Here is a 114309-nt window from a genome sequence, read left to right as displayed (position 1 = left end):
GGTGCACGCATCCGCGCGGAGATGGTCACCAAGACCGGACTGCGGCCCGTGGCCTACTTCCAGGCCGGGGCACGGCACCTGACGTCGAACCGCCCGATCCGCCACCCGGACGACCTGCAGGGGCTCATCGTCCGCATCCCCAGTATCCCGGCCTTCGTCACCACCTGGGAGGCGCTGGGGGCCAAGGCGACGCCGATGGCCTTCTCCGAGCTGTTCACCTCCCTGCAGCAGGGCGTGATCAACGCCCAGGAAAACCCCCTGCCGCTGACCCGCATGGCCGCCATGTATGAGGTGCAGGACTACGTGAACCTGACCAGCCACGTCTTCGGCTGGACCTACCCCGTGATCGGCGAGGCCCAGTTTCAGCGCTTCCCGGCCGACCTTCAGGCGATCTTTCTGGACTGTGCCCGCGAAATGCAGGTCTACGAGCGTAAGCTGTTCCTGGAGAACGAGGCGATGATCCGCGCAGACCTGGAGGCCAAGGGCATGGAGTTCATCGAGGTGGACCGGCCGGCCTTCGTGCGCAAACACGGGGATGCGATCTATAACACACTGAGCCCCGCCATGCAGGAGGTGTACCGCTCGCTCAAGGATCCGGTACAGTGAGGCGCTTCGTCCGCGTGGTGGGTACGGCCATGAAGTGGGGCACCCTGGGCAGCACCCTGGGATTCATAGCCTGCGTGCTGCTGCAGATCTTCGCGCGGCTGTTTCTGGAAACCGCGCCGTCGTGGACCGAGGAGGCCGCCCGGCTGTGCTTCATCATCGCCATCGGCTGCTCGGCGGGACTGGCGCTGCGCAGTGGTGAATACGTCCACTTCGACTTTCTGTATCAGCGCATGAGCGCGGGCTGGCAGCGGCGGGTAGCCTTTCTGATCGACTTACTGACGGTAGTGCTATTCGCCCTGTTCCTCTACTACGCCGTACAGCTGACCGTGCTGGGCTGGGCGGAGCGCTCGCCCAGTCTGAAGTTCCCCATGGCTATTCCCTTTGCGGGTATGGTGATCCTGGGGGCGTCGCTGCTGGTGTACGCCGTGGACCGGCTACGGCGGCACGCTACCAAAACACCCCGTCGATGATTCTGCTTCTGCTCGGCACCTTCACGGTCTGTATCCTGCTGCGCTTTCCAATCGCCTTTTGTCTGGGGCTGTCGTGCCTGGCCTACCTGCTGGTGGAGGGTACGCCGCTGATCGTAATACCGATGAAGATGTATTCGGGTATTGACGTGTTTGTCCTCCTGAGCATCCCCGGCTTCATCCTGGCCGGCAACCTGATGAACCACGGGGGGCTCACGCAGCACATCATCACCTTCTGTAACCACTTGGTGGGGCACGTGCGCGGCGGACTCGCCCTGGCCAACGTAGCGGCTTCCATGCTCTTTGCCGGCATCTCGGGTACGGCGATCTCGGATACGGCCAGCATCGGCTCGGTGATGATCCCGGCCATGAAGCGGGAGGGTTACGACGCCGACTTCGCCTGTGCGGTCACGGCGGCCTCCTCGACGGTGGGCCCCATCATTCCGCCCAGCGTATCGATGATCATCGCGGCTACGCTGACCGGTCTGTCGGTCGGCAAGCTCTTCCTGGCCGGAGCTCTGCCGGGACTCTTGCTCGGCCTCAGCCTCATGGGCGTCACCTACTACATCTCCCGCAAGCGCAACTACCCCAAGCTCGAACGCAGCAACCTACGGCAGATCGGCCGCAGCTTCGTGGACACCTTCTGGTCGCTGCTCATGACGGTGATCATCCTCTACGGCATCATCGGCGGACTCTTCACCCCCACGGAAGCGTCCATCATCGCGGTGCTCTACGCCCTAATCATCGGCGTATTCGTGTACCGCAAGCTGAGTCTGCGGCGCGCCATGGTGGTCTTCCTCGACTCCATGAAGACCTCCGCCGCCCTGATGGTCCTCATCGGCTTTGCCAACCTGTTCGGCTACATTCTCATCACGGAGCAGCTGCCACAGCTCGTGTCCGGCCAGATCCTCGGCTTTTCCAGCAACCCCTACGTGGTGCTGCTCCTCATCAACCTGCTGCTCATCTTCGTCGGCACCTTCATGGAGACCATCGCGGCCCTGCTCATCCTCTTTCCCATCCTCCTGCAGGTGGCCCTAGCCGTCAGCATCGACCCCATCCACTTTGCCGTCATCGCCCTACTGAACCTGATGATCGGCCTCACTACGCCGCCGCTGGGGGTGTGTCTGTTCGTAGCCGCCGGCATCGGCAAGGTGTCGATCGGTGCGGTCAGCCGGGCGGGCTTTCCGTTCCTGCTAGTGAGTCTGCTGGTGCTGGCGCTGGTCACGCTCATCCCCGATCTCTCGCTCTGGCTGCCGCGCCTGTTTATGGATTGAGGGCAACCGGAGGTGCTGTCGGGCGGGGCACGCGGGTGCAGGGTTTTTCCCAAACACGAATCGGCAGGGCCACGCATCGACCCCGCTCCGGCTCGCACCTTGCAGCTGCGGCCCCCGCGGGTCACCAACATTCGTGCGGCTACCCTACCCAGCGCGCGTGCTCACCCGCAGCCACTAGCGGACCACTACCTTGTCCACCACTCCCCCACCCCAAAACCCACCGCCATGGTCACCTGCTACGTCCGCTACATCATCGATCCCTACCAACTGGCTGAGTTCGAGCATTACGCCCGCACCTGGATCCCGCTGGTCGAGCGCTTCGGTGGCACCCACCACGGCTACCTGCTGCCGTACGAAGGGGCTAATACCATCGCGTCCTGCTCCTTCAGCTTTGCCTCGCTGGCCGACTACGAGGTGTACCGCCGCGATAGTATGCTCGATCCCGACTGTCAGGCTGCTTATGCCTATGCGACCGAGACCCGCTGCATCGTGAGCTACGAGCGGTTGTTCATGCGGCCGGTATTTGGTGCCAATGAAGACGCAACTTGATCTATCGCTTCACGATAGCTTTGTAGTATGACCCACCACTACACCGCCCACCTCACCTGGACCGGCAACCACGGCGCCGGCACCCACACCTATACCGCCTACGGCCGCGACTACGAACTCTCCGCCCCCGGCAAGACGGTCACCATCCCCGGCTCATCGGACCCAGCCTTTCGGGGTGATCCGTCCCGCTACAGTCCCGAAGATCTGTTGGTACAGTCCCTGGCCGCCTGCCACATGCTGTGGTACCTCCACCTCTGTGCCACGAAGGGCGTGATCGTACGCGCCTACACCGATGCCGCCGAGGGGGAGATGACCGAGACCGATTCCGGCGACGGACAGTTCGCCTCCGTCACCCTCCACCCCACCGTAGTAGTCACTGAAGCCGGAATGGTGGAACAGGCCGAGGCTCTCCACGCGCAGGCCAACCGCCGCTGCTTCATCGCCCGCTCGGTCAACTTTCCGGTCCACCACGCGGGCACCGTCCGGGTAGGCTAGTAGGGAGCCGGTACGACCCGCCGGGGCAGCGGCAGCGGACCGCTATAGGTCTGGTACGCCGCCGGGTGCTCAATCAGGTAGTTCCACAGCAGCTCGGTCTCGCAGGGCGTCAGATGCACCTGGGCACCGTAGGCCATGATCAGTTTGCGCGCGCTACCGCCGAAGCAGTTGACCCCCGCCGTGGTGCTTCCGTTATTATTGGTGGTGCACTTGCCGAAGCATTCGTCGGTAGCCACCAGGTCTACGCCGTTGCAGGGGTTATCGCACTTGAAGGTGTGGTCCAGTCCCCGGCTATGGCCGAATTCGTGGGCGATCACGCGGGCCACCGTCCAGGTGTCGTGACTGCCGCGCAAGTAGTTTTGTAGCTGGTTATATACGTACACACTGTTGCTCCCCACTCCGGGCGTAGAGCCACTCGGCGCACGCTGTCCCCGGTACCTGGTGAAAACGATATTGAGCGCATCCTCCCGGTAGGCGATCCTGTCCTGACTCCCGTAGAAGTAGGCCGAGCACAGGGGCTGCTCCGCCCCGTTCAGGTAGGCGAATCGAATCCTAGTATCCTTGGTGGCCGGCATATCCAGCAGGGCGGTACGGAAGCGGCCGTTCAACTCACGGATCAGGTAACCCATCAGTACGTCGGCCCGCAGTTTCTCGTGTCCATCGTGGGCTAGCAGCAACGAGTCTTGGGGGTCGGTCACGAAGTTGGTCCCGTCGTCCAGCGCCACAAAGTGGAAGGCCAGGGCGAAGGTCACGGTGGGCAGCCGCGGCAGGTCGTCCACCGTCATCACGTACGCATCCTGGGCGGAGGCCGCCGGTGCGATGAATAGCAGGGAGAGCAGTGCAAGAACGCAGCGACTTACCGTAAGGAGGTACAAATCAGTACTAGCCTACAGGGTGATGGGCACTTCCACGTAGCTTGTATCCCAGCCCATCTTCAGGTGCACTACGCCCGGACTGGCCTCGTACAGGGCCATGGATACCGCTTCGATGACTTCGTCGCTGGTCTGTACGGGTACGGTGACGGAAGCCAGGTCCCATTCCGGGTCGTAGCTGAAGTTGCCCCAGCCGTCCAGCTCGGTATTGAGGTTTACGGTCCAGCTGTCCTCACCGGGGATCACGATCATCGTGTAGCGGCCGGCGGGTACGACCTGCTCGCCGAACTTCACGTCCTGCATAAAAAGCACTTCGGTGGACTCATTCGCCCCCACGCGCCAGGGCTCGCCGTACTGCAGCAGATCGCCGAAGATGGTGCGCTCTTTCTTGAGCGGGCGGGAGTAGAGTACGCGGATCTTGGGCTCGTTGGCCAGGCGTTCCTCCTCCGTTTTGGCGAAGCTGCGCAGGGGGGCCTGACTCGGGTAGTAGGCGGCATCCATAACGCTCTGGTCGATGGCGGCAAAGTCCTGGGCCCCTAGCTGGATGCAGGCTAGCAGGAGGAACAGACAGATGAGGTGTTGCATAGGTCGATAGATTAGGCCGGCAGGTGACCGGCGGATGAGTGGAGCGAGTAGTGATGCCCTGACGTACTAAGGATGATCGGGCTACCTAAGTTACAGAATTACCTGCTAAAGTCTTCGCACCTGCGCTCCGTCCGCCCAAACCTGCTTCAAACCGGCGGACGAAGGCCCCCACCTCGCGGCCGTCCATCAGGGCGTGGTGGCCGTGAATGCTGACCGGCATGCCCAGCCGTCCGTCGCGCTCGGTGAGCTTGCCGATGCTGATCTTGGGTGCACTGTCTGGGAGGGTAAGGTTGCGGGCGTGGCTCAGGCTCGTAAAGTCCAGCCACGGTACGGCGCTGAAGTGAATGACATCCGCGCCGGCTACCCCTACGTTAAGCCCCGTAGTGGACTGGATGCGGTCGATCTCCAGCTTAGCTCCCTTGACGAAATCGGTGAAGTCCGCCACGTACGGGATGTAGCTGAAGTCGAAGGTGCCATCCGCCCGTTCGATGGTCGCCGAAGCGTGGATCTGGTCGTGGATTCGGACGCGCTCCCCCTCGATGCGGTAGCGAAAGGCTTCCACTGCGTTGACGGCCTGCAGGCAGCGGTGCAGGTAGTACAGGAAGAACGAGTGGCCGCCTGCTTTACAGTGGTGGTAGGCCGCGGTAGCGTCTACCCGTACGGTGAGGCCGAAAAAGGGCTCGTCGAAGGATCGGAAAAAGTCGAAATGCGCGCGGCGGGGCCAGGTATCGAGATTTAGGTAAGGCATAGCGGGTACGAAATAAAAGTAGGTGGTGATCAAAACACAAGCAGATGAGCAAACATACCTCCGTAAAAGCAGGTGTACCGTGATGGCATTACGAACCGTAAAAAAAACAAACTGACTAGCGAATTTTCGCCAACCCAAATTTTAATAAACTACCTTGCGGCCGCAATAAATTTCTTCGATCTCGTGCTGATCGAAATTTTTGTCTCTACCACCTCACTATCCTACACCCAATGCGCTCATTACACTTTCTTTTATTCCTTGCCCTCTGTGCCCTACCCGGCCTGACTGTAGCCCAGACCGTCACCGGCACGGTCACCGACCTAGGTGAACCCATCATCGGCGCCACGATCTCGGCGGGCAGTGTCGGTACGGTCACCGATGTCGATGGTACGTTCGAACTGAATTTACGGGAAGCAGGCACCTATACCCTGAACGCTACCTACATCGGCTACACCACCGAGATGCGGGAGTTTACCCTGGCTGCCGGTCAGACCGAAACCTGGGACATCGCCCTGGTGAGCGGCGCCACTAACCTCGACGAGCTCGTCGTAGTAGGTTCGCGTACCGCCCCGCGCTCTTCCACCACCTCTCCCCTGCCGGTCGACGTGTTCACCTCGGATGACCTGACCACCACCGGGCAGCTCACCTTCGACAAGGCCCTGCAGTACCGCGTACCGTCCTTTAATACGGTGCAAACGCCCGTCAACGACGCCACCTCGCTACTCGACCCCTACGAGATCCGCAACATGGGTCCCAGCCGGACACTGATCCTGATCAACGGAAAGCGCAAAAACATGAGCGCCCTACTGTACACCCAGACCTCCCCCGGACGCGGGGAGACCGGCGCCGATATCTCGGCCATCCCCACCGACGCCATCAAGCGGGTGGAGATCCTGCGCGACGGTGCCTCGGCCCAGTACGGTTCCGACGCCATCGCCGGAGTAATGAACATTGTACTGAAGGACAACGCCGAAGACGGCAGCGTAACCCTACGCACGGGTATCACCAGCGAAGGCGACGGTGCCCAGTACGGCATCGCCCTCAATAACGGTACCAACATCGGTGAGACCGGCTTCATCAACTACACCATCGACCTGTCAAAGATCGAACTGGCCAACCGCCCCGGAACGGTGAGCGCGGCCGGTGAGGCAGGCGACTTCGGCGCCAGCATCGAGGATGTCCAGTCGTTCCTGAACCGCTACCCCGACGCCCGCAACATCAACGGTTCACCGGAGACCACGGCCTCCAAGTTTGTGGTCAATTTCGGCAGTGACGTATCGGAAAACACCGAGTTCTATGGCAATGCTTCCTACGTCTACAAGAAGGTGAACAGCTTCGCCAACTACCGTACCCCCTACTGGCGCACCGAGGCCGACTTCCCTTACCTGGCCGACTTCTTCCCCAACGGAGACAACGGACAGTACATCGGCTACGTACCCACCTTCGAGGGCAACCTCAACGACTACGCCGGTACCGTCGGCTTCCTCACCCAGAAAGATGGCTGGATCGCCGACGTAAGCTTCACCACTGGTGGCAACGAACAGACCTACACGGTATCCAACTCCCACAACCGCAACGGTACCCTCAACCCCGACGGCACCTTCAAGTACCGGGAGAACAGCCCCATCAACTTCGATCCGGGTGGAACGCGCTTCACCCACAACGTCGGTAACATCGACATCACCCGCCGCCTGTCGGACCGCGTAGGCATCGCCTTCGGTTCGGAGTTTCGCAGCGAGAACTTCACCGTTATCGAGGGTGATCTGGCCTCCTACGAAGATGGTGGAGCCGACTCCTTCTCCGGCAACGACCCCCGCAACTCGGGTACCTTCAACCGCTACAACTTCGGTGGCTACGCCGATGCAGCCTTCGACTTCACGGACGACTTCCTGGTCAACGCCACCGTGCGCCTGGAAAACTACAGTGACTTCGGCAACGCCTTTGTATACAAAGTGAGTAGCCGCTACAAGTTTGCCGACGATAAGGTCACGCTGCGCGCCTCCTTCTCTACCGGCTTCAAGGCCCCGAGCCTGCACCAGATCTACACCCAGAAGGCCCAGTACCAGTTCGTCCCCGGCCAGGGTATCCAGGTCGGTGGTCTGGTCAGTAACGCCAGCCGGGAAGCCCGCCTGCTGGGTCTGCCCGCGCTCGAGCCCGAGAAGAGCACCAACTTCACCGCCGGTATCGGTCTGCGGCCCAGCAGCGACCTGAGCATCACGATCGATTACTACAATATTAAGGTAGAAGACCGCCTGATCCTGTCCACCGAGATCGGTGCGACCGACGCGGGTAACACCGCACTCGATGAGCTGCTGACGGCCAACAACCTGAGCGACCTAAGCTTCTTCGTCAACGGCCTCGACACCCGTACCGCGGGCATCGACTTCGTGTCCAATTACCGCGGCCTGCGCTTCAATGACCGCAGCCTGGTCATCAACCTGAGTGGCAACTACACGCTGCAGAACGAGCGGATCGGCGACATCAAGAACCCCGATATTGTAGCCAGCGCCGGTCAGTCCGTAGCTAACCCCACTCAGGAGGCCCTGTTCTTTACTTCCCGTCCCCGCTTCAAGGGCATCCTTGGATTGGACTACGACTGGGACAAGTTCGGCGTCAGTGTCAACAACACCCTGTTCGGCCCCACGGAGTTTCGTCAGCAGGGACTGGCCGCCGGTCTGTACACCACCTTCGAGACCAAGCTGGTCACCGACCTGAGCCTGATCTACCGGGCCACCGAGCAGTTCAGCCTGCAGTTCAATGCCAACAACATCTTCAACGTGCTGCCCGAATGGAGCTTCAAGTCGGAATCGCCCGCCGGCGAAGCCCTGCTCAACGATGCCGCTGCCCTGCAGAATCAGTCGAACCTGATCACCTTCAACCAGCGCTACTCCCGCATGACCTATGATGGCTACCACTTCAGCCAGCTGGGTACCATCCTGACCTTCTCGGCTACGCTGCGCTTCTAGTCAGGCCAGAACAGTTTACGGCTTACCGTGTCTTGATGTAGTCAACCCCATTTACTATGTCCGATCTCGGAGTCGCCGTGCTGTTCTTATTCGTAGCCGCTAGTTTCTTCGGTGTGTTTTACCTGCTGGCCCGCTTTCTGATCAAGCAGGGGCGCAAGTAGGCTACCGGACAGACGCCCCGGCCGAAACGAATCAGCTTGCGCACCGTGCGACACCTGCTCATCACCCTGTTCTTCGGAGGGGTCCTGCTGCTCTGCTACTGCAGCAGCCCGGAACCAACTACCGCCGATCGCTATACAGCGGTCTGCGGTAGTTGTCATTTACCCCCTGACCCCCGGGAGTTACCCAAGTCCGTGTGGAGCGAATCGGTCCTACCGGAAATGGCCTCCCGCATGGGGCTACAGACCTATGCCTACGATCCACTAGCCGTCATCGGCGAGCAGGAGTACACCCTGGCCCACGCCGGTGGCCACTACCCGGATGCACCCACGATCAGCTACGAGGTGTGGGAAGACGTGAAGGCCTACATTCTGGCGCAGGCTCCGGATAGCCTACCGCTAGTACCCGTTCCCGCCCTGGCTCAGCTACCCAGCTTTACCGCCCGGACGGTGGCTACGGAGCATAAGCCGGGTGCCCTGGTCACTTACCTGGACGTTTCACCGCAAGGTGTACGGGTAGGCGATGGCTACGGGAGCCTGTATACCATCGACACCGGCGGCGCGGTACGGGATACGCTGGTACAGGGCCGGCGCCCTATCACCCACTACGCAGCTGCGGTCGGCGGCGACCTAGTGCTGGAGATCGGAAACATGTACCCCACCGAGGACCATAACGGTGCGCTCTACCGCATGGGGCCTGATGGTCGCACGGTCGTAGCGGACAGTCTGCACCGCCCCGTCCACCTGCTGGTGGAGGATCTCGACCGGGACGGCAGGCAGGAGATCGTAGTCTCCGAATACGGCAACTATACCGGTGCGCTGACCCTGCTGCAGCCTGACGGAGCGGGCGCATACGAACGGCAGCGGCTTAGCGGCAGCGCAGGCACCATCCGGGTGGTGGCACGCGATATGAACGCGGATGGCCGTACCGACTTGGTGAGTATGCACGCCCAGGGGGACGAGGGCATCGATGTATTCTATCAGTCTGCGGACGGACGTTTTACCCGGGAACTGCTCCTTCAGTTCTCTCCCGTATGGGGCAGCAGCTGGTTCGAGCTGGTGGACTTCGACGGAGATGGGGACGAGGATATCCTCACCGCCCACGGCGACAATGCGGACTACAGCAACATCCGTAAACCCTACCACGGCATACGGCTGTACGAAAACGACGGGGCGAATACATTCACCCTTCGTTACTTCTATCCTCTGCCGGGTGCCACCCGCGTAGTCGCGCGCGACTTCGACGCGGACGGCGATATGGATCTGGCCGTAGCCTGCAACTTCGCTGATTTTGCGCGGGCGCCGGATGCGGGCTTCGTGTACCTGGAGCAGACCGGGGGGAGTGACAGTCTTTCCTTTACCGCACGTACCACCCCGGCCGCACTGGACGGTCGCTGGCTTGTGCTGGAGGCGGGGGATTACGACGGAGATGGCGATGAAGATCTGGCGCTGGGCTCCTTCACCTTAAATCCGGCCCCGGTGCCTCCGGGGGTGGCGGAGCGGTGGCGGCGGGATAGCGTGGATGTGCTTCTGCTTACCAATACCCTACGGTAACAAAAGTCCAGGGCTCCCGGTCGATGTATCGGAAGGAAGGACGAACCCGCCCTATGCATAGGGACTTATGCAGGAAAGGATACCACATGAAACAGCTACGCTACGACAACTACGGGGGCATCGAACAGATGTACCTGGCCGAGGTGGAGACGCCCACTCCGGACGGGCAGCAGGTACTCGTACAGGTAAAGGCTGCCGGTATCAATCCGGTAGACTGGAAGATCCGCAATGCGCACCTCAAGCTGGCAGACGGTCACCGCTGGCCCCGCCTGATGGGCTGTGAGTTTGCCGGGGTGGTCACGGCTGCCGGCCCGGGGGTGACGGATGTGCGCATCGGTACCGAGATATTCGGCTGGGTAAACTTTAAAACGCTGGGAGCTATGGCCGATTATATCCTCGTAGATAGCTCCGACGTGCATGAGAAGCCCGCCAGTCTACGTATGCAGGAAGCCGCCGCACTGCCCATGGTAGGGGCTACGGCCTACACGGCCATGCGGGAAGAGATCGATGCCCGTGGTAAGCGGATCCTGATCAACGGCGGCAGCGGGGGCTTGGGGCATGTAGCCGTACAGATCGCCCGCATGGATAATGCTGAAGTGACGGCTACCGGCTCCGCAAACAATCAGCAATTTATGCAGGACATGGGAGCCACGCATACGGTAGACTACGCGAAGACGGACATCACGAAGTCTGGCCAGACCTTCGATGCGATCTTGGACGCGGCCGATACGCTGACCTGGGCACAGGCCAAACACTTACTCACCGAGCACGGCACCTTTCTGGACATCCAGCCGGGGGTGAAGTCCTTCGTAAGCAGTTTCGTCAATAACCTGGTCAGTGATAAGAAGCACGATCTGCTGATGGTCAACGTCAATCATACCATGCTCCACCGGCTGTATGAGCTGGTAGAAACGCACGGACTAAGGGTGCACGTGGGCCGGGAGTACGCGCTCATGGATTACACGCGAGCATACACAGAGCTAGAGGCCGGTAAAGGGCCGGCGGGCAAGGCGGTGCTGATCCCTTGATAGTTTGCAGCTAGCGGACGTAGGAAACCGTCTTGACGGCCCGTACGATCTTGTCCGCATTGGGGAGGAACTCCTCGACGAAGGCGGCTGCGTAGCCGAGGTTGACGTCGGCGGCATTGACGCGAATGACCGGGGCATCGAGGTAGTCGAAGGCGGTCTTCTGGATCTCGTAGGCGATCTCGGCACTGATACCGGCGAAGGGCCAGCTCTCGTCGATGACGACGCAGCGGTTGGTCTTCTTTACGGATTCGACGATGGTCTTGCGGTCGAGGGGGCGGATGGTGCGCAGGTCGATGACCTCGGCGGAGATGCCTTCCTTCTCGAGTAGCTCGGCGGCCTCCATGGTAGGCAGCATCATCTTATTGTAGCTGATCAGGGTAACATCGGTACCTTCGCGGCGCACGGCAGCCTTGCCGATCTCTACGAGGTACTCGCCCTCGGGTACTTCGCCTTCGTAGCCGTACAGTAGTTCGGACTCCATGAAGCAAACGGGGTCCGGGTCGCGGATGGCGCTCTTGAGCAGGCCCTTCGCGTCCGCGGGATCAGTACAGGAGATGACCTTGAGGCCCGGGGTGTTGGCCATCCAGCTCTCGAAGGTCTGGCTGTGCTGCTGGGCTAGCTGACCGGCCGAGCCGGAGGGGCCGCGAAAGACGATGGGACAGGAGTACTGTCCGGCCGACTGGCTGAGGGTCTTGGCCGCATTATTGATGATCTGGTCGAAGGCCAGTACGGCGAAGTTCCAGGTCATGAACTCGATCACGGGCTTGAGGCCGTTCATGGCCGCACCTACGCCGATACCCGCAAAGCCGAGCTCGGCGATGGGCGTGTCGATGACCCGCTCGGGACCGAACTCGTCGAGCATACCCTTGCTGACTTTATAGGCACCATTGTACTGGGCTACTTCTTCTCCCATAAGGAAGACAGTGTCATCGCGGCGCATTTCTTCGGTCATCGCTTCGCGCAGGGCGTCACGGAGGGCAATTTTTCGGGCCATAGGAGGTTGTAATTAGGCGGGCAAAAGTACGTTGTAGCCGGCAAACCTACCGGATGCCGCTATCTTGTAACTCTTAACCATCCGTACCGTTCACTAGCGCCTTCCCCATGAAAAAGTATACCCGTCGTCTGTTCCCACTGTTCTCCCTGGCGCTGCTCCCCCTCCTGAGCTCCTGCAACCGGGGCTTCGGTTGCCCCACCAACCTTTCCGTGGAGCAGCTTGTTGGCTTGCTGTTTAGCTGGGTCGGGTAAGCGGGTAGTATTCCCCGCACCTGCGGCCCCGCCCCCTGCCTAACCCCCCACCCCATGAACTGGACCCCCGTAAGCAGCGTACACGACATCGAAGCCCTGATCGAACGCAGCCACACCACCCCCTGCCTGATCCTCAAGCACAGTACCACCTGCCCCATCAGCAGTCTGGCGAAAAACCGATTGGAGAAACAGTGGGACATTGCCAGCAGCGCCCTGGAACCCTACTACCTCGACCTGCTGCGGCACCGTGAGGTGAGCCACCACATTGCCAGTGAATTCGGCGTACGGCACGAGTCCCCCCAGATACTGGTGATCAAGAATGGCAAGTGCATCCACGATGCCAGTCACCTCGATATCCGGGTAGACGAACTGCGTCAGCCGGCCTAAATGAACTCCCCCGAGCCATTCGTTACCGAAGACGGCAGCCATAGCCTGCGCAGTCTGCGCTTCGGCGTGAACTACCACAGTACGCACGGCGCGCTGCAGGAAAGCCGGCACATCTTTATCGATGCAGGACTGCGGCCGCTGCTCGCCGGTGCGCCGGCTCAGGTGAGGATCGTGGAAATGGGCTTTGGTAGTGGGCTGAACGCGCTGCTGCTGCGTCAGCTAGCGGAGGAAATGCCCGACACGCGGTTCACGTACACTACGTACGAGCAGTACCCCATTACACCGGAGCAGGCCAGTAGGCTCAACTATCCGGACCTGCTGGAATGTCCGCAGGCTTGGTTGGCTGACCTTCATGCAGCGGACTGGGACGTACCCGTGGACCTGACCGCTAATCTGAGCTTTCGCAAGGTAGCGGGTGACTTCCTCGCGCTTGCCGAACCGGACGGGATCGCCGGTGATCTGGCAGATGTGATCTTTTACGATGCCTTCGCACCCGAGAATCAGCCGGAACTGTGGACCGTAGCGGCCATGCAGCGGTGCCACGCCCTGCTCCGCACGGGTGGACGATTGGTGACCTACTGCGCGAAGGGACAGTTCAAGCGCAACCTACGGCAGGTCGGTTTTCGGGTAGAGGCCTTACCGGGTCCGGTGGGCAAGCGGGAGATCACCCGGGCAGTAAGAAGCTGAGGTAGATACTCACTGCTGTGGGGCGATCTGATTGAGCTTACCCTCCCTGCCGTACAGCTCCCGCGACTTCTTATTGTAAGCCAGTGCCGCTTCCTCGGCCGTGGCGAACATGCCGATGTGGAGGCTACGTCGGTTGACGGAGATGACGGCACGGTAGCGGTTATTCTCCTGGTACACACCGGTATAGCCCAACTTACTGGAGGAGCGACGGAGCCGGCTGGCGGCGGACCGGCTGCGGTATACGAGGTTCTCCAGGCGGCAGTCAAGTTTGTTGCCATTAAGACAACCCACGAGGTTGCGTTCCTGGCTCCTGGTGCCGGCCAGATGACGTTCGGCAATCAGCTTATGCAGGTAGATGGTGACCGTGCGGTAGCCACTCCCCTGTTCACACTTCTCGGTTTTTTGAAACACGGCGCAGCCCGAAGAATGAAGGCGAAGATTATCGAGTACGCCCAGGGCGATCAGTCGGGGGTCCCGCGCAAGGGTGGCATGGACACTACTGTCGAGAAGTACGACTTGTGGTGAATTTTTAAGAGAAAGCCGCGCTGTCATTGGGTTAGGGTATATTGGGAAAGGGATCGGAACATGAACAGGAAACTAGGTGGTCCACCGTACTCATATATCTATTAAATGAGAAAATAAGCCACATGTTGAATGCATATTATCCTTAATCCAAGACAAAATCGGCGTAAGCCCCTCAGCCACGCTACATAGCCAACTGTACTAGTGAAGAATATTGACATCCTGGGGCGCACGGCCCAACTCGCCTCTTTGGCCGATTCCCGCGTAAGGGACAATCCCCGGGTCGGTGCCGTACTGCTTCACGAGGGGCGCATCATTGGAGAGGGCTACCATCAGGTAGCGGGACAGGCGCACGCCGAGGTCAACTGTCTGGACTCAGTCGCCGCGGCGGACCGGTCACTCATCCCCGAATCCGTAATGTACGTAAGTCTGGAGCCCTGCTGCATCAAGGGTCGCACGCCTGCCTGTACCGGTCTGATCCTGAAGGAGCACATCCGCAAGGTGGTCTTTGCGCAGCGGGATACGACGGATGAGATCTCGGGGCGGGGAGCGGGTATCCTGCGGGAGGCCGGTATACGGGTCAAGGAGTATCCGGACTTCGGGCCGACCCGGGCGACGAATGCGGGCCGCAGCGTATTCACTACGGAGCACCGCCCCTTCATACTGCTCAAGTACGCACAGTCGGCCGACGGTTTTTTACGCCCCAAAGATCGCGACCGCAGTTACTGGATCACTAACCCCATCAGCCGGCGGCTTACTCACCGCTGGCGCACGCAGACCAACGCGGTCCTGGTAGGTGCACGGACGATCATCGACGACGACCCCCAACTCAACGCCAGGCTTTTTCCCGGGCCCGATCCACGGCCCGTGGTCATCGACCTGCGCGACCGGCTGACCGGAAAGGAGGGTATTTTCCAGGCCGGTGGGCAGCGGCCCCTGGTATTTACCGGCCGCAAGGCAGCGAAGCTGAAAGCGGACACCATCGAGATGAAGGACAAGGAGCTGAGCAAGAAGGCCTTTCGCCGCATCATGAAAAAGCTCTATGAGCTTAAACTCGGTCACGTGACGGTAGAGGGTGGCGCTACCCTGCTCCACGCCTTCCTGGAACACGGGCTGTGGGATGAAGCGCGCGTATTCACCGGCACGGGGCGCTTCGGTACCGGTCTGCCCGCCCCCGTACTGCCCGCAACGGCACACTTAGTACGCCGCGAACGGATCGGCACGGATACGCTGGCGGTATACACCCGGCAGCAGAAGCTTAAGCCGTAGGTACGCTCAGGTTGGCAACGGTTGCGGCGATGATGTCACAGGCTTCCCGGAGTTCCGCTTCGGAGATCACCAGAGGGGGTGCAAAACGAATGATGTTACCGTGGGTGGGTTTGGCCAGAAGTCCGCGCTCGGCCAGTGCCATACAGAGGTTCCAGGCCGTATCGCTGTCTTCCGAATCGTTGATGACCAGCGCGTTGAGTAGTCCCTTGCCCCGCACTAATCGGAGGGTGTCGGGATGGCGATCGACCAGCTCCTGCATGCGCTCCCGGAACAGGTGACCTAACTGGCGGGCGTTCTGCGTGAGCTTTTCGTCTACCACGACCTCCAGGGCCTCGCGGGCTACGGCACAGGCGACCGGGTTACCGCCGAAGGTGCTACCGTGCTGTCCGGGCTTGATGACGTGCATGATGGCGTCGTCGGCCAGCACGGCCGAAACCGGATAGGTGCCTCCGCTGAGAGCCTTACCGAGAATCAGGATATCCGGCCGGGTATAGGTGGACTGTCGCTCGCAGTGTCCGGCGCAGCTGCAGTCGCCACAGATACGCAGCAGGGCACCCGTGCGACCGATGCCCGTCTGGATCTCATCGGCGATGAACAGCACATTGTGCTCCCGGCAGGCGGCAGCGATGGAGGGAATGTAATCATCCTGAGGGACGAACACCCCGGCTTCCCCCTGAATGGGTTCTACCAGTACGCCGGCAATGGTGGCCGGATCGTTGGCTAGTGCGGCGCGTAGTGCGTCCACATCGCCGTAGGGGATGCTCTCGAAGCCTGGCGTGTAGGGACCGAAGTTGCCCTTGGCGTTCGGATCGGAACTGAAGCTGATAATGGTGGTGGTACGGCCGTGGAAGTTTTGTCCGCACACGATGATGCGTGCCTTATCCGTGGGGATGCCCTTTACCTCATAGCCCCACTTGCGGCAGAGTTTGATGGCGGTTTCTACGGCTTCGGCGCCGGTATTCATGGGGAGCACCTTCTCGAAGGAGAAGTAGTCGGTGAGGAATTCCTCGTAGGGACCGAGCTGATCGTTGTGAAAGGCCCGGCTGGTGAGGGTTAGCTTAGACGATTGCTTCTGCATCACCCCGACGATCCGGGGGTGGCAGTGCCCCTGGTTGACGGCCGAATAGGCGCTTAGGAAGTCGAAATACTGCTTGCCGTCCACGTCGTATACGTAGACGCCCCGGCCTTCCGCCAGTACGACGGGTAGGGGGTGGTAATTGTGGGCTCCGTGGCGGTCTTCCTGGGCGATGTAGTCTTGGGCGGTCATACTACAAAGGTACTCGCTTTACCAGCCACCGGCACCCCCTCCGCCGCTACTTCCTCCGCCGGCCGACCCGCCGCCGCCAGACGACTGGCTGGGAGCTACCGTAGCCTGCTGCACCGTACTGCTTAGCTGGGTGCTGAAGTGATTGGCACTGAAGGCTCGTCCCCCCATCGCGTAGTGCGGACGGTAGTTTTGCACGGTCAATAACTCCCCGAAGTAGTCCGACCACTTCGTATGCACGCCCAGTGCGATCGCATAGGGTAATAACTCCTCGTAGTGGGCAACCGTCATCTCCGGTGCATCAGGCAGTGCACGCCGCTTCTTCTCTGACATACTCAAATAGGTGCGAAATGCTTTGATTTCGGCAAGTAGCCGCACCTTTTCCGGGGAGGGCTGGGCGATTGCGTACCAGTAGACTCCGATGGCGATGAGCGATAGGACGCCAAACACCGCCACGTAGCCGATGCCGGCGTGCGCGGGGTCCGTCCGGATAAGCAGAACGGCGGTAAGCACGGTGAGCAGCAAAATCAGGAAGAGGGGCAGTACCCGCCGGCTGTTGTGGCCCTGATACAGAAAGCCCGGGTGCCGCTCCGCAACGGCTTGGTCGTGCTTATTCGATATCGTCCGCAGCTTCTTATCGTACGACTGCCTGAGTTTCACCCGCTTCGCACCGTCGAACAGACTACGGTACAGTAGCTGCTGCTCGGGGGCCGGATCGGGAGGAAGGTCCTTATTCGTCTTGTGGAGTTCGAAGTGCGTACGTCCTTCTTCGATCCGTAGATAGCCCCGGGTAGCCAGGTCTAGTAATGAGGCAGTAAAGCCGGCTGCGCTGCCTCCCCGTCCACTCAGGTAAGCCAGTTCCGCGGGGGAATATCCATGTGGCGGAGCGTACCGCGCACCGGTAGCTGGAGCCGGCGGGTCTACCCCGTGCTCCCGCCAGCTACTGAGCGCGTAGCGGTAGGCGATAAAGCCGCCAACTAGCAGAACGCCCAGCAATCCGTAGCGATGGGCTGGGGAGGAAGGGGGAATTGGGGTAGCCGCAGCACGGTCGGCTACAGCGAAAACTCCGGGAGCGAAGCCCACCGCTACCGTAGCCACCCTACCCTGTCCGAAAGTGCCGCGTCCGGTGAAGATCAAATTTTGTGGGTCCCCGGGCGCCAGGCTACACGCGCGCTCCGTATCACCGACGCTACCCGTGTAGCAGGCGTACTGTACGGGCAAGGCATCCGCGGGATACTGGAGCATGGCGGTCAACTGCTCGATGAGGAAATCTAACTTCGGACCGATCAGGTCGAAGGAAAGCTCGTCCAGCGAATCGTAGGCCAGGACGGCTCCCTCGATCCGGTAGCGCAGCCGGTAGGTATAGGTGCCCGGAGAAATTAGTTTATCCTTCTGTCCGACGTACAGCGTCACTCCCCCACCCTTGCGGTCCGTGTGGTACGGCTCACTGCGCCCGTCGCGCCGTACGTCGAGCAGCTTGACCGGCGCCGGGAACGTCCGGGTGATGCCCCGCTTCACCGAACGGCCCTCGGCCACTACGGTGATGGTCTCGGTGACCTCCGCCGAGCGGTCGGTGTGCAGTACGATCTCGGTGTGCCACGTCCGGAAGCGCTCCTGAGCGAATAGTATTGCGGGGGAGGCGAGAAACGGAAGTACTACGAAGAGTAGGTAGCGCAAGACGATGGATTTGTGCTCCAATGTACCGCTGCCCCAGCCGCGACAAATTCTGTTCGACCAAGTCAGATTCCGGGCCGACCGACGCCCATTCGTACCGTATCTTGTCCCCATGTACTGGCTTCTCCTGCTTCTTCCCGTACTGCTGTTCTTGGCGCTGCGCAGCTGGCTGCCCGAGGCCATCGTGCGCCCCCGCCGCCGCCTGGGCAACCTGGACCCCAGCGATCTGGGCTTCCGCTTCGAGGGGGGACTGATGCGCACCACCGAGGGCATCGATCTCAGCTATTTCTACGTGCCTGCCACCGTGCCCGCGCGGGGTAATCTGGTCATTCTGCACGGCAAAGACAGCGCCAAGGAAGTATACCTGGAGTACCTGCCCCAACTTGCCCCCTTCGGCTACAACGTACTGCTCTTTGACGCCCGCGCCCACGGGCGTAGTGGCGGACAGTTCACCAGCTTCGGCTTTCATGAGTGGCAGGACGTGGTACAGGCGGTGCGCAAGCTGCGCTACCTGGGCGGTGACCTGCCCACCGGGGTGTTCGGCCACAGCATGGGCGGCGCGGTAGCCCTGCGTGCGCTGGCCAGTAGTGACGAGATCGACTTCGGTGTGGTGGAAAGTGCCTTTACGCATTTAGGGCAAATCATCAACCTCTACGCCCGCCGCCTGACCGGGCTACCACTACCCCGACAGCTCACTGACACGGTGCTCGATCACAGCGAGCGCCTGGCCCGCTACGTTCACCGGGAGGTACACCCCCTGGAAGACGCACGTGCCGTACAGCAACCTACGCTGATCATCCACGGCGAGCAGGACCAGCGCATCGACGTAGATAACGGCCGCCAGCTTTACGCCGCCCTGGGCAGTCAGGTCAAGGAACTCTACATTATTCCCGGGGCCGGGCACGACAACATCACCGAGATCGGCGACGATGGCTACTGGTGGCGGCTGCGGGCGTTCCTGGCTACCGTTACCCACAGTTTGCATCCATGAGCGTTCCCACACGGGAGGAAAGGGAGGGGATAGCCCGCTATAGTGATGGGTGACGGACTACCATCCGACCTGGCCTGCCGCCCTGCTACTCAGTCTCTTCCGCGGCTAACCCACGACCCAGGTACCGATCGATCACCCCGTGCAGTACATAGATCACCGGCGTCAAGCCCACTGCCATCACGAACTTAAATACATACTGCACCGTAGCCACCGCCAGGATACGCGGCCAGGGCCAGGGCTCGGTCACTCCTCCGAATAGTTCCGGTCCGAGTTTAAACGCTACGTAGAGTACTACGAAGCTATCCACCAGCTGGCTCACTACCGTAGACCCGGTAGCGCGCAGCCACAACTTACCCTGCCCGGTGCGCGCCCGGATGCGGTGAAATACGTACGCGTCCGTCAACTGCCCGATCAGAAAAGCCAGTAGCGAGCCCACGATGATGAACAGGCCCTGACCGAACACCAGCCGGAACGCGGCCTGGCTATCGGGCACCCCCTGCACCTGCGCCCCCGCCCGCCACCAATCGGCCGGACTGAGCTGAATGGCCGCGAAAATCATCACAAAGGCATAGCCGATCAGGACGACCGTAAAGTAGCTCAGTAGCCGCACGCCCCGCTCCCCGTAGTACTCGTTGAGCAGGTCGGTGATCACGAAGACGACCGGCCACAGCAAAACGCCGGCGGAAAATTGTAGCGCCCCCAGCTCACCGAAGAGGTTGAAGTTCCAGGGAGCGATACCCAGCGTATCCTCCAGGGCAAATATCTTCACGCCGATCAGCTCCGCTACCTGCGCGTTGGCGACGAAGAAGCCGGCCAGGAAAATAAACAACCTGCTGGGTCGGTGACCCACCACGTCAGTCAGCGGAGGAAGGGACGGTTGGCGCACAAGCTAGGGGTGAAGAACGAAGATAGTACCCGGATTAAGCTTACTATTGCCGGTCCATGTCCGCCCCGATCGCCACTGACCCCGCCGAAGCCGCCCGCCGCCTCATCACTGGCCAGCTCGTCGCACTACCCACCGAAACCGTTTACGGCCTGGGCGCCAATGCATTAGACGTAGTGGCCGTAAGTAAAGTATTCAGTGCCAAGAATCGTCCGCACTTCGACCCCCTCATCCTGCACCAGGCTACTGCCGATCGTATCCTCACTTACGCCCATTCGGTCCCCGACGCCGCTCAGGTGCTGGCCAGGGTCTGCTGGCCCGGCCCCCTGACCCTGGTGCTCCCCCGCCGGACTGAGGTGCCCGATCTGGTCACGGCCGGTCTGCCCACCGTAGCCTTGCGCGTGCCGGACCACCCCCTCACGCAGGCGGTACTCCAGCTGGTTGACTTCCCGGTCGCGGCTCCGAGCGCTAATCCCTTTGGCTACGTTAGTCCCACCACCGCCGCCCACGTAGCCGCCCAGCTCGGTGAGCGGGTAGACTACATCCTCGACGGCGGTCCCTGCCGGGTCGGCCTGGAGAGTACGATCGTACGATTCGACGGTCCGGAGGTGGTCGTACTGCGCAAGGGCGGCACCCCGGTCGAGCAGTTGGAGGATGTGCTGGGCCACCGCGTGCAGGTGCAGACCCAGAGTAGCAGCCGGCCGCAGGCTCCCGGTATGCTGATGAGCCACTATTCGCCCGGCATCCGGCTAACTTTAGTGGCGCGGGCGCAGGTGCGGGGTACGGAACGCTGTGCGGTGGTCTGCTTCGGCGCGGATCGCCCGAGTGGACCGCATACCTTCAATTTATCACCCAGCGGCTCGCTACAGGAGGCGGCCCAACGGCTATTCGGGGTACTGCGCCAGCTAGCCGATGGGCCGTATACCGAAGCTAGCGTGGAGCTGGTACCGGAGACCGGCCTGGGGCGGGCCATCAACGACCGGTTGCGGCGGGCGGCGGTATAACAATCTGCGGTCTTTCCTGTTTCGGGAAGTGCAATTCCTTCAGCCCATGCGTTTCGTGTTCCTGCTCAGCCTACCCTATCTATTCTTCGCCTGTGGCAGTGATGCCGCCGAGCTGCCCGAAGAAGCCACCACGCAGCTGGAAGGCCGCTGGGAGCTGGTCGAGGCGCGGCGGGATAATGTAAAAACGGGTGTCCTGGACGGCCTTTACCTCGACTTCGGGTCCGACGGCGCCTTCACCACCAACCTGCTGAGCGAGGACAACGAGCCGCAGCGTGGGAGCTACGTCCGGGAAGGCAACGAACTATCCACCAGCGGCGTGATGGTACCCCTGGACTATGAGGTGATCGCGCTGGAGGGTGATATCCTGTCGCTACAGTCGCGCTACGAAGGATTCATTTTCAGCTTTTTGCTGCAGCGCGCCCCGCGTGGGGGGGAGATGAGTGACGGTGATGCCGATCCGGCAAGCGAGGATTAGCGGAGGAAGAAATGCTGCAGGTCGCCGACAGTCTCTATCTGGCTGGCTTCCTCCTCGGTGAGGTAGTATTCGAGGCGGCGCTCCAGGCCGGCGATGAGTAGCTCGACGTCCATGGTGTCCAGAAAGAGATCTTCGCGCAGACGAGTGAAGCCGTGCAGGCGCTCACTCGGTAGCTGGAGCTCGTTGCTTAATTGCAGTAGAAAGGCGCTGCGGGTGGCTACGGCCTGAGGAGATAAGGTAGTCATCTAGTGTTTGTTAGGCCGCCAGAATGCTGGCGCGAGTTAGAGAAGCGAATATTCGCTGGAAAGAACGACGGGCCGGGGGGTTGCGTTGCCTAGCGGTCAAAATATATTCGTAAGGCAACCGTTTTGGTCGTTCAGGCATTGTCTTCCGGCGGCGCGTTTGTACCCGCCTCGTTTAACCGACCTACTATATGAGTGATTTTAACGGGCTGGATCGCCACGCCCCCCGCCGCTGGAATACCGCCCCCTTTGGGGAAGACAGCTGGACCATGTTTAAAGTGATCAGCGAGTTCGTGGAAGGCTTTGAGGTGATGAACCGCATCGGCCCCTGTGTAAGCATATTCGGATCGGCCCGGACCAAGCCCGACCACAAGTACTACAAGACGGCCACCGAGATCGGTCGGCTACTGGTCCGCCAGGGCTATGGCATCATCACGGGCGGCGGCCCCGGCATCATGGAAGCTGGCAACAAAGGCGCGCACGATAGCAAGGGGGCCAGCATCGGCCTCAACATCGACCTGCCCTTCGAGCAGAGTAGCAACGCCTACGTAGATGACGACAAGGACATCGACTTCCGGTACTTCTTCGTGCGCAAGGTCATGTTCGTGAAGTACGCCCAGGCCTTCGTCTGCTGCCCCGGTGGCTTCGGCACGATGGACGAGCTCTTCGAGGTACTCACCCTCATTCAGACCAAGAAGATCACCCCGGTACCGGTCATTCTGGTGGGTACCGACTACTGGCAGGGCCTGCGGCAGTGGATTTTCGATACGATGTCGGAACGGGAAAAGACCATCAGCCCGGCTGACATGGATCTGCTTCCCCTGGTCGACACCCCGGAGGAAGTACTGGCCATCATTCAGGAATTTTACGACGAGAAGGGCGGGCGCCTGGCACCGAACTACAAGCTCTAGGACTGCGCCGCATCGGCGTTGACCTCCCGCAAGGCGTACGTACGTCCCTTGAGCTGAGCCAGATGGTGTATTGCGCGCCGGTGCACCCGTATGTCCCTGGCGATCAGTGAGCGATCGCGCGTGTTGGGTATGTTGCTGCGGGCGTCCTCGAGGAGGGCCCGAATTTCTAGTAGCACGCTCCGGGTGTAGGCCAGAGAGGTGCCCGCGCGGTGGAGCAGGTGGTAGAGCATCTGAAAGAGCGCCCGTACTACCAGTGGGTCCTCCTTGGCATAGCGGCGCATCTCCTGCATGAGGGCAGCCAGGATGTCTTCAAAATTGTGCCGCACAAACCACACGTCGCCGCCCTCCTTCGCCCGAAAGTAATTGTGGAAGGGTGTATCCATCATGCGGATGAGCACCTCCGTCTGCCGATCGATCACCATGATTGCGGTGCCGGGGTCGTTGATGCCGGGGGACATGGCCTTGAGCGCGATCTCCGTCAATTGCTTTAGGTTCGGCAAGTACCAGTCATCGAATTGATCCCGGATGGGGGATACGGTGGTCAATACCCGGTCGATCTGCTCTTCGTCGAGCAGCTCCTTCGACTGTAGAAGGGGCTGTCCCTCCGGTACGTACTGACCCTTACTCACCCCTATGTAGAACGTAGTATCGTATGCGTGGCCCAGCTTGGAGAGCGCCCGGTGATTCACCACCCCCAGGTAGCCCGAAATGGGTGACATGATGGGATACCAGCTGCGTACCCCGGCCGGTATGCTGCCATCGGAGTACCCCGCGTCGCCGAGATCGCGTTCGTCCTTCAGTCCGTCGATAGTGTCCTGGGCGGAGGCATCCACAATGCTATCTACCTGGATCTTTTTGGTGATGGCGGTCACGAAGTATACGAACAGGCACAGGCAGGTGATACCGAGGATCGTGCAGATAAGAATAGAGAAGTTCGGGATCTTAAAATCATCGCTGCTCCGGATGGATAGAAGCACCGTGATGGTCAGTACGATCGTAGCCAGGTTGAGGCCCATGACAAACTGCAGGGCGCGGTCGCCGGTGAGTTTGGGCAGTAGCCGGGGGCTGTAACTACTGGCTACCTGATTGAGCAGGATCATGATCTGCGAAAACGTGAATACCGTCAGCGTAATGAGCCCACCGATGAACATACCCAGGATGGTGCGGGCGGTGTCCTGACTGGTGATGGCCAGAGCCGGGAAGGTATCCTGCGTCCACTTACTGATACTCGTAGCATTCTCCAGCCAGAAGAACAGGAAGCCGAGCAACACGGACGCCACGATCATGGGTACGGGAAGGAAGGCCACGCTGCGTACGGCCTGCTTCATGAACGTCTGAAGAATACGGTATAACTGCTGCATAGAATGGGAAGAGATAGCGGACTCCCGGTCTACCGCAGCCGCCGCAAAATCTGTGCGACGGCGGGGCACACCAGGGTATTACGTAGCGTCAACGGCAGGATTTGCAGCATGTTCTTGCGATCGGTATGGGGATACTCGCGGCAGGCCCGGGGCCGGGCGGCGTACACCGAGCAGTAGTTGTCTGGACCGAGGAAGGGGCAGGGGGCTACGTTCAACACATAATCACCCTCGGCGTCCAGGTGTAGGTACTGCTCCACCAGTTCACCCGGCCGTATTCCCAGATGCCTCGACAGCCGGTCGATGTCGATGTCGCGGAAGATTGGACTGGTGGTTTTGCAGCAGTTCGCACAGCTCAGGCAGTCGATCTCGGCGAAGGCCTCTTCGTGCAGGGCGTGGATACGGGTATCGAGGTCCTTAGGAGGTCGCTGCCGCAGGCGGCTGACGGCCTTACGGTTCGCTTTGTAGTCGGCGGCGGCGTGCTTTAGTGCGTGTGGTACGTCCATCGGCTAGACTGCGATCGGCGCTCGGATAGCCGGCCAGGGATCGTAGGCATGCAGCGTAATGTCGTCGTAACCGAGCGAGAACAAGTCGGGTGCATTTTGGGCAATCTGCACCGTCGGCAGCGGGCGCGGCGTGCGGCTGAGCTGCTCGCGGGCCTGCTCCAGGTGGTTGCTGTACAGGTGTGCATCCCCGAGCGTGTGGACGAATTCACCGACCTCCAGTGCGCACTCACGCGCTACCAGCTGCGTGAGTAGAGCGTAGGAGGCAATATTGAATGGCACGCCGAGAAATACGTCCGCCGAACGCTGGTACAGCTGGCAGCTCAGTCGGCCGTCCGCTACGTAGAACTGAAACAGCGTGTGGCAGGGCGGCAGTCCCGCCTTGGCCATGGCCGGGATCTCCTCGGGGTTCCAGGCGGTGACGATGTGGCGGCGGCTATCGGGTGTTGCTTTGATGGCTTCGACTACGTCGCGCAGCTGATCCACGCCGTTGAAGTCGCGCCACTGTTTGCCGTACACTGGTCCCAACTCCCCCCACTGCTGGGCAAATGCCTCATCACCGGCGATGCGGTCGACAAACTCCTTGAGGGCGGCCTTCCAGGCGATACCGTGTTTAGGAAGATCGGCGGCCTGACCGGTTTGTTCCAGGTAGTGCTGAAACGGCCATTCGTTCCAGATCCGTACACCGTTCAGTACCAGGTAGCGGATGTTGGTATCGCCGCGGATGAACCACAGCAATTCGTGCACGACGCTTTTCCAGTGCACCTTTTTGGTGGTAATGAGGGGGAATCCCTCGCGGAGGTCGTAGCGCGACTGGTAGCCGAACACGGATAGGGTACCGGTACCCGTACGATCGCCCTTGGGCGTCCCCGTGGCGAGGATATGGCGCAGCAGGTCGTGGTAGGTCTTCATGGTGTCACGTGGAATTGGGCGGAAGATAAAACTATAATTACGGATTGGCTCTTTACACTACCTCACCTAGCGGCCCCCTAGCGGCCATCAAGCTTACCCTATGGATTTCCAAGTATTTGACGGCAAGACCGCGATCGTAACCGGTGGCGCGGCGGGTATCGGTTTTGGTATCGCAAAGTACCTGATCGAAAACGGCGCGACCGTAGTGGTCAATGACATCAGCGAAGAGCGCACCGCACAGGCGGTGGAAGAACTCAATAGCCTACACATCGGTAAGGCGGTCGCCTACGTCGGCGATGCGGGTAACGTAGACTTCATCTACCGCATGGTCGAGTTTGCGGCCGGTCTTCCGGACAGCCGGCTAGAGATGGTGGTGGCCAATGCGGGCCTGACCGAGTTCGGCGACTTCTTCACCTTCAGTGAGGAGAGCTTCGATAAGGTGGTCGGACTGAACCTCAAAGGCACCTTCTTTCTGGCGCAGGCCACCGCGCAGCAGATCAAGGCCCAGCGGTCCGGGGGACGGATCATTCTCATCGGCTCCAACGTCGGCAACCGGGCGTATCACAACCTGGCAGCCTACGGTATGACCAAGGCCGGTATCGCCATGCTAGCCCAGCAACTCACGCTCGATCTCGGCCCGCTGGGGATCACGGTCAACTGCGTCTCCCCCGGTGCTACCCTCACCGAGCGTACCCAGCAGGAAGAACCCGACTACGCCGGTGTGTGGGCGAAGTTGAACCCCACCGGCCGCGTGGGCCTGCCCGAGGATGTGGCCGCTGCCGTGGGCTTTCTACTCAGTCCGGCCGCTAGTCACATCACCGGGCAGCAGCTGCTGGTAGACGGGGGTTGGACGGGCTATGCCCCGTCCCCCTTCTTCGTCAGTCGCGTACTGGACCAGGAGAAAAAAGAGATCAGTTAGCCCACTTTCCCTCCCTTAGGACGTTTATGTAGCCAATTCCACATCAAACCACCTTCTACATGACACGCTACCTGTTTACCGGCCTACTCTTCAGTGGCCTCCTGCTGACTACCAGTTGCAATACTCCATCCAACGGCACCTCCACTACCGACAACACGACGGAGGAGCCCGACACCGTCATGCCAAGCGGTACGGACGACATGGCGGATAACACCATGGGTGGGGAGAACTACACCGTCACCGTACTCGATACTACCATCAAAAGCCCCCGCAAACAGCTTAAGGGTACCGTGGATGGCGTCGACGTAACCATCAACTACGGTAGCCCTTCCGTTAACCAACGCACCATTTACGGTGATCTGGTCCCCTACGGTAAGGTCTGGCGAACGGGTGCGAACGAGGCCACGCGAATTACTTTTGCACAGGACGTCAAAGTAGGTACCGAGGGCACTGAACTGGCTGCCGGAACCTACTCGCTCTTCACGATGCCCAACGACAAGAACGACTGGACCATCATTTTCAACAAAACGGCCGAGCAGTGGGGTGCCTACGACTATGCCGAAGGCGACGACGTCGCCCGAGTAAAGGGTACGGCTACCGAACTGCCTAGTCCGGCCGAGAAAATGGATTTTGCCCTGGAAGGCAGTGAGGTGACCCTCATGTGGTCCGACCTGAAGGTGAGCTTCCCGGTCTCCGCCGCCGCTAAATAGTATCCCTACTTATCGCCGCCGCCGTCCTTCACCCGACTGCTGTCAGGACGGCCCAGCAGATCACGCCCCCCGCCCGGTAATGGTACCTCGCGGGGGGCTTCTTCGTAGGTATGGGTGAATACCTGGGCGTTTTCCCGCCACATTCCGTCTTCCCCCAGCACGAGGAGGTTGTAGCTACCGTCTGGCATATTGACCGGTCCCTCGCCGTAGTTGCCGGGTACCATGAGGAGGTTCTCGTACACGATTCCACCTAACTCGGCATCGTAGCGCAGAGCCATAGTGGCTTCGGCCCCGTACACCATGATCATACGGGCACGGTCGAGTAACAGTAGGTCAGAGTCGGTATAGGTGTGGAAGACGGGCAGTCCGAACACCGCCTTACCCGCTTCGTCGAAGTGCAGGACGTCAAGCACCTTGCGCCGCCGGTACGCCTCGTAGCTGTCGTAGCCCAGGACGAAGTAGTACGACCGTCCATCGTACGTCCCCCCCGCTACAATGGTATAGACCACGTAGCCTAGCCAGTTGCTGGCGCCCACTACTGCATTCTCCGGGTTTTTCAGCCAGCCGTCACCCCGGTCGACGAGTGCTTCCAGTTCAAGCTGTTTGCTATTCTTTTGTACGGCGCCGTAGTGGCGGTATCCATCGCGGTCCACCATCAGCTCCCAGCTGAATATGCGAAAGCTTCGGTCCGGTGCGTACTGGATACTCAGTCCCGGCAACTGGTCGAAGGGGTAGGCGAAGGAGTTCGGTCGGTCCAGCGCGGTGACCAATTCCCGGATGAGGTCCCGGCAGGCCTGGAAGCGGACCTCGGCGGAGCTATCGGTGTAGACCGTCTCCACCAAAATGGCCATGCGCAGCTCGGCCTCCTGGAGGGCCTGCTGATCCTTCCTAGCTAGGGTACCGGCCTGCCCCCAGCTACAGAGGGAGCTGGCCAGCAGGAGGAAAACGAACACGAGGCGGTAGTACATAGCTTATAGGGTGATACCGCTAAGACGCCTAGCCCCCCCGGATAGTATGACGAGCCCACCAACCTTTACACTATGATAACAGTCGACTTCAGCAATCGCACCGCCCTGGTCACCGGCAGCAGCCGGGGGGTAGGCCGGGCTACCGCTACCCTACTCGCGCAGGCCGGTGCACGGGTGTGTATCCACTACCACAGCAGTGCAGCTGAAGCAAAGCTGTTGCAGGCTTCGCTACCCGGGGCGGGGCACGCCGTACTGCAGGCCGATCTGTCCGATCCGCAGGCGGCGCGGCGCCTGGTCGATAGCGCGGTAGCTAAACTGGGCCGGGTGGATATTCTAATCAATAATGCGGGGATCTTTCAGCCGCATCCCGTGGACGGTAGCATGCCCTTCGATACCTGGCTGGCTACCTTTCAGCAGACGCTCAATACCAATCTGGTCGGTCCCGCCGCAGCGGCCTTTCAGGTCATCCAGCACATGCGCCGCCGGGGGGGTGGCACCATCATCAACATCGGAAGCCGGGGAGCGTACCGTGGGGAGGCCGGACAGGTCGGCTACGGAGCTGCCAAGGCCGGTCTGCATAGCCTGAGCCAGAGTCTGGCCCGGGAGGTAGGTAGTGATAATATTACCGTACACGCCATCGCTCCGGGTTTCATCGAGACCGCCATGGCCCGTCCGCACTTGCAGGGTGAGGCCGGCGAGGCAGTCCGGGCGCAAAGTCCCCTCAATCGCGTAGCGACGGTAGAGGAAGTGGCCCGCGCCGTACTTTACCTCGCCAGTCCGGAGGCCCGCTTCACTACCGGTAGTGTACTGGATCTGAACGGAGCCAGCTACCTGCACTAACTTATGGAAGACCACTTTTACGAACAGGCCGAGGGCTATATCTACCACTTCGCGGAGTACGTCAAGCTAGCCGTAGAACTCTGCGGCGTACTGGTGATCGCCTGGGGAGTAGTGATTGCCCTGTGGCTTTACGCCGGTCGGATCTTCACCCGCACGGAGCAGGACTTCGTAGCGCTACGGCTGACCCTGGCCCGCTACCTCATCGTGGCACTGGAATTTCAGCTGGCGGCGGACATCATCAGCACCGCCATTGCGCCGGGCTGGGACCAGATCGGCAAGCTCGCCGCCATCGCAACAATTCGCACCGTACTCAATTACTTTCTCGAACAGGAAATCGACGCCGAGGTCGAAGCCATAAAAAGCGGCGACCGGGAAGCCTTCGAGAACCGCATGGAAGATGCGGCCGACGAATCAGCTAACTAACCTTAATCTATATTCCCCCCACCATGGCCGATAAATCACACGAAGAGATCTACCAGGAGTTCAAGGACGTCGTCAATATGGCGCCTCAGGAACTGGAGGACTGGCTACAAACCGAGGAGTCTAAGTCCGTGGGCGACACCAGCGGCAGCGACAAGGAAAGCACGGGACACAAGAGCGGCAAACGGATCATCGAGATCAAACGTACTAAAAAGGCCGAGTTGACCGACGACGACTATAAGCACATGAATAAAGTAGTCGGCTACGTGCACCGTCACCTGGCGCAGAAACCGAAGCAGGCCGAGGGCAGTGACTGGGCGTACAGCCTCAAGAACTGGGGCCACGATCCCACCAAGTAACACCCCCGCACAACCGGCCTCCCGATTCTTACCGTACGTTGTACCTAATGTTGCGTACTACCCTGCTTCTACTGCTCCTTGGCCTCGCACCTGCGCTCTCCGCCCAGACCCGCTACGACGGACAGATCGCGGCCATCGAACAGATGATACGTCAGGGTAAGTATGCCCTGGCCCGCGCGCAGAGCGAGGCCCTGATGGAGTCCGGCCAGCAACAGCGACTGCCCGACGTGGAGGCGTACGGTAACTACCTGCGCGGCCGGGCCCTGCTCGAAGACTCGCAGGCGAAATCTACCGATCGCATCGAGGGCGTGAAGGCCCTGCGCGCAGCATCGACAGGCTTTCGTACGGCGGGAATGAATGCTTCGGTAGACTCCATCACTGCCCGTCTTCAGCAGATCACGGGGTCGGATACTATGGGCATAGTCCGCCTACCGGACCTACGCACGCTGCGCGGCGGGCAGCGACCAAAACAACGAGAGGACGAGCTCAATCAGAGCGCGCTGGGAGCGATCGTAGCCCTGCAAAACCGCGAGATCGAGGCGCTTACGGACACCCAACTCCGGCAGCTGCTGCGGATCCAGAAACAGGATCTTTCCATCGACAGCTTCCGGTTTAAGGCCCTCAACGATAGCTTCGCGCTGATGCAGCAGGATATGCTGCTAGAGGAGCAGCGGGCCCTGACGCAGGAAGAACGACAACGGCGCAACTTCTTTATCGTCCTGGCGCTGGGCGTACTCGTCGCACTCGGTCTGCTCTACTTGCGGTACCGCTCCTCGCAGAAATTCCAGCAGCTGCTCAGCGAGAAGAATAGCCGGATCGAAGAAGAACAAAAGCGTTCGAATGATTTGCTACTCAATATTTTACCTTCATCGGTTGCAAAAGAACTCAAGGACAGCGGTAAGGCCACCGCGCGCCGCTTCGAGGAGGCTACCGTGTTCTTCTCCGACTTCGTGGGCTTCAGCAAGATCGCCAGTCGCACCGAGCCGGAGGAACTGGTGCGCATGCTCGACGAAACATTCCGGGCCTTTGATGAGATCACCGCGCGGCATGGACTGGAAAAGATCAAGACGATCGGCGATGCGTACATGTGCGTCTGCGGCTTGCCGGAGCCCGATCCCGATCACGCCGCCAAGACCGTGCGGGCCGCGCTGGAGATGCAGGAGTACCTGAAGAAGAAGCAACTATTTACCGCCCGCATTGGCATCCACAGTGGTGAAGTAGTAGCCGGGGTGGTGGGGCAGCACAAGTTTGCCTACGACATCTGGGGAGACACCGTCAATCAAGCCGCGCGGCTGGAAGCGGCCGGTACTCCGGGGGAGGTGACCGTAAGTCAGGCTACCTGCGACCGGCTGGATAAACGCTTCCAGTGCACGCATACCGGCACCTTCGATGCGAAGAATATCGGCATGATGGACCGCTACTCCGTTAAGGACATCCGGCTCACAAAGAATCCGTCGTAGCCATCGCGCTGCGGCAGGTAGCTCTGACTGTACTCCAGCGTCCAGCCCCGTCCGGCGTCGGAAGCCAGGAACTGCGCTACCTGCTGCTCATTCTCACGCGGTAGCACGCTACAGGTCGCGTACACCAGCTTACCACCGGGCTTGACCATGCGGCTGTATCGGCTAAGGATATCGGCTTGCTCGGCTACCACGCGATCGATCACGTCGGGGTACAATTTCCATTTGGCGTCCGGATTGCGGCGCAGTACACCCAGACCGGAGCAGGGTACGTCGAGCAGTACCCGGTCGGCCTTGCCGGTGAGTCGTTTGGTGATCTTAGTGCTGGTGATGGGGCGGGGCTCCATATTCGTGACCCCGGCACGGCGGGCGCGGCGCTTAAGCTCGTCCAGCTTCCAGCCGTGGATATCGAGACTGAGCAGACGGCCCTTATTCTCCATCAAAGCCGCCAGGTGCAGGGTTTTGCCGCCGGCTCCGGCGCAGGCGTCGATGACCAGTTGCCCGGGCTCGGCCTCCAGGGCGGGGGCGGCCTGCTGACTGCTGAAATCCTGTAGCTCGAAGAGTCCGTCGCGGAAGGCCTGGGTGCGAAACAGGTTCTTGCGTTCGGTCACGCGCAGGGCGTCGGCGTCGAGGAGCTCGGTGACGATACCATCGGCAGCTAGGGCCGTTTGCACTTCGGTAGGGCTGGCCTTGAGTCGGTTGGCGCGCAGAACGACCGGTGCCTGTTCGTTGAGGGCAGTCAGGGTGGGTGCCCAGTCTGCGCCCAGTTGCTGTTCGCCCAGCTCGTCGAGCCAGTCGGGAATGCTCTCGCGCAGTACGCGCTCGGCCCGCGCCGCGCCGAGGTCTTCCTGGAGGTCGGCCATATTCAGTCCGGCAAACTCGCGCCAGTTGGGCAGTACGTGACCCTGCAGCAGTAGGTGTACGCCGACGAGACGCCAGTAATCGGACTTCTCGCGCGGTTCCCCCCCGGCCAGGTGAGCGTAAAGACGATAGTAGCGCACCACGCCATAGGTATGCTCGGCGATAAAGGCGCGGTCCTTGCTTCCCCGCCGCTTGTCGGCCTTGAGGATGCGGGCGATCTCGCGGTCGGCGTAGGTACCGTTTTGAAAGATATTTTGCAGGGCTTCGGCGATGGCGTCGACCTGTGCGGGGTAGAACTTCATAAGGTTATTCTGCTGCGGCACCGGAGATGGTAGAGCCAAAAAAGATGGCATTCATAAACAGTCGGTTGCCGCCGTACCAGAAGCCCCGGAAATTGGGGTTGCTGGCGAAAGAGATCGTACGGCCGCCGTTAACGCCGCACACGATGATGGCCGCCGATCCGGCGGCCGAGTCCGCGAAGCTGCGGGGACTGTAGCCGCTCACCAACGGCGCGTCGGTGTAGCGTAGGGGGGTGGCGTAGACGTTCTTCGCCGGCTCGTAGAGCAGCGTACCCGTACGGAACACCGGCATCTCCTCCCGCTGAAGACCGAAGAGTAGCGGATGAGTCAGATCGCCCGTAGCCTGGTAGATGGATCCGCCCAGCACGCGGCCGCTGCGGTCGCGATAGGCCTTTTCGTAGGGGCGCTGCGTGATGCTGGAGTCGGGGTTTTCCACCTTGCGGGTAGTGATCTCAGCCAGTCCGTTCTTCGCCGCCCAGGTGCCGGCGCGTTCGATGGTGATGAACACGTGGTCGCTACCCATCCACTCCTGCAGGGCGGTGGCAACGTCCTCGTGGAGGTTGTCGTAGCGGCCATCCGGCATCACGATCGTATTGTAGCGGCTCAGGTCGGTTTCGGCCACCTCATCGATGGGCAGTTTGGTGATCGGTATGCCGAAGCGTTGGTCGAGCAGGTGCCAGATCTCCCCGGCGTCCAGGCTATTGGTGCCGCCTTCTACCAACAGAGCGATCTCCGGCGTGCGCAGTGTTTGGTAGGCCGAGCGGGAGCCGAACATGAGCCCGCCCGCATCGACGGTGCCTCCGCCAGCGGGAATGAAGTCCAGCCCCGTTTCGTTCTCTATCTCAGTAATGAGCGTGTGCAGTTCCTCCACCGTCATGTCCTGACCCACTACCGGGATCATCGCCGTACCCCTGCCGAAGCTGTTTTGTCCGTCGCCGGTAGCGAAGGGCTGGTCACTGACCTTAACGCGCACGCCGGCCGCGAGCAGTCGGTATACCGCCTTAGCGGAGTAGTAGTCGTTAGCAGGGAGTAGGTATGCGTAGGTCGCCGCCGCGTGGTCTACGGCGGGCAGTGCGGCCGCGGGATCGTAGTCCGTCCAGTCGCGTCCACCCGGCACGCCCCCGCTCACCTCGCTGTACGGCAAATTAAAGGCCATCGGCAGCGAGAAGGTGGATACGTCGTAAAACAGACTGTCCTCAAACTCCAAGATGGGCTCGAAGGCCGCCTCCGAAAAGGGGGTTTTTGGTACGTAGTAGGCCTCGCCGTCGCCGCCCGTGCCACGCTGTACGGGCAGATCGTGGCGTGCCAGGATGTTGGCCAGCTCCCGCGCGCGGCCCGGATCGCCGTCGGCATCGATGACGTAGCCACTCTGCGTTACACCATCCAGATTAAAATCGCGCTGGTAGGTCAGCAGTTCGTTGCGCAGTTCCCCAAAGGCCTCCAGGGTACTCAGGGCGGTGGTCACCTGGTTGCGCACCGTGAAGGGGAAGTCGAGCAGACCGTTCTCCGTCTCCTGCAGGTGCCCCCGCGAGCTGGCCTGCTCGAACAGAATTCCGACCGTACCGTGGATATCGGGGTAGGTAGAGCCCTTGCCGTAGTAGAAGTCGTCATACCCCTCCCCACTGTAGTACAGCGAGCCAATCTCGTCGAGAGCCGCGGCGTGGTAGGTACCGATCCTGGCCGTCAGCTCCTGATTGATCTTCGGGGTGCTGGGGTGCACCCGCGTGGGCTCACCGGGCATGAAAAAGAAGGTGGCGTCCTTACCCATCTCGTGGTGGTCGGTGAGCACGTTCGGCTTCCAACGGTGGAAGGCCGCAATACGGGCCCGACTCTCGGGGTGCTGCACGGGCAGCCAGTCCCGGTTGAGGTCGAACCAGTAGTGGTTGCTCCGCCCGCGGGGGTAGGCCTCGTTGTACTCCCGGTCGTTGGGGTCGGCGGTCAGCGTCTTGTTCTTGTGGCTGTTCACCCAGCTGGCGAAGCGGTTCATTCCGTCCGGATTATAGGCGGGGTCGAATACCACGATGTTATTCTCCAGGAAGGCTACTTCGCTCAGGGGAGCGGCGGCCAGGTAGTAGGCGACCAGCGGCGCGGCATTGGCTCCACTGGGCTCGTTGCCGTGGATCGAGAATCCCTGATACAGTACGGCGGGCACCTCCTCCAGATCACCGTCGCTCAGTCCCCCGTCGGCCAGGTTCCAGTTCAGGTGACGCTGCCGCAGCTCCTCCAGTCGGCCGTGGTTCTCCGGACTCGTAAAGATCAGGTTCAGCAGCGGACGATGCTCGTACGTCCGCCCGATCTCCATCAGTTCGATCCGGTCGCTACTGGCCGCCAGGAGCCGCATGTAGGCCTGCTGCAGGTCGTGCGAGATGTGCCAGTCCCCGATCTGGTAGCCCAGGAAACTCTCCGGGGTGGGGATGCTGGGGTCGTACTCCAGATCCGGCAGGTAGTAGGTTAGGGGGCGATCGGCCTCACTAGTAGCACTCTGGGCGCGAACGCAGGTGCACAAAGTAAGTACTAAGAGCAATGAAAAGTAGCGCAAATTCGTCGGTTTAGTAGTTCGTCGGAAAGTTACGCTGCATAATCCAGCTAGCCTTCCATCACCCAAACCTCACTTTTGTGATTCGTCTGACTTTTCTATTTCTTCTCCTTCTACACACACTCACCACCCAGGCCCAGCTGCGGCGGGGCGACCAATTCATCACGTTCGGAGGCGGCACCTCATCCGCCCTTAGGGTCATGGACCTTCCCCTGGCCTCCGATCTACTGGGACTGGGCCGTTGGGGTAAGCCTGCCGCCCTCAGTGTAGCAATCTCACCGACCTACAGTACGCTGGCGACCGACTGGCTGGAAGTCGGCCTATCGGTAAGTGCAGTACGCGCCGGTGGTGGGGGGTCAACTACCCTGGCCATCAACCCAGCTGCCCGCGCCTACTTTACCAATTCCGCGGGCGGTAGTCTGTTTGTAGGAGCCAGTGTGCTGTATCTGAATTCCACTCTGCTGCCTACGCGGAGTCAAGTAGCCTTCGTGCCCAGCCTCGGCGCTAGTCTATCCGCTGGATCTTCGGTGCGAGCCGTGCCTGAAATCGCCCTGCTCTCCTTTGCCGACACCCCTAATCAACTGAGCATCTCACTTGCCGTTCAGTTCCTCCTGAACGGACCCCGCGATACCACAGCCTCCGTGTTCCGCTTTGAGAAGGGCAGCGTGATGCTGGGGAGTAGCGTGAGCGGTCTATCCACGGAACTGCGGCAGAACGGTGGACTTGCCCTCAGTCTGACGCCGGAAGTCCATTACTTCATTTCCGAATCCGCCGCCCTGGGCTTTCGCGGCAAGTACAGCAGAAGCCGCCGGCCCCATAGTCGGAACCGTGCCCGAGCAGCAGATTATACGCTGGCCGGCGGACTTTCCCTGCGCCTCCTTCCCAAGAATACCGGTCGGTTTATACCCTTTCTGCAGTTCGGCGCCAACTACAACCGGACCAATCAGTACGACGACTCCTCCATCTACGGGAGATATGGCACGGTCCGCAGCTACGTTTCCTACGATATAGCACTGGGGGCGCTAATCTTCCTACGCCCCGGCATCGCCCTGGAGACCGGGTTCACGTTTACCACCACTGGTCGGTCTGCCTACGCGGTACTGCCCAGCGATGACAATGTGCTCGGTTTCACCCTGGGGGGACGGTTTTTACTGTAGCGATAGCTTCGGCCGTCACTTCCCGGCAATCCACGCATAGATCCGCGCAGCAATATCCCGCAACCAGGCCTCCCCCACCCCACCTAGCGGCACGTACAGCACACTCCCCTCCCGGCCTATCATGCTATCTGCATGGCCTTCCCCGAACTCCCCCCGCACCCGCGGCCGCGCCCCCGGTAAGAGCAGCGCTGCCTTCTCCGCGCCGAACTGCAGGGCGTAAGCATACAGTTGGCGCAGGTCCTGCGCGCCGGGTTGTCCTCCCGAAAGCTCCTTCCACTTGGCGTCCAGTACGATGATTTGTTTGTGCCTGCGCAGCACGATATCTGGCTGCAGGGTAGCGGTATGCCGATCAGACTGCCAGTACGCTTTACGTGGCTGCGCTGCGACCTCGTAGTCCGGCAGGTAGCGCTGAAGGGCCACTGTCAGAAAGCGCTCCCACAGCGCGTTCATATCGAAGAGTAGGGCCATCAAGTGCTCGCGACCGCCCACCAGATCGGGGTGGTAGTTCAGTAGAAGCAGCCGGGCGATCGACAGAGCAGGACCGTAGGACCGGGTAGCCCGAGTAGCCGGCAAGCGATCGAACACCGCCGGCGTGATGCGCAGCGCCGGGAGCTCCGGAAACCTGGCGATCGAAGCGCGTAGTGTGTTACTTACCAAGGGATTATCGGTTAGCTGCACCGCTAACTTTAGTCCCTGTAACAAAATTTGGTGGTGGACGAACTCCTGGTCGTAGGTCGCCGTAGCAGTATAGAAGCGCTCCCGGTGTACCAGGTTGTGCCGGAGCTGCTCGGCAAAGAGGAGGCGTCCGCGCAGGGCCGTAGCGTTCTGCTCCGTCGTGCGGTAGCGGCGGGCCAGACCCCGGCGGAGAAGCTTGCTCACTTCGTGGGCGTAGCGTTCCAGGTACAGGTCCAGAATGTTGTGCGGCCGAGTCTGCAGCTGCGTGCTAGTGGGTGCGGCAAGCGGTAGCCGGTGTACGACCCGTAGCATGTCGAGCAGACGATCACGCCAGAAAGGTTCGGCGTGGTGGCGGTCCAGCTTGGGTAGGATCTCGAGCTGTAAGTCACCCACGCGCAGCACGCCCACGTAAGACAGCAACTGAATGCCCCGGTAGCACAGGTCGAAGTAGCGTTGTGGACTACTAGCATGAAAGCGCTGTAGCGCAGTCAACTGTCCGGCAGTCAGGCGGCCCTCTGGCGCTTGCCCTAGCCGTTCGTGTTCATAGACCGTCAGCCTGGTCACATCAGCTCGGTCAGGGCCCGCACAAGGCCTGCCTCGGACATATCGCGGATGTCCAGCAGGCGGTAGCGGGGCTGCCCGTCGTGGTAGGTCTCCCCGGTGCCCGGTGCGAAGGAAACGAACGTATCGAGTCGTTCGAAAAAGCCCGTGCCCAGTACCAGGCGGAGCTTTTCCGTATCGCCGAAAAAGTACTCTTCCAGTAAGGGGATTACCTGGCTGGCTAGCACCGCCTGCAGACTGACCACGGTACCGTCGATGGGCATAAAGTACGCATGGCCGATCCGGTGATCCTTGTCGAGTAGCCGCTCCACGCGATCGTTAATGGTCTGGAGCACCGCGCTCAACTCCACCTCTCCGACCCGTCGGTCCGCCAGCAAGTCCGGACGGGCGGTAAGCTCGCGGAAGGTGAAGCGACGGCGCAAGGCGCTGTCCAGGGCATCCACGCTGCGATCGGCCGTATTCATGGTGCCGATGAGGTAGAGGTTGGCCGGTACACCGAACGTATCACGGCTGTACGGAAGGGTAACGGTAAGCTCCTCCGGCTGACCGAGCCGCTTGTCGGGTTCCAGTAGCGTGATGAGCTCGCCGAAGATGCGGGAGACGTTGCCGCGGTTGATCTCGTCGATGATCAGCACGTAGTTGTTGGACGCCGGCCGGTGGTCGTGCTCGCGCTCCAGTCCGGCCTGTAGGACAGATTTCTCCATGGGGTACACCGTCTGCACGCTGAACTGCCGGCCGTACACCGTCTTGATGGGATAGGCGATGTTTTGGTATAGCCAGCGCACCGGACGAAACTGTGCGTGCCGGATGGGTGCGTCGACCTTGTGGTAGTAGTCGCCAGTAACTACGCCTACGGCCCGGATGGTCTGTAGGCCGTCGGGAACGAAGACCAGATCACCGGGCTGCATGGCGACCACGAAGTTGCGTACCGCAGTGAGTTCGTAGCCGTAGTCCGACTGTCCGTCGCCACGCTGCTGCTGGATGCGCGCCAGGATCTCACGCTCGTTCGCCACCCCGGTGAAGTCGATCGCAATGCCGTAGCCCAGACTGATGCAGTCGTTGGCTATGCAGTAGTCATAGATCACTGCATCATTCGCATCCCGCACGTTACCCAATGACATCTTGTACGGCTGACCGCGCCGAATAAGCTGTTTGTCGATCCGTAATCCAGCCTGGGTACTGGCCATACTAGCGGCGCGGTTGGCCGTACGCACGGTATCTACCAGCTCGCGAAAGATGCCGGATGCGAGGGTGAAGCCGAGGTCGCCCGCTGCTTCCTCCCCGGTACCATGCCCCCCTGACTGGAGCCTCGGTTTAATACCCTCTACGAAGTCCTCGTAGCTCAGGCTCTGATGGAAGGTGGTGAACACGATGCGCCCCTCGCTCACTAGCCGCCGGTATTCTTCGCGCACCAGGCGGCGGCTGCGCTCCCCTATAGGAAAGGCGGGGTTGGTGATGCGCACGGCCTCGTTGACCGTCTCATAGGTCTTACCGGTGCCGGGCGGACCGTAAAAGATCTGGTTCAGAGGAATACCGGGATCGCGGTCGACAGGGCGGCTACTTGCTCCGTACGGTGCGGGGTCTTCCGCCAGTTGCTGCGGCGGTGTGTCTTCCGCACGGTGCGGTAGCTGCCGCTGCTCTACGAGCTCCTGCATACGGGCGTACTCCGCAGCGGTGATGCGGTGCGCTACAAAGGCTGGGTGGTACTGCTTCACTTCCTCGATCAAACGATCTACCAGGGGCAGGAAGGTTAACAGGTCGTCTTCCGCATCGGTCAGCAGGTCATCGAGTGAGCGGTAGGAGCTTTCTTTTCCCTGGATCACTAGCATTTCGTCCTTGGTTCCGGCACGCGGTGGGCGCGCACGCAGGAGCAGGGGCTGGTCCAGGAGGCGAAGGCGCTGCGCCAGGTCCAGGCAGGCAGCGAGTTGCTGGTCATCACCCACCGTGCGGGGTGCACGCACGTAGAATTCGTAGCTGAACACACTGGCTTTTTGCCGGAACAGCAGGTTGATGAGTCCCCCGGCTACGCCGGGATACGCGATGGGGATCGTCCAGAAGGTGGTGCTGAAGTAGCGCGAGTGCTCGGTGCCGATGAACAGATCGTCGCGGGCTCCCTTACTGGCCTTCTGCCGGGTGCTGAAGCGTAGTTCGGACTGACGGCGCTGTAGCCCCAGCAGCCAGTCGTAGACGGTGCGTTCGTATTCCTGGTAGGTCATGGTGAAAGAGGGGATAGCGTAGTGTATAGTAGAAGCCAGCTAGTGTAGAAGTGACTCGTGGAAATTTTCCGGATTAATCACTTTTGTTTCTCGTGGTTTGTACCGTTCCAGGAAGCTTTTAGCAAAGCGTGCCTTCTTACGCGCACTATACTTAAACTCATACGCTTCGTACGTTCCTCCAGCGGAAATAACTAGATCGACCTCAGACTGCGTTTTGCTTCGCCAGAAATAGAATTGCCCCCTACTGCCTTGGTTACGATGGTGTTTGTAGAGTTCGGTCACCATGAAGTTTTCCCAGAGTGCACCGCGGTCGGCGCGTTCGGCGAAAGGCTTGAAGTCATCGATCACTGCGTTGCGAATCCCATTATCCAGGAAGTAGATCTTCTTCGAGGTGGAAATTTCCTTGCGGGGGTTAGTGGATAAGGCGGATAACCTGAGCAGGACGTAGGAATCTTCCAGCAACTGAATATACCGTTGCACCGTCTTGTTGTCCACGCCCAGAAGTAGTGACAACTCCTGATAGCTTACTTCTGCACCGATCTGGTAGGCAAGTGCACGTAAGAGTTTGACAATCAAATCCGGCTTCCTTACATCCCCATATTCCAAGATATCCTTGTACAGGTAGGAGGCTGCTATCTCTCGCAAGCGCTGCTCCTTGCTATCCGTAGCCGTGACGACCTCCGGATAACAACCGGTCACTAATAGTTCATCCAGACGGTTGAGCGCCGCCGGTAGTCGGATAGCCCCTACGATCTCACTCCAGCTAAGAGCGAATAATTCATACGACCACTTGCGGCCCGTTAGGGGCTCATTGAGGGAGGAGGCAAGGTTCAGGGATGAACTGCCGGAGAGAATCACCTTTACCGGTAAGCGGCCATCGATGCACATCTTTACCGCAAGACCCACGTTTTCGATCCGCTGAGCCTCATCGATTACCAGAAACTGATATCCAACAACAAGCTGAGTGAGTAGAGCGCGCGTAATATCGCTCCACCTCAACCGCGCGGACGGGTCGTCTCCATTTACCCACAATACATCGGGGCGATCTCCAACGATCTTTTCGATCAAGGTTGTCTTTCCTACCTGCCGTGCACCCTGAATGATAATCGCTTTGCGATCCTCCATTCGTTCTACGACGGCGGTTCGTATAGTACGGCTCACATTCGTTTGCATCCAGTAAATATAAGTTTTTTGGGATTGTACTCCTCAAATAACCGCTTATTCTTGGAGTACAGTCCCGAAATATTCGTGTTAGCGAATCCTGACTGGCTCATGGTTTGTACATACGTACGCGGGTAAGCACATAGTCCGCAGCTAAAATTTCACCGCACCCGCGACCCCGCCCGCCTGCCGTACCTTCCGGCCATGTACAGTCTGACCACCCTAGAAGCATTTTACCGCAGAGAAGCCAGCCAGCCGGATAAACCCTTTTTGCACCAGCCGTTCGGCGAGCGCTGGGAAACCTACACCTGGGGCGAAGTAGGCCAGATGGCCCGCAAAGTCGCCAGCTACCTGCACGCCCAGGACCTGAAGCCCGGCAGCCACATCGGATTGGTCTCCAAAAACTGCCGCGAGTGGATCATCGCCGACCTGGCCATCATGATGGCCGGCCACGTCAGCGTCCCCTTCTTCGCTACCCTGACCGGCGAGCAGATCGCCCAGGTGCTGGAACTGGGCGACGTGGATCTACTCTTCGTAGGAAAGACCGAGGTATGGGAGAGTATGCAGACCGGTGTACCCGAAGGCATGCCCGTCATTCGCTTCCCACACTACGCGGGTAACTCCGAGGTCACGCGCGGCAAGGCCTGGGAGGAGATCCTGGCCGAAAACTCCCCGATGGAGGGTACCCCTACCCCGGACCCCGACGGACTCTGGACCATCATCTTCACCAGCGGCACCACGGGTACCCCCAAGGGCGTGATGCTGAGCCTGAAGAACCAGATCGCGCTGATGGCCGAGCTCTGGGACCGCAATCCGCTAGCCAATGACTACAATGGCAACAACCGCTACTTCTCCTTCCTGCCCCTGAACCACGTGGCCGAGCGGGGTACGATCGAGACCATTTGCTTTACCCACGGCGGGGAGATCTTCTTTACCGAAAGCATCGAGCGCTTTGCGGCCAATCTCCAGGATGCCCGGCCTACTTTCTTCTTTGCCGTGCCCCGCATCTGGACCAAGCTGCGCCAGGGGGTGCTCAAGAAGCTGCCGCAGGAGAAATTGGATAGTCTGCTCGGCATCCCGCTGGTTTCCTGGTTCATCAAGCGCAAGATCCGCAAGGGGCTGGGCCTGGATCAGTCGCGCCGTAACGTCACCGGAGCCGCCCCAATCCCCCAGGAGACCAAGGACTGGTTTGCCCGCCTCGGTATCCCTATCGCCGAAGCCTACGCCATGACCGAGAACGGCGCGGTGGGACACATGATCTATCCCGAGCAGGACCGCCCCGGTTCCGTAGGCCAGACCCTACCCGGTACGGAGTGTAAGCTCGATCCTGAGACGAACGAGGTACTCACACGGGCTTCCTACACCATGGTCGGTTACTACAAGAGCCCGGAGAAGACCGCCGAGGCCATCGACGCCGACGGCTGGCTCCACACCGGCGACCAGGGGCAGATCGACGCTGACGGCTTTCTGACCCTCACAGGTCGCGTGAAGGACACCTTCAAGACGGCCAAGGCCAAATTTATCGTACCCAGTGAGATCGAGGAGAAGTTCTCCGGTAACACCGACATCGACCAGCTCTGCGTAGTGGGCCTCGGTATGCCACAACCCCTCATGCTCGTGTCGCTATCGGAAATAGCCGAGGATAAGGATCGTACTACCCTGAAGGACAGCCTATCAGCGCAATTGGCCGAAGTAAATAGTAAGCTACCAAGCTACAAGAAACTGGGAGCCTTAGTGGTGCTCGACGAGCCCTTCAGTGTAGAGAATAATATGCTCACACCCACACTGAAAGTAAAGCGGCCGCAGGTGCATACGGCCTATAAGGATCGCATGGCGGCCTGGGTCGAGGGGCAGGAGTCCGTGGTATTTCTGTAGCAACTACAGCAGTTCGCCACCGGGATAGCTGCACAGTTCCTCGCGGGCGTCCCGCCAGTCCAGATACGCTTCCAGTACCCGCTCTACTGCGCTAAGCCGGTCCAGTTGCCGCTCGAGCCGTTGGGCGTTTACGCGCAGCAGAAAGCGGGGGTCTACGTCTTCCCGGCTCGCCACGGTGGTGGCCAAACTACTCAGGTCGTCGGCTTCTTCGCGGAGGATCAGCTCCGTGGCCCGGTAGGACGCGATGGCGCCGCGCAGGGCGGTAGCGCTGAAGGTGCCGGCGATCTGGCGCACCTGCGTCTGCAAACTTCCCTCCCGCTCGATCAATTCTTTCTCGAGTTGTAGTTGCCGGATCTTCAGCTTGCTGTCGCCAGAATCGCGGATACGTAGGGCTAGTCCAACCGAAAAATTCTCTCTGAACTCACTGTCTCGATTGGAGCGGTAGCGCAGTTGCAGGAAGTCGAGCAACTGCCGTCCTTCGGCTTCTTCCAGGGCGATCTCCCGGTCGATGAGCGCCAGGTCATAGGCGGTTTCGGGATCCTGACGGGGGGCTATGGCTAGTTCTTCAGCGCGGGTAGCTAAGTCGTCAACGGTAGGAAAGGCGGTGAAGTCCAGGGGGGCATCGTCGAGTCCGTAGGCTGCACGCAGTTGCGCTATACGCTGTAGAATAGCCTGCCGATCAAGGAGTAGTTCCGTCCGATCCGTACGTAATTTAAAGCGGTCGTTAGGATCACCCCGCAGGGCGGCGGCGTAGCGATCGGCAACGCGCTGCCGGTCCTGGTACACCAGCTGTAGGGAGTCGACGATCTCCAGTTCGCGCTGCAGCAGGTAGAGCCGGACCCAGTCGCGGTAGAGGTCTTCGGTACGGTCGCAGGTCGCTTCATTGAGAGTTTCCAGGGGTTCCAGTAGTAGCTGATCGTAGAACGCCCGCTGGGCCCGGGCGCGGCCGCGGGAGGAGAAGTTGAGCCGCAGGGTGTACTCCTGCCGTTCGTAGTTGTTTTCGTCCGTCTCGGTGCGCAGGTCGTACGAGTCGATGAAGGGGGTGCGAAAGCGGGGACCGGCTTGGGGTGCAGGGGCGGACAGGTTGACGCCACCCCGGGCGAAGAACTGTTCCACGTCGATCGCCTGAGCACCTGCGGCGGAGCATAGCCCCGTGAGCATTACGGACAGCAGTACGTAGCGACCCATCACTCCCGTTCGCCTTGACCGAGGTACCGCAGACTCACCTTCTCTTTCTGCAGAAAGTCGTTCGTAGCGGGAATCCGCAGCGTCACTTCCCGTCCGTAGCTGGCTACCTCGGGAAACTTGCGCAGGCGGGTGGGAATCTCGACGATCCGGCTGCCGAGACCGATCACCTCCCCGCGGTACTGGCTCCCTTCCTCCTGCAGACTGATCACGTCGAACTGATCACCCACGCGGACCTCCACGGCCAAATTCTCGTGTACATACCCCTTGACCAGCTCCGAGTGCGGTTGGTAGAAGGTGATGAGGTTGGCGTAGGCAGATTTATACTCTCCTTCCCGGCAGTTGATGCTACCCACCAGGCCATCGGCCGGGGCGGTCAGGATGACCTGCTCCTGCTGCAGACTGCTATCGAAGCGGGCCTCGGCCTGCAGGCGGAGGATACGCTGGCGGGCGGGCGACTGTCCGTAGGTCAGGCTACGCTCCAGCGCACTGCGTTCCTGGGTATAGCTATCTACGGCCCGCTGGCGGCGCTGTTCGAGCTGCTGCAGTTCGTCGCGCAGGGGTTGGTAGGTAGCCCGGGGCAGGTCTACGGTGCTCAACTCCTGCGATAGGGAGGACTTGAAGTCGATCTCCTGCTGCAGCTCCGTAATCTGTTCGTCGATGGTAGCCAGTCGGTTACGCTGTTCGAGCTCCAGGGCAGCCAGGTCTTCGCGGCGGCTGGCCTGACGATCGGCCTGCTCGGCGGTCTCTTCCTCGATGCGGTAGGCCTGATCGGCGAGCCGCTGCTGTTTAGGCCGGCTTTCCAGTACGAGGAGCACGTCGCCGCTATCGACGGCCTGCCCCGGCTGCACCAGGATGCGGACTACCGCGCCGGGCTGGTTGTAGTTGACCTCCATCTCGTTGCTTTCGGCAAAGCCGTAGAAGGCCAGTTCGTCGCCCGGCGGATCGCTCAGCAAAAAGAATAGCGCTACCCCTACCAGGACCACCACGATGTAGAACAGATTGATCTTCACGGCCGGACTAGAGTTTGGTTTGACGTTGCTGGAAATTGAGGCGCAGGTCTTCGAGTCCTTCGATCTCCTCCAATCCGGCGGTCAGCTCGGTCAGCGTAGCGGAGGGGCGGAGCCGTACCAGGTAGGTAAACTCCTGCAGGTCTTCGCGGCTGATCTCCTCCACCACGGGCAGGCCCTGCTCGGTGTAGTTCTTCATCCGCTTAGGGTTGAGGTAGCGAAGCTTTTCCAGTTCGTAGTCGCGGCAGTAGCGGTCCATCGCCGTCTCGATAGTAGCCCGCAGGTGGTCTTCCTTAAGGACCTGTAGCCGCAGCTCACCGATGAGCTCGTTGTTGTCGCTCAGGGGGGATAGGTACAGGATGAAGGCGGCCAGACAGAACACCAGGGTAGACGTCAGCGCCACGGTAAAGCCCAGCACGCCGGCCGCGATACCCACACCCAGCGAGGCAAACATGAAGGTGATGTTGCGGGGGTCGTCGAGCACCGTGCGGAAGCGGATAATACTGAGTGCACCCAGGATACCCAACCCGCGCGCCACGCTATCTCCAATGGCCTGCATGATCATCGCCGCCACCATACTGATCAGCACCAGGGCCTGCAGAAAGTGGGCCCGCCGGTAGATGCTCTTGGTCGTCAGCTGATAGGTGATCGCGATCAGTGAAGACAAGAAGAAGGAGAAGAGCGTAGACAGCAGAATGACGTAAAAGCCCGGTGTGTCGGGATCGTAATTGAGTACGTCAAAATCAAGCATATTGGTAAGTCTGTAACGGGCGAATATAGGCCGGAGAAATGCATCCGGATACCATCAAACGTCGTCTGCGTCATTCCAAGTACCGAAACGGCTGGCCTCCGTAAAGCGGATCGGCAAATATCTGCGGGTCGATCCCGGCCCGGTCTTCCGGCTCCGAACACACCTCGACCAGGTTACCCGAGGGGTCGCGCACGTACAGCTGTAGCGACCCGTCCGGCAGTTCGCGAAGCTTACCCCAGGGGGAGGTGTCGAGTCGGCCGAGCGCCTTCATGCGGTGAAATACGGCACTGAAGTCCGGCACCCGCAGACATACATGGCCCCGGAAGGACGGCGCCGTGTCGGGGAGCTCCGCGAGGTGGAGTTCCTGCTGCGCGTTCACGATCAGGAAGGCCCCCGGGTAGTCCAGCCCCGGCACCCTGCGTTCGCGCAAGCCGAACTCCTGTACGTAGAAGTCGCGGGCGGGGGCGAGTTCCCGGACGATCAGGGTAACGTGTTGGATGCGGATCATGCTATCAGTACTTCTGAATGCTGTACTTATGTGTAGCTACTCATTGCCTTTCTGCCTCTCCCCCGGCCCCTCTCCAGGGGAGAGGGGAGACGTCTCCGCAGGCTCGCGCAGACTACCATACGCGCTGATCGTATTGCGACCCAGTTGGTACATGTGCACTTCGTCCGGACCGTCGGCAAGTCGGATGCTGCGGGCGTAGACATAGTATTCGGCTAATGGCAGGTCGCTGGATACGCCGAGTCCGCCGTGCGCCTGGATGGCGCGGTCGATGACCGTGCAGGCCATGGTCGGACATACGATCTTGATCATCGCCACCAGATCCTTGGCCGCCTTGATGCCCTGGCGGTCGATGCGGTCGGCGGCCGAAAGGGTCAGCAGGCGGGCCTGCTCGATCTCGCAGCGGCAGCGTGCTACCTCCTGGCGGATGCTGCTGAACTTGCTGAGCTCCCGCCCGAAGGCCGTCCGCTCCCCCACCCGCTTACACAGCAGCTCCAGCGAGCGCTGGGCCGTGCCGATGAGCCGCATGCAGTGATGGATGCGCCCCGGCCCCAGCCGGCCCTGCGCGATCTCGAAGCCCCTGCCCTCCCCCAACAGCAGATTACCGGCCGGTACGCGCACGTCGGTCAGTTTGATCTCGGCGTGGCCGTGCGGACTGTCCACCGTCCCGAATGCCTGCAGCGGGCGCACGATATCCACCCCCGGCGTATCGGCCGGCACCAGGATCATACTCTGCTGCACGTGGCGCTGGGCCTCGGGGTCGGTCTTACCCATCACGATGTACAGCTTGCAGTCGGGGTGCATCGCGCCGGTACTCCACCACTTGTGGCCGTTGATGACGTAGTCATCGCCATCGCGCTCGATGCGGGTCGTGATATTGGTGGCATCCGAAGAGGCTACAGCCGGCTCCGTCATCAGGAAGGCGGAGCGAATCTGTCCGTCGAGCAGCGGCAGCAGCCAGTCGCGCTGCTGGTCGGAGGTGCCGTACTTAGCCAGCACTTCCATGTTGCCGGTATCCGGGGCGTTACAGTTGAATATCTCGCTGGCCCAGAGCACGCGGCCCATGATCTCGGCCAGGGGGGCGTACTCCAGGTTGGTCAGTCCCGGACTGAGCTCACCGTACTCCTCGGGCAGGAACAGGTTCCACAGTCCGGCGGCCTTGGCCCGTTCCTTCAACCCCTCCATCGGCGGAAACACCTGCCAGGGATTGGCCTGGGTGAACGCGCGATACTCCGCCTCCAGGGGGTATACGTGCTCCTCCATGAAGGCGGTGAGGTGGCGGATGTTATCCTGGGTGGTGGGGGTATAGGCGAAGTGCATGGTCGGGGGGTTAGGGGGGCGGGCCTCTAAGTGGGCGGGGGGCCGCAGGTGCAAGGTAAGGAGCTAGGCGGCGAGCTTGTCCCGCCCCAATTGGGCGAAGGCGCGGGCGGCGCGGCCGAACTTTTCCATCCGCTCATCCCGCGTACTCCCCTGAACGTAGCGGTGGTAGAGCTGCTGGGCGATCACGGCAGTTTTGTAGCAGGCAAAGGCTTCGTACCAGGACATACGACTCAGGTCGAAGCCGGTGTACTCCGCGTAGCGGGCCTTGAGGTAGGCTTTATCGGGCCAGTTGCCGTCCAGCAGGCGGATCGGCATGTCGGCGGCGTTCAGCGCCGGATCGGGCCAGAAGCTGAGCGTGCCGGCCAGGTCGATCAGCGGATCGCCCAGCGTAGCCATATCCCAGTCGAAGACTGAACTCACGCGGTCCGGCTCCTCGGCCTGATACTGACAGTTGTCGAACTTCAGGTCGCCGTGCACGATGCTCACGGCCTGCGGCCCGGGAATATCGTCAGCCAGGGCTGTGGCCAGGTGATCCATCGCGGCGTTTTCCTCTAGTTTGGCCAGTTGCCAGCGTTTGGTCCAGCCGCGCAGCTGGCGGACGGCGAATCCTGCGGGCTTCCCAAGGTCCTGCAGACCGGCCTGCGCTACGTCTACGCGGTGCAGATCGGCACTTACGCGCATGAGGGCATCGGTCAGTCTGCGCTCCACGTCGGGCAGCCCCTGGAACACCTCCGGTAGTCCGTAGCGCACCACGACGCCGTGCCGCCGCTCCATGACCACGAAGTCGGCACCGATCACCTCTGGATCCGTACACAGCAAGAGGGCGCGGGGCGCGGGTGCGAAGCGATCCCCCAGGCGGGACAGGATCTGGTACTCCCGCCGCATGTCGTGAGCCCCGGGGGCGATGGTGCCGAAGGGCGGGCGGCGCAGCACCAGCTCCTGGTCCCCGAAGCGAAGTTCGTAGGTCAGGTTAGCGTGTCCCCCGTGAAACTGGGTGATGGTGAGCGGGCCGGTTAGTTCGGGCAGTTGCTGGCGCAGGTAGGGTTCGAGGCGCTGGGTGGGGAGTTCTTCTCCGGGTCGGATGGGCTTGGGCATAGGTCTAGAATGGCAGATACCATAAACTGGTGAAGCTGAAGGTTACGAAACTTAATGGGCCCGCCGGTAGCACCGCGTCATTGAACTATAGCCGCTTATGCTCCTGATGGACCAGCGTTCGGTCTAGAATATGTACGGAAAGGTGTCTCGTGGGCGGGACAATATACGGGGGCCGAGTAGCCTGGACCGATCAAGATAGTTCGCCCCCCGCTATCCGACTACGCAGTACTCCGGAGACACTCGGGCTAGAAGCCACTCGGCCTTTTTGGGTGGTGGCGGCGTAGATTTGTCTGATGCATGCTATTCCTACTTTGCGCACGGCGGCTCGTGCTCGGTACAGCCTCCCCGTCACTCTCCTAGTTCTACTGCTGGTATGCTCGTGCGCTAGCCGACGTCCTTTCATAGCGGACTCAGTAAATGCTCAAGCGGATCAGGAAACCGCTGTAGCCGACGCCGCAGCATTTCAGGCCGACCTCAGCGAGACCTACCTGGATCCCGAGCGGACGATCCTGAGCGAAAGCAAGCTGGCCCGTCTGCAGGCGCTCGGCGGACTCAACTTCTACCCCATCGATCCGGCCTACGTGGTGGTGGCCGACTTCACCCGCTACTCCGAACCGGAGATCATTGAGATGAAGACCAGCAGTGCCCGCCTGGCGGAGTTTCGGGTGTACGGGCGAGCTACGTTTGAACTGCAGGGCGAGGAGCTCGCACTGGATGTTTACGAAACTACCAATCCGAACGTACCGGAGGAGTACGCCGGTCTGCTGTTCCTGCCCTTCCGCGATGCGACCTCCGGAAAGGAAACTTACGGCGGGGGCCGCTACATCGATCTGCCTAGCCCGGAGGGTGATGAACTGCTGATCGACTTCAACCAGGCGTACCAGCCCTACTGCGCGTACAGCGATGGGTTTTCCTGTCCGGTGCCACCGGCGCAAAACGACATGACGGTAGCGATCCGGGCCGGCGTACGCACTACCGAGCTGGGAGACTAGGGCGAGGCGTTGCACGCCGGGGAGACTGGCTAGCTGCGCAACTTAGCGTTGAAGAACGCGATTGTACGCTCCCAGGCCAGCTGAGCCGCCGCCTCGTCGTAGCGCGGCGTGGTGTCGTTGTGGAAGCCGTGGTTGACGTCGGGGTAGATGTGCGCTTCGTACTCTTTGCCGTTATCCTGCAGGGCGGCCTCGTAGTCCGGCCAGCCGGCATTGACGCGCTCGTCGAGCTCGGCGTAGTGTAGCAGGAGAGGTGCCTGGATGTTTGGCACGTCTTCCGCGGCGGGCTGACTACCATAGAAAGGGACCGCCGCACCGAGGTCCGAACAGCGTACCGCCAGGGCGTTGGATACAAATCCACCAAAGCAGAAGCCTACGACCCCCACCTGCCCCGTGCACTCGGGGTGGTGCCGGAGATATTCGTAGGCGGCGACGAAGTCGTCAACCATCGCGTCCCGGTCACGCTCCCGCTGCAGGGTGCGGCCCTCGTCATCATTGCCGGGGTAGCCGCCGAGGGGCGTCAGTGCATCGGGAGCCAGAGAGATGAAGTCGGCTACGGCAGCGCGGCGGCCGACGTCCTCGATGTAGGGGTTCAGGCCGCGGTTTTCGTGCACGACCAGGATGCCGGGGAGTTTTTCGGTCTTGTCTACCGGGCGGGCGAGCTGACCGCGGATGGTGATGCCGGATTCCGGGGTGGTGTACTCTACGGTGTCGCTATCTAGCCGAGGATCGTCCGCCGCGATCTGCACGCGGCTGGCGTACTGCGGCATCAAATATTCCAGTAGTGCGCTGACCGTGAGCCCCCCGACGGCGTACTGCGACAATTGCTTGACGAAGCCCCGCCGGTCGAGCTGATTGTGCGCATAGCGGTCGTACAGGGTGAATACTTCCTGGGGTAGCTTCGACTTATTGAACTTCGGCATCGTGCGGTGTTTGGTGGCAGCACAAGCTAGTGCACCCAACGCACTTACGCCCCCGCCATGATCTACTCCCTCCCCACCGATGCCGGTGGCATGCTCAAGCCCGGCGCCCTGGACCAACTCGGTGGTCCCTACAGCCTCTACGTGCGCCTGTGGCGGGGCGGCACCGGCTCGCCGCGCGTGATCTACACCGGTGGGGTACGGCAGTTCGATGCCCTGCGCCGCGACGTGGGCGGCGAGGTAGCCTTCCTGACCATGGAGGAGCTGAGTCGGGGACTGGTGTTCCGGCTAAATATCAACCAGCGCATCGCCTGCGTGGGTATCCTTAAGGCTGACGTCGATTTCGTGCACCTGCTGGCCTACCGCGTGCGTGTCCGCATCAAGCGACAAATCCGGATCGTGCACCGCGGTGACCTGCGCTTCGACCTCCGGGACGGCACGATGCTCACCATGGAAGTCATCGTACGCAAATTCCAGGCGGTAGACCACTACTTCAGGAAGTGCGGATTGTGTGACCGGTATTCGATGGAAGTGAGTACGGCGGACGTGGAGAATGACAGTTTGTACTAGGCCCTGCACCTGCGTGGCCCCGCCCCCCTGCGGGACGGGAACAACATCCCTGTACTTCGGGTTAGGAACCTATGCGCACAACGCTCCTTCTGCTTACCGTAATCCTTCTAGCCATGGCCCCCGCTCAGACCAACGACCCCGTCTCCATCTATGACTTCCGCAAGGGCACGCCGGCTACGAGCTGGGTGGTGCAGGACGATACCGTGATGGGCGGCGTATCGGCCGGACAGATCGAAATGACCGAGCACGGCCACCTACGGTTTTACGGTCATGTGTCGCTGGAAAACAACGGGGGCTTCTCCTCCATCCTGCACACCCTCAACCAGCCGGTAGATGTGTCGGGCCTGGAGCACTTCAACGTGCGGCTCAAGGGGGACGGCAAGCCCTATACCCTGCGCGTCAAATCGCAGCCAGACCAGAACTACTACTACCAGGCCAGCGTCCCGACCAGCGGGGAGTGGGAGCAGGTGCAGGTGCCTTTCGAGGATATGGAAGCGGTGCACCACGGTGAGCCGGTCGACGTGCCGAACTTTGCCGGAGGAATGGTACACAAGGTGCAGTTCCTGATCGGCAATAAGAAGGAGCAGGACTTCGAGGTGCTCATCGACCGTATCGAGGCCAAGTAAGCAGTTAGTCCAGCGGTCGCGGGGGTGGCACCACTGGGATATCGTCGTGCTGGTTAACTGTCCACTATTCCGGTAGAAACAGCTTCATTCCCTCCCCGAAGGTCACCCCGCTCAGCCGTCCCATCACGTCGCGTTCCCGCGTGATTAAGTGCATGCGCGTGTAGCTGTCGAGATCCGTAAACACTCCCTGGTGGGCAGTGCTGAAAAAGCCAAGCACATCCACCTCCCGGTCCTGTACCGTAAGGGTCAGCTGGCCGCGCTCGGCCTCCTCCGGTGATTCGATACTGAGCCCCTCTTTGAGGTTCAGTACGGTCAGCTTGGCCGTACGCACGGGTCCGGCTAGCCGGTAGGCGAACGGTCGCGGATCGCCGATGGTGAGCTGGTCCAGGTAATCGGTAAATTGCTTTAGGCTACGTACCGTGGAGGGCACGGTGTATTCGTTCCAGGTACGCTGGTGGGTGTAGACGAAGAAGGGCGGGCTTTCCCTCAGCGTCTCTTCTACGCGCAGCTCGTCCGCAGCGGTAACCTGACTCCGGTAGCCCTTCCCGTCAAATACTAGAACCGCTCCGCGCAGGTATTCGGCCGGACCGAGCCCGTAGAGTCCGTCCAGATTTTCGATCGTATTGAGGTCGATGGATCCGCTGATTCGCCCGTCGTACAGCGTAGCCCGCTGGGTACCGGCGATGGACAGCGCGGCATCGGAGGTGATCGCCTGACCCGGCGGCGGACGGTTGGGGTCGCAGGCCGTCAGGAGTAGCAGTAGTAATAGTGAGCAGTATTTCATGGCAGACTGGGGGAGTGATCGGGTGAACGGCACGGGCCGCTAAAGGTAGCTAGCCCCGCACCTCCAATAGCCTGGGATAGCGCCCTGCCGCCCTATATTGGAGCTATGCAACTAGGATTCGTTTCTGCCATTCTTCCGGAGCAGTCGCTGGAGGACGTCTTCCGCCTGGCCGCCGAGATCGGCTACGACTGCGTAGAGCTCATGTGCTGGCCCCCGGGAAAGGCCGAGCGGCGCTACGCCGGAGTCACCCACATTGATGTAACCGATCTGGCGGGGCCGCAGGTGCAACGTTTTCAAGAACTGGCGCGGTCTTATGGCGTGACGATCAGTGCACTAAGCTACTATCCCAATATGCTGGTCGCAGACCGTGCAGAGGGGCAGCGGTACATCGACCACTTCCGCCAGGTGATCGACGCGGCCGCTCTCCTGGGGGTAAACCGGGCCAATTCGTTCATCGGGCGCGACCCCAAGAAATCCGTGGAGGACAACTGGCCCCGCTTCCGGGAGGTGTGGGGTCCGCTACTGCAGCACGCCGAAGCGCGGGGCGTGCAGGTTGGGATCGAGAATTGCCCGATGCTCTTTACAGATGACGAGTGGCCCGGGGGCAAGAACCTGGCTACTAGTCCAGCCATCTGGGAACGGATGTTTACTGACTTCCCGACCGCCAGCTTCGGACTCAATTACGACCCCTCCCACATGGTATGGCAAGGTATGGACTACCTGTCCCCTCTGCGGGACTTTAGCGACCGGCTGGTGCACGTACACGCCAAGGATGTGCGCGTCGATCAGCACCTGCTGGACCGTCACGGCAGCATGGCCCCACCTAATCTTTGGCACACCCCTAAGCTGCCCGGATTGGGGCAGGTCGACTGGGGGCAGTTCTTCAGCGTACTGAGCAGTGTAGGCTACAGTGGACCGGTATGCGTGGAGGTGGAAGACCGCGCTTACGAGGGGAGTCTGGAGGATCGGACCCGGTCACTGCGGCAGAGTTACCGCTACCTACGGCAGTTCATGTAGCCAGGCTAGGGGGCTACTTCGATGCGTAGGTAATTATCCGTGCCGAGCAAGCGATTTCCATCTAATTGCACCACGGAGACGGGCAGCGTAAAGGTGATGCTCTCCCGGTTGTGGACGAAGATCCGGTAGGCCGCATCCGTATCGTCGGCTACGGTGAGTAGGCCCTTGTCGAGGTCCAGTACGTAACTGCCCTGTAGTACGATATGGTCGTTGGAGAGGAACATCACCGTACCATCGTCGAGGAAGCTGGCACTGATATTACCGAGATCGCCCGGGTCGATCAGGCTGCGGCGGGGGAGGCGCTTGGCATCGACGGTGGAGGCTGCTTCCTGGTTACGCTGTTCTGGCACCAGCAGGAAGCTGCGCGAATAGCCGGCATTCACTTCATCTACGAAGGCCGCCGCGGTGTAGTCCAGCGGTGGCGCCGCGACCCGCTCGAAGGTCACGGGATGCACCTCGGCACCTTCGATCAGCCGGCCGCTGAAGGCTTCCGTACCGACGCTGTCTACTAGTACTAACGCGTTATCTAAGTATTCACTCCGCCTGCGCTCACTTAACACCAGCACGGGTTGCGGCTCGGTGAGCGGCAGGGTGTACTCCGAGTACTGCAGGCCAGGACCCGTACCCTGCCAATCCATCAGGTGATTTACAAAATCGCGCGAACCCGCACGGGCGTACTCCGGAAAGCCGGTGAAGGTAGGCTCGAAGCTGGCCCAGTACGCTTCACCCAGGTAGCGGTAGGTGAAGGGGTGGGAGGTCAGGAAGGAGGTATCGAGGGGTGAAGCCACTTCGCGCAGCGCGATCAGCTCGCCCGCCGTAGCCAGTGTACTCAGTGTGCTGCCTGGTGTGAGGCTGATCGTCGTGTCCCGCGATCCGAGTAGACTGCGTATCGCTACCTTGTCCCCCCGCCGCTCCAGTACATCGGCGTGGCGTAGCGGTCCCTGCCCGGGCAGATCGGTGATGTACAGGTAGCGTTCGCCGCGCGGCACCTCATTGGTGGACGATCCGCAACTCAGCGCAAGCAGTAGTAGCAGCAAACTCCAGATTCCTCGCATCATGGTGAGGTGTACGCCCCCTGCACCCAAAAGTTGCCCGCTGCTACGAATGGGTGCGTACGGTTTGGTCCTCCCGCTTGATGCCGGCGATCCAGGCGTCCGGTAGCGGCACCTTGCGCAAGCCGGCGTAATCGTAGGGTACGATAGCCTGCTTGGTTACCGCCGCCAGCCGTCCGTGCCGCTGGCTGAATATGGCCGTCTGCATGATGAAGCGATCTTCGAGCACCTCGATGGTGCGCGCGCCTACCCGGGCGGTGTCGGGGTAGGTCATGGGGAAGGTGTACTTGCAGTCCTGCCAGGCCAGAATACCCCCCGTGCCGCCCTCGGGACCGAAGCTGATATCCACCCCGATGGCCTCGAAGTAGACCACTCGGACCGACTCCGCCCACCGCAGGTAGACCAGATTGTTGACGTGATTGGCGGAGTCCATATCCCCCCAGAGGACGGGGAAATCGTGTAGGTGGGTGAAGTCTTCAAGGGTAAGCATACAGTACGTTTATCGGTGAGGAAAAGCGTGGGGGCAACAGTCAGACCAGCATAGCCAGCGCCTCCACTACCCTGCCCTCCCGGAGGTAGACCTGGGCCAGTTCGTGCAAGTGTACGGTGCCGCGGCGGCGTGCGCGCTGTACGTCAGGTAGATCGCGGACCTGATTTATGGTGTCCGCATCCGGCAGTTGCTCCTGATTGGCTAGGCGGCCGAGGTTGTTGCCGGTCAGTACGGTACTCTGCCGGATGTGCGCGGGTAGTTGGTCGATGCCCATGCCGCAGTTGCGCAGCGGCTTGGGGATCTCGAATAGTGTCTCCGGCGTGATGCGGGCGTAGTCGCTGCCCCCCAGGCGGGCCACCAGGTCGAGTTTGCGGGTAGCTAGTTTGCCGTCGTCGTCCAGCATGCCCTCCTGCACATGGATGCGCAGCACTTCGCAGACGACCAGGTTACCGGCTCCCCCACCCTCCCCCAGGGCGATCACTTCATTGACGCGGCACTCGAAGCAGACTGGCGCCTCCCCCACCCGGGGCGGCCGCACGACCTCGCTGGCTACTTCGGTAAAGCCCCCCTTGCCAAACTCATTGACCCCCGTGGGATATTCCGTACTGGTCAACGAGACCTGCTCCACCATCGGGTAGTTCACGATGCTGATGGTGGCCTCGGCTACCTCGTGTACGTTGTTCAGCGTATCCTTCGCACTGCCGTCGCGGCCCCGCCGAATGGGTGAGAACACCAGGATGGGCGGCCGGGTACTGAACACATTGAAGTAGCTGAAGGGGCTCAGATTCACCCGTCCGTTAGCATCCACTGTAGAGACAAAGGCGATGGGACGCGGCGCCACGGCGGTGGACAAGTAGCCGTACAGGTCGCCGGCGGATAGGTCGTTGGGGTCTAAGATCATGGGTTGATTATAAGGCGTAGTGTAGTGCGGTTACTGCGCGGGCTCGATTCGTCCGCTCACCTGTCCGAAGCCAACGCGGGCAGCTCCCTCCCCGGCGTGGGCGGATAGTGTTACGGTATCGCCGTCCTGCAGGAATTTTCCGGTCGTGCCGTTCTGGGTGAGTTCCAGCAGGGAGCCGTACGAACCGGCATCGGGACCGGAGATCGTGCCACTTGCCATCAGATCACCGACGCGCAGATTGCAGCCGTTGCTGGTATGGTGGGCGATCTGCTGCGGCATAGACCAGTACAGGTGGCGGGTGTTGGAGCGGGACACGATACGGTCATTGATGGCCGCGGTAAGCGCTACGTCGTAGTTGGCGGGGCTCCGATAGCTATCGGGGTCACGGAGATATTCCAGGGGGCGGGGCTGCTGCACGGGGCCGGGAAGGCGGAAGGGTTGTAGTGCTTCCAGGGGCACGATCCAGGGGGCCATACTGGAGGCAAAGCTCTTGCCCAGAAACGGACCGAGGGGCACGTACTCCCACTTCTGGATGTCACGGGCCGACCAATCGTTGAAGAGCGCTAAGCCGAAGATGTAGTCCTCGGCTTCCGCCACGGGTACCGGTGTGCCGAGCTTCGAATCCCTACCGATCACAAAGGCCATCTCTAGCTCGAAATCTAGTCGCTCGGTAGGTTGAAATACGGGGGTCTGTACGTCCTGGGGTAGGAGCTGTCCGCACGGCCGGCGGATCGGCTCACCACTCACCACGATCGAAGAGGCCCGCCCGTGGTAGCCGACCGGCAGGTGGCGCCAGTTGGGTAGCAGGGCGTTGTCGGGGTCGCGGAACATGCGACCGACGTTCGTAGCGTGCTCGATGCTGGAGTAGAAGTCGGTGTAGTCACCGATACGGATGGGCAGGTGGAGTCGGGCCTCCTGCATGGGCACTAGGTGCTCCGGTCGAATAGGAGAAGGCCCTTCCTGGACCCAGCTCCGCACCTGCGCGCGCGCCCCGTTGGTGACCGGCTTACCGAGGGCAATGAAGTCGTTCAGGACGGGGCGGGAAAGTACGCTGGCGTCGAAGTCGAAGCAGCCTGTGCTGGCCAGCGCGGCCAGGTCGAGAATCGACTCGCCGATCGCTATTCCCGCACGGGGGGAGGTGCCGGCCGTGGAAAAGATGCCGAAGGGCAGGTTGGCGAGGGTGAAGTCGCTGCCTGCGGGAATATCAATGTGCATCGGCGAGCCAGGATTGGTAGTACTTACCGTCGTCGATCTTGGCGGCCTCGGCGGTGACCTGCAGGGGGTGGAAGGTGTCGATCATGACGGCCAGTTCCTCCGTGCCGGTCTTGCCGATACTGCCCTCGTAGGTACCCGGGTGGGGACCGTGGGGGATGCCGCCGGGGTGCAACGTGAGGTAGCCCGGACCGATACCGGTGCGGCTCATAAAGTCGCCATCGACGTAGTAGAGCACCTCGTCGGAATCGATGTTAGAGTGGTTGTAGGGCGCGGGGATGGCCAGGGGGTGATAGTCGTACAGCCGCGGACAGAAGGAGCAGACGACGAAGGACTTGGTCTCGAAGGTCTGGTGTACCGGTGGCGGCTGGTGTACCCGCCCGGTGATGGGCTCGAAGTTGTGGATGCTGAAGCCGTAGGGAAAATTGTAGCCGTCCCAGCCCACCACGTCGAAGGGGTGGCTGGCGTAGACCAGCTCGTGCAGCATACCCTGCTTCTTGATCTTGATCGTGAACTCACCCTCCTCGTCGTGGGTCTCCAGGTCGCGCGGCAGCTTGTAGTCACGCTCGGTAAAGGGCGAGTGCTCAAGCAGTTGTCCGAAGTGGTTGCGGTACCGCTTGGGGGTGTAGATGGGATCGGTAGACTCGGTGTAAAGAATGCGGTTGTCCTCTGTATCGAAGTCGATCTGGTAGATGATGCCGCGGGGGATGACGAGGTAGTCGCCGTACTCGAAGGGAATGTTTCCAACCAGCGTACGCAGCGTACCAGTACCGCGGTGGATGAACAGCAGCTCGTCGGCATCGGCGTTTTTGTAGAAGTAGTCGCGCAGGGAATGGCGCGGGGCGGCTACGCCGATCTGCGTGCTGCTATTGACGAGTAGTGGCTTGCGCGCTGCCAGAAAGTCGTCCTGCGGAGCCACATCGAAGCCGATCAACTTGCGGGCCGTGATGGTTTTTGCTTCGGCTACGGCGGGGGTGAGATCGGTCTTGCCGACGATCCGCTTGACCTGGGTGGGCCGGCCGATGTGGTACAAAAGGGACGACATGCCGTCGAAGCCGACGGTACCGAAGAGCTGCTCGTAGTAGAGTCCGCCGTCGGGTTTGCGGAACTGGGTGTGGCGCTTGGGGGGCAGTTGGCCGAGGTGGTGATAAATGGGCATGATCGGTTGAGCTTCGTTGCTAGGACAACAATGTACGGTGGAGGAAGTTGGTGGGCGGGGTATTCACTACCCGTCGGACGGCTTAAGCGGTCGGACGGATGTAGCTAACTTAGCCCAAATTTCCAACTCAAGCTACTGCATGCCCACCTACTCTACTCTACAGGTCACCGTCACCGACCGATTGGCCACCGTCACCCTCGACAACGGCCGCGTCAACGCCATCAATACCCAGCTCTCCAAGGACCTGGAAGCGGCTTTTCTGGACTTGGACGGAAACGACACGGTAGACGGCGTAGTACTAGCCGGCAAGCCCAATTGCTTCTGCGCCGGACTGGACGTCAAGATGCTGGCTACCTCCGACGAGCAGGGACTGCGCGAGTTCTTCGCCAGCTACCTGTCGGCCCTGCAGACCATGGTCCGCTTCGAAAAACCCCTCGTGGCGGCCGTCACCGGCTTCGCGCCCGCCGGCGGCACCATCATCGCCCTGACGGCAGACTACCGCATCATGGCACAGGGGCCCAAGCATACCGTAGGCATGAATGAGTTCAACATGAGCCTGCAGATTCCCAAAATGATGGGCGACATATTTGCCTACTACACCGGCGAGGCCCGGGCGTGGAAGAACGTGCAGCAGGCCAAAATGTACACCGCCAAAGATGCCATCCCCCTGGGACTAGTCGATGAGGCCGCCGACGTAGAACAGGTACTGCCCCGCGCCGAAGCCCACTGCCGCCAGCTCATGCAGGTACACCCTCCCGTTTTCAAGCGCACCAAGCGCTACCTCCGCCGCGGCCTACTCGCTACCGTAGACTACGGTATAGACGAAATGGTCGATATCATCGAAGAGGACTTCAGCGACCCCGTCTTCAAACAAATGATGGCTATGTTCGTAGCCTCGTTAAAGTGACGCTGAATCCGTGATAAATCCGTGCCTTAATCTGCGTACTCCGTGGTCAACCCTACACCCGAGTAGTAGCAAACAGCCGCCGCAGCCGGTACCGCCCACTCACGTGCGTAGCCGCCAGCATCAGTCCGCCCATGATGGCCAGATTCTTCATAAAGAACAGGCTCTGTAGCCGGTACGCCTCGGTCCCCGGTGCCTCGGTCCAGAAATCGTGCACGACAAAGGTCAGCGGCACCCAGTAGATGAGCAGCAGTACCGCACCCAGGCGCATGCGGTAGCCGAGTAGCATCATCAGTCCGCCCAGCACCAGCAGAAGGATCGCTCCGTAGAGGAAGAAGTCCTGGTTCCAGGTCAGGCCGTAGATCGTCATGGCCTGCCGGTTCAGCTGCTCGAAGGCGAAGTAGTCGTAGGCCTCGAAGAAGAAGATGAACGAAAGCAGGATGCGTCCCAGCAGATCGAAGATGTCTTTCATCACCGCAAAGGTACACCACGCCGCCCCGCCGGTATGGCCCGGTATGGCCTACACCTTTTAAGGTTTTAGTTGCAACCTGGGGGGCAGCTCACGCTTTATTGAAGGTCGGCACCTAATTGCCACACTCCCCTATGCGCTACCTGCTCCCCTTCTTCGTTTTCCTTGGCCTGGCTAGTCCGGAGACTACCCCCGGCCTGTCGGCTCAGGGTACGGCCCCCGTCGTCGACCTGGCATCCTACGTGCCCACCACGGCCGACACCAGCCTGCTCTGGCGGGTCAGCTCCCCCACTGCCGCCGATACCGCGCGGGTCAGCTACCTGTTCGGTACGATCCACCTGATCCCCAGCGACGATTACTTCCTGGAGTCGGCCGTAGTACGCGCCATCAACGACAGCGACGAGGTCTACTTCGAGATCGACCCCCGCGATATGCAGGACCCCGCCAAGATGATGGGTCTGATGGGACAGATCCAGATGCGCGGAGACACCAGCCTGAAGGACCTGCTATCCCCGGCCCGCTACGACAGCGTAGCCACCTACTTCTCAGCTACCGGGATGCCAATGTTCTTCCTGGAAAAAATGAAGCCGATGTTCCTCTCCGCCATGGTGGGGCAGGACCTGAGCGGCGGCAATCCCCTGGCCGGAGATAACAGCAAGATGAAGTCGTATGAGCTGGAGCTCTCCGAGCTAGCGCAGGCGGCCGACAAGCCCATCGGCGGACTCGAAACCATGGACTTCCAGTTGGCCCTGTTCGACAGCATCCCCTACAGCGTCCAGGCCGAGATGCTTTACCGCGCCGTAGTAACCGATATGGCTGGCGAGTCAGGAGAGACCGACAGCGAATTCGGTGAAATGGTCTCCATGTACCGGCGCCGGGCCGTAGCTGAAATGTCGCAAATGATCACCGATCAGAGCGCCGGCTTCGGCAACTTCGAAGAGCTCCTCGTCGTACGCCGCAACGAAAATTGGGTCCCCGTTATCATGGATCGCCTGGCCCTGACCCCCTCGCTGTATGCCGTGGGTGCCGGACACCTGGGTGGCGAGCGCGGCCTCATCGCCCTGCTCCGCGCCGAGGGCCTCACGGTCGAGCCCGTCTACCCCTAGTCCATGATCGTACTTAAAATCGGTGGCAACGTCATCAATAATCCCGCCACCCTCCACGAGGCGCTGGACTACTTTGCGAGCCTGATCGAACCTGCCGTACTCGTACACGGCGGCGGACGCCGCGCCAATCAGGTACTCTCCGCCATGGGGCAGGAACCCGTCCTGATCGATGGCCGCAGAATCACGGATCAGGCTACGCTCGAGATCGTGACCATGGTGTACGCCGGTCTGCTCAATAAGGATATTGTTGCCCAACTCCAGTCGCGCGGCTGCAACGCCATCGGTCTGAGCGGTGCGGATGGCAACGCGATCCAGGCCACCAAGCGCCCGGTAGACACGATCGACTACGGCTTTGCCGGCGACGTCACGGCAGTCAACGTGGCCCTGCTCGATGCCCTGCTTCGGCTCGGTATGCAACCCGTCCTCTGCCCCATCACCCACGACCTCCGCGGGCAGCTGCTGAACACCAATGCGGACACCATTGCTACGGAGACGGCCGCCGCACTGGCCGGCCACGGGCACAGCGTACGCCTTCAGTACTGCTTCGAACTACCTGGGGTACTCACCCAGCTTGACGATCCCAGCACTATGATTGAGGAACTCAGCGAATCCCGCTACACGTCCCTGCGGGAAGACGGCACGATCGCCGGCGGCATGCTCCCCAAACTCGATAATGCCTTCCGGGCGCTGCACGCAGGTGCCAAGGACGTACGGATCGGCAGCCTGGCGGAGCTACGCCGGGGGGGTGGCACTAGCTGCGTGGCGGGGTAGTTTGGCCATACAGGCCACCAGGGCTTCGTGCCAGTGCCGGGGCGTGCCGACCGTAGCGGCGATCTTGCGCGTATCCAGCACACTGTAGAACGGCCGCTTGGCGGGGGTGGGATACTGACTGGTCATGATGGGCCGGACGGCACACTCGATCCCCGCCAGCGCGTGTACGGCCTTAGCTAGGTCATACCAGCTACAAACGCCACTGTTAGCAAAATTGTAGACCCCGGGTTTAGCTCCCGAAGCCGAGAGCTGCATGGCGGCGGCGGCCAGGTCAGCGGCGTAGGTGGGTGAGCCGATCTGATCACAAACGATACCCAGCTCCTCGCGCTCCCTGCCCAGACGAAGCATCGTGCGCACGAAATTCTGCCCATACTCGGCGTACACCCAGCTGGTGCGGATCACGTAGGCCCCGGGGTGGTGGCGCATGACCTCGTTCTCGCCCTGAAGTTTGGTGCGGGCGTACACGCTGGTGCCGAGGGTACGATCGGTTTCGCTGAGCGGCCGGTTGTAGCCATCATCGTAGACGTAGTCCGTACTGAAGTGCACAAAGGCGATTCCGGCTTCATGACAGGCGGCGGCCAGGCGGCGGGCACCATCGATATTGATGGCTGCGGCCTTGTCGGGCTCGGACTCGGCGCGGTCTACGGCGGTGTAGGCTGCGGCATTAAAGCAGATATCCGGGCGGGCCTCGGCGAATGCGACACGCAGGTCTTCCGGGCGGGTGATATCGAGGCTGGACCGGTTGTAGGCGAAGATGCGCCAATCGTTCGGTGCGGCCTTGGCCGCGCCGATGAGTTTCTGGCCTAATTGGCCGCCGGCCCCACAGATCATGATTCGTTGCATTGGCACGAAGGTAAGAATCCCTACTTTTGCCCAAACCCTTCCAGCCATGCGCATCATTGGTCGGCTCCCGGATGCCCGGATGCAGATTACTATATTCGAGAACGACGGCCGCTTTCCCGTACAGTTCGAGCTAGCGGGTCTTACGCAGATCTACCGCTTCCGTAAGGGGGACCGCCTGGGCAATCTGGGCGAGCTGCGCGCCTACGTGGATGAGTCCTTCCGCTCCTCCGTGCTACGGCAGTTCGAAGCGATGCAGCACACGCAGGCGGAGGTACTGCGGCGCATACAACCGGCCGAGGACCCCTACGGCGACCTACCCGAGATTATTTAAGCGCTCCCCTACCTATGCAAATAACCGCCGCCGCCCTGGCCCAACTTATCGATGCGACCGTAGAGGGAGACCCCGACGTAGTCATCACCGGTCCGGCGCGGATCGAAGAAGCTACTGCCGGCCAGATCACCTTCCTGGCCAACCCCGCCTACGAGCACCATCTGTACCAGACCATGGCCACCGCCGTATTGGTAAGCCGTGAATTTCAGCCCAAAACGAGTATCCGGCCTACCCTCTTGCGGGTAGACAACGTATACGAGACCGTCAGCGGCCTGCTACAGGTCTACCAGCAGGACCAGGTCGCGACGCTGCCGCGCCAGGTAAGTCAACACGCCAGCGTAGCGGACTCGGCGGTACTGGGAGACGAAGTCCGGGTAGGTAAGTTCACGGTGGTGTGTGAGCGGGCTACTATCGGAGCCGGCACCGTGGTGCTCGACCAGGTGTACATCGGGGACGGCGTGCGCATCGGCACCAACTGCCTGATCCATCCCGGCGCCCGCATCCTGCAGGGCTGTGTGATCGGCGACAACTGCGTACTCCACGCCAATGCCGTGATCGGCTCGGACGGCTTCGGTTTTCTACCCGACGGCGAGGGCAACTACCGTAAGGTGCCGCAGGTGGGCAAGGTCGTGATCGAGGACGACGTCGAGATCGGTGCCGGCACGACCATCGACCGGGCCACGATGGGCGCCACCCTGATCCGCAAGGGCGTGAAGCTCGATAATCTGATCCAGGTGGGCCATAATGTAGAGATCGGACCGAATACGGTCATCGCCGCCCAGGCCGGCATTGCCGGTTCCACGAAAATCGGCGCTAACTGCCGCATTGGTGGACAGGTCGGCATAGCCGGCCACCTGACCGTAGCCGACGGGACCAATCTACAGGCACAGTCCGGCGTAGCCCGCCACATCAAGGAAACCAACCAGGCACTGGGTGGCTCCCCGGCCTTTAGCTACCGCGATTATGTGAAAAGCACCATCCTGATTGGTCGCTTACCTGACCTGTACAGGCGGCTGGCGCGGATCGAGAAAAAAGTGAACGAATGAAGATCTATACACGTACCGGAGACCAGGGGCAGACCGGCCTGTACAGCGGCCGACGCATCAGCAAGGCCGACCCCCGCGTGGAAGCCTACGGTACGGTAGACGAACTCAATGCCTGCCTGGGATTGCTGCGCGATCACATCGCCTCCGAGGGAACGGACTACACCCGCATCCGCGCCGAAGTACTGCAGCAACAGCAACTGCTGTTCGCCCTGGGTGCAGCCCTGGCGGACGACCGGGAAGGGCAGGCCTACGAAGTACCACCGGAGGCCGCTACGCAGCTGGAAACTGCCATCGACCGGATGGATACGGCTCTCCCCAAAATGACGCACTTCATCCTACCGGGAGGAAGCAAGGCCGTCAGCTTTGCCCACCTGGCTCGCACCGTATGCCGGCGGGCCGAACGCCGTACCGTCGAGGTAGACGCGGTGGATCCCGCCGTCATCGTGTACCTGAATCGACTGAGTGACTACCTGTTCGTCCTGTCCCGCTACCTGGGCAAGCTCGGGGACGTGGAGGAGATCAAATGGGTGTCATAGAAACAGGGACGCACCCACTACCCTGGAGTAGTGCGTGCGTCAAGTAGTGCCGGAAAGGCACAATAGTATAGTAGTGTCGGTGGCGAGCACCGACTTAATTGAGTAATAGTTAGTCCGATACGTCGAATTTAGTGCGCGAAAAGGTGGATTCCCTAGTGGGTAAGCGAACCGGTGATAGCGCGGTAAAGGACGTAACCGGCCATAGCCAGTAGCGATAGGACCAGGAGGATGATGAGGGCGACTGCGAAAATGTCCATGAGGTTTTAATTATGGTGTGAAAAAGTATTTAAATATACAAAATACTTATCACAATGCGCAATATCCTGCGGACTTTAACGTGTCCGCCACCGATCATTCGGAATCTGTGGCACGATTCGCTTGATTTTCGGTCGGCAAGCGCACGGATACGCGTATTTCGCTCGGTTTGAACGCTGCTGAGATAGCTAGGTGACTGCCCCCCCGCACCCGCGCGCCGCCGCACAACCAAAGCTACGGCCAGCCGTTAAACAACTTTCCCCCATCTAACTAAGCTATCTATGGCCCAGGCCAAGACCCTCGGTGCACTCAAAGCGACCGGCTACACCCCCCGCAGCGTCAAGCAGGAATTGCGGGACAACCTCGTGCAGCGACTAAAGAATAAGCAAGACGTCTTCCCCGGCATCATCGGCTTCGACGATACGGTGCTGCCCGATATCCAGCGTGCGATCCTGAGCCGGCACAGCGTGCTGCTGCTGGGACTGCGCGGACAGGCCAAGACCCGCATCGCCCGCCTGCTGGTCAACCTACTAGACGAATACGTACCCGTAGTGGCCGGCAGCGAACTCAACGACGACCCTCTGGCTCCGATCAGCCGGTCATCGGCCGACCTGATTGCGGAATTGGGCGACGAGACCCCCATCGAATGGTGGCACCGCGATGACCGCTATGTAGAGAAACTAGCTACTCCCGATGTGTCCGTAGCCGACCTGATCGGCGACGTAGACCCCATCAAGGCCGCCACCCTCAAACTGACCTACGCCGACGAGCGTGTCATCCACTACGGACTGGTACCGCGCGCTCACCGGGGCATCTTCGTGATCAACGAGCTCCCCGACCTGCAGGCCCGCATCCAGGTGTCGCTATTCAATATCTTACAGGAGGGGGACATCCAGATCCGTGGCTTCAAGCTGCGGCTGCCGCTGGACATCCAGTTTCTCTTCACGGCAAACCCCGAGGATTACACCAACCGTGGCAGCATCATCACGCCGCTTAAGGACCGTATCGAATCCCAGATCCTCACGCACTACCCCAAGACCGTGGCCATTGCTCGTCAGATCACGGCGCAGGAAGCTACGCTGACCGAAGAGCAGTCCAGCATGGTAGAAGTGCCGGAGCTACTCAATGTGATGCTGGAGCAACTGTCGTTCGCCGCCCGCGAGAGCGAGTACATCGATGAGAAGTCAGGCGTCAGTGCCCGACTCAGTATCACCGCGCTGGAGAACCTGGTATCTACTGCCGAGCGGCGCGCCCTGATCAATGGGGACACGGACACCTTCGCGCGCATCACCGATTTTTGGGGTGTGGTGCCCGCCATTACCGGCAAGGTAGAGCTGGTCTACGAAGGCGAGCAGGAGGGAGCCTACGGCGTGGCTATGAAGCTGCTCGGTAAGTCTATCAAGACGAGCTTCCTGCAGCACTTCCCCGACCCTAGTGAGGTGAGTGCCGACGGTCGTAGTCAGAGCGATCCGTACGGCGTGATCCGCGCGTACTTCAGTGGCGGCAACATCGTGGAGCTGCTCACCGATGGCAGCAACACTGACTACAAAAAAGCCCTGGACGACGTAGCCGGCCTGCGCAAGTTCGTCAACTCGACCATCGAGGACAAACTCAGTGAGATGGAGACCTACCTGTACATGGAACTGGTACTGCAGGGACTGGCGGAGATGGAAGTGCTCAATAAGGAAGCCCTGCACAACCGCCTGAACTTCCGCGATATCCTTGCCGACATGTTCGGTACCGACGACTTCAGTTAACTATCTTCCGCCCAAACGCGGATGCTATGGTATTACTGGTGGGGGCCTACACGATCGATATGAACGAAAATGCTCCGGGCAAGGCCCGGGGCATTTCTGCTTATGACTTCTCCCCCACGACGGGCCAGCTCAGCTTTCGCGGCTACGTACCCACCACCAACCCCAGCTACCTCTGGGTAGATGATGCGCGCAAGATGGTCTACGCCGTTCGGGAATGCCCCCACTCGGCCGATCCTGCGGTAGTTGCCTTCCGCGTCGCGCGGCAGGCAGACCGCCGCATCACCTTCACCCCCGCCGGAGAATCGCTGCTACACGGTGATCATCCCTGCCACCTGGTGGGCATAGACGATACGCTCATCGTAAGCAGCTACTCCAGCGGTACGGTGGATGTGTTTGCCAAGTCCCCCGAGGGTACCCCCGGAGAGCTGCTGCAGCACATCGCCCTGCGCCTAGCTGGGACCAACGAGCAGCCCCACGCTCACTGTGCCGCGTACGATCCACGACGGCAGCGGGTATACATCTGTGATCTGGGCGGCGATCGGCTGCGGGTGTTCGCGCGGCAAGCCGGCGGTCAGCTCACGGTACTGCCCGACCACGGCATCAATTTTCAGGACGGGGCCGGACCACGGCACATTGCACTGCACCCCGGCGGGGAGTTTGCCGTGGTAGTCTGCGAGCTACGGGGCGTCTGCGTACTGATCGATCTGCGGGAAGACCGCCCCCGGATCATCCAGGAGGCACTTTACTTGCCCGAGCGGGTGGTCGATCAGGCAAGCGGAGCTGCCGTGCGAATGGACGCCAGCGGTAAGCACGTCTACGTCAGCGACCGCAACTTCAGCGTAGTGACGGCCATGCGGCTCGACGTGCGCGCCGGCTCCCTGACGGTACGGGATACCTATCCCAGTGGCGGACAGCGACCCCGCGACATCAGCGTGACGCCCGATGGGCAGTGGCTACTGACCGGCAATCTAAAAGACCACAGCATCGGAGTATTCCGGCGGGGTACGGGGGGTGGCTTACAGCTGCATCACGTAGTCAAGAAAGTACCCAGCCCTACCTGCCTGAAGTGGATGACACTCTAGCTCAGGCGAATCGCCGCATGCGCAGCGTGAGCGTGTAGCCCGCCCGGTCGTCGATGGTGAGCTCGGCCCGCAGGCGCTGGGATCGCATCTTCATATTATCCTTGCCCTGGCCGGTCTTGGGGGTGAAGCGGGAGGAAGAATAGGCCGGAGCGTCCTTGCTCTTGCTGCCCTGCCCGTTGTCGCGAATAAACATCTCGAAATTCTGGGCATACTGCTCGAGCTCGATTTCGACCTGGGTGGCCTTGCTGTGACGAGCGATATTATTGATCGCTTCCTTATAGATGAAGTACAGATCCTGACGCACGTTGCCCGGTATCTTGCTCTCCTCGTTGAAGCCGGAGGCCTTGAAGTCGTAGCGGATGTCGAGTGGCAGCAGTACTTCATCGGCGTGCTCCTGCATGCGTTGCAGCACGTTACCGATGGTATCCCGGCGACTATCTATGCTCCAGATCACATCGCTCATTTTGCTCATCGCGTTACGGCCGGCCTCCCCTACGGTCTGCAGGCGGTTGCGCAGCCGCTCATCGTCGGTCTTACCCTGAAGCAGCTCGGCCTGTAGGGTGATACCGGCCAGCAGGCCGCTCACTTCGTCGTGGATGTCGCTACTGAGCTGCGTACGGAGCTGCTCGTTGCGCAGGCGTTCCCGCAACTTGGCCTGTAGGATGAAGAAAAACAGGCCTACGATCACCAGCGCGATCAGAAACTGGAACCAGGTCTTTTCAATGAGGTACTGTTTCACGCGGATGGTGAGGGTACGCATTTGCTCGCCGTAGTTGCCGTTACTTCCCGCACCCTGCACCAGCAGGCGGTAGGTGCCCCCCGGGAGGTTGTTGAAGCGGATCGTCCGTTCGTTGCGCAGCGTGCGCCATTCTTCGCTGAACCCCTCGAGCTTAACCCGAAACTGCGTTAGGCTGGGCCGCTGACCGACCGGCAGGGCGAAGGATACCGCTACGCTTTTTTCATTGGCCTTTACGGTAATCTCCTCCAGCTCGTGCAGGTTGCGGGTGATCGTACGGGTCTCCCCGCGGCCGTAGACCACCACTTCGGTAAGCATCACGTCGGAGCCGGCCGTTTCACTGCTCAGGTCCTCGTCGCGGAATACGGACAGGCCCTGGTCACCCCCGAAGAAGTAGCGACCATCCGTACTGCGGTAGTAACTGAAGCGGCTAAATTCGTCATTGGTCAGCCCGTCCTCCAGGTAATAGCGGCGGTAGGTGCCGGTCCTGAGGTCGCTCGGCAGGTGGACCAGTCCATTGTGGGTGCTGAGCCAATATCCCCCGCTGCTATCCGGCACTATACCCACTACGGTGTTGCTGCTCAGTCCGTTCTGCCGGCCGTAGCGCTCGATGGAGCCGTCGGCGGGGTCTAATATCTGCAGGCCGGCGTCCGTGCCCAGCCACCACTTGTTGGCTTCATCTTCGTAGATGGTATTGATGGTGTAGGCGTTCATCCCCACCGATTCTTCCATACCCGGCAGGTCGCTGTGGAAGACAGATTCTCCTGTATTCGGGTTGTAGCTTACCAAACCCCGGTTGCGGGTACCGAGCAGTAGCAGTCCCGTGCGGGAGGGGTACAGGTAGTTGATCCGCAGCCCCCGGATCCCCTCCTCACTGGAGTCGGCATCCTTCAGTTCGGTAAACACCCCCGTACTGGGATCGAACTGTAGCATGAGACCCACTTTGCGCGGATCCGAAGCGCCCAGGAATACCTGCCCCTGCGGGTCCACGGCAAGCGCGGTAAAGGGGTAGCGGGATGTATACACCGACGTGGTGCTATCGACCAGGTCGTAGCGAAACAACAGACCGCCCTTACTGAGTCCGAGGGGCTGTGCAATGCCCCACACCGCATCGCGTTTCGCGTCGTATACCAGCTGCGTAGCCTCCCGCATCCGCAGGGGTTCCCCATTCGCGGTGAGCAGCTCCCGCTGCTGCAGCTCGGTCTTGTTTGCGGCCAGACTGTGGAGGACTCCGTTGGCATCGATGATATAGGCCGTGCCGTAGCGGTCCCCCGTGATACCGCGCACCTCGGGCTGGTAGAGGCTGTTGTCGTCGTCGCTCACCAGGTACGATTCGATCGACTTGACGTAGCGCTCCATCACGCCCAGCCCCTCCCGCAGACCCAGGTAGGTGGTTTCGTTGAAGTTCAAAGCGGCCGCACTGGATACCAGGCGGTCGGTAGGCAGCTCCCGCTCGAAGAGCTTGAATGTACCGGAAGTATCCAGCAGGTAGTACTCATCCGGATAGCGCTGCCCCAGAATATCCTCCGTAGCCAGGAAGAGCAGCTGCCCGAGTTTGTCCTTATAAATTTGGGTACAGTCCAGCCCGTCATCCAGATCGGGTACGGGTACCGGATTGCGCGCATCGCCCGGCGTCCAGCGGTACAGGGGGTAGCCATCGCGGAAGCTCAGATAGACCAGCCCGTCCGGCCCTTCCTTCATCGTATAGAACCTACGCTGACCGGAGGTACGGGGGAAGAAGCGGTCGAGTATTTTTCCCGTAGCCGAGATGTGGCGAAACCCGTGCTCCTCATCGTAGAGTAGGAACTGCCCGTTGTTCAGGGGCAGCAGCTGCACCTGGGGCGCGAAGCTGAGCCAGCCGTCGTCCGGCTCGTGGAATATGGACATGAAGCCGCGGTCGGTATACTCATACAGGGTAGTGCCTTCCTGCCCGATCGTGACTACGAACGTTCGGCCGAAGTGATCGGTCACGATGGCACGCGGATAGCCCACCACCCCCGTACTGGGCACTATTTGCACCTGCTCTACGGTAAAGTCGCGCGGATCGAAGCGGTCGAAGTAGCCGTAGAACTCGTTGAAGGTGATCACCAACCGCTGGTCGTTATCGGCACTGATGGAGGCGATGGCCCCCCGGCTGAGTCGCGTGTCGCTCAGAGCTCCGCTACCGAAGCTCATGAAGGAGTGGCCGTCGAAGCGGTTGAGGCCGTCCATCGTCGCCACCCAGAGGTAGCCATCGTCACCGATGTACAGGTCGTTGATCTCACGGGTCGATAGCCCGTCAGTGACCGTGAAGTACTCGATCCGGCCACTCTGCGCTGCAAGAGTAGTGGCGAACAGCAGTAAGGCGTAACAAAGTAGGTGTTTCACGAGAATGGGCTTCCCCCACAAGGTACGGCACTCCGTCTACCGAACGGTGTTAAGGATGCGAGCTGCGCACTAGCCTGCCCCCATACGTGGTTGTGTGAGTAGCTACACCGCATTCACAGTTGCCGGCACCTGGCCGGCCGTATACACAAGTTTGATCGTCCCCGCGCCGCATAATGCGGCCGGGGCCATCGCTCAGAATACCCACCGCAACCCGATACCCTCCCCCACCGCTCCCAGGATCGGTCCGTAGGCCGCTGTGCGCCCACTGGCGATGAAGTAGTTGATCAGATCAAAGGCAAACAAAAAGCTCCCCTGCAGGATCACGGCCTTTCCGTAGCCCCGCAGCCGGTCCGTATCCGCCTCCGGTCGTCTGCCCCGCTCCATCAGGTACAGCCCCCCCATGATGTACCCGACGTCCAGCCCCGCATTGAATAACAGTACTTTCTGAAAACCCACATTAGCCCGCAGGGCATCGAACGCCCCCATCGTAGCCGGCTCGCGCAGCGCCGCGTAGAGGCCGAAGCCCGCGATCCCCAGATTCACCGTATTCCAGATCGCATTCATTTCGTGAAACCGCCGCGCCTCCCCCATTCCGTTGGCGCGCAGTACCAGGCCGAGACCGATGTTGCCGACCGCCCAGCCCCCGAGTAGTAGCATAGCCCCGCGCTGCTGTGCCACCCGCTCCAAATACACACCCGTCTCCGGTGGCAGCAACTCCTGGGCGGGGACGCAGGTGCAAAGGAATACGACGAGCAGCAGAGTAAGTGGGGTACGCACGGGCAGGCTTTCAGTGAGTAAGTCAACTACCGTACTGAACGGCGGAGGGGCTGGCGGGTTTGAGCTACCACTATGCTACAACGCCTCACCGGCCACTACCACACGATCGTCCCCCACCTGCTGCGCAACTTTACGGTAGCGTACCGCCGCGAACGAATCACTACCCCCGACGATGATTTTCTCGACCTGGACTGGATGGATCATCCCGCCAGCCGCAAACTCGTCGTGCTCAGTCACGGACTCGAGGGGGACAGCAGCAAGGTCTACATCGCCAGTGCCGCTCACTACTTCCACCAGCGCGGTTACCACGTACTGGCCTGGAACTGCCGCAGTTGCTCGGGTGAGATGAACCGCACACCCAAGCTCTACAGCCACGGACAGAGCGAAGACCTGCAGTCGGTCGTCGACCACGCCGTAGCCCGCGATGCATTCGACCAGATCGTCCTGATCGGCTACAGCATGGGGGGTAATCTCACGCTGAAGTACCTCGGTACGGTGGGTAGGCAGCGCCCCGAGCAGGTGACCCACGGCATCGCCTTCTCCGCACCCTGCTTCATCCAGCACAGCGTGGATAGCCTCGAGCGGCCCGACAACTGGATCTACCGCAGGAAGTTCTTCCAGGCGCTAGCCGCCAAGATCACGGCAAAGGAGGCGCAGTTTCCGGGCACCGTTGACCTCAGTCAGCTCGACCGAGTGCGCGTATGGCGCGATTTTGACCGGGCCTTTTCCATGGTCATCGGGGGCTACACCGATCTGGATGAGTACTACGCCTACCTGTCCTCGGGACACTTCGTAGCCGGCACCACCGCCCCGGTACTGATCGTCAATGCCCTTAATGATCCCATCGTACCCCCGGCCTGTACCCCCCGCGCACTGGACCGTACCCACCCCTTGATCACCGTAGAGGAGCCCCGGGGGGGCGGCCACGTCGGGTTTGCCCTGCGCGGCAAGTCCCATAACAGTATGGATGAGCGCGCGCTGGCATTTGTCGAAGGCTAGCGGCTCTGCAGCGTGCGCACGAATACATTGGCGGAGATAGCGGCCAACCGCACACTTCCCTCAACGGGTGCTCCGATGCCCTGCGCGTCCACGGTAGTGCCATCTACGACCTGCTGCCAGGAGCCCTCGGGCAGGGTCACCTCACGGCTCGCATTTTCCCCGTTTAGGGCTACGTAGATATCGGCCCACTGGTCGGCTGGCGCGTCCAGGATTCGGTAGGTGACGAGCTGCTCGTCATTCTCTTCTTCTGCGAAAGTGAGGTGGCGGGTGATGCGGGCCGTACTACCTAAACGGAGCGCGGGATGAGCCTTGCGCAGGGCGATGAGGGCGCGCACGTAACTCACCGTAGCGGCGTGCTGCCCCTTGGTTTTCCACTGGATCGCATTGATTGCATCGGAGCTGCGGTAGCTATTCTCGTCTCCCCCCTTGGAGCGTAGCATCTCCGTGCCGGCGTGCAGGAAGGGGATGCCCTGGGAGGTGAGTACCGTAGCCAGTGCCAGGCGGTGCATTCGTTCGCGGGTGGCCCGGGAGTCGCCGGGGTTGCTGATCGCCAGCCGGTCCCAGAGCGTATGGTTATCGTGACAGCTTACGTAGTTGACGCACTGCGCCGGCTGCCTGGCCCAGGGGGCCTTGCTGTAGTTTACACTGTCGTAGGCGATCTGGGGGTGGCGGGTAGCTGCTACGATGCCGAATCGTACGGATTCCGCCCGGTCGTCCGCCCCACTCACGAAGCCCCGTTCCTCATGATTGAACACGCTTCCCTTCAGCGCATCGCGCACGTCGTCGCTGAAGGCGGCTATGCGCAGGAGCTGTGGAGTATTCGCCTTGAGGGCGCGTAGGCTATCGGGCAGGGGGCTGGGTCCGGCGGCCCACCCTTCTCCGTACAGGAGGATCGTAGAGTCGATCCCGTGGAGGGTCTCGCTTACGTCGTTCATGGTGGCGATGTCATGAATCCCCATCAGATCGAAGCGGAAGCCATCCACGTGGTATTCATCTACCCAGTACTCCAGCGACTCCCGGATGAACTTGCGTACCATCGGGCGGTCACTGGCGATCTCGTTGCCGCAGCCACTGGCATTGCTAAAGGTACCGTCGGCTTCAAAACGGTAGAAGTAATCGGGGATAAGGAGTTGAAAGTTACTGTCTTCAGTACGTCCAGTGTGATTGTACACTACGTCCATAATTACGCGAATCCCGGCCGCGTGCAGTGCCTGCACCATTCGCTTAAATTCGCGGATACGGGTCTTGCCCTGGGAGGGGTCGGTAGAGTAGCTGCCCTCGGGTACATTGTAATTTTGCGGATCGTAGCCCCAATTGTACTGCGCTGAATCCAGCCGCGCCTCGTCTACGCTAAGAAAGTCGAAGCTGGGCAGCAGGTGCACGTGGGTCACCCCCATCTCGATCAGGTGATCTAAGCCGGTGGTGTCGCCGCCGGGCGTGGTGGTGCCCCGCTCGGTAAGCCCCAGAAACTTCCCCTTATACTCGATACCGGAATCGGGATCGATACTCAGGTCGCGTACGTGCAGTTCGTATAGCACCGCGTCAGTGGGTGCTCCAAAGGCGGGTCTACGGTCGGTTTCCCAGCCTACGGGGTCGGTATCCAGTAGGTTGACTACCTGTCCGCGCAGTCCGTTCGTACCCGCTGCCGTCGCGTAGGGATCGGTGGCCTCGCCCCGCCAACGGCCATTCTGCTTGATCTCATAGGTGTAGTAGGTGCCATCCAGCTCGTCTTCCAGGCGCACGGTCCAGGCGCCGTCCACTTCCTGCATATCCGTAGTGGTGTGGGCAGCCACTCCGGGTGCGTCGGTGTCGTAGAGCCGTAGGCGGGCCTCCTGAGCGGCGGGTGACCAGAGTTTGAAGATGGTGGCGGTGGGGGTATAGGTCACACCCAGGTCGGCGTAGGGGTACACGGGGTAGTCCGCCAGTGTGTCGTACTGGGGGCGGGGGTCGGAACAATTCACGAAAACTACACTTGAAAGTATGAACAGCAGGTAGCGGGGGAGCATGTGGGGAAGGGCGGTTTAGTGCAGCAGCCCCGCCATCGTCTGACCGAACTGCCGGTGTAAGATAGCGCCCCGGTGCCCGGTTTCCGGCAGACCGATCAGCCGCACCCGATCCGGCGCTGCGTCGCGCAGTTCCTCGGCCATGCTGTAGGGAATGAAGTCGTCAGCCTGACCGTGCAGTACGGTGACCGGACAGTTTGCCGCAGCTACATTGGCGACGTTCTCCAGGGGATACTTCAGTATAGCGTCCGGCACGGCCCAGAACCAAAGATTCTTCATGGCCGTAACGCTGGCGTAGGGGGCCACGAGTACACAATGCTGGGGGGTGTTGTGTGCCGACAGGTAGCTGGCCATGCCGGTGCCGAGGGAATAGCCCACGAGGATGATCCGATCCTCTCCGTATTCGGCGGCCAGACTATCGTACACCAGCTGCGCATCCGCCATGAGCTGTGCCTCGGATTCAATCGCTCCCCCGCTCTTACCGTAGCCCCGGTAATCGAATAGGTAGAGGTCGTAGTTGGTGTCGGTGAGCGCGCGGGTCTGGTAGAGGCTCCGGCGGTTACTCCCGCGGTTGCCGTGCAGGTAGAGGATGGCGCCTTCCGCAGCGGGATGGACAAATTCCAGAATGCTCAGATCTACACCGTCGGGAGTACGTAGGGTGGTTTCTACGCCCTCCTCGAAGTTGTAGTCAGCCGGTAGCGCACGGGGATGGAAAATGAGCACTTCCTGCGTAAAGAAGAGTAGCGCACACAGCACCACGTAGCCGACACCCAGCAGCCCCACGATCCATTTAAGCCATTTCATACCTTACCGGACACCGGCTGCTCCGATTCGGTTCGCGGCGCTCAGCATACTCCTCCTATCAGGAGCAGTAAACGACCTACTTGACCGAGCGCAGCAGACTCATGCCCGTGATGAAAAAGATGAGTCCTACGATCGCTACCCCCCAGGCGTTGTTGCCGAGGGCAAGCTGCCCGGGATTGAAGATGGCTAGTACGCCGAAGGCCAGACCTACCGCACCCAGTACGGTGAAGACCAGTGCCAGAATTTTCTTTACGTCCATGCTAGATTTTGGGCGAAGATAAACTAGGTCACCAGATTAATGACCCGGCATCCAGCGGCCCCGCCACCGGTCAATGAGTAACGGAAGGATCGCGGTGCGTACGTATCTTAGCAGGCCGCCAACTACGCCCCCACTTGCCCCACCGCCCTCTATCGCGTCGCCAGTTTCTCACCCGTAGCGGACTACCGGTCATCTTCGCCGCCAGTCTGCCGGCCGGTGTACAGCTGCTCGGCCTGTCAGCTGCGCCCGACCCCACCCTACCCGGTAAGCATCCCGGACTGACCATTCTCAACGACCGGCCCGTCAATGCAGAGACCCCCGCCCACCTGCTCGATGAGGCGGTTACCTCTGCCGACCGCCTGTTCATCAGGAATAACGGCATTGCACCGGCGGCCCCGCCCGCTGATCCTGCGGAGTGGACCCTGCGGATAGCCGGTGAAGCGGTGCCGCAGGCCGTAACCTTCACCTTGGCCGAGCTACAGGCAAAATTTCGGCACCACACCTACCAGCTCACCCTGGAGTGTGGGGGCAACGGGCGCAAGGAATTTTACCCACCCGCCCGTGGGAATCAGTGGAGTACCGGCGCGATCGGCTGCCCCGCGTGGACCGGCGTGCGCCTCAGGGACGTGCTGGAAGCTGCCGGCTACCAGAGCGACCGGGCGGTATACGTCGGCTACTATGGTAGGGATACCCACCTGAGTGGCGACCCCGATAAGGTGGTGATCTCCCGGGGGGTGCCGATCGCTAAAGCACTGGAAGACGAAAGCCTGATCGCCTGGGCCATGAACGGACAGCCCCTACCCCTGCTGAACGGCTACCCGCTGCGGCTGGTGTTCGGGGGCTACCCGGCGAGCTGCTCCGGCAAGTGGCTGTCGGAGATCGTGGTGCGCGACCGCTTGCACGATGGGGAGAAGATGGGCGGACAGTCGTACCGCGTGCCGTGCACTCCCGTAGAACCGGGCGCGACCGTCGCGGACGCGGACATGTGCATCATCGAGCAGATGCCCGTCAAGAGTCTGATCACCAGTCCGAAGACGGGAGCAACCATTGCGCCAGGAACCAAGCTGAACTTAGGAGGTCACGCCTGGTCAAGCGGACCGGCCGTGACCGAGGTAGCCTACAGCATCGACTTCGGTAGTAGCTGGCAGCCGTGCAGACTTGCGCCGCCCGTAAATCGCTTTGCCTGGCAGCAGTTTTCGGCTACCGTGGCATTCCCTGAGCCGGGCTACTACGAGGTATGGGCCCGGGCTACCGATGCCGCCGATCGGGTACAACCCATGGTACTGCCCGGCTGGAACCCCCGGGGCTACCTCAATAACGCCTGTCACCGCATCGCCGTAAAGATCGCCTGATGAGAATATTGATCGTATTCGCGGTACTGCTTACCCTGGCCTACAGCTGTAGCGAGGACGCCCCGGCACCGGCCATCCCATCCGATCCGGACCGTTTCGTCGTCGACGGCATCGATACCCTTACCGGACTGATCGCACAGGGCGACTACCTACTGGTGAGGGGCAACTGCCTGGCCTGCCACAGCGCCAACCTCATCACCCAGCAGGGAGCCACCGCGGCGGGCTGGCGCGAGATGATCCACTGGATGCAAGAAAAGCAGGGACTAACAGACCTGGGTGAGCTGGAGGAGCCCATCGTGGCGTACCTGGCTACCTACTACGCGCCGGTGGAGACCGGGCGGCGGCGGCCGCTGGGAGAGGTGGAGTGGTACCGGTTAAACACGGATCAGGCGGATTAATGCACGGATTAGGCACGGATTACGGCCTGGTAATCTGTGCTCAAATCTGTGTGCCTCCGTGTTTAAACTCTACCGGTTGATCACGTTCTTGAAGCGTGGCCGCTTGGGAGTGGTATCTCCTAGTCGTTCCTTCTTGGCGGCTTCGTACTGGGAGTAGTTTCCTTCGAAGAAATTGATCTGTCCCTCGTCCTCGAAGCTGAGGATGTGGGTGGCCAGGCGGTCGATGAACCAGCGGTCGTGACTGATCACCAGCACGCAGCCGGCGAAGCTGTCGAGCGCATCCTCTAGTGCGCGCAGGGTATTGATGTCGATGTCGTTGGTCGGCTCATCGAGCAGGAGTACGTTGCCGCCCTCGCGCAGGGTCATGGCGAGTTGCAGGCGGTTGCGCTCACCACCGGAAAGTACACCAACCTTTTTCTGCTGATCGGCCCCGGCGAAGTTGAAGCGGCTCAGGTAGGCGCGGGCATTAACGGCGGTATTGCCGACCTCGATCATATCGTGACCCTGGCTGACTACGTCGTAGATCGTTTTGTTGCCGTCCTGCAGTTGGGTGTGGGCCTGATCGACGTAGCTGATCTCTACGGTATCGCCGATCTTGATGTCGCCACTGTCGGGCTCCTGCTCGTGGACTAGCAGGCGGAAAAAGGTGGACTTACCCACACCGTTGGGTCCCAGGATGCCGACAATGGCGTTCTTAGGGATGGTAAAGGTGGCGTTGTCGAACAGCAGCCGATCGCCGAAGCCCTTCTTGAGGTGTTCGACCTCGATGACCACGTCGCCGAGGCGGGGTCCGGGTGGGATGTAGATCTCCAGGTTCTTTTCGCGTTCGCGGCCTTCATCGCCGGCGAGCTTGTCGTAGGCGCTCAGGCGGGCTTTACCTTTACTCTGACGGGCCTTGGGGGCCATGCGGATCCATTCCAGCTCGCGTTTGAGGGTCTTCTGGCGCTTGCTTTCGGTCTTCTCCTCCTGGGCCAAACGCTGCGATTTTTGCTCCAGCCAGCTGGAGTAATTGCCCTCCCAGGGGATGCCCTCGCCGCGGTCGAGTTCGAGGATCCAGCCGGCTACGTTATCGAGAAAATAGCGGTCGTGGGTCACAGCGATGACGGTGCCGGGGAAGGACTTCAGGTACTGTTCCAGCCAGTCTACGCTCTCGGCGTCCAGGTGGTTGGTGGGCTCGTCGAGGAGCAGGATATCGGGGTTGCTGAGTAGCAGGCGGGCCAGGGCTACGCGGCGGCGTTCTCCACCGGAGAGTACGTCGACCTTGGCATCGTCGGGCGGGCAGCGCAGAGCTTCCAGGGCGGTATCGAGGCGGTTGTCGAGTTCCCAGGCATTCCGGTTCTCGAGCTCCTCCATGAGCTCGCCCTGCCGTTCGATGAGCTTATTCATCTCGTCGTCGCTCATGGGCTCGGCGAATTTGAGGTTCACCGCGTCGTATTCCTTCATCAGGTCTACGGTCTCCTGTACGCCTTCCTGGACGATCTCGCGCACGGTCTTGCCCGCTGCCAGGGTGGGCTCCTGCTCGAGGTAGCCGATCTTGTAGCTGCCGTCGAAGACCACATTGCCCTCGTAATTCTTATCCACGCCGGCAATGATCTTCAGCAACGTCGACTTGCCCGAGCCATTGAGACCGAGTACGCCGATCTTGGCGCCGTAGAAGAAGCTGAGCCAGATGTTATTGAGGACTTTCTTATTTGCTCCGGGGAAGGTCTTGGAGACGCGCTCCATGGAGAATATAATCTTGTGGTCTGACATGGGTTAGGGGGGGTTGGGCGCCTTCGGCTGGTTAGACGCCTTCGGCTGGTTAGATCGCTTCGCTGGTTAGACCCCTTCGGGGGTAGACGGCTGGGGCGGGGTCGCGGGTGCGGGGGAGGCTAGCGGTCGGTGGTGGTTTTCTTGGTGAGGGCGTCTTCTACGAAGGCCTGGACCTGCTCGACGAACTGGGCGAGGGCCGGGGGGGCATCGTAGTAGATGGTGATGGTGCGTAGCTCGTCGTTGGCGTCGGGGAGGGTGAGGCGGGTGACCTGGGCATCTACGGGGAGGGCGGCGTCAGGATCGTCGGGGTACTGAAGGGCGAGGTCTTCCTGGCGGAGGCTTTCCAGGCTGCTGGCGAGGTCGCGGGCGGCTACGCCGCTGAGGTCGAGCTCATACGTACCGGGGCCCTGCAGGCCGTTGGTGACGCTGAGTACTACACGGTTGTCGCGCAGGAGTTGGAGCGTATAGACGTCGCAGTCGCCGAAGCAGGCTCCCTTGGTGAGTTGCATGCGGGTGTTGGCGTCGGGGAGGATGTCCTTTTGTGCTCCGCCAAGGGGGGCTTCACCTACACTACCCTGGCGCTCGATGTTAGCTGTGCCGTTGGTTTCGGTGTCTACTACTGGAATATCCAGATCGGGGGTGGGGTTCTGGCCGTCGCTGGTAGGACGGGTGGTTGTCGTGGGGGCCAGGGGACCATCCGCAGACGTGGTTGTAGGGGCGGGGCGGGCGGCTTCGTCTGCCCGTTCGGGGGTAGGATCAGCTTGCACTTCGGCCGGGATGGGGTCACTCATGGTTGGATTGGTGGCACCCACCCGCACCGGCTGCCGGGAGCAAGCCAGCAGGCACATACAGAGCATCATGGCAGACAGGTACTTCATAAGGTAGGGACTTGGTACACAAAGGTAACCGCCCGGCGTGCAATACACCGGGCGGTCACTAAATCGTGCTCAGGGAGCACGGTATGGTCAGTGGGGTTAGTTCAGGAAGGCAACAGCTGCTTCGGTAGCGCGTTTGAGGTAGGCCTCGTTGGCCGCACGATCTTGCTGGAGCACGCCGAACTCGTCGACAAATTTGGTCTCCTTGATGCCGCAGAAACCCAGGGTGCCTTTCTCTACGCTACTGAATAAGTTATCCATGTCCACGTTGAGTGCATCGTATAGGGGCGTGGGACTGCCGAAGGTGGCGGCGACGAAAGCCTTCTTACCGGCCAGTTTGCCTACCAGTCCGTTCTCGTCGAAGTCCCAGGCAAATCCCTTGGTGAAGGTGCGATCGATCCAGCCCTTCAGGATGGCGGGGCGCTCGTGCCACCAGATGGGGTATACGAAAACCAGGGCATCGGCCCAGGCGATATCTTTCTGCTCCTTAGCTACATCGTCGGGCACGCTGCTGTTCTGCCAGGCACCGAAGTCCTTGGGACCGAGGATGGGGTCAAATTCGGTCCGGTAAAGGTCCTTCATCCGCACTTCGTGGCCGCCATCGGTCAGAGCTTTTTCAATGGATTTAGCGGTAGCGCCATTGAGGCTGTCGGGGTTGGGGTGCGCGAGCACGACTAATACGGTAGACATAGGTAGTTATTTTGATGTACCTACATCTAATGTATTTACCGTGGCTTATGTTTTGTATCGGGTCAGATACTTTGCACCCGCGGCCCCGCCCTACTTACTTCTTCTTGCTGGCTGCCGCGGCGCGTTGCTGCTCCTTGAGGGCCTCCTGCAGGCGTGCGGAGAATCCCCCTTTCTTCTTGGGTTTGGCCTTGTTGGCTTCCAGCTTGACGCGCAGCTTCTCCTGATCGATGATGATGTTCTTGGTGATCACCGTCTGGGCGATGTTGAACACGTTGGAGAAGAAGAGGTAGCAGGTCAGACCGGCCGCGAAGCTGTTGAAGAAGCCGAGGAACATGAGCGGCATGATGTACTGGAAGTACTTCATCATGGGCTGGGCCGAGTAGTCCATGTGCCGGCTGTTGTAGTAGGCGTAGATGACCGTGGTGACGGCCCAGAGTACGGCAAACAGGCTCAGGTGACCCTGCATGAAGGGGATCCACTCGGGCAGCCGCAGGATGCTATCGTAGGTGCTCAGGTCATTGGCCCACAGGAAGTTTTCCTGCCGGAATGTGATCGAGGCCGGGAAGAAGCGGTAGAGCGCAAACCAGATCGGCATCTGTAGCACCATGGGCAGACAGCCACCCAGCGGACTGGCCCCGTACTCCTGGTACAGCTTCATGGTCTCCATCTGCGCACCGGAGGCATCGTCCTTGTGCTTGGCCTTGATCTTTTCGATCTCGGGCTTCAAGACCTGCATCTTGGTGTTGCTCACCAGCATCTTGTAGGTGAGGGGATACACGAGCATCTTTACCAGCAGGGTCAGGACCAGAATGGCGATACCCATATTGCCGATGAAGCCGGACAGGAAGTTGAACAGCGGACGGATGATCCAGCGGTTAATGGAGCCGAAGATGGAACTGCCGAAACTGACCACGTCGGACAGATCGTAACCGATCGCCCGCAGGCGTTCAAATTCATTGGGGCCTACGTAGAACGACATGCCGAAGGTCTCCGAGCCGGAGGTACCGATGGGTAGCTGGATGTCGGAGATGAGGGCCTTGAGCTCGTCGTCCTGTAGCCGATCCTCGTCGGCCACCGTAGTGAGCACGGCGCTGGTGAAACGGTCGTCGGCGATCAATGCGGAGGTGAAGAACTGCTGCGAGCCGGCCACCCACTTGAGGGGCTGCTCGTCGAGCTCCTCGGTATCGTCGCTGGTGCAGGAGCAGTAGTCGGTGTCGTCGTCGACGGGCTTGTAGTACAGGGTGGAGTAGCTGGCTTCGTACTGGGCGTTCTTCTCGATCTTGTCGAGGTAGTTCTCCCAGTGCAGCTGCACCGTGCCGTTGGTGTTGGCCATGACCTGGTTCAGCCCTTCGAACTGTATATCGTAGTCGATCAGGTAGCCTTCGTCCTCCAGCGTATACCGCTGCTCGAAGTAGCCGCCGCCGTCGATGGATGCCCGCAGGCGCAGGGTGTTGCCCTCCAGTGTGGGCTGGAAGTATAGGTCGCTGGTCCGTACCCCATCGCCGCTCACGCCGCTGACGGGAATGATGTACTCAAACTTGTTCTTCTCGTCTTCCAGCAGCAGCAGGGGTAGACTGATCTCGCTGTCGTCGGCTTGCTCCACCACCTTGGCGTACTGCTTGAGTTCGGCCTGGCGGATGGTACCGCCCTTGGTGCTGATGGTCAGTTTAAGCAGGTCGTTCTCCAGTACCACATCCTCGGCGGTACCGGCGGCCGAGGGGGCGAAGGCACCGAAGCGGCCGCCATACTGCGCCAGGCGGGCGGAGTCGGATAGGGCGACGGGTTCAACGCCAGTCTCCTCTATGTCCAGGGGGGCCAGTTCGTCCGCGGCGCGCAGCTCGGCTTCAGTAAGGGCGGCAATACTATCCTGGTAGCGTTGTTGCTGCTCGATCTCAGATGCACTGGGTGCCACGACCCACTGCCAGGTCAGGAACAGCAGCATGATGAGCACAATACCAATGATGGAAGTTCTGTCCATCTCCATAGCTTAGTTCTTTTTCCGTATCATTCCCCCAGTGCTCCTTCCGCAGCAGCTCCGTTCGGGGCCGCAAAGGTACGCACCCCACGTCTATGCCCCTTCCCCCAACCGATCAATCTACTGGTCTGCCCGACCAGCACCTTCGCGATGCATACCGTCGGGCGGACTACACGGTAAACGGTCAGCGGCTTAAAATAGGTCAGCCACACCCCGAATTTGACCGCTGGCTGGCAGAGCTCGGGCACAGCAGCTACACCATTCTTACCGCCTACAATCCGCTTTCCACTCCCCTACCCCAGGTGGTCAATGCCGCCCGCCACCGCACCCTGACCGCCCTGGTGGATCAGCTTCGGTACGCTCACGTAGTAGCCAGTGGTAGCGACCCGGCCGGCCACTGGCCCGATGAGCACGGACTCTGCCTGTTCGACCTGCCGGAAGAAAAGAGTATTCACCTGGCCCGACTATACGAGCAGCACGCGATCGTGGTGGGTGGATTAGGACGTACGCCCCGGCTCCTGTACCCCTGAGACGCGGTAAATATCCTCGATGACCTTCACCACCGCCCGTCCTTCCTCCGCCGTAGTAGCCACTGGCGCTCTGCCGCGAAGTACGTCCACCACATTGTCGATCACGAAGTGGTGGTTGGCGGCCGACCCCTGGTAGGGCCCGTAGTTGTTCGGCGGGGCACTGGGCGGGAGCGCGGGTGCAAGGAGTCCCTCCACGTGGCAATACTGCAGTTCATTCATGTACTGCCCCCCCAGTTTGACCGTGCCACGGGTGCCGATGGCGGTGAGCGTGGATTCGAAGTTGCGGTCCCAGATGGCGGTACTGAAGGTCAGGCTCCCCAGTCCACCATTCGGCAGACTGAAGTGCACCATTCCGGTATCCGCGAAGTCGTGTATGGCGGTGTGCGTCTGATTGGCAAACTGCGCGTGGAGTACCTGAATGTCTCCGAATGTCCAACAGAGCAGGTCGATAAAGTGGGCGAACTGGGTGTAGAGCACCCCGCCGTCCAGCGTAGCGTCTCCGTGCCAGGCGTGCGGACTACCGTCGGCCAGGCGGTAGTAGCGGTCGTCGCGGTTCCAGAAGCAGTCGAGGTGTACCTGCAGGATCTGCCCGACGTGCTGGCCTGCTACCAGCTCCTTGAGCCATGCGGCGGCTGGGCTGTACCGGTTCTGCATCACGCCGAAGACGTGCAGCTGCCGCTGCCGGGCCAGCGCGATGAGCGCATCACAGTCCTGGGTGCGCAGCGCCATGGGTTTCTCGATCACTACGTTGCGGCCGGCGCGGAGGCACTGTAGTCCCTGACTGGCGTGTAGACCATTGGGGGTGCAAACGACGGCAACGTCGAAGGCCTGCCGGCTGAGTAGCTCATCAAGTCGCTTGTAACAGGCGATTGATTCGTCAACCCCCTCCGGCCACTGGATTTCCGTCTTGCCCAGCGGATCGCACAGGGCCACCAGTTGCGCCTCGGGGTGGGCAGCAATCAGGCTGGCGTGTCGGCGGCCGATGTGACCTACACCGATCACGGCAAAGCGTATGGGGAGTTGGGGGCTATCCATAAAGGCGCGCCAAGGTACGCGTAGCGGCGGCTATGTCGGCTATACCGGCACGACCGCTCCGTCTTCCAAGCGGTAGGTACCGCTCTCAGGGCACACTGCCACACCCGCTGCATCGAACTCCAGACGGTGCCCCGCCCGGCTCATCCACCCCTGCTGCCGTGCCGGAGTACCTACTACTAATGCGTAGGCCGGTACATCCCTGGTCACTACCGCACCGGCCCCCACGAAGGCATATGCGTGTAGGGTGATGCCGCAAACGATGGTAGCATTGGCTCCAATGGTCACTCCCCGCCCCACTATGGTAGTCGTGTATGCGCCACGCCGATTGATGCCCGCCCGGGGGTTACGCACATTAGTGAATACGGCAGACGGACCGATGAACACCTCCTCTCCGACGTCCAGACCGGCGTATAGGCTTACATTATTCTGCACCTTGGTACCCCGGCCTACGCGTACGCCGCTGGCTACGAAGACGTTCTGTCCGAGGCTACAGTCGGCACCGAGCTCACAGGCCATAAGGTGACAGAAGTGCCAGACTTTAGTCCCCCTGCCGATCTGAGCTCCCTCATCGACCACGGCCGTAGGATGTACGTAGTAATCCATCAAAAGACGATGAGCAGACCCAGTCCGCCGACCAGCAGAATCTTGATCTGCAGGCTGAGCTTATGGTAGTCGACTTGCTGTCGCGCCCGCGCCAGTTGTCCTAGGATAATGAGTACGATCACGAGCAGCAGCCCGATGCAAATCAGCATCGGCGGCTGCATGAAGGCCGGCCATCCCAGGAATACCGGACTCAGGATCGAGACCACCACCATCACGCCCAGCATGATGGCCAGTCGCCGACTCGTGGTCACGCCCAACAGTACCGGTAGCGTACGCCGCCCCTCCTGCTGGTCGCCCCGTAGGTCTTCCAGGTCCTTGACCAGCTCCCGCAATAGGGTGGCCACCAGTGCGAACGCCATGAAGAGCACGCACACCCGCAGGGTATCCGTGCCCAGGGCGGGGTTGACCTCCAGCAGCGTAGCCAGCGCACGACGCTCGGTAACTACCAGAATACCCGGCACACCCGCACAGTACAGCGCCACGAGGAAGTTGCCCAGAAAGGGGATCTTCTTCAGCGTAGCGCTGTACAGCGCTAGCATACCGATGGCCAGCGGAAAGATGAAGAGTAGCTGCCGCTCCCCCAGCCGCAGGGCCAGGAGCAGGGCGAAGAGGTAGCCCACGAAGACGATGGCTCCGAACAGCCACTGCACGTTGGACCGCCCCATCTTGAGCACCATATTCTTGCCCGGATGGTTGATGGCGTCGATGCGCACGTCACGCAGGTCGTTGACCAGGTAGCCGGAGGCCGTGATGGCCAGGGTGACCAGACACAGTTCGAAAAATTTCCAGGGCCGCAGCACCCCCGCGATACCCTCCGCATCCAGCGCCGGCAGAATGATGCGGTAGTACACCAGCACTTGCGTGAGGGCTACTACCAGCAGATTCTGTAGTCGGATCAGCCGGATGAAATCGATGAGGGGCAGGGATGGCATACGGCGCAAACTTACTTCAGCAGCATCCGACTGATGACCAGACGCTGAATCTCCGAGGTGCCCTCCCCGATCGTACAGAGCTTGCAGTCGCGGTAGAACTTCTCCACCGGGTAGTCTTTCGTGAAGCCGTAGCCACCGAATATCTGTACCGCCTCGTTGGCTACCCGTACGCTCGTTTCGGAGGCATAGAGCTTTGCCATGGCCGACTCCCGGGTCACGGGCGCGCCAGCGTCCTTCAGTTTGCCGGCATTGCGGGTCAGCAGCTCCGAGGCTTCGATCTCGGTGGCCATATCGGAAAGCTTGAAGGCGATCGACTGGAAGCGGCTGATGGCCTTACCAAACTGCTCGCGCTCCTTGCTGTAGGCCAGGGCGGCCTGCATAGCTCCCTTAGCGATACCCAGGCTCAGGGCGGCGATGCTGATGCGTCCGCCGTCCAGGATTTTCATACTCTGGATGAAGCCCTCCCCTACCTCACCGAGCACGCGGTCGGCGGGCAGGTGGCAGTTCTCGAAGATGATCTCAGCCGTCTCGCTGGCGCGCATGCCCAGCTTGTCTTCTTTCTTACCGCCGCGGAAGCCGGCATCCCCCCGCTCGACGATGAAGGCCGTCATGCCGTGGCTGTCGAGCAGCTCTCCGGTACGGGCGATCACTACGGCTACCTCGCCGCTGATGCCGTGGGTGATAAAGTTCTTAGCTCCGTTCAGGATGTAGCTGCCATCCTCCTGCCGCTCGGCTACGGTGCGCATCCGGCCGGCGTCGGAGCCGGTATTGGGCTCGGTCAGTCCCCAGGCCCCCAGGTGCTCGCCGGTGGCCAGTTTAGGCAGGTACTTCTGCTTTTGCTCCTCATTGCCGAACATCAGGATGTGGTTCGTACAGAGCGAGTTGTGGGCCGCTACGCTCAGGCCAATGCTGCCGCAGACCTGCGCGATCTCGTCGATGACCGTGATGTAGGCGTTGTAGCCCAGTCCGGTGCCACCGTACTCCTCGGGGACCAGCACACCCATGAAGCCGTACTCCCCCAGCTGGTGGAACAGGGGACGGGGAAAGTGCTGTGCCTCGTCCCACTCCATCACGTGGGGAGCGATGTGCGTGCGGGCAAAATCGGCCGCGCTCTGGCGGATCATCTCCTGCTGCTCGGCCGTAGCGGCTTCAGTAGTGGCGGTGGCGGAAGTAGGTATGGCAGTCATAAGTACGGGTGGTAAAATGGTTAGTGGCTTGTTGTTAAAATGTTAAAGCGGGGCAAATGTTACCGGGGCGGGGCCGAAGTAGCGAAAAGAATTCATTTGGCGACTGTATAAAGCAGCGCACGGAATAGCTGCCAAAATCAGAACAAACCGGCTAATGTTTCTCAAATCTGAGATGTGCGGAATTTAAAGTTTTGCAGGCGCTCTAAAGGTACATAAAACCAATATTAATTCGGCTGCGGAGGAGCAACTTGCCTGTTTAGCGACCGTTACTCAAGCGACCGAGAACCCAACAGCGTGAAGGCTCAAATTTACCGATATGTCCGCCGTATTTAACCCCACCTTAGTACTTCTTTTACTCAGCTTTTCCGTTTCGGCACAGTCAGTGTTCGATGCGTTCTACGGGCCGGAGGTCAACCGGGCCGTTGCCGTCACCCTTACCCTGCCCCTGGATAGTATTGCAGCCCGCAGCCCCAACGAGCAGGCCGGTCAGCTGACCTTCGCCGACCACAGCGGCGCGGTGCGCACGTTCGGTGTCGACGTATCGATCCGCGGTAAGTTCCGGCAGACCAAGTGTGGCTTTCCGCCTCTTAAACTGGACTTCGACAAGAGCGAGCTTCGGGCCAGTGGACTAGCCAAGCACGATAAGTACAAACTGGTGGCCGCCTGCTATGCCGATAGCAGCGCCCAGATCCTGATCCTCAAGGAGTACCTGGCCTACCGGGCCTACGCCCTGCTCTCCCCCGAGGCCCACTTCCGCACCCAACTGCTGCGCATCACCTACCGCGATGCCGCCGCCGCCCAAGCCGAACGGACCGAGTACGCCTTCCTGATCGAAGACCCCGACGAAATGGCGGAGCGCGCCGGCGGCGAGGAGTCCGACGATATGCTGGGGCTGACCCCCAACCGCTACGCTCCCACCGCGGAAGCCACCCACGCCCTGGCGCAGTACCTGCTGGGTAATGGCGACTGGAGCCTGACCCTGCAGCGCAACGTCAAGATCGTCACCCTACCCAATCAGCAGCTAGTGCCCGTAGGCTACGACTTCGACTTCAGTGGCTGGGTGGGTGCGCCCTATGCCTCCCCGTCCCGCGACCAGGGGCAGCAGAGCATCTACGAGCGGGTGTACCTGGGGTACCAGCAGAGCGACCGCACGCTGAACGAGGTGAACCAGGCCTTCCGCAGCCGCCGCCGCGACCTGCTGCGCCTCATTGCCGACTTCGACCTGATCGACAAGCAGGAGCGTACCGTACTGCAACGCTTCGTGCAGCGCTTCTTCGACGAGGTGGGTGCGATGAGTACTAACACCGAGCAGGAATTTTACCGGCAATTGCGGGGCCAGACGGCATCGGTCATACCCCCCGGTGCCCGGCCCAGCTTCTACGGCAGCAGCGCCCGCTAAGCTTAGCTACCTTTGACCCTATGATTATTCCCAGCCCGACCCGCTCACGCGCACAGGAGAGCCGTGCCGCCGTACAGCGTCTCTACATTGCCATGCGCCACCTCCTCATCCGTGGGAGCTATAAGCCCGGGGGGATGAGCGGTAAAACGCTGATGGATAATCTGATGATCCTGCGTCCCGAGATCTACGGCTCCATCACGGATACCGAGCGGGTCGAGCTCAACGGATTGCACTACGTCTGTCAGCGCCTGCCCAAGGGGATCGAAGAGTGCCGCTTCATCCGGCTCATTACCCGAGAAGGCTACGAGAACAGCCACTTCACCCCCATGGTGCCCCCCAAGCGCCGCCGCAATGCCTACCGCATCGACGAGCACGAGCTCTACATCGAGATGACCCGCGGGCGCAGCGACATCTACGATATCCTCACGCACCTGACCTTCCTCTACGCCGAGGCCAGTAAGGTGTACCGCAATAGCCTCGACAGCAAGGGCCGCCAGAAACGCGAGTGGCGGCTGCTGGCCGAGATCGTCGAGCACGAGCGCAAGGGCGAGGACTTCAGCCGCGAGACCGCCTATACCTACCTCAGTACTCTACTGGGCCGCACCTACGACGAGATCGTAGCGGCCAGTCAGCGCTTTGCCGACGAAGAACACGTCAACTCACTCTTTCACGTCACCTACTGGCTGGGGCATCTGGCCAAAGGAGAGTTCGAAGACGATCTGGATCGGGAGGTATCGTTTTCCAGCAGCCTGCGGGAAAAGACCGGTCACCACTACTACGGAGAGCAGTGGGCTGAAGCCGTCAAGGAAGTTCTGCTGGATAAGGACCTGATCGAGCGGCCACTACACATCGTGAGCGCGAACCTGCACAGCATCATGAACGCCCTCTTCGCACCCGCGGCCACCGCCCAGAAGCTGCGTGGACACAAGACGGTGTTCGACGTAGCGCGTACCCTATCGCAGCCCGACTACCGCAACCTGCGCCCAGTGGTGACCCAACTGGCGCTGAAGAACGGCATGACCGAACTCATCGACACCAGCGGCAGCAACATCGGCGTGCAGGTGTTCGATACGGCCGCCTTCGACCCCAAACACGTGAGCGACGAACTGGGCTTTGCCCCCGCCGAGCGCCGGGAGGATGCGCCCGTCATCCTGGTGATGGACTACGCCTTCGGCGAGCAGGCCTACGAGAGCATGGACGAGCTGCTACGCCCCTACCACGTGCCGGGCAGCGACCGCGTCTACGACATGCCCGTAGCCAGCATCAACATCATGGGCAAGGCCGGTATCCTGGAAGGGATCAAGGGCGATCTCATGATCCCGGACGCCCACATCTTCGAGGGTACGGCCGATAACTACCCCTTCACGAACGACTTCACCGCGGAGCAGTTTGCCGATCAGGGCCTGGGTGTGTATAGCGGGCCCATGGTGACCGTGCTCGGCACCAGCCTGCAGAACCGCGAGATCCTCGAATACTTTCTGGAAAGTAGCTGGAAGGCCGCCGGACTCGAGATGGAGGGCGCTCACTACCAGAAGGCGATCCAGGCCGCTACCCACATCCGCAAGAGCGTCAATCCGGAGCTTAAGTTGCGCTACGCCTACTACGCCAGCGACAACCCCCTGGTGACCGGCCATACCCTGGCCAGCGGCAACCTGGGCGTGGACGGCGTAAAGCCAACCTACCTGATCACGGTAGAGATCCTCAAGCAGATCTTCGCCGGCTAAATCGCTATACTATCGAATTGCGCCGACCGCGCCGCCGTCGCCACAGGGCGACGAGCACGGCGGTCAGCAGTACGATGGGCCAGATACTGATGAGCCCGAGGACTAATTCCTGGATGAGTTCCCAGCCAAATACCGCTGCGCTACCTACGCGATTCCAAAAGCCCCGTTGGTAGGCTGTACCCGTGTCGCGGTAGTCCTGCGTCTGGTAGAGTACGAGGGTGAGGGTAGAATAGCTCACCCGGTCGCGCAGGTAGCGCAGCCTACCCTCCTGGGCTTCAATCTCTTCGGTGACCCGGCGAATCTTCTCCTCGGCGTTCAGAATGTCTTCGACCTTCTCGGCGCGTTGGCGCAGGATCTCAATGTAGCGGTCGCGCACCTCGCGTTTGGTTTCCAGACGACTTTCCAGGTCCAGCCACTCTTCGGTGACGTTCCTGCTGTCCAGGTTCTGGTAGTCGATGTGCTCGGTCAGGCGCGGCAGGGCGTCGAGTACCGGCTGCAGACGATCGGCGGGCAGGCGCAGCACCAGTTCGACCTGCAGCTCGTAGGGGGAGTTGCTACGGTGCTGACTGGCTACGAATCCGCCGCGCTGCGTCAGCAGGGCATTGAGTTGGGCCAGGGCGCTGTCCAGATCGGCCACCTCGGCGCGCGCGGAGGCGGTGTAGATGATCTGCTGATCCGTCTCAGTAGGTAGTGGCTGATCGGGTGGCGCGTCACCGGCACGCGCATCGTGTACCCCTTCAAATTTTGAGATGGCTTGTGCGGTTTCGGGTGCACGGTCACAGGTACACAGTAGCAGGGTAAAACACAACAATAGCAGGCTACGCATCGGCAAGTGATTTTACCCTAGATGCAGGCAAACGCTAAAAAGCATACGTGCCGACTATAATTCGCTGAACCCTCCCACAGTTAAGTGGGTATAGACCCCAAGTTAAACCCAGCCCCCCTTGCGTTACCTCTACCTAGCCTTAGCCTGTACCTTCCTTCTTCCCCTCCATGCGCAGCAGACCGCCACTGATCGGGAGATCGACCCGAAGACCGAGTCCGTGTACCGCGTCCGCACCCTCTACGAAGGCATCGGCGGCCTCGGCCTCATGCTGGGCAGCACCGCCGGTATCGATGCCCTACGCGACAAGCCCGACATCAGCGACGAGGACCTCACCCGCCTCCAAAATACCGAGACCGGCCGGCTGGATCGCTGGGGACTGCAGCAGGACGCCCTCCAGCGCCGCAACGGTGAAGACGCCAGCGACCGGGTGTTCAATGCCGCTATTTTACTCCCCATCGGACTGTTCATCGACAAGAAGTTTCGCAAGGATTGGCTCGACATCGGAGTACTTTACCTGCAGGCCCATGCGCTGAGCGCGGCGACCTATGCCTACAGTCCCCTCGGCCCCCGCTTCATCGACCGCTACCGGCCCATTGCCTACTACGACGAGCTGAGCTTCGACGACCGCCGCGCGGGCAACAACCGCAACGGCTTCTTCAGCGGCCACGTATCCACTACGGCCGTCGGCACTTTCTTTTTCACCAAGGTGCTCTCCGACTACAACCCGCAGTGGACGGGCGGTCAGCGTGCGCTGGCCTTTACCCTGGCGGCCCTACCACCGGCTTATGTAGGCGTGCAGCGGGTACGCGCCCTCAAGCACTTTCCGACGGACTCGGTGGTGGGTCTGGGTGTAGGGGCATTCTTCGGCATCATGGTCCCCCACGTCCATAAGGTGTGGCAGCGCAAGCACCTCAGCAGGTTGAGCATCGGCGGTCATTACGGTGACGGAGCGGGTAGCGCCGGATTCAGCCTCACGTTCTAGGCGGGCGCGGACGCAGGTGCGAAGTTTCGGGCGGAAGGCTATCTTTCGCAACACTTACCCCCTTCGTTCATGCTCGACCTACTCAACATTCACGACACCGCACAGGCAGATATTAGTTACCGACACGTAGGGAGTACCGACATTACCCGCTACGAAAAGATGCACGTGGAGGTGTTCCGCGATTCCGGACAGGCCTCCATCGCCGTGGCCCACGAGATCGCCGACCTGATGCGGGACAAGGCCTCCCGCGGCGAGCCCTGCGTACTGGGTCTGGCAACCGGCTCCTCCCCCATCCGGGTGTACGCCGAGCTAGTACGGCTCCACGAGCAGGAGGGGCTCGACTTTAGCCACGTCATCACCTTTAACCTAGACGAATACTACGAGCTGCCGCCGGCCAATCGCAACTCCTACTGGTACTTCATGCACGACCACCTGTTCAAGCACGTGAACGTGGCACCCCGCAACATCAATATTCCCAAGGGTAACATCCCGCTGGACGAGGTGTACCGCCACTGCATGGACTATGAGGCCCGCATCCAGGCCGCCGGTGGTCTTGACTTTCAGCTGCTCGGTATCGGTCGGACCGGCCACGTAGGCTTCAACGAGCCGGGCAGTAACTCGCGCTCCCTCACCCGCCTGATCACGCTCGACCACCTCACCCGGGTAGATGCGGCCGGCGATTTCCAGGGTATCTCCAACGTGCCGACCCGCGCGATCACCATGGGCATACAGACCATCAATCAGGCGCGCCGCATCGTACTGCTGGCCTGGGGGCACAAGAAAGCCGAGATCATTCAGCGTACCGTAGAGGGAGAGCGCACCTCGGAGATACCGGCTACCTACCTGCAGGAGCACCCCAACGTCACGGTCCTACTCGATGAAGAATCCAGCGCCGAGCTACGCCGCTTCAGCACCCCCTGGCTCGTAGGTCCCTGCCAGTGGACCGACATGCTGGAGCGCAAGGCCATCGTCTGGCTCAGCCGGCATACCGAAAAGCCTATTCTCAAGCTCACCGAGCGGGACTACAATAGCAATGGGATGTCTGATCTGCTGGCACTACACGGCTCGGCCTACGACCTCAACATCCGCATGTTCAACCAGCTACAGCACACCATCACGGGCTGGCCGGGCGGCAAGCACGGCTTCGACGATACTTTTCGGCCCGAGCGCGCCGACCCGGAAGTGAAGCGGGTGATCATCTTCAGTCCACACCCCGACGACGACGTGATCTCCATGGGCGGCACCTTCGAGCGGCTCATCACGCAGGGCCACGACGTGCACGTAGCCTACCAGACCAGCGGCAACAACGCGGTCACCAACGCCGATGCCCTCCGCTACGCCGAGTTTAGCCGTGACCTGACCGATACCCTGGGCACCAGCACCGCCAGACTGGACTTCATCATCGAGGAGCTCAGCGATACGACCACCGGTGGCACGGCCGACTCGGCGGATATACGGCGCATCAAGGCACTCATCCGACGCGGGGAGGCCGTGGCCGGCGCGCGCTTCGTAGGGGCTGCCAATGATCATATTCACTTTCTCGACCTACCGTTCTACGAGACGGGCAGCAACCGCAAGAACGAGCTCGGGGAGGAGGACATTCGTCTCACCCGTGAGCTCATCGAGCGGATACGCCCCCACCAGATCTTCGCGGCCGGCGACCTGGCCGATCCCCACGGTACCCACCGGGTCTGCCTGGATGCGATCTTCATCGCCCTGGCGGAGCTAAAGGCGGAGGCACCGGACTGGCTGGCGGACACCCGCCTGTGGCTCTACCGGGGTGCCTGGCAGGAGTGGCCGATCCACGAGATCGAAATGGCCGTGCCGATGAGCCCCGCCCAGGTTGAGGCCAAGCGCAACGCCATCTTCTTCCACCAGAGCCAGAAGGACGGGGCCATGTTCCAGGGAGAGGACAACCGCGAGTTCTGGCAGCGGGCCGAGCAGCGTAATCGCGAGACGGCTCAGCTATACAACCAGCTGGGGCTGACGGAGTACGAGGCGATGGAGGCCTTTCGCCGCCGCGAATTCTAGGGGTACACACTTTTTGGCTGCTGCTACGGGTTAATAGGGTGCGTTTATGCTGCACCGCCGGACTTTTGTCCGGTGGGCAGTCTGCTTTCTGTCTCTCATATACACCCCGGCTTCCGTGTCTCATCAACTACTGCGCTTTTGCGTGAGTTTCTGCCTCATCATTCTGCTTCCTTCACTTGCCGCCGCCCAGGAAATCTGTGATAACGGCCTGGATGACGATGCGGACGGGCTAATCGACCTCAACGATACAGCCGACTGCAGTTGTGCCCTGCCCGCCACTACGACCTCCCTACTCCCCAATCCATCCCTGGAAGAGTTCGCTTCCGACCAGGCGGGGTGTACCTCCCGGCAGCCCGGTGGACTACCCGATGCGGTAAACCAGGCGAACTGCCTGGTGGGCTGGCAGCGGGTGTCCCTCGGCACCACCGATAGTTGGAACGCCTTCACCCTGTCGAATGCCGGGCCGGCCTTTCCCTCCGCCCTACCCCAGCCGCTACCCAGTGGTACCGGGGTGGCGGGTTTCTGGGTCGGTGTGCGGGACTCCCCCCGCCTGCGGTACCGCAACGGGGACGGCTCCTTTGCAGCGAATTACCGGGAGTACCTGGCTGCCTGCTTTGAAAACGGTGAAACCCTCCGTCGGGGAGAGAACTACCGGCTCACCTTTTCTCTGGGCTTTATGGAGCCGCAGACCCTGGAGTCCAATAGCTCATCTACCCCCATCGCACTGAGCTCGCCCAACCCTATCGAATTAGCCATCTACGGCGTCCGGGAGTGCGGTCAACTCAACTTTGGTGAGCATTACGGGTGCCCGGAAGAATCCGAGGCCGCCGGCTACGAACTCATCACCACGGTAGAAGTAGTAGGCAGCCCGGGAAGTTGGTCTCCTACCACCGTAGACTTCATCCCGCGTGGTGAGTATGCCGGCTTCGCTATCGGAGGCTCCTGCAGGGACGATATCCGGCAGCCCAACGGCAGGGGGTACCGGAACTACTACTTCATCGATGATCTGATCCTGAACGTAGCCGAGGCCTTCGACCCCCCGGTGGCCGGTCCGGTGTCCGTAGCCGGCCAGACCATCTGCGCGCCGGAGATCACGCTACGCGGACGCACCCAGCCGGCGGCGACGTACCAGTGGTACCACGACGGCGTAGCGCTCCAGGATGCTACCGAACCGGTACTGGTCATCAAGCCGTCTACCACCATCGATGGTGCCTACGCGATGCGGGTCACCACACCGGCGGGCTGCGCGGTGACCGAACCGGTACGCATTCAGCGGCCCATTCTGTACGATCAGATTGCCGATAGTGTAGCCCTCTGCCGGCGGGGGCAGGACGTGACCATCTTTGCTCCCCAGACTACCGGCGCGACCTATAGCTGGAGCACGGGTAGCACCGGGCCCTTCTTCACTACTTCCGAGCCCGGTACGTATTCCGTGACCGTCAGTACGGCCTGCCTGCAGCGGGTAGAAGACTTCGTGGTCACCGATACCGAAACGCTCTCCTATCGCTTTACCATAAGCCCGGAGCGGCCCTGTATCGGCGATACCGTCACCGTGCGGTTGGAGTCCGACTGGTACATCCCCGCGGCGGCCTACCGTATGCCCGACAATAGCTTCTACTACGTAGACCATTCCACCCCCCCCGTGCAGCTGGTCGCCGGTCAGACCGATCGGCTGCAGGCCTTCGTACTCACCACCTGTGGCCTGCAATTCGAAGAGATCGAGATCCCGGAGCTCACCCCCTTCCTGGCGGAAGCCGACCTGCTGGATCTGAACTGTCATGGACCGAAGGGTAGGATCAGTCTGACCGTACCGGCTGACGAGGTAAGCTACACCTGGACCGACCCCCAGGGAGTGACCCTCGCCGGAAACGGCCCCGGGGTCACTGCCCTCACGTCGGGCACGTACACCGTAGCCCTGGACGGACCGGACCATTGCCCTACGACACTGGACTACACCCTGACCGACAACGACAACTTCAACCTGTCAGTAAGTGCTACCGACGTGAGCTGCGGCAACGATGCCACGGCGCTGGCCCTGCCTACCGGGGGTACGCCACCCTACCGCGTGGATTGGCGTAAGTCCGTCGACGAATCACCCCTGGGAGCCTCCCAGCCCGTGGCGCGCGACCTCGATCGTGGCGGCTGGCACGCGATGGTGACCGACAGCAATGGGTGCCAAACGGCTACTGATTTTATCGTCAAGGGCCCGGAGCGCCTGCGGGTAACGGCTACGGCGGACTACGCCGCCTGCCACTCAGATACGGCCGGCACGGCCACCGTGCAGGTGCGGGGGGGAACGGCGCCCTACCGCTACGCTACGACCACCGATATGCGACAGCGCGATAGCGCCCACCTCACCGGTCTTACCGCAGGTGTACACCAGGTGGTGGTCGAAGACGCCCTGGGCTGCACCTCCTACCCCTACCCGGTACAGGTACGGCTACCGGCTACTTTCGCACTGGACGCCGGCCCCGACCGGGAGATCGCCTGGGGAGAAACGGTGGTCCTCGATGCTACGGTCGACGGCGTAGACCATAGCGCCGGGGAAGTGCGGTGGACGCCGGATGCCGACTTACACTTCCCCGATACGCCGCTGAGTGAACTGCGCGTAGCAGCCACCCCGTCCGAAACAACGACGTATGCCGTCACCTTTACCTCGGCGGAGAACTGCAGCCGTACCGATAGTGTCACGGTAGCCGTAGACCGCGAATCGCGGTTGTATGCGCCCACCGCTTTCAGCCCCAATGGAGACAACACCAACGATCAGTTCACCCTCTACACCAACTCGGTAGTAGTAGCAGTGCAGCAACTCCACATCTACGATCGCTGGGGGAACATGGTCTGGGAAAAACCCAGCGAGGGTGCCGCGCAGTGGGATGGCACGTTCGGTGGTCAGCCGGTAAACCTGGGGGTCTATGTGTACCAGGGTAAGATCCTGCTGCGTGATGGAAGTATCGATACCGTACAGGGTAGCGTGTTGCTTACCCGCTAGGACGAGATGTGTTAAAGGACCGCTTTGCGTGACCCGGACCGAACTTGTGGGCTGTGTCCCGGTTTAAGTTGTATATGTATTGCGCTTAGAATAAAAATATTTTATCTTAGCGTCGTCTTATACACTATTGAACTAAACACATCTCCTCGTGACTTTCACCCGTTCGATCCTCATAATGAGGATGTGGGTGCCGTTGCTCGCCTTCCTTTTGGTCGGCCCTTCCGTTTCTGCTCAGGAATTATGCGCCAATGCCATCGACGATGATGGAGACGGCCTGATCGACCTGGACGATACGGCAGATTGTAACTGCGCACTCCCCGCCTCTACCCTCTCCCTACTTCCTAATCCCTCCCTGGAACGCTTCGACGCGAGTCAGTCAGGCTGCGCCTCCGTGCAGCCCGGCGGCTTACCCGATGGCACCAACCAGGCCAATTGCCTCACCGGCTGGGAACGGGCCAGTCTCGGCACCACCGACGCCTGGAATGCCTTCACCTTCACGGGTGCCGGACCGGACTTCCCCACTACCCTACCCCAGCCCCTGCCCAGTGGCAGCGGCGTAGCGGGCTTCTGGGTGGGTATCCGCGATGCCTACGACAGCAAGTTCTATAACGGCGACGGCAGTACGACCCGGCAGTACCGGGAGTATCTGGCGGCCTGCCTGGTGGATGGACAGCGACTGGTGGCGGGACAAGCCTATCGCTTCACCTTTTCGCTGGGTTTCATGGAGCCCCAGACTTCCCCGGCGGCGGAGGGGCCGATCTCCATCCAGTCGCCCGACTCGGTCGAGCTCGCCGTGTACGGCATCAGGAGGTGCGACCAACTAAACTTCGGTGCCTTCTACAACTGCCCCGAGTCCGCCGGTGCGGAGGGTTACGAACTGATCGCCACGCTGACCGTCTCCGGTCGGGCCGGTAGCTGGACGGCTGCTTCCCTGGATTTCACCTCCCGGGGCACCTACGAAGCCATCGCGATCGGTGGTTCCTGCGCGGCCGATCGGGGACGTCCCGACGGTGGGCTGTACCGCAACTACTACTTCATCGACGACCTTCTCCTGAATACGCCTGCGGCCTTTGCCCAGCCCGTAGCCGGACCGGTGCAGGTCGATGGACTTACCGTATGCGATGACCTCACGCTCATCGGCCAGCCACAGGCCGCTGCTACCTACCAGTGGTACCGCAACGGGGCCGCCCTCACCGGAGCCACCTCTTACACGCTGGCCCTACAGGCAGGCGCGGACGTGGACGGCACATACCGCCTGCGCATCACCACCAACGCTGGCTGTGCCACCACCGCTCCCGTAGTGATCCAGCGGCCCGTCGTGTCCGACTTCTTCCCCGACACCCTAGGCTTCTGCACCCCGGGGGATACGGTTACCGTCACCCCCACCCGTCAGACGGGAGCTACCTACCAGTGGAGTGATGGAAGTACGGGCGATCAGTTTCGCGTAGCCGCGCCGGGCACCTACCGGGTCACGGTGACCGAGGCATGCGTCGAGCATGTAGAGTCGTTCGTGGTCTCTCCATCACCGAGCCTGAGCTACACCTTCGAGCAGCTTTCCGTACCCTGTGTGGGGGATAGTGTAAGCTTGAGGGTACGGACCAACGCCCACAACCCGAAGCTGTTCTTTCGCTCCTATCCGGATGAGGCACGCCTCATGCACCGCGACGGGATTGTCCGGATAGCCGCCGGTCAAGCGTCCGCCGTCCTGGCATTCATTGACGATGGCTGTACCCTGGTACTCGATACGCTATGGATCCGTACGGGTATTCCCCTGGACATTGCGGCCCCGTCAATCGATCCGATCAACTGCGCGACCGACACCGGCCGCATCGCGATCAATGTGCGTACCGAGCAGGCGGTAAGCTATCGCTGGACGGACGCACGCGGTCGCCCCATAGGCGACAACGCCTCCGTACTCACTACTCACGTACCGGGAGAATACACCGTGGAGTTGCGGGCCGACGGCTACTGTACCCAGTCGTTTACCTACCAGATCGAGGGTACGCCGCCCCTCCAAATGACCACCACCGTAGATCAGGGGGATTGCCAGCTCACCGGCGACGGTAGCATCACGGTGTATGCAGCCGGTGGACGACCACCCTACAGCTACAGCCTGAACACGGGTATACCACAGTCCGGCCCCACGTTCCAAAAGCTCCCCGGTGGTACCTATACCGTCAGGGTCAGGGACGCCAGAGGATGCACGACCGAAACGCGGGCGGTACTCTCCGTACCTACCGCTCCTATATCTATACGACAAGAAACGCCCTATGCAATACGTGCGGGCGAGACGATCGTACTGCGTACCAACCTGAGTGAGGTAGCCTCCCCGGCGGAGCTATCCTGGTCACCGACCGACGGACTGAGCTGTTCCACTTGCCCGGCACCTGCGGCCGCGCCCCTGGTCACGACGGTCTATACGGTGAGCTATACGGACGCCCGCGGTTGCACGAGCGACGACCGTGTCACGGTAGGAGTAGGCGGTACGTATGCGGTGTACGCCCCCTCGGCGTTCAGCCCCAACGGGGATGCGCACAACGACCGCTTCACCCTGTACCGGGGAGACGGCGTGGTGGCCGTCACTGAGCTGCGGATATTCGACCGTTGGGGGGAGCTGGTGTACGAACAGACGACCGGAGAGGACCGGGGCTGGGACGGCACGTTCCGCGGCCGGCCCGCTTCCAGTGGAGTATTCCTGTACGTCGGCAAAGTGCTGTTAAGCAGTGGTGTACAGCAGTTAGTCAAAGGTTCGGTTACACTGGTAAACTAGCTACTGCGCAGCCCTGCCTGTAGTCCCTGTAGCTCGGCTAGTCCGCGCATGCGTCCGTACAGGCTGTAGCCGGGGTTCGTGCGGCGCTCGCGGTCGCCAAAGAGGGTGAAGCCGTGGTCGGGCCGGAAGGGTACGTTGCCCTCCCCCTGCAGTAGTTCGCGTACTACGGCGGCCATATCGACGTCTCCCTGCAGGTGGCCGCTCTCGGCGAAGCTCTCGTGGGGCGCCCGCCGCACGTTGCGCAGGTGGACGAAGTGGATGCGATCGAGAAACTCCCGGGCCATGGCCGGCAGGTCGTTGTCGGAGCGTGAGCCCAGCGAGCCGGTGCAGAGGCAGAGTCCGTTGGCGGGTGCGTCAACCATGGCGAGTAGCTCGCGGAGGTCATCGGCCGTAGAGACGATCCGGGGCAGCCCCACGACGGGCCAGGGCGGATCGTCGGGGTGGATCGACAGCTTCATCCCCTCCTCCGTAGCCGTGGGCACGACCGCCTCCAAGAAGCGTTGCAGGTTGTCTTTGAACGTGCCCCGGTCGATGTGCAGGTAGGGGGCGATGGCGTCGCGGAAGCTAGCCAGGTCGAAGCTTTCCTCAGAGCCGGGTAGTCCCTTCAGCATGGTGGCGCTGACCTCCTCGCGATCGGCGGCCGACATACCTTCGTAGTGGTCGGCAGCCAGCTCTACTATCTCGGCGGGGTAGTCGGCGGCGGCGTGCGCCCGGGCCAGAATAAAGCAGTCGAAGGCGACCAGGTCCAGTCCGTACAGGGCTACCGTGGTGCCGCCGGGTACGGGGACGGCCAGGCGGGTGCGCGTCCAGTCCAGCACCGGCATGAAGTTGTAGCACACGGTGGTGATGCCCTCGGCGGCCAGGTTGCGTAGACAGGCCTGGTAGTTGGACAGCAGGACGGGAGCAGCCTCGGTGTGCTGCTTAATGCCCTCGTGTACGGGTACACTTTCCACGACGGACCAGTCCAGCCCCTGTAGCTCCTGCTTGCGCTGGCGGATCTCCGCCCGGCTCCAGACTTCGCCATTGGGGACGTGGTGCAGGGCCGTGACGACGCCCTCGATATCCAGGGCGGCGACTTCGTCGATCGTGATGGGGTCGTGGGGGCCGTACCAGCGCCAGGTGGAAAGCATAAATAAGGGGTTAGGGAGTTAAGGGGGAGGAGGGGTTAAGGATGCGTATTAGCTCGCGATCTGTACCTCCTTACCGGTCTCCGCGGATTCAATGATAGCACGAATAACGGCAATATCTGCCTTACCCATGCTCCCCGGTGCAATCGGTTGCGTTCCGTTGCGGATCGCCAGGGCATCGTCGTCCATCTGCAGGCTCTGCTGATTGGGTACGGGGGGGCCGAGCACCTTGCCGTCGCTGGTCTTACCCTTCACGCCCTGGTAGGGCTGCATGGGCTGCATCTCGTACCAGCCGTTTTCAGCCTCTATATGTAGCTCATTGTATTTTTCTACTACACTGGTCTTGCCCTCGGCCAGCATTCCATCCGGGTAGCGCAGGGTATAGGTAGTGGTGAGGTCTACCCCGTTCGGGCGGTCCTGGCGTTGCTGCGTAGCCCGTACTACGGCGGCGGGAGACAGTTGCGTGCCGTAGCGTAGGCCGTTGACGGTGTACACGCCCATATCGTACAGCGCCCCGCCGCCCATGTCGCGCTGTCCGCGCCAGTAATCGGCTGGTGGCGGACTACCAGCATATCCGGCATAGGAGCGGGCGGAGGTCAGTGCGCCGTAGGTACGGTCCTTGGTGAGCTGGATCAGCTGACGCGTATTGGGTTCGTGTAGCATCCGGTAGCCGATGGCGAGCTGTACACCCTGCTCCGTGCAGGCGTCGATGATCTCCTGGCACTGGGCGGGGGTCATGGCCATGGGCTTTTCACACCATACGTGCTTGCCCGCAGCGGCGGCGCGTACGGCGAAGTCGCGGTGGGTAGCCGTGGGCGTGATCACGTAGATGATGTCGATGGCATCGTTATCCGCGATGTCTTCCATGCGGTCGTAGGTGTAGCAGTTTTCGTCGGCTACTCCGTACCTATCCTGCCATTCGGGTAGTTTATCGGGGCTGCCGGTGATGAGTCCGCGTAGTTCGCAGTGCTGGGTGAGCTGCAGGGCGGGAGCGATCTGTCCCTTGGCGTAGCCCCCCAGGCCGAGTAGTGCTACACCGAGTTTACGGTCGTCAGCGGAAGGGGGCGGGGACGCGGGTGCGGGGTCGGTAGCCGGGGCGGACCGGGCTCCACAGGCGACCAGGCCGGGAGCGAGCAGTAAGCCAGTAGCGGCGGTAGTGGATTGGCGGAGGAAGCGGCGGCGGGAGGCTTTGGTGGGTAGCATCGGTCGGTATTAGTACCGAAAGAACGGTACGGACGGAGGCAGGTTTGCACCGGTCCGATCCACCGTGCGACCGGAACAGACTTACTGCTTGCCCAGGCGGCCCCGTAGGAAGAAAGCGATGCCCAGGCAGGCGGCGATCAGTAGCAGATTATATCCCCAGGGTAGTGCGCCGCCGAACACGCCGTACTTCAGGCCGAAGTAGCTGGCGAAGTACACCACGGTCATGAGCAGGAACAGCGTGGGGCTGGGCTTATCCTTTCTAATCGGTTCCATCGGCGTTGGGTAGTGAGTCGCCAGACTGGCGTTGTTGCCGGCGGCGGTAGCCCCACAGGGCCAGCTCGGCCAGCACGACGAAGGCGATTAGGGAGAGCTGCTGCGTCCACGTGAGCTCGTTGTCGAACACCAGGTACTTCACCACGAAGTACAGCAGGATGGGCACCCAGCGGAGGGCGGCGTACAGCTTGTTCTGATGGGCGGGGGTACGATCCATAGTGGCAAAAAAAGAGACCCGGGCGAAAGCGCCCGGGTCCTTATTATACGACTGTGTTGTCCACAGCGTCTCTCATGAAAAATAAACCTATTCGTATCATTAACTACTAGCTAGCTAATGCACCGCCAAGGTAGCGGTATTTCTTTTAACTCCTTCGGACCATTCCCGCGATGCAATACATTTGATTATATTACATATCAGGATACCGGGCTGGAACTACCTGAAGTTGGTACTAGTACGCTAGAGTTATAAATTTAGTTTGTGGTTTAGCATGTTTTACCAAAATTTAACACATTATTTTTTCGTCCCCCCTAAAAAAGCGTCTGTCGCAGCTTCATCCGCTCCCGGTGCTGCTGCACCTGCCGGCGCAACTGCCCAAAATACTGGGCGGCGTACTTGCCGGCTTCCGAATGCAGGGCGCTACCGTGCTCCACCAGATTATCGAACCAGTCCTGCACCTCATCGCACAGCTGCGGATCGGAGGTGGCCACGTAGTTAGGCGTCACCAGGGTGGTGAAAAGGAAGTTGCGCGCTTCGGACTTCACCAGTACGATATTGCTCGTATTGGACAGCTCGTTGTGGTACACCCGCAGGGCCGGGCTCTGGTCCGTAGGCTGCTGCCCCAGGGGGAAGCGCTTGCCCACCCGCACCATGTGCTCGAGGTGATCGATGATCAACAGTAGCTCATCGTACATCTGATAGATGTGTGCCCGGTCGGCAAACCGGCCCACCTGATCCAGGTAGTTGATCTGCCGCAGGGTGATGTCGAGCACACCCACCGACCAAATCTCCCGGGCCGGCACCGTGTAGTGACCACGGATCACCCCCTCTACGATGACGTGCAGGCGGTCGCTGATCAGATCGGGGGAGAACTGCTCCGTCTTCCACTTCTCCAAGTTCCAGCTCGTGATACCGAACATGAATACCTTAAAGCTGCGCAGCATGGGCAGCGACAGCTCATAGTACATCGGCAGCTCCGGAGTAGCGAAGTCGAAGCGCCCGCCGGGTAGTTTCTTCATCTCGTTCAGCCGCTTCTGCAGGTGAATGAAGTGGTCGTACTCGTCGTGGATGAACTCCCGGCTCTCGGGGTAGCGGAGGATGGGTACCTGTGGGCGGTTGTGCTGTGGGATACTGGTATCTACGTCGTAGGTCTGCGCCAGCAGCATGAGCTCGTCGGCCGTCAGCGCAGTATCTCCCCGCAGGCGGCGGTAGACCGCGTCGCGGCCTACGTGCAGTACCTGGGCTACCTCCCGCACCAGTTCGCTACGGGAGGTGAACCGGCGGGTCAGCCGCTCGAAAAAAATCTGCTGATAGCTATCGCTACGGGCATCGGAAATACTTGACATGTGTGTTCGTGTCTACGCCTGCCTAAACTAGTCCAAATCAATCGGTTAGTTTCACTGCGTTATAAAATCTACATACCACCCACTGCGCTAGCTACACAGCGGGCGAACAGCCAGGCACGCTAGAAAAAGAGCGTACCGAAAATAGGCAGAACTAGGATTAAGTGTTTGTTTTTCAAAGTTTTTAAAACAAATTATTTGTTTTAAAGTTAGGAATGTGTTCCTTTGTTGTTAATAGGTGTAACTACATACGTTAGTCAGACACCTACCGGTTTCGTTTTGGCAGGATTTTACAACATTTTGTATACGCGTTTGGCTGCTAGCTGCTAGCGGCGAATTTTATTCTGTACTCACTCCTACTCACAATAACATGTATTCCACTCCCTGCCGGGACGAGGAGGCTGCCCCAGCCTTCCCCTACCCTCCCCTTGCCCCTTACCGGCCTCGCCCCTACTGATCCGGTCGTCGTGCACCTCAATTGCCATACGACCTTCAGCCTGCGCTACGGTACCCTCAGTCCCCGCCAGCTGGTCGAGCGAGCCGCCGCCTGGGGCGTGCAGTGCCTGGCCCTGACGGACAACAACAACACCAGCTGCGCGGTAGAATTCGTCGCTCACTGCAGGGAACTCGGCGTCAAACCCATCCTGGGCATCACCTTCCGGCGCGATACCCAGTGGGTGTATACCGGCCTGGCCCGCAACGCCGAGGGCTGGCACAACCTCTGCAAGTACCTCAGCGATCACTCCCTGGACGATAAGCCCCTGCCCATCGTACCACCGCGGATGGATGATGTCTGGATCATCTACCCCCGTCTGTGCAAGCCCATTGGCGACTTCCGCGACAATGAGCTACTCGGTATCCGCCCCCAGCACGTCAATCGCCTGTTCAGTCACGAGCTGCGCAACTACCAACACAAACTGGTCGTACTGGCCCCGGTAGTGGCCGTGACCGACGATGACTACGCCCTGCACCGCACGCTGCGCGCCATCGACCTCAATACCGTACACACCAAGCTCACCCCCCGCGACCTGGCCGGACGGGGCGACCGCTTGCTGCCGCCCGATACCCTGCTGCAGTTTTACCGTACCTACCCCGCCATCATCCGCAATACCCAGCGGCTGATCGACTCCTGTACTACCGAGTTGGATACCGGCCTGCACATCAACCGCCAGCACTTCACCGGCTCCAAGGAGGGCGACTACTACCTGCTCGAAAAGCTGGCCCTGGCCGGGGCCGCGCGCCGCTACCCGCCCGGCAAACGCTTCCAGCAGGCGCGGCTGCGCACCGAGCGGGAGCTGGCCGTGATCCGCAAGCAGGACTTCTGCCCCTACTTCCTCATCACCTACGATATCGTGCGCTACGCCCGCGCCTCGGGCTACCAGCACGTGGGCCGCGGCTCGGGCGCCAATAGTATCGTCGCCTACTGCATCGGTATCAGCGACGTAGACCCCCTGGAGCTGGACCTGTACTTCGAGCGCTTCATCAATCCCTACCGGGTGAGTCCGCCCGACTTCGATATCGACTTCAGCTGGGACGAGCGCGACGACGTGACCGACTACATCTTCAAGCGCTACGGCCGCGAGCACACCGCCCTACTGGCCACCTATTCCACCTTCCAGGGTCGGGCCGCCCTGCGTGAGGTCGCCAAGGTATACGGCCTACCCAAGGAAGAGATCGACCAGCTCGTGCGCGATCCCCACGGCCGCGCCAGCGCCGACGCCAAGGCCCGTACCGTAGTCGACATCGCCCGCCGCCTCGTAGGCCTGCCCAATCACCTGAGTATTCACGCCGGCGGGGTACTGATCACCGAAAAACCCATCTACTACCACACCGCCCAGCGCATGATGCCCAAGGGCTTCCCGGTGGCCCACGTCGATATGTACCACGCCGAAGACATGGGGCTGCACAAGTACGACGTGCTGAGCCAGCGGGGCCTGGGCCACCTGAAGTCTGCCGCCGATCTCGTGCGCCGGAATCACGGTCGCACCATCGAGCTGGACGATCTGGACACCATCAAGAACGACCCCCGGGTGCGTGCCATGCTCAAGTCGGGCCGGGCCCTGGGCTGCTTCTACATCGAGTCGCCGGCCATGCGGGGCCTACTCACCAAGCTGGGCTGCGACAACTACGTGCACCTGGTGGCCGCCTCCTCGATCATCCGTCCGGGCGTAGCCAAGTCGGGCATGATGAAGGAGTACATCCGCCGCTACCACTTCCCACACAGCTTCGAGTACATCGACCCCGTCTTCGAGGAGCACCTCGGCGAGACCTTCGGCATCATGGTCTACCAGGAAGACGTGATGAAGATCGTGCACCACTTCGCCGGTCTGGACCTGGACGAGAGCGATATCCTGCGCCGCATCATGAGCGGCAAGAAGCACTCCGGCGATACCTTCGCCAACCTGCGGCAGAAGTTTTTTGCGGGCGCGCAGGTGCGGGGCCATTCCCAGGAGACGGCCCAGGAGGTCTGGCGGCAGGTCGAGAGCTTCTCGGGTTACTCCTTCTGCAAGGCGCACTCGGCCAGCTTTGCCGTGGAGAGCTTCCAGAGCCTGTACCTCAAGGCCTACTACCCCCTGGAGTTCATCGCCGGAGTGATCAACAACTTCGGGGGTTTCTACCGTACGGAGTTCTACATCCACGAAGCGCGTATGGCGGGGGCCACCATCCACGCACCCTGCGTCAACCACAGCAGCTACCTGACCGATCTGCGGGGCACCGACCTCTACCTGGGTTTCGTACACCTGAAGGGAGGCTCCGAGCGCCTAGTGCACCAGCTGGTCCTGAACCGGCAGCGGGAGGGGGCCTTCGACGACCTCACCGACTTCTGCGGTCGTGTAGAGGTAGAGAGCAGTCAGCTAGAGCTACTGATCCGTATCGGGGCCTTCCGCTTCACGGGTAAAACCAAGTCCGAGCTACTCTGGGAAAAGAACGCCGTATTCAACCCCCGCCTACAACGGGAGCCCTCCCTGGACCTCTTCGTCCGCGCCGCCCCGGAGCACGACTTCCACCTCGACGATACGCCCAATCACCGTCCGGGCCACCGCCTTAGTTCCGGTCAGTTCGACCAGGCCTTCGACGAGCTGGAACTCCTGAGCTTCCCCCTCTGCTCCCCCTTCTGGCTGGTCACCCCGCCCCCACCTGCGCCTACTGTCCGCACCTGCGTCCCCGCACCCACCCAGCAACAACAGCAACAACAAACGACAAGTGAGCCATCGGTACACGGCGAAGACCCCCCGCCGGGAGCGTGCAACTCCTGGGACCTGCACTGTCCCGAAGACCCTCCCCCACCCCACCCCCTGCAGCATATTCCCGAGGGGGGCAGCATCCACCTACGGGCCTACTTCGTCTGCGACAAGGTCGTACCCACCGTAAAGGGCGACCGCATGAGCTTCGGCTGCTGGATCACCGAGTGTGGCCATTACTTCGATAGCGTACACTTCCCGGATGTATACCAGCGCTACCCCCTGCGCGGCAACGGCGTCTACCGCCTCCGCGGCCGGGTCACCCGCGAGTTCGACTTCCCCGTCCTCGAAGTCCACGAACTCGAACGCCTAGGCTACCTCCGCGACCTCCGCTTCACCGACTAAGTCATCCCCTATGTACCCGCCCCCATCCTAACCTACCGTACCCACTTCACTTCCCACACCTACCCACCTCCCACACCCGCCTTAACCCCTTAACCCCCTTACCCCTTAACCCCTTGACCCCCCTGCCCCATGTACCAACGAGCCATCCTACACCTGGATATGGACGCCTTTTTCGCCTCCGTAGAAATTAAGAAGAACAGTGCCTTTGCGGGCCTCCCCTTACTGGTGGGCGGCAGTGGCGGTCGCGGCGTAGTCACCTCCTGCAGCTACGAGGCGCGCCGCTTCGGCATCCACGCCGGTATGCCGATGGCGATCGCGCTGCGGCGCTGTCCGGATGCCCGCACCGTGCGGGGCGACTACGAGAGCTACGAGCAGCATTCGGCTATGGTGACCGACATCATCGGGGAGGAAGGGCCGGTATTCGAAAAGGCGTCCATCGATGAGTTCTACGTGGATATGACCGGGATGGACCGCCACGTGGGCTGCGTGAAGTGGAGCGGCGAGTTGCGGCAGCGCATCATGCGGGAGACGGGCCTGCCGATCTCCGCCGGGCTGGCCACCAATAAACTGGTCTCGAAGGTGCGCGCCGGAGAAGCTAAGCCCAACGGCTCCGGCTGGGTGGCCGAGGGGGCCGAGCGGACCTTCCTCTCTCCCCTACCCGTACGCAAGATCCCCAGCATCGGGGCGGTGACCGCCCGCAAGCTCAGTCTGATGGGGATCCGTCGGGCGGGTACGCTCAGTCAGGTACCGGTGCCCCTGCTGGAGCGGGAATTCGGGCGGATGGGCCGCGAGTTTCACCGCCGCGCCAATGGCATCGACCACCGCCCCGTGGTGCCCTACAGCGAGCGCAAGTCGTTTTCCAGCGAGTCGACCTTCCAGTCTGATACCATCGACGTACAGTTCCTGCTGCGCAAGCTCCGCCACCTGACCGCCCAGCTGGCCTTCGATCTGCGCAAGGCCGGTAAGCTCACCGCCCGGGTCACGGTCAAGATCCGCTACACTGATTTCAATACCTACACCCGCGCCCGCCGCATCGACTACACGGCCCACGACCAGCAGCTGCTGCCCCTGGCCGAGACGCTCTTCCGTGATCTGTTCACCCGCCGGCAGTGCATCCGGCTGATCGGGGTACGCTTCGACCTGCTGGCCGCCGGGCATACCCAGCTCGACCTGTTTAATGACACCCAGGAAAACAGCAGGCTCCTGCTGGCGATGGATCGGGTACGTAAGCGGTTCGGCAAAGACGCCATCGCTACGGCCTGATCGTCGTCCGGGTCACCGCAGCATGACCCGCCCTACGTGCTGCCGCCCCGCGATCGACGTGGTGAGCGCGTACACGCCCGCCGGGAACCTACTCAGGTCGAAGCTGCGCTGTCCGGGTGTACCAGTGAGTAGCAGTCGGCCAAAACTATCGTACAGGTACGTACGCCCGATCTGAAGTGCGGGCGGTGCTACGAGGCGGAAGGTGCCGGTAGTAGGGTTCGGCGCTAGGGCGACCGTTAGCGGTTCAGGTTCCGTACGTACCGGGGTAGTTGTCTCGACGGCTCCATCCAGCCAGGCCATGCGATCATCGATCCACCCCTCCAGGTAGTTGAGCTCACTGGCATAGTCGGCACCGACAAAGGCGTTGGGCCATACCCGGGTGCCCAGCACGGGCCAGCGTACGAAGTTGCGCTCGGCGGCACCGCCCAGTTCGGTGACCAGACTATCCACCACTGCATCGATCCGGGTATCGCTCAGGGGGCCAGCGCGCAGCTCCTCCCAGCGGGCGCGCAGCAGGGCGCGAAAGTAGGGGTCCTTCAGCAGGCGCTTCCACCAGAAGGGTATTAGCCAGCGATCGCCGGAGCAGCGGCTGTTGAATTCATACTGCCATCCGGCGGTATTGTCCCCCTCACAGTAGTCGGCATTACCGAAGCCGAGGTTGAAGTCCCACACCGGCCCCATATGGAGCTTACCCCCCTTACTGTCTTTTTCCTTGTACATCCAGCTGCTGAGCCGGTAGCCGTCTACGTTGCGCGTCACCTCATTGATGATCAGGAAGTCGACGAAACTCTGCACATCGATCAGCGGTCGGTAGCCGGCTTCCGGGTCCGTGAAGTCATCGCCGGCCAGCCGGTCCTCGAAGTCATACATGAAGTCCTGGATGTACCGGCGCTGTGCGGCCGTGATATCCTCCGCCTTGGGGTAGTCGTAGAGCATACGCACTTCCTCACCGGCCGTCACGGCGGAGCCGTACTTCGAGGTGAACAGCAGGGGGGTACCACCGGCTGCGGTCTCCCCCGTTTCCTTATCGAACTTTAGCAGATACCCCCCGGTAAGCTGCTCGCCGCTGTTGTCGTCTTCGGTGAGCTTACTTACGTCCACGCGGTTCTTATCGCGCTTGATCTTTTCGGTAAGCAGGTATACGCCCAGGTAGTCGCCGTTGATCAGTACTTCCACCAGGCGGGTGCGCGGGGCGTACTCCATGATCTCGCCCGCCAGCCGGTACGTGAGGGCATTGCGGATCAGGCTCTTGTCGCTGTAGGGGTTGTGCAGTACCCAATCCTCTTCCTCGGGCAGTCCCAGTAGGGCTACGTCCAGGCCCTTACCGTCCGCATCGCGGGTCTCGAAGCCGAAGCCTTTTTTGGGAAACAGGGTCTGTGACGTGCTACCCCGTAGCTCGATTCCCACCAAGCCTACATACCCCGTGGGAGCATCCCCGGGGCGGTTCGGCGTACCGTCCGCGTGGTCGATCACCGACAGCCGCGCGGTCACCTTGGGGTCGTCCACGATCTCGCGCCCCTCGGTGTCGATCAGGAGCAGGGGCAGACTGGAACTAAAGTTTGCCTGCGCCACACCCAGCACGGGAAACAGTAAGAGGGCGACGAGCCGAAGCATAGTACGTGAGTTTCGCCGCAAGATATACGGTAGCCCCTGTCAGCGCATAGCGCAAGCCTTGCAGAACCGGACTTAAGTCCCCCGCGGGATAAGCGTAGTAGGAAATACCACCACACTCTCGTTGCCATCTACCCCTACCGCCGACACGCCGAAGAAATAATTGTCCACTACAATGTTCTCCAGGGTATAGTCGAGTTGTCCGGCGGGCACGAAGCGTTTGTGCGTCCACTGCGGGGCCGTCGTCAGCCGCCAGTGCACGTAGTAGCCGGCGATCGGGGTGTCCGTTTCGGGGGCCTCCCAGCGCAGGCGGGTGCTGGGCTCGACAGCTCCTCCGATCATCACCAGGGGCGGGGCCGCGGGTGCGAAGGCCAGTCCGGCCAGCGTGATGGCGTTGACGCCGGTCAGCTTAGCGGCGTAGGGGAAGTTGACGTGCTCCAGCCGATCCCCGTAGGCGATGCCGTCTTCGGTACGGATGTCCTGGTGCTGCTGGGTGTAGTTCTCGTGGGTTTCCATGATGCGCACACCGGGAAAGCCGGCATCGTTGAAGGGCCGGTGGTGCCCTCCCCGGCCGAAGCGGTCCAGACGGTAGATCATCATCGGCTCCAGGTTCGTAGCGTACTGCCGGGTCTGCCGCTCGATGTAGCGGGCCAGTTGCCGGCTTGGGCCATCGACCTCTCCACCGAAGAAGCGGCGGTAAATATTCTTGCGCTCGTCCGTCACGTCATCCGGGTAGTAGGGCTCGGAGAAGATGCGGAAGCTGGTATTGTCCGTCACCCCATCCACGCCGGTGATGTTACCGATCATGTCGTTGTTGAGGGTGCCGGTGAGGTTCCAGCCCTTTTCCTTTACCCAGTCGGCCATCCCCTTACCACCGAAGAGCCCCTGCTCCTCGCCACTCAGGCCCACGTAGAGAATGGAACCCGCAAACTCATACTGCGTAAGTACCCGCGCAGCCTCCAGGGCACCGGCCATACCGCTGGCATTATCGTTGGCGCCCGGACTATCGCTCGTACCGTCCAGCGGATCGCTCACCCGGTTGTCGATATCTCCGCTCATCATCACGAAGCGGTTCGGGTCGCGGGTGCCGCGCTGCACGGCGATCACGTTGACGACCCAGGTGTCTTCCTTGATCCGGCTCTCAGGGTCTCCCTCCACCAGGTTGCGCTGATACATCACTTCCAGACACCCCCCACAGGCCGCACCGATGCGCTCGAACTCCGCAAAGATCCAGCGCCGGGCCGCGCCGATACCGCGGGTTTCACTGACCGTATCGCTCAGCGTATGCCGCGTACCGAAGTTGACGAGCGTGGTGATGTCCGCCTCGAGCCGCGCCGGATCGGCCGCGTCGGCAATGTCGTAGAGCCGGGGGTCGGCGGCGGGCGGTGGGGAGGTCATATCCTGTGCGCACAGCGCGAGGTCAGAAATTAGGATAGCAAACAGCAAGGGGTAGCGGTACATAGTAGCGGATGGGTTCTGGGCTACAATGTACTGTTTAGTCACACGGGGCGCGCTGCCTGGATAACGAATGGCTTACTCCTCATCCTCCGCCTTCCGGCAGAGAAGGGGCAGTACCCCGTCGTACCAGTCGATCAGGGCAATTTCTTTAGCCAGTCGCAGGTCCTCACACGCTCCGGGGAGTTGGTTATCGTCCAGCCGGGCCTGTCCGCGGAGGATGCGGAAGCGGCCATCACGGGGAAAGAGCGCTACGGCAGAATCCATCTTGCTCAGGCCCTGCGCCATAGTGGTGCTGTCGCTGACCAGCAGCTGAGCTTCCTGCATGATACCCAGCGCACGGCCGTAGTCCTCGACCACGTAGGCACAGCCCGGATCGGTAGGGGTGAAGTTGAAGGACACGTCGTAGGCACTGGCCACCTTGCGGCCCTCGTACTCCGCGGCGATCCACTTGCCGAAGGAGCCGGTAGCCGCGTCGATGGCCTTGGAGGTAAACGGAACCCCCAGGTCGTTATAGTCGATGATGTCGTTGACGCGCACCAGCCCGTTGGGCTGGATGATGAGTTGGATGTCGAGCTGACCGGTCGCGCAGCTGTCCTGCGCAATGTCGGGATAGGTGATCTTCTCGTCGAAGTAGGCTACGATATCGCCGCCACTGCCCGTGAAGGTGGCGGCCTTGGTCAGATCGGTATATACCGTATCGCGGCCGAGTACGACGTACGGCTTGGGGTCTTCCAGACGGAAGCGAACGGGGAGTACCACACGGAAGCGCACCGCCGTGCTATCCTTGAAGGCGGGCCGCCAGAGCACCTCACGCTGCATGGCAGCTAGCGCACGCAGGGCCGACTGACCGAGCCCACCACCGGGATCCCGCAGGATCTCGGGCCGGTTGACCAGACCGTTGCGCTCTACAATAAAGGCTACCACCGCGGTGCCGCTGATGCCCTCCTCCCGCGCTTCCGCCGGGTAGATCGCCCGCTGGTAGATGTAGTCCAGCAAAAAGCGCTGGGCACATTCCGCCTTGGCGACCGCCGTGGTATCATAGCGCTCGCAGGGGCTGGGAAAACGCGCCGCCTCGTCCGCAAAACTGTAGATCGTGGTATCACCCAGCGACGCAGCGGGAGCCGGGGGGGCTAGAGTATCCACGGGGGTGTCCTGCCCCAGGACGAACAGGGGAAGGAAGAGTAGAAGGAGGAGCAATACTTTCATACGGTGCGCTTAAAGAGGGGGCAAGCTACTTAGGCTGCAGGGCATTAAACTTGATATTGGGCGCGATGGAGCTTAAGGTATAGTTAAAGCGCTTGGAAATCACTACCCGGTCATACGGTGAGTAGAGGAAGATCATGGGCTGATTGGCGTAGATGATCTCCTGAAACCGGCGGTACAGAGCGGCGCGCTTGGTATCGTCCGTCAGGGTGGCGATCTGGCGAATGATGCGATCCGCCTCCGCATTCTCGAAGTTGCCGCGGTTAGTACCGATGGGAGGCACCGACGAAGAGAGCCATACCTGCGCAAAGTCGTCCGGAGTGGGCTCGAATCCCTGTCCGTAAAAAGATGCCGTAAACGCCCCGGCGTCGAGGGTAGACAGCAGGGAGCGTGGCTCCCGCTTCACCACCTGGATCTCCACCCCCACCTTACGGGCGCCCTCGGCGACCAGCAGGGTCACGGCTTCACTGTCGGGCGTGGGGTAAGAAAGCAGCTGAAAACTAAGCTCCCTGCGCTGTCCGTCGATAAGCTTATCTACGGTACCGTCGCCATTGGTATCGACCCACCCGGCCTCGCGCAGGAGCCGGGTCGCCTTGTCCAGGTCGTAGTCCACGAAGGGGAGCTGGCTGTTATAGTATGACTTATTGGGGAGTACCGGCCCTACGACCCGTCGGGCCAGTCCCAGCAGTAGCTGCTCGATAAGCTGATCCACGTCCACCGTATGGGCCAGGGCACGCCGCACCCGCGAGTCCGCGACCAGTGGATCGTCCTGATTAAACAAGATCGAGGCGTACTTGAAGCCCGGAATGTTGACAAAATCGTAATACTGCGTCAGGTAGGGATCGTCACGCAGCTGCTGAAACTCCTCCACCGGCATGTCGATCATCACGTCCAGGGACAGATCTCGAAGGGCATTAATGGCAGTCGTATGGTCGGGGATGATGACGTACCTAAGCTCATCGGGGACAGCCGTGAGGTGTGCGGCTTCCCGGTCACCGGCCCAGTAGTCATCCCGTCGCTGCAGCCGGAGGTACTGTCCGTCCACCCACTCCAGCAGGCGGTACGGCCCGCTACCCACGATGCGCTCCGGCTCGTAGCCCAGGGCCGGATCGTTAAAGGCGGCGGCGAACTGCCGCAGTTTCACGTTCTCCTGCGCCAGCCGCTCGGCACTGCCTGGATCGGTCAGTGCGGGCAGGGGGATATCCCGTAGCAGCCCCTCCGGATCGTAAGCATATTCGGGATAGATATAAAGGTCACCGATCGCCTGGGCGGCCAGGATGTAGGACCGCTGGGTCACTACGCGGAAGGTGCGCGGGTCGTCGGGGGCAGGCACCACGTCCCGCACCATCTCGTAGTAAGGGCGGTAGGGACCGGAGGCGACCAGCGGATTCATGAGGGCCTTCAGACTGAAAACAACGTCTGCGGCGGTGACCGCCGTGCCGTTCGGCCAGGTAGCCAGGGAGTCGATCGTATAACGGTAGGCCGTGCCCCCTTCCGGATTGCTCTCGATGATGGGCGTGGAGGCCAGCAGGGGGATGAGCTCGAAGGTCAGTGGGTCCTGTTCGTTCAGGGTCTGAAACACCTGCTCGGAGACGTAGCGCGAGATATTCTGTACGCTGAGAATGGGGTTGATGCCCACCGGCTCGGCCTTGATACAGATCCGCACTTCCGTAGCGGGGGCAGCGGCCGTGCTTCCC

General features: G+C 61.1%; 104 protein-coding genes (2 of these 104 cut by a window edge). 48 read left to right on the top strand and 56 right to left on the bottom strand.

Going from position 1 to position 114309, the window contains the following annotated elements:
* The 5 genes from MJQ68_RS05180 to MJQ68_RS05160 form a co-directional block, all read left to right on the top strand.
* Positions 1–606: the 3' portion of a TRAP transporter substrate-binding protein gene (locus MJQ68_RS05180; RefSeq protein WP_238749959.1), read on the top strand. The gene continues 387 nt to the left of window position 1, outside the view; only the last 606 of its 993 coding nucleotides appear in the window; its start codon lies beyond the left edge, outside the window; its stop codon occupies positions 604–606.
* Positions 603–1076: a TRAP transporter small permease gene (locus MJQ68_RS05175; RefSeq protein WP_238749957.1), complete on the top strand. Its 474-nt coding sequence runs from the start codon at positions 603–605 to the stop codon at positions 1074–1076. The genes MJQ68_RS05180 and MJQ68_RS05175 overlap by 4 nt, the downstream gene beginning before the upstream one ends.
* Entirely contained in the window at positions 1073–2347 is a 1275-nt protein-coding gene (locus MJQ68_RS05170; RefSeq protein ID WP_238749956.1) for a TRAP transporter large permease, read from the top strand. The genes MJQ68_RS05175 and MJQ68_RS05170 overlap by 4 nt, the downstream gene beginning before the upstream one ends.
* Before the next feature lie 225 nt (positions 2348–2572).
* Positions 2573–2896: an NIPSNAP family protein gene (locus MJQ68_RS05165; RefSeq protein WP_238749955.1), complete on the top strand. Its 324-nt coding sequence runs from the start codon at positions 2573–2575 to the stop codon at positions 2894–2896.
* A 27-nt stretch (positions 2897–2923) separates the two neighbouring features.
* Positions 2924–3391, top strand: coding sequence for an OsmC family protein (locus MJQ68_RS05160; protein WP_238749954.1), 468 nt, complete (start codon positions 2924–2926; stop codon positions 3389–3391).
* Here MJQ68_RS05160 and MJQ68_RS05155 read toward each other — a convergent pair.
* The 3 genes from MJQ68_RS05155 to MJQ68_RS05145 all read right to left on the bottom strand — a co-directional run bounded on the left by MJQ68_RS05155 (position 3388) and on the right by MJQ68_RS05145 (position 5596).
* Complete coding sequence (locus tag MJQ68_RS05155; protein ID WP_238749953.1) at positions 3388–4266, bottom strand: M12 family metallo-peptidase; 879 nt, start codon at positions 4264–4266, stop codon at positions 3388–3390. The two genes, MJQ68_RS05160 and MJQ68_RS05155, sit on opposite strands and share 4 nt — an antisense overlap.
* A gap of 12 nt (positions 4267–4278) precedes the next feature.
* Entirely contained in the window at positions 4279–4848 is a 570-nt protein-coding gene (locus MJQ68_RS05150) for a DUF2911 domain-containing protein (RefSeq protein WP_238749952.1), read from the bottom strand.
* Positions 4849–4933: 85 nt separating this feature from the next.
* A complete protein-coding gene (locus MJQ68_RS05145; RefSeq protein ID WP_238749951.1) occupies positions 4934–5596 on the bottom strand; it encodes a chloramphenicol acetyltransferase in 663 nt (220 codons plus the stop codon).
* Between the two features lie 230 nt (positions 5597–5826).
* Here MJQ68_RS05145 and MJQ68_RS05140 point away from each other — a divergent pair, with 230 nt between their 5' ends.
* The 3 genes from MJQ68_RS05140 to MJQ68_RS05130 all read left to right on the top strand — a co-directional run bounded on the left by MJQ68_RS05140 (position 5827) and on the right by MJQ68_RS05130 (position 11302).
* Positions 5827–8562, top strand: a complete 2736-nt coding sequence (locus MJQ68_RS05140; RefSeq protein WP_238749950.1) for a TonB-dependent receptor — start codon at positions 5827–5829, stop codon at positions 8560–8562.
* A gap of 206 nt (positions 8563–8768) precedes the next feature.
* On the top strand, positions 8769–10274 hold the full coding sequence (locus MJQ68_RS05135) for an FG-GAP repeat domain-containing protein (RefSeq protein ID WP_238750596.1): 1506 nt from the start codon (positions 8769–8771) through the stop codon (positions 10272–10274).
* Positions 10275–10360: 86 nt separating this feature from the next.
* Positions 10361–11302: an NAD(P)-dependent alcohol dehydrogenase gene (locus MJQ68_RS05130; protein ID WP_238749949.1), complete on the top strand. Its 942-nt coding sequence runs from the start codon at positions 10361–10363 to the stop codon at positions 11300–11302.
* A gap of 10 nt (positions 11303–11312) precedes the next feature.
* Here MJQ68_RS05130 and MJQ68_RS05125 read toward each other — a convergent pair whose 3' ends face one another.
* Entirely contained in the window at positions 11313–12296 is a 984-nt protein-coding gene (locus MJQ68_RS05125; protein WP_238749947.1) for a pyruvate dehydrogenase complex E1 component subunit beta, read from the bottom strand.
* Positions 12297–12403: 107 nt separating this feature from the next.
* Here MJQ68_RS05125 and MJQ68_RS05120 point away from each other — a divergent pair, with 107 nt between their 5' ends.
* From MJQ68_RS05120 to mnmD, 3 genes are read left to right on the top strand one after another with little or no spacing between them, the layout of a single operon-like run.
* Positions 12404–12547: a hypothetical protein gene (locus MJQ68_RS05120; protein WP_238749945.1), complete on the top strand. Its 144-nt coding sequence runs from the start codon at positions 12404–12406 to the stop codon at positions 12545–12547.
* 54 nt (positions 12548–12601) lie between these two features.
* On the top strand, positions 12602–12934 hold the full coding sequence (gene ytxJ / locus MJQ68_RS05115) for a bacillithiol system redox-active protein YtxJ (protein ID WP_238749944.1): 333 nt from the start codon (positions 12602–12604) through the stop codon (positions 12932–12934).
* Positions 12935–13621, top strand: a complete 687-nt coding sequence (gene mnmD / locus MJQ68_RS05110) for a tRNA (5-methylaminomethyl-2-thiouridine)(34)-methyltransferase MnmD (RefSeq protein WP_238749943.1) — start codon at positions 12935–12937, stop codon at positions 13619–13621.
* Between the two features lie 9 nt (positions 13622–13630).
* Here the strand turns inward: mnmD and MJQ68_RS05105 are convergent, their stop codons facing one another.
* Positions 13631–14032 carry an AP2/ERF family transcription factor gene (locus MJQ68_RS05105; RefSeq protein WP_238749942.1) on the bottom strand — a complete coding sequence of 134 codons (402 nt, stop codon included), beginning with the start codon at positions 14030–14032 and terminating at the stop codon, positions 13631–13633.
* Positions 14033–14347: 315 nt separating this feature from the next.
* Here MJQ68_RS05105 and ribD point away from each other — a divergent pair, with 315 nt between their 5' ends.
* Positions 14348–15412, top strand: a complete 1065-nt coding sequence (ribD, locus tag MJQ68_RS05100; protein ID WP_238749941.1) for a bifunctional diaminohydroxyphosphoribosylaminopyrimidine deaminase/5-amino-6-(5-phosphoribosylamino)uracil reductase RibD — start codon at positions 14348–14350, stop codon at positions 15410–15412.
* On the opposite strand, the gene rocD is transcribed toward ribD, so the two are convergent.
* Both rocD and MJQ68_RS05090 read right to left on the bottom strand, forming a co-directional pair.
* Entirely contained in the window at positions 15402–16679 is a 1278-nt protein-coding gene (gene rocD, locus MJQ68_RS05095; RefSeq protein WP_238749940.1) for an ornithine--oxo-acid transaminase, read from the bottom strand. The genes ribD and rocD overlap by 11 nt on opposite strands.
* 18 nt (positions 16680–16697) lie before the next feature.
* Complete coding sequence (locus tag MJQ68_RS05090) at positions 16698–18353, bottom strand: DUF2207 domain-containing protein (protein ID WP_238749939.1); 1656 nt, start codon at positions 18351–18353, stop codon at positions 16698–16700.
* A 109-nt stretch (positions 18354–18462) separates the two neighbouring features.
* Here MJQ68_RS05090 and MJQ68_RS05085 point away from each other — a divergent pair, with 109 nt between their 5' ends.
* A complete protein-coding gene (locus MJQ68_RS05085; protein ID WP_238749938.1) occupies positions 18463–19341 on the top strand; it encodes an alpha/beta hydrolase in 879 nt (292 codons plus the stop codon).
* An 85-nt stretch (positions 19342–19426) separates the two neighbouring features.
* Here the strand turns inward: MJQ68_RS05085 and MJQ68_RS05080 are convergent, their stop codons facing one another.
* Positions 19427–20227, bottom strand: coding sequence for a queuosine precursor transporter (locus tag MJQ68_RS05080; protein ID WP_238749937.1), 801 nt, complete (start codon positions 20225–20227; stop codon positions 19427–19429).
* A gap of 56 nt (positions 20228–20283) precedes the next feature.
* Here MJQ68_RS05080 and MJQ68_RS05075 point away from each other — a divergent pair, with 56 nt between their 5' ends.
* Together MJQ68_RS05075 and MJQ68_RS05070 are read left to right on the top strand one after the other, a co-directional pair.
* Positions 20284–21228: an L-threonylcarbamoyladenylate synthase gene (locus MJQ68_RS05075; RefSeq protein ID WP_238749936.1), complete on the top strand. Its 945-nt coding sequence runs from the start codon at positions 20284–20286 to the stop codon at positions 21226–21228.
* Positions 21229–21274: 46 nt separating this feature from the next.
* Positions 21275–21703, top strand: a complete 429-nt coding sequence (locus MJQ68_RS05070) for a hypothetical protein (protein ID WP_238749934.1) — start codon at positions 21275–21277, stop codon at positions 21701–21703.
* Here the strand turns inward: MJQ68_RS05070 and MJQ68_RS05065 are convergent.
* The gene (locus tag MJQ68_RS05065; RefSeq protein WP_238749933.1) at positions 21700–21948 is read right to left on the bottom strand and encodes an acyl carrier protein; all 249 of its coding nucleotides are present in this window, start codon (positions 21946–21948) and stop codon (positions 21700–21702) included. The two genes, MJQ68_RS05070 and MJQ68_RS05065, sit on opposite strands and share 4 nt — an antisense overlap.
* Before the next feature lie 188 nt (positions 21949–22136).
* On the opposite strand from MJQ68_RS05065, the gene MJQ68_RS05060 reads away from it, so the two are divergent.
* Entirely contained in the window at positions 22137–22856 is a 720-nt protein-coding gene (locus tag MJQ68_RS05060; protein WP_238749932.1) for an LOG family protein, read from the top strand.
* Here MJQ68_RS05060 and MJQ68_RS05055 read toward each other — a convergent pair.
* From MJQ68_RS05055 to thyA, 3 genes are read right to left on the bottom strand one after another with little or no spacing between them, the layout of a single operon-like run.
* Positions 22853–24217 carry a DUF2254 domain-containing protein gene (locus MJQ68_RS05055; RefSeq protein WP_238749930.1) on the bottom strand — a complete coding sequence of 455 codons (1365 nt, stop codon included), beginning with the start codon at positions 24215–24217 and terminating at the stop codon, positions 22853–22855. The genes MJQ68_RS05060 and MJQ68_RS05055 overlap by 4 nt on opposite strands.
* Positions 24218–24246: 29 nt before the next feature.
* On the bottom strand, positions 24247–24720 hold the full coding sequence (locus tag MJQ68_RS05050; RefSeq protein WP_238749929.1) for a YkgJ family cysteine cluster protein: 474 nt from the start codon (positions 24718–24720) through the stop codon (positions 24247–24249).
* A gap of 3 nt (positions 24721–24723) precedes the next feature.
* Entirely contained in the window at positions 24724–25629 is a 906-nt protein-coding gene (thyA, locus tag MJQ68_RS05045; protein ID WP_238749928.1) for a thymidylate synthase, read from the bottom strand.
* Positions 25630–25729: 100 nt separating this feature from the next.
* Here thyA and MJQ68_RS05040 point away from each other — a divergent pair, with 100 nt between their 5' ends.
* Positions 25730–26548, top strand: a complete 819-nt coding sequence (locus MJQ68_RS05040; protein ID WP_238749926.1) for an SDR family NAD(P)-dependent oxidoreductase — start codon at positions 25730–25732, stop codon at positions 26546–26548.
* A 59-nt stretch (positions 26549–26607) separates the two neighbouring features.
* Positions 26608–27258: a DUF2911 domain-containing protein gene (locus MJQ68_RS05035; protein ID WP_238749925.1), complete on the top strand. Its 651-nt coding sequence runs from the start codon at positions 26608–26610 to the stop codon at positions 27256–27258.
* A gap of 5 nt (positions 27259–27263) precedes the next feature.
* Here the strand turns inward: MJQ68_RS05035 and MJQ68_RS05030 are convergent, their stop codons facing one another.
* Positions 27264–28226, bottom strand: coding sequence for a hypothetical protein (locus MJQ68_RS05030; protein WP_238749923.1), 963 nt, complete (start codon positions 28224–28226; stop codon positions 27264–27266).
* A 72-nt stretch (positions 28227–28298) separates the two neighbouring features.
* Here MJQ68_RS05030 and MJQ68_RS05025 point away from each other — a divergent pair, with 72 nt between their 5' ends.
* From MJQ68_RS05025 to MJQ68_RS05010, 4 genes are read left to right on the top strand one after another with little or no spacing between them, the layout of a single operon-like run.
* The gene (locus MJQ68_RS05025) at positions 28299–29066 is read left to right on the top strand and encodes an SDR family NAD(P)-dependent oxidoreductase (protein ID WP_238749922.1); all 768 of its coding nucleotides are present in this window, start codon (positions 28299–28301) and stop codon (positions 29064–29066) included.
* 3 nt (positions 29067–29069) lie between these two features.
* Positions 29070–29489: a DUF1622 domain-containing protein gene (locus MJQ68_RS05020; protein ID WP_238749921.1), complete on the top strand. Its 420-nt coding sequence runs from the start codon at positions 29070–29072 to the stop codon at positions 29487–29489.
* A gap of 23 nt (positions 29490–29512) precedes the next feature.
* The gene (locus MJQ68_RS05015) at positions 29513–29845 is read left to right on the top strand and encodes a DUF3140 domain-containing protein (RefSeq protein WP_238749920.1); all 333 of its coding nucleotides are present in this window, start codon (positions 29513–29515) and stop codon (positions 29843–29845) included.
* A gap of 47 nt (positions 29846–29892) precedes the next feature.
* Positions 29893–31305, top strand: a complete 1413-nt coding sequence (locus MJQ68_RS05010) for an adenylate/guanylate cyclase domain-containing protein (RefSeq protein WP_238749919.1) — start codon at positions 29893–29895, stop codon at positions 31303–31305.
* On the opposite strand, the gene MJQ68_RS05005 is transcribed toward MJQ68_RS05010, so the two are convergent.
* Positions 31263–32465, bottom strand: coding sequence for an RsmB/NOP family class I SAM-dependent RNA methyltransferase (locus tag MJQ68_RS05005; protein WP_238749918.1), 1203 nt, complete (start codon positions 32463–32465; stop codon positions 31263–31265). The genes MJQ68_RS05010 and MJQ68_RS05005 overlap by 43 nt on opposite strands.
* Positions 32466–32469: 4 nt before the next feature.
* Complete coding sequence (locus MJQ68_RS05000; protein ID WP_238749917.1) at positions 32470–34968, bottom strand: M14 family zinc carboxypeptidase; 2499 nt, start codon at positions 34966–34968, stop codon at positions 32470–32472.
* 110 nt (positions 34969–35078) lie between these two features.
* Between MJQ68_RS05000 and MJQ68_RS04995 the strand changes: the two genes are divergently transcribed.
* Positions 35079–36155, top strand: coding sequence for a hypothetical protein (locus MJQ68_RS04995; protein WP_238749916.1), 1077 nt, complete (start codon positions 35079–35081; stop codon positions 36153–36155).
* Positions 36156–36170: 15 nt separating this feature from the next.
* On the opposite strand, the gene MJQ68_RS04990 is transcribed toward MJQ68_RS04995, so the two are convergent.
* The 3 genes from MJQ68_RS04990 to MJQ68_RS04980 are packed head-to-tail and all read right to left on the bottom strand — an operon-like array spanning position 36171 to position 40732.
* Entirely contained in the window at positions 36171–37394 is a 1224-nt protein-coding gene (locus MJQ68_RS04990) for an McrC family protein (RefSeq protein WP_238749915.1), read from the bottom strand.
* Positions 37391–39607 (bottom strand): AAA family ATPase, encoded by a 2217-nt coding sequence (locus MJQ68_RS04985; RefSeq protein ID WP_238749914.1) that lies wholly within the window; start codon positions 39605–39607, stop codon positions 37391–37393. The genes MJQ68_RS04990 and MJQ68_RS04985 overlap by 4 nt, the downstream gene beginning before the upstream one ends.
* A gap of 39 nt (positions 39608–39646) precedes the next feature.
* The gene (locus tag MJQ68_RS04980; RefSeq protein WP_238749913.1) at positions 39647–40732 is read right to left on the bottom strand and encodes an ATP-binding protein; all 1086 of its coding nucleotides are present in this window, start codon (positions 40730–40732) and stop codon (positions 39647–39649) included.
* Between the two features lie 240 nt (positions 40733–40972).
* Here MJQ68_RS04980 and MJQ68_RS04975 point away from each other — a divergent pair, with 240 nt between their 5' ends.
* Complete coding sequence (locus tag MJQ68_RS04975; protein WP_238749912.1) at positions 40973–42643, top strand: AMP-binding protein; 1671 nt, start codon at positions 40973–40975, stop codon at positions 42641–42643.
* A gap of 3 nt (positions 42644–42646) precedes the next feature.
* On the opposite strand, the gene MJQ68_RS04970 is transcribed toward MJQ68_RS04975, so the two are convergent.
* From MJQ68_RS04970 to MJQ68_RS04945, 6 genes are all read right to left on the bottom strand, one after another.
* Complete coding sequence (locus MJQ68_RS04970) at positions 42647–43831, bottom strand: coiled-coil domain-containing protein (protein ID WP_238749911.1); 1185 nt, start codon at positions 43829–43831, stop codon at positions 42647–42649.
* Positions 43831–44841 (bottom strand): HlyD family secretion protein, encoded by a 1011-nt coding sequence (locus MJQ68_RS04965; protein WP_238749910.1) that lies wholly within the window; start codon positions 44839–44841, stop codon positions 43831–43833. Before MJQ68_RS04965 ends, MJQ68_RS04970 begins: the two co-directional genes overlap by 1 nt.
* Positions 44842–44848: 7 nt before the next feature.
* A complete protein-coding gene (locus MJQ68_RS04960) occupies positions 44849–45589 on the bottom strand; it encodes a DUF4956 domain-containing protein (protein WP_238749909.1) in 741 nt (246 codons plus the stop codon).
* A gap of 70 nt (positions 45590–45659) precedes the next feature.
* The gene (locus MJQ68_RS04955) at positions 45660–46097 is read right to left on the bottom strand and encodes a VOC family protein (protein WP_238749908.1); all 438 of its coding nucleotides are present in this window, start codon (positions 46095–46097) and stop codon (positions 45660–45662) included.
* Positions 46098–46133: 36 nt separating this feature from the next.
* Positions 46134–47414 (bottom strand): acyl-CoA dehydrogenase family protein, encoded by a 1281-nt coding sequence (locus MJQ68_RS04950; RefSeq protein WP_238749907.1) that lies wholly within the window; start codon positions 47412–47414, stop codon positions 46134–46136.
* Between the two features lie 63 nt (positions 47415–47477).
* On the bottom strand, positions 47478–48509 hold the full coding sequence (locus MJQ68_RS04945; RefSeq protein WP_238749906.1) for a phosphotransferase family protein: 1032 nt from the start codon (positions 48507–48509) through the stop codon (positions 47478–47480).
* 293 nt (positions 48510–48802) lie between these two features.
* Here MJQ68_RS04945 and MJQ68_RS04940 point away from each other — a divergent pair, with 293 nt between their 5' ends.
* Positions 48803–49501 carry a DUF1684 domain-containing protein gene (locus MJQ68_RS04940; RefSeq protein ID WP_238749905.1) on the top strand — a complete coding sequence of 233 codons (699 nt, stop codon included), beginning with the start codon at positions 48803–48805 and terminating at the stop codon, positions 49499–49501.
* A 29-nt stretch (positions 49502–49530) separates the two neighbouring features.
* On the opposite strand, the gene MJQ68_RS04935 is transcribed toward MJQ68_RS04940, so the two are convergent.
* Positions 49531–50421, bottom strand: coding sequence for a dienelactone hydrolase family protein (locus MJQ68_RS04935; RefSeq protein WP_238749904.1), 891 nt, complete (start codon positions 50419–50421; stop codon positions 49531–49533).
* 57 nt (positions 50422–50478) lie between these two features.
* On the opposite strand from MJQ68_RS04935, the gene MJQ68_RS04930 reads away from it, so the two are divergent.
* Together MJQ68_RS04930 and MJQ68_RS04925 are read left to right on the top strand one after the other, a co-directional pair.
* Positions 50479–50988 carry a hypothetical protein gene (locus tag MJQ68_RS04930; RefSeq protein ID WP_238749903.1) on the top strand — a complete coding sequence of 170 codons (510 nt, stop codon included), beginning with the start codon at positions 50479–50481 and terminating at the stop codon, positions 50986–50988.
* Positions 50989–51059: 71 nt separating this feature from the next.
* Positions 51060–51614, top strand: a complete 555-nt coding sequence (locus tag MJQ68_RS04925; RefSeq protein ID WP_238749902.1) for a CIA30 family protein — start codon at positions 51060–51062, stop codon at positions 51612–51614.
* Positions 51615–51678: 64 nt separating this feature from the next.
* On the opposite strand, the gene MJQ68_RS04920 is transcribed toward MJQ68_RS04925, so the two are convergent.
* The gene (locus tag MJQ68_RS04920) at positions 51679–52398 is read right to left on the bottom strand and encodes an acetolactate decarboxylase (RefSeq protein WP_238749901.1); all 720 of its coding nucleotides are present in this window, start codon (positions 52396–52398) and stop codon (positions 51679–51681) included.
* 105 nt (positions 52399–52503) lie between these two features.
* Here MJQ68_RS04920 and MJQ68_RS04915 point away from each other — a divergent pair, with 105 nt between their 5' ends.
* Positions 52504–53415, top strand: coding sequence for a sugar phosphate isomerase/epimerase family protein (locus tag MJQ68_RS04915; protein ID WP_238749900.1), 912 nt, complete (start codon positions 52504–52506; stop codon positions 53413–53415).
* A 5-nt stretch (positions 53416–53420) separates the two neighbouring features.
* Here MJQ68_RS04915 and MJQ68_RS04910 read toward each other — a convergent pair whose 3' ends face one another.
* From MJQ68_RS04910 to MJQ68_RS04890, 5 genes are read right to left on the bottom strand one after another with little or no spacing between them, the layout of a single operon-like run.
* Entirely contained in the window at positions 53421–54473 is a 1053-nt protein-coding gene (locus MJQ68_RS04910) for a hypothetical protein (protein ID WP_238749899.1), read from the bottom strand.
* Positions 54474–54513: 40 nt separating this feature from the next.
* On the bottom strand, positions 54514–54957 hold the full coding sequence (locus MJQ68_RS04905; RefSeq protein ID WP_238749898.1) for an acyl-CoA thioesterase: 444 nt from the start codon (positions 54955–54957) through the stop codon (positions 54514–54516).
* Positions 54958–54997: 40 nt separating this feature from the next.
* Positions 54998–55858, bottom strand: a complete 861-nt coding sequence (locus MJQ68_RS04900) for a flavin reductase family protein (RefSeq protein ID WP_238749897.1) — start codon at positions 55856–55858, stop codon at positions 54998–55000.
* Positions 55859–55888: 30 nt separating this feature from the next.
* A complete protein-coding gene (gene fahA / locus MJQ68_RS04895; protein ID WP_238749896.1) occupies positions 55889–57073 on the bottom strand; it encodes a fumarylacetoacetase in 1185 nt (394 codons plus the stop codon).
* Positions 57063–58229, bottom strand: a complete 1167-nt coding sequence (locus MJQ68_RS04890; RefSeq protein ID WP_238749895.1) for a homogentisate 1,2-dioxygenase — start codon at positions 58227–58229, stop codon at positions 57063–57065. Before MJQ68_RS04890 ends, fahA begins: the two co-directional genes overlap by 11 nt.
* 139 nt (positions 58230–58368) lie before the next feature.
* Here MJQ68_RS04890 and MJQ68_RS04885 point away from each other — a divergent pair, with 139 nt between their 5' ends.
* Positions 58369–59136 carry an enoyl-CoA hydratase/isomerase family protein gene (locus tag MJQ68_RS04885; RefSeq protein WP_238749894.1) on the top strand — a complete coding sequence of 256 codons (768 nt, stop codon included), beginning with the start codon at positions 58369–58371 and terminating at the stop codon, positions 59134–59136.
* 52 nt (positions 59137–59188) lie between these two features.
* Here MJQ68_RS04885 and MJQ68_RS04880 read toward each other — a convergent pair whose 3' ends face one another.
* Positions 59189–59605: a DoxX family membrane protein gene (locus tag MJQ68_RS04880; RefSeq protein ID WP_238749893.1), complete on the bottom strand. Its 417-nt coding sequence runs from the start codon at positions 59603–59605 to the stop codon at positions 59189–59191.
* Positions 59606–59736: 131 nt separating this feature from the next.
* On the opposite strand from MJQ68_RS04880, the gene MJQ68_RS04875 reads away from it, so the two are divergent.
* Positions 59737–60708, top strand: a complete 972-nt coding sequence (locus tag MJQ68_RS04875; protein WP_238749892.1) for a TraB/GumN family protein — start codon at positions 59737–59739, stop codon at positions 60706–60708.
* Between the two features lie 3 nt (positions 60709–60711).
* Positions 60712–61479 carry an acetylglutamate kinase gene (gene argB, locus MJQ68_RS04870; RefSeq protein WP_238749891.1) on the top strand — a complete coding sequence of 256 codons (768 nt, stop codon included), beginning with the start codon at positions 60712–60714 and terminating at the stop codon, positions 61477–61479.
* On the opposite strand, the gene rfbD is transcribed toward argB, so the two are convergent.
* Entirely contained in the window at positions 61441–62322 is an 882-nt protein-coding gene (gene rfbD, locus MJQ68_RS04865; RefSeq protein WP_238749889.1) for a dTDP-4-dehydrorhamnose reductase, read from the bottom strand. The genes argB and rfbD overlap by 39 nt on opposite strands.
* A 46-nt stretch (positions 62323–62368) precedes the next feature.
* Here rfbD and MJQ68_RS04860 point away from each other — a divergent pair, with 46 nt between their 5' ends.
* The 5 genes from MJQ68_RS04860 to MJQ68_RS04840 all read left to right on the top strand — a co-directional run bounded on the left by MJQ68_RS04860 (position 62369) and on the right by MJQ68_RS04840 (position 67329).
* Positions 62369–62653 (top strand): hypothetical protein, encoded by a 285-nt coding sequence (locus MJQ68_RS04860; RefSeq protein WP_238749888.1) that lies wholly within the window; start codon positions 62369–62371, stop codon positions 62651–62653.
* Positions 62654–62667: 14 nt separating this feature from the next.
* Positions 62668–63699, top strand: a complete 1032-nt coding sequence (gene lpxD, locus MJQ68_RS04855) for a UDP-3-O-(3-hydroxymyristoyl)glucosamine N-acyltransferase (RefSeq protein ID WP_238749887.1) — start codon at positions 62668–62670, stop codon at positions 63697–63699.
* On the top strand, positions 63696–64235 hold the full coding sequence (locus tag MJQ68_RS04850; RefSeq protein ID WP_238749886.1) for a cob(I)yrinic acid a,c-diamide adenosyltransferase: 540 nt from the start codon (positions 63696–63698) through the stop codon (positions 64233–64235). Before lpxD ends, MJQ68_RS04850 begins: the two co-directional genes overlap by 4 nt.
* Before the next feature lie 536 nt (positions 64236–64771).
* Positions 64772–66247 (top strand): sigma 54-interacting transcriptional regulator, encoded by a 1476-nt coding sequence (locus tag MJQ68_RS04845; protein WP_238749885.1) that lies wholly within the window; start codon positions 64772–64774, stop codon positions 66245–66247.
* A gap of 26 nt (positions 66248–66273) precedes the next feature.
* Positions 66274–67329 carry a lactonase family protein gene (locus MJQ68_RS04840; protein ID WP_238749884.1) on the top strand — a complete coding sequence of 352 codons (1056 nt, stop codon included), beginning with the start codon at positions 66274–66276 and terminating at the stop codon, positions 67327–67329.
* A gap of 1 nt (position 67330) precedes the next feature.
* Here MJQ68_RS04840 and MJQ68_RS04835 read toward each other — a convergent pair whose 3' ends face one another.
* Complete coding sequence (locus tag MJQ68_RS04835; protein ID WP_238749883.1) at positions 67331–70432, bottom strand: ligand-binding sensor domain-containing protein; 3102 nt, start codon at positions 70430–70432, stop codon at positions 67331–67333.
* A gap of 192 nt (positions 70433–70624) precedes the next feature.
* Positions 70625–71209, bottom strand: coding sequence for a DUF6992 family protein (locus tag MJQ68_RS04830; RefSeq protein ID WP_238749882.1), 585 nt, complete (start codon positions 71207–71209; stop codon positions 70625–70627).
* A 72-nt stretch (positions 71210–71281) separates the two neighbouring features.
* Between MJQ68_RS04830 and MJQ68_RS04825 the strand changes: the two genes are divergently transcribed.
* Positions 71282–72208: a YheT family hydrolase gene (locus MJQ68_RS04825; RefSeq protein WP_238749881.1), complete on the top strand. Its 927-nt coding sequence runs from the start codon at positions 71282–71284 to the stop codon at positions 72206–72208.
* Here MJQ68_RS04825 and pulA read toward each other — a convergent pair.
* The 3 genes from pulA to MJQ68_RS04810 all read right to left on the bottom strand — a co-directional run bounded on the left by pulA (position 72205) and on the right by MJQ68_RS04810 (position 75274).
* Positions 72205–74214 (bottom strand): type I pullulanase, encoded by a 2010-nt coding sequence (gene pulA, locus MJQ68_RS04820; RefSeq protein ID WP_238749880.1) that lies wholly within the window; start codon positions 74212–74214, stop codon positions 72205–72207. The genes MJQ68_RS04825 and pulA overlap by 4 nt on opposite strands.
* A gap of 15 nt (positions 74215–74229) precedes the next feature.
* Positions 74230–75015 carry an alpha/beta hydrolase gene (locus MJQ68_RS04815; protein ID WP_238749879.1) on the bottom strand — a complete coding sequence of 262 codons (786 nt, stop codon included), beginning with the start codon at positions 75013–75015 and terminating at the stop codon, positions 74230–74232.
* Positions 75016–75091: 76 nt separating this feature from the next.
* Complete coding sequence (locus tag MJQ68_RS04810) at positions 75092–75274, bottom strand: hypothetical protein (protein WP_238749878.1); 183 nt, start codon at positions 75272–75274, stop codon at positions 75092–75094.
* A gap of 134 nt (positions 75275–75408) precedes the next feature.
* On the opposite strand from MJQ68_RS04810, the gene MJQ68_RS04805 reads away from it, so the two are divergent.
* Both MJQ68_RS04805 and MJQ68_RS04800 read left to right on the top strand, forming a co-directional pair.
* The gene (locus tag MJQ68_RS04805) at positions 75409–76626 is read left to right on the top strand and encodes a sulfite oxidase (RefSeq protein WP_238749877.1); all 1218 of its coding nucleotides are present in this window, start codon (positions 75409–75411) and stop codon (positions 76624–76626) included.
* A complete protein-coding gene (locus tag MJQ68_RS04800) occupies positions 76626–77024 on the top strand; it encodes a hypothetical protein (protein ID WP_238749876.1) in 399 nt (132 codons plus the stop codon). The genes MJQ68_RS04805 and MJQ68_RS04800 overlap by 1 nt, the downstream gene beginning before the upstream one ends.
* A gap of 69 nt (positions 77025–77093) precedes the next feature.
* Here MJQ68_RS04800 and ettA read toward each other — a convergent pair whose 3' ends face one another.
* From ettA to yidC, 4 genes are all read right to left on the bottom strand, one after another.
* Positions 77094–78776, bottom strand: coding sequence for an energy-dependent translational throttle protein EttA (ettA, locus tag MJQ68_RS04795; RefSeq protein WP_238749875.1), 1683 nt, complete (start codon positions 78774–78776; stop codon positions 77094–77096).
* Positions 78777–78895: 119 nt separating this feature from the next.
* Positions 78896–79654: a DUF6438 domain-containing protein gene (locus MJQ68_RS04790; RefSeq protein WP_238749874.1), complete on the bottom strand. Its 759-nt coding sequence runs from the start codon at positions 79652–79654 to the stop codon at positions 78896–78898.
* A gap of 96 nt (positions 79655–79750) precedes the next feature.
* The gene (locus MJQ68_RS04785) at positions 79751–80341 is read right to left on the bottom strand and encodes an NAD(P)H-dependent oxidoreductase (RefSeq protein WP_238749873.1); all 591 of its coding nucleotides are present in this window, start codon (positions 80339–80341) and stop codon (positions 79751–79753) included.
* 94 nt (positions 80342–80435) lie between these two features.
* On the bottom strand, positions 80436–82319 hold the full coding sequence (gene yidC / locus MJQ68_RS04780; protein ID WP_238749872.1) for a membrane protein insertase YidC: 1884 nt from the start codon (positions 82317–82319) through the stop codon (positions 80436–80438).
* A 92-nt stretch (positions 82320–82411) separates the two neighbouring features.
* Here yidC and MJQ68_RS04775 point away from each other — a divergent pair, with 92 nt between their 5' ends.
* Positions 82412–82846, top strand: coding sequence for a DUF3293 domain-containing protein (locus MJQ68_RS04775; RefSeq protein WP_238749871.1), 435 nt, complete (start codon positions 82412–82414; stop codon positions 82844–82846).
* Here the strand turns inward: MJQ68_RS04775 and MJQ68_RS04770 are convergent.
* From MJQ68_RS04770 to MJQ68_RS04755, 4 genes are read right to left on the bottom strand one after another with little or no spacing between them, the layout of a single operon-like run.
* On the bottom strand, positions 82814–83881 hold the full coding sequence (locus MJQ68_RS04770; RefSeq protein ID WP_238749870.1) for a Gfo/Idh/MocA family protein: 1068 nt from the start codon (positions 83879–83881) through the stop codon (positions 82814–82816). The genes MJQ68_RS04775 and MJQ68_RS04770 overlap by 33 nt on opposite strands.
* A gap of 39 nt (positions 83882–83920) precedes the next feature.
* The gene (locus tag MJQ68_RS04765) at positions 83921–84484 is read right to left on the bottom strand and encodes an acyltransferase (RefSeq protein ID WP_238749869.1); all 564 of its coding nucleotides are present in this window, start codon (positions 84482–84484) and stop codon (positions 83921–83923) included.
* Positions 84484–85416, bottom strand: a complete 933-nt coding sequence (locus tag MJQ68_RS04760) for a UbiA family prenyltransferase (RefSeq protein WP_238749868.1) — start codon at positions 85414–85416, stop codon at positions 84484–84486. The genes MJQ68_RS04765 and MJQ68_RS04760 overlap by 1 nt, the downstream gene beginning before the upstream one ends.
* 11 nt (positions 85417–85427) lie before the next feature.
* Positions 85428–86603 (bottom strand): acyl-CoA dehydrogenase family protein, encoded by a 1176-nt coding sequence (locus MJQ68_RS04755; RefSeq protein WP_238749866.1) that lies wholly within the window; start codon positions 86601–86603, stop codon positions 85428–85430.
* 316 nt (positions 86604–86919) lie between these two features.
* Here MJQ68_RS04755 and MJQ68_RS04750 point away from each other — a divergent pair, with 316 nt between their 5' ends.
* Positions 86920–88002, top strand: coding sequence for a hypothetical protein (locus tag MJQ68_RS04750; protein ID WP_238749865.1), 1083 nt, complete (start codon positions 86920–86922; stop codon positions 88000–88002).
* Positions 88003–88022: 20 nt separating this feature from the next.
* On the top strand, positions 88023–89726 hold the full coding sequence (locus tag MJQ68_RS04745) for a DUF6909 family protein (protein ID WP_238749864.1): 1704 nt from the start codon (positions 88023–88025) through the stop codon (positions 89724–89726).
* Between the two features lie 4 nt (positions 89727–89730).
* Here the strand turns inward: MJQ68_RS04745 and MJQ68_RS04740 are convergent, their stop codons facing one another.
* Positions 89731–90552 (bottom strand): DUF4349 domain-containing protein, encoded by an 822-nt coding sequence (locus MJQ68_RS04740; RefSeq protein WP_238749863.1) that lies wholly within the window; start codon positions 90550–90552, stop codon positions 89731–89733.
* Positions 90553–90670: 118 nt separating this feature from the next.
* Here MJQ68_RS04740 and MJQ68_RS04735 point away from each other — a divergent pair, with 118 nt between their 5' ends.
* From MJQ68_RS04735 to MJQ68_RS04720, 4 genes are all read left to right on the top strand, one after another.
* Positions 90671–91534, top strand: a complete 864-nt coding sequence (locus MJQ68_RS04735) for a phosphatase PAP2 family protein (RefSeq protein ID WP_238749862.1) — start codon at positions 90671–90673, stop codon at positions 91532–91534.
* A gap of 69 nt (positions 91535–91603) precedes the next feature.
* A complete protein-coding gene (gene nagB / locus MJQ68_RS04730; RefSeq protein ID WP_238749861.1) occupies positions 91604–93565 on the top strand; it encodes a glucosamine-6-phosphate deaminase in 1962 nt (653 codons plus the stop codon).
* A 115-nt stretch (positions 93566–93680) separates the two neighbouring features.
* Positions 93681–96557 (top strand): gliding motility-associated C-terminal domain-containing protein, encoded by a 2877-nt coding sequence (locus tag MJQ68_RS04725; RefSeq protein WP_238749860.1) that lies wholly within the window; start codon positions 93681–93683, stop codon positions 96555–96557.
* Between the two features lie 187 nt (positions 96558–96744).
* The gene (locus tag MJQ68_RS04720; RefSeq protein WP_238749859.1) at positions 96745–99327 is read left to right on the top strand and encodes a T9SS type B sorting domain-containing protein; all 2583 of its coding nucleotides are present in this window, start codon (positions 96745–96747) and stop codon (positions 99325–99327) included.
* Here the strand turns inward: MJQ68_RS04720 and uxuA are convergent.
* The 5 genes from uxuA to MJQ68_RS04695 all read right to left on the bottom strand — a co-directional run bounded on the left by uxuA (position 99324) and on the right by MJQ68_RS04695 (position 103493).
* On the bottom strand, positions 99324–100457 hold the full coding sequence (gene uxuA / locus MJQ68_RS04715) for a mannonate dehydratase (RefSeq protein WP_238749858.1): 1134 nt from the start codon (positions 100455–100457) through the stop codon (positions 99324–99326). The two genes, MJQ68_RS04720 and uxuA, sit on opposite strands and share 4 nt — an antisense overlap.
* A gap of 48 nt (positions 100458–100505) precedes the next feature.
* Positions 100506–101657, bottom strand: a complete 1152-nt coding sequence (locus MJQ68_RS04710) for a Gfo/Idh/MocA family protein (protein ID WP_238749857.1) — start codon at positions 101655–101657, stop codon at positions 100506–100508.
* Between the two features lie 81 nt (positions 101658–101738).
* Positions 101739–101930 (bottom strand): hypothetical protein, encoded by a 192-nt coding sequence (locus MJQ68_RS04705; RefSeq protein WP_238749855.1) that lies wholly within the window; start codon positions 101928–101930, stop codon positions 101739–101741.
* On the bottom strand, positions 101917–102147 hold the full coding sequence (locus MJQ68_RS04700; RefSeq protein WP_238749854.1) for a hypothetical protein: 231 nt from the start codon (positions 102145–102147) through the stop codon (positions 101917–101919). Before MJQ68_RS04700 ends, MJQ68_RS04705 begins: the two co-directional genes overlap by 14 nt.
* Before the next feature lie 311 nt (positions 102148–102458).
* Positions 102459–103493 (bottom strand): hypothetical protein, encoded by a 1035-nt coding sequence (locus tag MJQ68_RS04695; RefSeq protein WP_238749852.1) that lies wholly within the window; start codon positions 103491–103493, stop codon positions 102459–102461.
* A 425-nt stretch (positions 103494–103918) separates the two neighbouring features.
* Here MJQ68_RS04695 and MJQ68_RS04690 point away from each other — a divergent pair, with 425 nt between their 5' ends.
* Together MJQ68_RS04690 and dinB are read left to right on the top strand one after the other, a co-directional pair.
* The gene (locus tag MJQ68_RS04690; RefSeq protein WP_238749850.1) at positions 103919–107077 is read left to right on the top strand and encodes a DNA polymerase III subunit alpha; all 3159 of its coding nucleotides are present in this window, start codon (positions 103919–103921) and stop codon (positions 107075–107077) included.
* A 129-nt stretch (positions 107078–107206) separates the two neighbouring features.
* Positions 107207–108340, top strand: a complete 1134-nt coding sequence (dinB, locus tag MJQ68_RS04685; RefSeq protein WP_238749848.1) for a DNA polymerase IV — start codon at positions 107207–107209, stop codon at positions 108338–108340.
* Positions 108341–108352: 12 nt separating this feature from the next.
* Here dinB and MJQ68_RS04680 read toward each other — a convergent pair whose 3' ends face one another.
* From MJQ68_RS04680 to MJQ68_RS04665, 4 genes are all read right to left on the bottom strand, one after another.
* Complete coding sequence (locus MJQ68_RS04680) at positions 108353–109954, bottom strand: CotH kinase family protein (RefSeq protein WP_238749846.1); 1602 nt, start codon at positions 109952–109954, stop codon at positions 108353–108355.
* 72 nt (positions 109955–110026) lie between these two features.
* Entirely contained in the window at positions 110027–111349 is a 1323-nt protein-coding gene (locus MJQ68_RS04675) for a M28 family metallopeptidase (protein ID WP_406612753.1), read from the bottom strand.
* 135 nt (positions 111350–111484) lie between these two features.
* The gene (locus tag MJQ68_RS04670; RefSeq protein WP_238749844.1) at positions 111485–112615 is read right to left on the bottom strand and encodes an energy transducer TonB; all 1131 of its coding nucleotides are present in this window, start codon (positions 112613–112615) and stop codon (positions 111485–111487) included.
* Positions 112616–112640: 25 nt separating this feature from the next.
* Positions 112641–114309, bottom strand: partial view of an ABC transporter substrate-binding protein gene (locus MJQ68_RS04665; RefSeq protein WP_238749842.1) — the 3' portion only. 89 nt of this gene lie beyond the right edge of the window; 1669 of the gene's 1758 nt are visible here — the last part of the coding sequence; the start codon falls outside the window, past its right edge; the stop codon is at positions 112641–112643.

The organism is Neolewinella maritima, assembly GCF_923081025.1.
Lineage (GTDB): Bacteria > Bacteroidota > Bacteroidia > Chitinophagales > Saprospiraceae > Neolewinella > Neolewinella maritima.
The sequence above is the reverse complement of the archived record's forward strand: the minus strand, read 5'-3'. Positions and strand labels throughout refer to the sequence as shown.

What these genes read in the sequence shown, in the direction of transcription:
- MJQ68_RS04960 (WP_238749909.1), bottom strand. Translation starts at nt 45,589, where the DNA reads ATGCTTGATTTTGACGTACTCAATTACGATCCCGACACACCGGGCTTT.
- MJQ68_RS05010 (WP_238749919.1), top strand. Translation starts at nt 29,893, where the DNA reads ATGTTGCGTACTACCCTGCTTCTACTGCTCCTTGGCCTCGCACCTGCG.
- MJQ68_RS04945 (WP_238749906.1), bottom strand. Translation starts at nt 48,509, where the DNA reads ATGCCCAAGCCCATCCGACCCGGAGAAGAACTCCCCACCCAGCGCCTC.
- rocD (WP_238749940.1), bottom strand. Translation starts at nt 16,679, where the DNA reads ATGACCGCCCAAGACTACATCGCCCAGGAAGACCGCCACGGAGCCCAC.
- MJQ68_RS04955 (WP_238749908.1), bottom strand. Translation starts at nt 46,097, where the DNA reads ATGATCCGCATCCAACACGTTACCCTGATCGTCCGGGAACTCGCCCCC.
- MJQ68_RS04890 (WP_238749895.1), bottom strand. Translation starts at nt 58,229, where the DNA reads ATGCCCATTTATCACCACCTCGGCCAACTGCCCCCCAAGCGCCACACC.
- MJQ68_RS04815 (WP_238749879.1), bottom strand. Translation starts at nt 75,015, where the DNA reads ATGAAATGGCTTAAATGGATCGTGGGGCTGCTGGGTGTCGGCTACGTG.
- MJQ68_RS04860 (WP_238749888.1), top strand. Translation starts at nt 62,369, where the DNA reads ATGCGCATCATTGGTCGGCTCCCGGATGCCCGGATGCAGATTACTATA.
- MJQ68_RS05070 (WP_238749934.1), top strand. Translation starts at nt 21,275, where the DNA reads ATGCGTTTCGTGTTCCTGCTCAGCCTACCCTATCTATTCTTCGCCTGT.
- MJQ68_RS04770 (WP_238749870.1), bottom strand. Translation starts at nt 83,881, where the DNA reads ATGGATAGCCCCCAACTCCCCATACGCTTTGCCGTGATCGGTGTAGGT.
- MJQ68_RS05170 (WP_238749956.1), top strand. Translation starts at nt 1,073, where the DNA reads ATGATTCTGCTTCTGCTCGGCACCTTCACGGTCTGTATCCTGCTGCGC.
- MJQ68_RS04880 (WP_238749893.1), bottom strand. Translation starts at nt 59,605, where the DNA reads ATGAAAGACATCTTCGATCTGCTGGGACGCATCCTGCTTTCGTTCATC.
- MJQ68_RS05020 (WP_238749921.1), top strand. Translation starts at nt 29,070, where the DNA reads ATGGAAGACCACTTTTACGAACAGGCCGAGGGCTATATCTACCACTTC.
- MJQ68_RS04825 (WP_238749881.1), top strand. Translation starts at nt 71,282, where the DNA reads ATGCTACAACGCCTCACCGGCCACTACCACACGATCGTCCCCCACCTG.
- MJQ68_RS04935 (WP_238749904.1), bottom strand. Translation starts at nt 50,421, where the DNA reads ATGCCGAAGTTCAATAAGTCGAAGCTACCCCAGGAAGTATTCACCCTG.
- MJQ68_RS04985 (WP_238749914.1), bottom strand. Translation starts at nt 39,607, where the DNA reads ATGACCTACCAGGAATACGAACGCACCGTCTACGACTGGCTGCTGGGG.
- MJQ68_RS04875 (WP_238749892.1), top strand. Translation starts at nt 59,737, where the DNA reads ATGCGCTACCTGCTCCCCTTCTTCGTTTTCCTTGGCCTGGCTAGTCCG.
- MJQ68_RS04950 (WP_238749907.1), bottom strand. Translation starts at nt 47,414, where the DNA reads ATGCACTTCGCCTATACCCCCACCACCCAGGATAACATCCGCCACCTC.
- MJQ68_RS05060 (WP_238749932.1), top strand. Translation starts at nt 22,137, where the DNA reads ATGAGTGATTTTAACGGGCTGGATCGCCACGCCCCCCGCCGCTGGAAT.
- pulA (WP_238749880.1), bottom strand. Translation starts at nt 74,214, where the DNA reads ATGCTCCCCCGCTACCTGCTGTTCATACTTTCAAGTGTAGTTTTCGTG.
- MJQ68_RS04810 (WP_238749878.1), bottom strand. Translation starts at nt 75,274, where the DNA reads ATGGACGTAAAGAAAATTCTGGCACTGGTCTTCACCGTACTGGGTGCG.
- MJQ68_RS04900 (WP_238749897.1), bottom strand. Translation starts at nt 55,858, where the DNA reads ATGATCTTAGACCCCAACGACCTATCCGCCGGCGACCTGTACGGCTAC.
- yidC (WP_238749872.1), bottom strand. Translation starts at nt 82,319, where the DNA reads ATGGACAGAACTTCCATCATTGGTATTGTGCTCATCATGCTGCTGTTC.
- MJQ68_RS05065 (WP_238749933.1), bottom strand. Translation starts at nt 21,948, where the DNA reads ATGACTACCTTATCTCCTCAGGCCGTAGCCACCCGCAGCGCCTTTCTA.
- MJQ68_RS04745 (WP_238749864.1), top strand. Translation starts at nt 88,023, where the DNA reads ATGATTATTCCCAGCCCGACCCGCTCACGCGCACAGGAGAGCCGTGCC.
- MJQ68_RS04905 (WP_238749898.1), bottom strand. Translation starts at nt 54,957, where the DNA reads ATGCTTACCCTTGAAGACTTCACCCACCTACACGATTTCCCCGTCCTC.
- MJQ68_RS04785 (WP_238749873.1), bottom strand. Translation starts at nt 80,341, where the DNA reads ATGTCTACCGTATTAGTCGTGCTCGCGCACCCCAACCCCGACAGCCTC.
- MJQ68_RS05040 (WP_238749926.1), top strand. Translation starts at nt 25,730, where the DNA reads ATGGATTTCCAAGTATTTGACGGCAAGACCGCGATCGTAACCGGTGGC.
- MJQ68_RS04755 (WP_238749866.1), bottom strand. Translation starts at nt 86,603, where the DNA reads ATGACTGCCATACCTACTTCCGCCACCGCCACTACTGAAGCCGCTACG.
- argB (WP_238749891.1), top strand. Translation starts at nt 60,712, where the DNA reads ATGATCGTACTTAAAATCGGTGGCAACGTCATCAATAATCCCGCCACC.
- MJQ68_RS05160 (WP_238749954.1), top strand. Translation starts at nt 2,924, where the DNA reads ATGACCCACCACTACACCGCCCACCTCACCTGGACCGGCAACCACGGC.
- MJQ68_RS04925 (WP_238749902.1), top strand. Translation starts at nt 51,060, where the DNA reads ATGCGCACAACGCTCCTTCTGCTTACCGTAATCCTTCTAGCCATGGCC.
- ytxJ (WP_238749944.1), top strand. Translation starts at nt 12,602, where the DNA reads ATGAACTGGACCCCCGTAAGCAGCGTACACGACATCGAAGCCCTGATC.
- MJQ68_RS04920 (WP_238749901.1), bottom strand. Translation starts at nt 52,398, where the DNA reads ATGAAATACTGCTCACTATTACTACTGCTACTCCTGACGGCCTGCGAC.
- nagB (WP_238749861.1), top strand. Translation starts at nt 91,604, where the DNA reads ATGCTCGACCTACTCAACATTCACGACACCGCACAGGCAGATATTAGT.
- MJQ68_RS04915 (WP_238749900.1), top strand. Translation starts at nt 52,504, where the DNA reads ATGCAACTAGGATTCGTTTCTGCCATTCTTCCGGAGCAGTCGCTGGAG.
- MJQ68_RS04800 (WP_238749876.1), top strand. Translation starts at nt 76,626, where the DNA reads ATGAGAATATTGATCGTATTCGCGGTACTGCTTACCCTGGCCTACAGC.
- MJQ68_RS04790 (WP_238749874.1), bottom strand. Translation starts at nt 79,654, where the DNA reads ATGAAGTACCTGTCTGCCATGATGCTCTGTATGTGCCTGCTGGCTTGC.
- mnmD (WP_238749943.1), top strand. Translation starts at nt 12,935, where the DNA reads ATGAACTCCCCCGAGCCATTCGTTACCGAAGACGGCAGCCATAGCCTG.
- MJQ68_RS05130 (WP_238749949.1), top strand. Translation starts at nt 10,361, where the DNA reads ATGAAACAGCTACGCTACGACAACTACGGGGGCATCGAACAGATGTAC.
- MJQ68_RS05150 (WP_238749952.1), bottom strand. Translation starts at nt 4,848, where the DNA reads ATGCAACACCTCATCTGTCTGTTCCTCCTGCTAGCCTGCATCCAGCTA.
- MJQ68_RS05120 (WP_238749945.1), top strand. Translation starts at nt 12,404, where the DNA reads ATGAAAAAGTATACCCGTCGTCTGTTCCCACTGTTCTCCCTGGCGCTG.
- thyA (WP_238749928.1), bottom strand. Translation starts at nt 25,629, where the DNA reads ATGAAGACCTACCACGACCTGCTGCGCCATATCCTCGCCACGGGGACG.
- MJQ68_RS04970 (WP_238749911.1), bottom strand. Translation starts at nt 43,831, where the DNA reads ATGGGTCGCTACGTACTGCTGTCCGTAATGCTCACGGGGCTATGCTCC.
- uxuA (WP_238749858.1), bottom strand. Translation starts at nt 100,457, where the DNA reads ATGCTTTCCACCTGGCGCTGGTACGGCCCCCACGACCCCATCACGATC.
- dinB (WP_238749848.1), top strand. Translation starts at nt 107,207, where the DNA reads ATGTACCAACGAGCCATCCTACACCTGGATATGGACGCCTTTTTCGCC.
- MJQ68_RS04670 (WP_238749844.1), bottom strand. Translation starts at nt 112,615, where the DNA reads ATGAAAGTATTGCTCCTCCTTCTACTCTTCCTTCCCCTGTTCGTCCTG.
- MJQ68_RS04760 (WP_238749868.1), bottom strand. Translation starts at nt 85,416, where the DNA reads ATGCCATCCCTGCCCCTCATCGATTTCATCCGGCTGATCCGACTACAG.
- MJQ68_RS05125 (WP_238749947.1), bottom strand. Translation starts at nt 12,296, where the DNA reads ATGGCCCGAAAAATTGCCCTCCGTGACGCCCTGCGCGAAGCGATGACC.
- MJQ68_RS04975 (WP_238749912.1), top strand. Translation starts at nt 40,973, where the DNA reads ATGTACAGTCTGACCACCCTAGAAGCATTTTACCGCAGAGAAGCCAGC.
- MJQ68_RS05085 (WP_238749938.1), top strand. Translation starts at nt 18,463, where the DNA reads ATGTACTGGCTTCTCCTGCTTCTTCCCGTACTGCTGTTCTTGGCGCTG.
- MJQ68_RS05035 (WP_238749925.1), top strand. Translation starts at nt 26,608, where the DNA reads ATGACACGCTACCTGTTTACCGGCCTACTCTTCAGTGGCCTCCTGCTG.
- MJQ68_RS04980 (WP_238749913.1), bottom strand. Translation starts at nt 40,732, where the DNA reads ATGGAGGATCGCAAAGCGATTATCATTCAGGGTGCACGGCAGGTAGGA.
- MJQ68_RS04750 (WP_238749865.1), top strand. Translation starts at nt 86,920, where the DNA reads ATGTCCGCCGTATTTAACCCCACCTTAGTACTTCTTTTACTCAGCTTT.
- MJQ68_RS04930 (WP_238749903.1), top strand. Translation starts at nt 50,479, where the DNA reads ATGATCTACTCCCTCCCCACCGATGCCGGTGGCATGCTCAAGCCCGGC.
- MJQ68_RS05050 (WP_238749929.1), bottom strand. Translation starts at nt 24,720, where the DNA reads ATGGACGTACCACACGCACTAAAGCACGCCGCCGCCGACTACAAAGCG.
- MJQ68_RS04840 (WP_238749884.1), top strand. Translation starts at nt 66,274, where the DNA reads ATGGTATTACTGGTGGGGGCCTACACGATCGATATGAACGAAAATGCT.
- MJQ68_RS04765 (WP_238749869.1), bottom strand. Translation starts at nt 84,484, where the DNA reads ATGGATTACTACGTACATCCTACGGCCGTGGTCGATGAGGGAGCTCAG.
- MJQ68_RS04710 (WP_238749857.1), bottom strand. Translation starts at nt 101,657, where the DNA reads ATGCTACCCACCAAAGCCTCCCGCCGCCGCTTCCTCCGCCAATCCACT.
- MJQ68_RS05140 (WP_238749950.1), top strand. Translation starts at nt 5,827, where the DNA reads ATGCGCTCATTACACTTTCTTTTATTCCTTGCCCTCTGTGCCCTACCC.
- MJQ68_RS05055 (WP_238749930.1), bottom strand. Translation starts at nt 24,217, where the DNA reads ATGCAGCAGTTATACCGTATTCTTCAGACGTTCATGAAGCAGGCCGTA.
- ettA (WP_238749875.1), bottom strand. Translation starts at nt 78,776, where the DNA reads ATGTCAGACCACAAGATTATATTCTCCATGGAGCGCGTCTCCAAGACC.
- MJQ68_RS04885 (WP_238749894.1), top strand. Translation starts at nt 58,369, where the DNA reads ATGCCCACCTACTCTACTCTACAGGTCACCGTCACCGACCGATTGGCC.
- MJQ68_RS04680 (WP_238749846.1), bottom strand. Translation starts at nt 109,954, where the DNA reads ATGCTTCGGCTCGTCGCCCTCTTACTGTTTCCCGTGCTGGGTGTGGCG.
- MJQ68_RS04695 (WP_238749852.1), bottom strand. Translation starts at nt 103,493, where the DNA reads ATGTCAAGTATTTCCGATGCCCGTAGCGATAGCTATCAGCAGATTTTT.
- fahA (WP_238749896.1), bottom strand. Translation starts at nt 57,073, where the DNA reads ATGCACATTGATATTCCCGCAGGCAGCGACTTCACCCTCGCCAACCTG.
- MJQ68_RS05165 (WP_238749955.1), top strand. Translation starts at nt 2,573, where the DNA reads ATGGTCACCTGCTACGTCCGCTACATCATCGATCCCTACCAACTGGCT.
- MJQ68_RS04705 (WP_238749855.1), bottom strand. Translation starts at nt 101,930, where the DNA reads ATGGAACCGATTAGAAAGGATAAGCCCAGCCCCACGCTGTTCCTGCTC.
- MJQ68_RS04775 (WP_238749871.1), top strand. Translation starts at nt 82,412, where the DNA reads ATGCCCCTTCCCCCAACCGATCAATCTACTGGTCTGCCCGACCAGCAC.
- MJQ68_RS04850 (WP_238749886.1), top strand. Translation starts at nt 63,696, where the DNA reads ATGAAGATCTATACACGTACCGGAGACCAGGGGCAGACCGGCCTGTAC.
- MJQ68_RS05025 (WP_238749922.1), top strand. Translation starts at nt 28,299, where the DNA reads ATGATAACAGTCGACTTCAGCAATCGCACCGCCCTGGTCACCGGCAGC.
- MJQ68_RS05015 (WP_238749920.1), top strand. Translation starts at nt 29,513, where the DNA reads ATGGCCGATAAATCACACGAAGAGATCTACCAGGAGTTCAAGGACGTC.
- MJQ68_RS05030 (WP_238749923.1), bottom strand. Translation starts at nt 28,226, where the DNA reads ATGTACTACCGCCTCGTGTTCGTTTTCCTCCTGCTGGCCAGCTCCCTC.
- MJQ68_RS05145 (WP_238749951.1), bottom strand. Translation starts at nt 5,596, where the DNA reads ATGCCTTACCTAAATCTCGATACCTGGCCCCGCCGCGCGCATTTCGAC.
- rfbD (WP_238749889.1), bottom strand. Translation starts at nt 62,322, where the DNA reads ATGCAACGAATCATGATCTGTGGGGCCGGCGGCCAATTAGGCCAGAAA.
- MJQ68_RS04675 (WP_406612753.1), bottom strand. Translation starts at nt 111,349, where the DNA reads ATGACCTCCCCACCGCCCGCCGCCGACCCCCGGCTCTACGACATTGCC.
- MJQ68_RS05075 (WP_238749936.1), top strand. Translation starts at nt 20,284, where the DNA reads ATGTCCGCCCCGATCGCCACTGACCCCGCCGAAGCCGCCCGCCGCCTC.
- MJQ68_RS04845 (WP_238749885.1), top strand. Translation starts at nt 64,772, where the DNA reads ATGGCCCAGGCCAAGACCCTCGGTGCACTCAAAGCGACCGGCTACACC.
- MJQ68_RS04910 (WP_238749899.1), bottom strand. Translation starts at nt 54,473, where the DNA reads ATGATGCGAGGAATCTGGAGTTTGCTGCTACTACTGCTTGCGCTGAGT.
- MJQ68_RS05005 (WP_238749918.1), bottom strand. Translation starts at nt 32,465, where the DNA reads ATGAAGTTCTACCCCGCACAGGTCGACGCCATCGCCGAAGCCCTGCAA.
- MJQ68_RS04700 (WP_238749854.1), bottom strand. Translation starts at nt 102,147, where the DNA reads ATGGATCGTACCCCCGCCCATCAGAACAAGCTGTACGCCGCCCTCCGC.
- MJQ68_RS04740 (WP_238749863.1), bottom strand. Translation starts at nt 90,552, where the DNA reads ATGCGTAGCCTGCTATTGTTGTGTTTTACCCTGCTACTGTGTACCTGT.
- MJQ68_RS04940 (WP_238749905.1), top strand. Translation starts at nt 48,803, where the DNA reads ATGCATGCTATTCCTACTTTGCGCACGGCGGCTCGTGCTCGGTACAGC.
- lpxD (WP_238749887.1), top strand. Translation starts at nt 62,668, where the DNA reads ATGCAAATAACCGCCGCCGCCCTGGCCCAACTTATCGATGCGACCGTA.